This window comes from Maribacter polysiphoniae (genome assembly GCF_003148665.1).
Lineage (GTDB): Bacteria > Bacteroidota > Bacteroidia > Flavobacteriales > Flavobacteriaceae > Maribacter_A > Maribacter_A polysiphoniae.
In genome coordinates, this window is sequence record NZ_QGGQ01000003.1 from 403,701 (window position 1) to 485,709 (window position 82,009).

62 protein-coding genes and 1 pseudogene (1 of these 63 running past the window's edge) are annotated in these 82,009 nt (G+C 37.5%); 43 read left to right on the forward strand and 20 right to left on the reverse strand.

From position 1 onward, the window contains the following. From LX92_RS09380 to LX92_RS09430, 10 genes are all read left to right on the forward strand, one after another. Positions 1-692, forward strand: partial view of a FecR family protein gene (locus LX92_RS09380; RefSeq protein WP_109650027.1) — the 3' portion only. The gene continues 235 nt to the left of window position 1, outside the view; 692 of the gene's 927 nt are visible here — the last part of the coding sequence; its start codon lies beyond the left edge, outside the window; the stop codon is at positions 690-692. A 74-nt stretch (positions 693-766) separates the two neighbouring features. Next, positions 767-4,264: a SusC/RagA family TonB-linked outer membrane protein gene (locus tag LX92_RS09385; protein WP_109650028.1), complete on the forward strand. Its 3,498-nt coding sequence runs from the start codon at positions 767-769 to the stop codon at positions 4,262-4,264. A gap of 11 nt (positions 4,265-4,275) precedes the next feature. After that, positions 4,276-6,009: a RagB/SusD family nutrient uptake outer membrane protein gene (locus LX92_RS09390; protein ID WP_109650029.1), complete on the forward strand. Its 1,734-nt coding sequence runs from the start codon at positions 4,276-4,278 to the stop codon at positions 6,007-6,009. Between the two features lie 25 nt (positions 6,010-6,034). Beyond that, positions 6,035-6,892: an endonuclease/exonuclease/phosphatase family protein gene (locus LX92_RS09395; protein WP_170117819.1), complete on the forward strand. Its 858-nt coding sequence runs from the start codon at positions 6,035-6,037 to the stop codon at positions 6,890-6,892. Positions 6,893-6,992: 100 nt separating this feature from the next. Next, on the forward strand, positions 6,993-8,180 hold the full coding sequence (locus LX92_RS09400; protein ID WP_170117820.1) for a metallophosphoesterase: 1,188 nt from the start codon (positions 6,993-6,995) through the stop codon (positions 8,178-8,180). 1,107 nt (positions 8,181-9,287) lie between these two features. Continuing rightward, a complete protein-coding gene (locus tag LX92_RS09410; protein ID WP_109650033.1) occupies positions 9,288-9,734 on the forward strand; it encodes a hypothetical protein in 447 nt (148 codons plus the stop codon). A 380-nt stretch (positions 9,735-10,114) separates the two neighbouring features. Further along, positions 10,115-10,402 (forward strand): hypothetical protein, encoded by a 288-nt coding sequence (locus tag LX92_RS09415; RefSeq protein ID WP_109650034.1) that lies wholly within the window; start codon positions 10,115-10,117, stop codon positions 10,400-10,402. A gap of 414 nt (positions 10,403-10,816) precedes the next feature. Next, positions 10,817-11,293, forward strand: a complete 477-nt coding sequence (locus LX92_RS09420) for a cupin domain-containing protein (protein WP_109650035.1) — start codon at positions 10,817-10,819, stop codon at positions 11,291-11,293. Positions 11,294-11,652: 359 nt separating this feature from the next. Then, positions 11,653-11,919, forward strand: a complete 267-nt coding sequence (locus LX92_RS09425) for a hypothetical protein (protein ID WP_109650036.1) — start codon at positions 11,653-11,655, stop codon at positions 11,917-11,919. Positions 11,920-12,118: 199 nt separating this feature from the next. Continuing rightward, the gene (locus tag LX92_RS09430; RefSeq protein WP_109650037.1) at positions 12,119-12,322 is read left to right on the forward strand and encodes a hypothetical protein; all 204 of its coding nucleotides are present in this window, start codon (positions 12,119-12,121) and stop codon (positions 12,320-12,322) included. A gap of 331 nt (positions 12,323-12,653) precedes the next feature. Here LX92_RS09430 and LX92_RS09435 read toward each other — a convergent pair whose 3' ends face one another. Beyond that, the gene (locus LX92_RS09435) at positions 12,654-16,631 is read right to left on the reverse strand and encodes a hybrid sensor histidine kinase/response regulator transcription factor (RefSeq protein ID WP_109650038.1); all 3,978 of its coding nucleotides are present in this window, start codon (positions 16,629-16,631) and stop codon (positions 12,654-12,656) included. Positions 16,632-17,058: 427 nt separating this feature from the next. Between LX92_RS09435 and LX92_RS09440 the strand changes: the two genes are divergently transcribed. The 12 genes from LX92_RS09440 (at position 17,059) to LX92_RS09495 (ending at position 37,273) form a co-directional block, all read left to right on the forward strand. Beyond that, the gene (locus LX92_RS09440; RefSeq protein WP_109650039.1) at positions 17,059-18,867 is read left to right on the forward strand and encodes a glycoside hydrolase family 2 protein; all 1,809 of its coding nucleotides are present in this window, start codon (positions 17,059-17,061) and stop codon (positions 18,865-18,867) included. Between the two features lie 77 nt (positions 18,868-18,944). Further along, positions 18,945-19,973 carry a glycoside hydrolase family 43 protein gene (locus LX92_RS09445; protein ID WP_109650040.1) on the forward strand — a complete coding sequence of 343 codons (1,029 nt, stop codon included), beginning with the start codon at positions 18,945-18,947 and terminating at the stop codon, positions 19,971-19,973. 85 nt (positions 19,974-20,058) lie between these two features. Continuing rightward, a complete protein-coding gene (locus LX92_RS09450) occupies positions 20,059-22,224 on the forward strand; it encodes a beta-L-arabinofuranosidase domain-containing protein (RefSeq protein ID WP_109650041.1) in 2,166 nt (721 codons plus the stop codon). A 275-nt stretch (positions 22,225-22,499) separates the two neighbouring features. Continuing rightward, positions 22,500-23,618: a glycoside hydrolase family 43 protein gene (locus LX92_RS09455; protein WP_109650042.1), complete on the forward strand. Its 1,119-nt coding sequence runs from the start codon at positions 22,500-22,502 to the stop codon at positions 23,616-23,618. A gap of 623 nt (positions 23,619-24,241) precedes the next feature. Continuing rightward, the gene (locus LX92_RS09460; protein ID WP_109650043.1) at positions 24,242-27,391 is read left to right on the forward strand and encodes a SusC/RagA family TonB-linked outer membrane protein; all 3,150 of its coding nucleotides are present in this window, start codon (positions 24,242-24,244) and stop codon (positions 27,389-27,391) included. Between the two features lie 13 nt (positions 27,392-27,404). Then, positions 27,405-29,294 carry a RagB/SusD family nutrient uptake outer membrane protein gene (locus LX92_RS09465; RefSeq protein WP_109650044.1) on the forward strand — a complete coding sequence of 630 codons (1,890 nt, stop codon included), beginning with the start codon at positions 27,405-27,407 and terminating at the stop codon, positions 29,292-29,294. Positions 29,295-29,314: 20 nt separating this feature from the next. Then, positions 29,315-30,007 carry a DUF3823 domain-containing protein gene (locus LX92_RS09470; protein WP_109650045.1) on the forward strand — a complete coding sequence of 231 codons (693 nt, stop codon included), beginning with the start codon at positions 29,315-29,317 and terminating at the stop codon, positions 30,005-30,007. Between the two features lie 216 nt (positions 30,008-30,223). After that, positions 30,224-31,375: a glycoside hydrolase family 43 protein gene (locus LX92_RS09475; protein ID WP_109650117.1), complete on the forward strand. Its 1,152-nt coding sequence runs from the start codon at positions 30,224-30,226 to the stop codon at positions 31,373-31,375. A gap of 41 nt (positions 31,376-31,416) precedes the next feature. Next, positions 31,417-32,484, forward strand: coding sequence for a cellulase family glycosylhydrolase (locus LX92_RS09480; protein ID WP_109650046.1), 1,068 nt, complete (start codon positions 31,417-31,419; stop codon positions 32,482-32,484). Between the two features lie 107 nt (positions 32,485-32,591). Beyond that, positions 32,592-33,773 carry an aldose epimerase family protein gene (locus LX92_RS09485; protein ID WP_211315848.1) on the forward strand — a complete coding sequence of 394 codons (1,182 nt, stop codon included), beginning with the start codon at positions 32,592-32,594 and terminating at the stop codon, positions 33,771-33,773. A gap of 9 nt (positions 33,774-33,782) precedes the next feature. Next, entirely contained in the window at positions 33,783-34,772 is a 990-nt protein-coding gene (locus tag LX92_RS09490) for a glycoside hydrolase family 43 protein (RefSeq protein WP_109650047.1), read from the forward strand. A gap of 59 nt (positions 34,773-34,831) precedes the next feature. After that, the gene (locus tag LX92_RS09495) at positions 34,832-37,273 is read left to right on the forward strand and encodes a glutaminase domain-containing protein (RefSeq protein ID WP_109650048.1); all 2,442 of its coding nucleotides are present in this window, start codon (positions 34,832-34,834) and stop codon (positions 37,271-37,273) included. A gap of 538 nt (positions 37,274-37,811) precedes the next feature. Here the strand turns inward: LX92_RS09495 and LX92_RS09500 are convergent. The 3 genes from LX92_RS09500 to LX92_RS09510 form a co-directional block, all read right to left on the reverse strand. Beyond that, positions 37,812-38,831: a UDP-glucose--hexose-1-phosphate uridylyltransferase gene (locus tag LX92_RS09500; protein ID WP_109650049.1), complete on the reverse strand. Its 1,020-nt coding sequence runs from the start codon at positions 38,829-38,831 to the stop codon at positions 37,812-37,814. Positions 38,832-38,852: 21 nt separating this feature from the next. Then, positions 38,853-40,001 (reverse strand): galactokinase, encoded by a 1,149-nt coding sequence (gene galK / locus LX92_RS09505; RefSeq protein WP_109650050.1) that lies wholly within the window; start codon positions 39,999-40,001, stop codon positions 38,853-38,855. 199 nt (positions 40,002-40,200) lie between these two features. Further along, positions 40,201-41,199 carry a GntR family transcriptional regulator gene (locus tag LX92_RS09510; protein WP_109650051.1) on the reverse strand — a complete coding sequence of 333 codons (999 nt, stop codon included), beginning with the start codon at positions 41,197-41,199 and terminating at the stop codon, positions 40,201-40,203. 171 nt (positions 41,200-41,370) lie between these two features. Here LX92_RS09510 and LX92_RS09515 point away from each other — a divergent pair, with 171 nt between their 5' ends. From LX92_RS09515 to LX92_RS09530, 4 genes are all read left to right on the forward strand, one after another. After that, positions 41,371-43,017 carry a sodium/sugar symporter gene (locus tag LX92_RS09515; protein WP_109650052.1) on the forward strand — a complete coding sequence of 549 codons (1,647 nt, stop codon included), beginning with the start codon at positions 41,371-41,373 and terminating at the stop codon, positions 43,015-43,017. Between the two features lie 461 nt (positions 43,018-43,478). Next, the gene (locus LX92_RS09520; RefSeq protein ID WP_109650053.1) at positions 43,479-45,239 is read left to right on the forward strand and encodes an FAD/NAD(P)-binding protein; all 1,761 of its coding nucleotides are present in this window, start codon (positions 43,479-43,481) and stop codon (positions 45,237-45,239) included. 475 nt (positions 45,240-45,714) lie between these two features. Beyond that, complete coding sequence (locus LX92_RS09525) at positions 45,715-46,227, forward strand: pyridoxamine 5'-phosphate oxidase family protein (RefSeq protein WP_109650054.1); 513 nt, start codon at positions 45,715-45,717, stop codon at positions 46,225-46,227. A gap of 3 nt (positions 46,228-46,230) precedes the next feature. Beyond that, positions 46,231-47,751 carry a GH3 family domain-containing protein gene (locus LX92_RS09530; RefSeq protein ID WP_109650055.1) on the forward strand — a complete coding sequence of 507 codons (1,521 nt, stop codon included), beginning with the start codon at positions 46,231-46,233 and terminating at the stop codon, positions 47,749-47,751. 16 nt (positions 47,752-47,767) lie between these two features. On the opposite strand, the gene LX92_RS09535 is transcribed toward LX92_RS09530, so the two are convergent. Beyond that, positions 47,768-48,328 carry a hypothetical protein gene (locus tag LX92_RS09535; protein WP_109650056.1) on the reverse strand — a complete coding sequence of 187 codons (561 nt, stop codon included), beginning with the start codon at positions 48,326-48,328 and terminating at the stop codon, positions 47,768-47,770. Between the two features lie 301 nt (positions 48,329-48,629). On the opposite strand from LX92_RS09535, the gene LX92_RS09540 reads away from it, so the two are divergent. From LX92_RS09540 to LX92_RS09555, 4 genes are all read left to right on the forward strand, one after another. Next, entirely contained in the window at positions 48,630-49,031 is a 402-nt protein-coding gene (locus LX92_RS09540) for an arsenate reductase family protein (RefSeq protein ID WP_109650057.1), read from the forward strand. A gap of 21 nt (positions 49,032-49,052) precedes the next feature. Beyond that, the gene (locus tag LX92_RS09545) at positions 49,053-50,525 is read left to right on the forward strand and encodes a DUF748 domain-containing protein (protein ID WP_109650058.1); all 1,473 of its coding nucleotides are present in this window, start codon (positions 49,053-49,055) and stop codon (positions 50,523-50,525) included. A 12-nt stretch (positions 50,526-50,537) separates the two neighbouring features. Then, the gene (locus LX92_RS09550; protein ID WP_109650059.1) at positions 50,538-51,635 is read left to right on the forward strand and encodes a DUF748 domain-containing protein; all 1,098 of its coding nucleotides are present in this window, start codon (positions 50,538-50,540) and stop codon (positions 51,633-51,635) included. Positions 51,636-51,751: 116 nt separating this feature from the next. Further along, on the forward strand, positions 51,752-52,288 hold the full coding sequence (locus LX92_RS09555) for a hypothetical protein (protein ID WP_109650060.1): 537 nt from the start codon (positions 51,752-51,754) through the stop codon (positions 52,286-52,288). A gap of 13 nt (positions 52,289-52,301) precedes the next feature. Here the strand turns inward: LX92_RS09555 and LX92_RS09560 are convergent, their stop codons facing one another. The 4 genes from LX92_RS09560 to LX92_RS09575 form a co-directional block, all read right to left on the reverse strand. Beyond that, on the reverse strand, positions 52,302-52,646 hold the full coding sequence (locus tag LX92_RS09560; protein ID WP_109650061.1) for a hypothetical protein: 345 nt from the start codon (positions 52,644-52,646) through the stop codon (positions 52,302-52,304). A 240-nt stretch (positions 52,647-52,886) separates the two neighbouring features. After that, entirely contained in the window at positions 52,887-53,048 is a 162-nt protein-coding gene (locus tag LX92_RS09565) for a DUF1328 family protein (RefSeq protein WP_109650062.1), read from the reverse strand. A gap of 201 nt (positions 53,049-53,249) precedes the next feature. Continuing rightward, complete coding sequence (locus LX92_RS09570) at positions 53,250-53,699, reverse strand: ferritin-like domain-containing protein (RefSeq protein ID WP_109650063.1); 450 nt, start codon at positions 53,697-53,699, stop codon at positions 53,250-53,252. A 233-nt stretch (positions 53,700-53,932) separates the two neighbouring features. Beyond that, entirely contained in the window at positions 53,933-54,508 is a 576-nt protein-coding gene (locus LX92_RS09575) for a hypothetical protein (RefSeq protein ID WP_109650064.1), read from the reverse strand. A 237-nt stretch (positions 54,509-54,745) separates the two neighbouring features. On the opposite strand from LX92_RS09575, the gene LX92_RS09580 reads away from it, so the two are divergent. The 3 genes from LX92_RS09580 to LX92_RS09590 all read left to right on the forward strand — a co-directional run bounded on the left by LX92_RS09580 (position 54,746) and on the right by LX92_RS09590 (position 57,159). Then, positions 54,746-56,101, forward strand: a complete 1,356-nt coding sequence (locus LX92_RS09580; RefSeq protein ID WP_109650065.1) for an NAD-dependent succinate-semialdehyde dehydrogenase — start codon at positions 54,746-54,748, stop codon at positions 56,099-56,101. A 26-nt stretch (positions 56,102-56,127) separates the two neighbouring features. Beyond that, positions 56,128-56,307, forward strand: coding sequence for a hypothetical protein (locus LX92_RS09585; RefSeq protein WP_109650066.1), 180 nt, complete (start codon positions 56,128-56,130; stop codon positions 56,305-56,307). Between the two features lie 165 nt (positions 56,308-56,472). Then, positions 56,473-57,159: a head GIN domain-containing protein gene (locus LX92_RS09590; RefSeq protein WP_109650067.1), complete on the forward strand. Its 687-nt coding sequence runs from the start codon at positions 56,473-56,475 to the stop codon at positions 57,157-57,159. Between the two features lie 680 nt (positions 57,160-57,839). On the opposite strand, the gene LX92_RS09595 is transcribed toward LX92_RS09590, so the two are convergent. From LX92_RS09595 to LX92_RS09645, 9 genes are all read right to left on the reverse strand, one after another. Next, positions 57,840-58,154, reverse strand: coding sequence for a hypothetical protein (locus tag LX92_RS09595; protein ID WP_109650068.1), 315 nt, complete (start codon positions 58,152-58,154; stop codon positions 57,840-57,842). A gap of 111 nt (positions 58,155-58,265) precedes the next feature. Then, positions 58,266-58,565: a ribosome hibernation-promoting factor, HPF/YfiA family gene (gene hpf / locus LX92_RS09600; RefSeq protein ID WP_109650069.1), complete on the reverse strand. Its 300-nt coding sequence runs from the start codon at positions 58,563-58,565 to the stop codon at positions 58,266-58,268. Positions 58,566-58,769: 204 nt separating this feature from the next. Then, positions 58,770-59,789, reverse strand: coding sequence for an AI-2E family transporter (locus tag LX92_RS09605; RefSeq protein ID WP_109650070.1), 1,020 nt, complete (start codon positions 59,787-59,789; stop codon positions 58,770-58,772). Positions 59,790-59,957: 168 nt separating this feature from the next. Continuing rightward, on the reverse strand, positions 59,958-60,860 hold the full coding sequence (locus LX92_RS09610) for a YihY/virulence factor BrkB family protein (protein WP_109650071.1): 903 nt from the start codon (positions 60,858-60,860) through the stop codon (positions 59,958-59,960). Between the two features lie 901 nt (positions 60,861-61,761). Beyond that, on the reverse strand, positions 61,762-62,469 hold the full coding sequence (locus LX92_RS09620; RefSeq protein ID WP_109650072.1) for a LytR/AlgR family response regulator transcription factor: 708 nt from the start codon (positions 62,467-62,469) through the stop codon (positions 61,762-61,764). Next, positions 62,469-63,509 carry a sensor histidine kinase gene (locus LX92_RS09625; protein WP_109650073.1) on the reverse strand — a complete coding sequence of 347 codons (1,041 nt, stop codon included), beginning with the start codon at positions 63,507-63,509 and terminating at the stop codon, positions 62,469-62,471. Before LX92_RS09625 ends, LX92_RS09620 begins: the two co-directional genes overlap by 1 nt. A gap of 145 nt (positions 63,510-63,654) precedes the next feature. Continuing rightward, complete coding sequence (locus tag LX92_RS09630) at positions 63,655-64,242, reverse strand: hypothetical protein (protein WP_109650074.1); 588 nt, start codon at positions 64,240-64,242, stop codon at positions 63,655-63,657. Positions 64,243-65,318: 1,076 nt separating this feature from the next. Further along, positions 65,319-65,936 (reverse strand): HmuY family protein, encoded by a 618-nt coding sequence (locus tag LX92_RS09640; protein ID WP_109650076.1) that lies wholly within the window; start codon positions 65,934-65,936, stop codon positions 65,319-65,321. A gap of 12 nt (positions 65,937-65,948) precedes the next feature. After that, complete coding sequence (locus LX92_RS09645; RefSeq protein WP_109650077.1) at positions 65,949-68,030, reverse strand: TonB-dependent receptor plug domain-containing protein; 2,082 nt, start codon at positions 68,028-68,030, stop codon at positions 65,949-65,951. A gap of 90 nt (positions 68,031-68,120) precedes the next feature. Between LX92_RS09645 and LX92_RS09650 the strand changes: the two genes are divergently transcribed. The 6 genes from LX92_RS09650 to LX92_RS09675 all read left to right on the forward strand — a co-directional run bounded on the left by LX92_RS09650 (position 68,121) and on the right by LX92_RS09675 (position 72,726). Beyond that, positions 68,121-69,032, forward strand: coding sequence for a sirohydrochlorin chelatase (locus LX92_RS09650; protein ID WP_109650078.1), 912 nt, complete (start codon positions 68,121-68,123; stop codon positions 69,030-69,032). A gap of 1 nt (position 69,033) precedes the next feature. Beyond that, positions 69,034-70,446 (forward strand): 4Fe-4S binding protein, encoded by a 1,413-nt coding sequence (locus LX92_RS09655; RefSeq protein WP_109650079.1) that lies wholly within the window; start codon positions 69,034-69,036, stop codon positions 70,444-70,446. Between the two features lie 131 nt (positions 70,447-70,577). Continuing rightward, positions 70,578-71,096 carry a flavodoxin gene (locus LX92_RS09660; RefSeq protein WP_211315849.1) on the forward strand — a complete coding sequence of 173 codons (519 nt, stop codon included), beginning with the start codon at positions 70,578-70,580 and terminating at the stop codon, positions 71,094-71,096. Between the two features lie 17 nt (positions 71,097-71,113). Then, positions 71,114-71,491 carry an HsmA family protein gene (locus tag LX92_RS23055; RefSeq protein ID WP_109650081.1) on the forward strand — a complete coding sequence of 126 codons (378 nt, stop codon included), beginning with the start codon at positions 71,114-71,116 and terminating at the stop codon, positions 71,489-71,491. Positions 71,492-71,642: 151 nt separating this feature from the next. Then, positions 71,643-71,981, forward strand: a complete 339-nt coding sequence (locus LX92_RS09670) for a DUF6686 family protein (RefSeq protein ID WP_109650082.1) — start codon at positions 71,643-71,645, stop codon at positions 71,979-71,981. Between the two features lie 16 nt (positions 71,982-71,997). Further along, positions 71,998-72,726: a hemerythrin domain-containing protein gene (locus tag LX92_RS09675; protein WP_109650083.1), complete on the forward strand. Its 729-nt coding sequence runs from the start codon at positions 71,998-72,000 to the stop codon at positions 72,724-72,726. On the opposite strand, the gene LX92_RS09680 is transcribed toward LX92_RS09675, so the two are convergent. Further along, on the reverse strand, positions 72,723-73,709 hold the full coding sequence (locus LX92_RS09680) for a helix-turn-helix domain-containing protein (protein WP_109650084.1): 987 nt from the start codon (positions 73,707-73,709) through the stop codon (positions 72,723-72,725). The genes LX92_RS09675 and LX92_RS09680 overlap by 4 nt on opposite strands. Before the next feature lie 115 nt (positions 73,710-73,824). Between LX92_RS09680 and LX92_RS09685 the strand changes: the two genes are divergently transcribed. The 4 genes and pseudogenes from LX92_RS09685 to LX92_RS09710 all read left to right on the forward strand — a co-directional run bounded on the left by LX92_RS09685 (position 73,825) and on the right by LX92_RS09710 (position 80,715). Further along, positions 73,825-76,206 (forward strand): TonB-dependent receptor, encoded by a 2,382-nt coding sequence (locus LX92_RS09685; RefSeq protein WP_109650085.1) that lies wholly within the window; start codon positions 73,825-73,827, stop codon positions 76,204-76,206. Between the two features lie 76 nt (positions 76,207-76,282). Further along, positions 76,283-77,329, forward strand: a complete 1,047-nt coding sequence (locus LX92_RS09690) for an alpha/beta hydrolase (RefSeq protein ID WP_109650086.1) — start codon at positions 76,283-76,285, stop codon at positions 77,327-77,329. Positions 77,330-77,368: 39 nt separating this feature from the next. Next, positions 77,369-78,499, forward strand: a pseudogene (locus tag LX92_RS09700) (PepSY-associated TM helix domain-containing protein). A 1,178-nt stretch (positions 78,500-79,677) separates the two neighbouring features. Then, the gene (locus LX92_RS09710) at positions 79,678-80,715 is read left to right on the forward strand and encodes a LacI family DNA-binding transcriptional regulator (RefSeq protein WP_109650090.1); all 1,038 of its coding nucleotides are present in this window, start codon (positions 79,678-79,680) and stop codon (positions 80,713-80,715) included. Between the two features lie 132 nt (positions 80,716-80,847). Here LX92_RS09710 and LX92_RS09715 read toward each other — a convergent pair. After that, on the reverse strand, positions 80,848-82,009 hold a 1,162-nt coding region (locus tag LX92_RS09715; protein WP_146197818.1), incomplete at its 5' end, for a glycoside hydrolase family 92 protein.

Consider the following 82,009-nt stretch of genomic DNA (forward strand, 5'->3'; position numbering starts at 1 on the left):
TAGTAATCCTAATAGGTATAGGAACATTTTTTTACAATATGGATATTTCGAATGCCATAGTGATTACGAACAATTCCGAAACCTTTAAAACCACCAAACTTGAAGACGGAAGCCTAATTACGCTCAACGCAAACAGTTCATTACGTTTTGACAATAATCATAAGGGAGTACGACTTGCAGAGTTGGATGGTGAAGCCTTTTTTGAAATAGCAAGGGATGAACAAAAGCCTTTCATCATTACGACAGGATCAATAAGTACAAAGGTTTTGGGAACTAGTTTTAATATAAAGGAAACCGATTCTGTTATTGATGTTACGGTAGCTACAGGTCTCGTTCAAGTTTCCAATGGTGTCAATGCCGTAAAATTAAAACCTAACCAGAGGGTTGAATACAGCTCAATGTCAAAATCTTTTAAAACTACCGAAATAGATCACAATCTGTACACATCCTGGTATAAGAATAAGGCTGAGTTTAATGAAGTTAGAATGGTTGATTTAGCCAAATATTTAGAATCTAGATTTAGTGTGAATATCACGTTTATAAAGGAAAGGACAAAAAATGTTCAAATGACCTTGACCATTGCCCAAGAAGAATCTTTGGAGGACATATTGAATACGATCAATTATATCAGTGAATTAAAACTAACCAAAATCCAAACCAATGAAATAGAAGCCAATTTTAAAAACCAATAGAAACGGAGAAGGGTCTGCTGCTACAGACCCCTCAATTATAAGCGTCGAATGTCAAAATATAAACAACACTTAATATGAAAATAGATTTTAATTATTTTAAACCTAAACTGTCAATATTGGCATTCCTATGCTTTATAGGGGTCTATGCTTCCGGCAGTTCAAATGAGCCAAATATAAGTATTAAACTTAAAGATGCTAGGCTTGTTCAGATTTTTTCCGAGTTGGAACAAAAAACCGATTATGAATTTAGTTATGGTCAATTTGTACTGAAGAATGAAATAAAATATTCAGTTGTCCAAGAAAATAGTCCATTGGAAAAAGTACTGGAAAGTTTATCAAAAAAGGCCAATTTCATTTATAGAATCGATAAAAACCATGTATTGGTTGCAGAAAGCCCTAAAACAGGAAGTGCAGAACAGCAAGGCACTATTGAAGGGTTGGTAGTTGATAGTGATGGGAATCCATTGCCAGGAGCCACTATTATGGAAAAAGGAACCAATAATGGTACCACTACTGATTTTGACGGCAATTTTTCCCTTAAAATCTCTGGTGCTTCGGCAACAATCCAGATAACCTACATAGGTTTTGAAATGCAGGAGATTACGGAAACAGTAGGTTCAAATATCGTCATTGAATTAAAATCGGGTTCCAATACTTTGGATGAGGTTGTTGTAGTTGGTTATGGAAAGAAAAGTAAGGAGAAACTAATCGACGCCGTCAACAAGGTAGATATCGCAACTATTGAAAATCGACCATTATCCAATGCCGCAAATGCGTTGCAAGGAGCGAGTCCTGGGCTTAATATTGTTCAGACCAGTGGAAAACCGGGAGACGCACCAAGGATTAACATTCGTGGATTTACCACAATAAACGGTGGTTCGCCATTGGTCATGGTAGATGGGGTTGAAGGGGATATCAACAACTTGAATCCAGATGATATTGAGGCCATAAGTGTTTTAAAGGATGCAGGGGCATCTGCGGTTTATGGAGCCAGAGGAGCGTTTGGGGTGGTATTGGTAACTACTAAAAAAGCCAAGAAAGGAGACTTTACGATTAATGTGAATCATACGACGGCCTTTAGTTCGCCCACGATGAATACGGATTTCTTAACGGACCCCTATAAGTCCACAATGTTGGTCGACGAAGCCTTTAGGACGGCCGTAGGAAGATCGTATACGGGGTATACCGAACAAGATTACGCTGCACTTCTTGAGGTTTCCCAAGATCCATCAAAGGCAAGGGTTATAACCGATATACGCAACGGTAGGGAGCAATACGTACATTATGGGGCAACCGATTGGTGGAATACGTTCTTCAGGAAAAATTCACCATCCAATATTACGAATGTTTCACTCTCTGGAGGATCGGAAAAAGTGAGGACCTTTTTCTCATACAGAAACTATCAATCTACTGGAATACTAAAAGTACAGGATGATATTTTCAAGCAATATAACCTTAGGGGGAAATTGGAGGTTGATGCAAAAGATTGGTTGACCTTTAGTAATAATATGCAGTACAATCGCTCTAATGATATACAACATGGGGGTAGTCAATACGGTAATTATTCGAATCCTTGGAGCAGCTTGATATGGGTACATGCCTTACCGGCTTATGTACCGGTCAATCCGGATGGTAATGCCCTTTGGAGGACCGAATTGAATAACTATACGGTAGGGGATGGGATTTATGCCGCACTTCTGCATGGTAAATCAAAACAGGAAACTGATAATCAAGAGTTTTCGAATATCGCAACAGCCATCATTACGCCTTTTGAGGGTATGGAAATAACAACAAGTTATGCCCTGCGAAAAATGACGTACAATAGATATCAAAGATCTACGAGAATACCGTATTCGATATTTACTGATGAAGTCGGTATTATGGGAAGCGATAGGTTGACCGAATACAACAGCCAATCAAGTTACAATGCTTTTAACGTGTATGGGGAGTATCGAAAACAGTTATCAGATCATTTTATAAGTGCTATGGTAGGTTTCAATCAGGAGTCTTATGATGTTAAGAATATTGAGGCGAGTAAACTGAACAGTATATCGGACGACCTAAATTCATTAGGCTTGGCTACTTCCAATGCAGAAGCCAATGGTAGTGCTTCAGCTTGGGGATTACAAGGTCTTTTCTATAGACTTTCTTATGATTATAAGAAGAAATATCTATTGGAGCTTAATGGGCGATACGATGGTTCCTCAAGGTTTCCATCTGATTATCGATGGGGCTTTTTCCCATCTGTTTCTGCTGGATGGATTGTTTCCAACGAAGAATTCTTAAAAGAAAGCAATACAATAAATCAATTTAAATTGAGGGCTTCTTACGGGTCTTTAGGAAATCAGAACATTGATGATTATGCCTATATACCTACCTTAAACAAGGATATTGATACCGGTTACGCTATCGACGGGGGCACCTTGGATTATATTGAGTCACCAAGCTTGAATCCAAATGAAATTACTTGGGAAGAGGTAAAAACCTTAAACCTAGGAATGGACCTTTCTTTTTTTCAAAATAGATTGACGACTAATTTTGATTGGTTTCAAAGGGATACGGAAGGCATGCTTACTCAAGGAGCCACTTTGCCAAGTGTATTGGGGGCAGCTTCTCCCCAGGAAAACGCAGCAGATCTACAGACTAGAGGTTTCGAATGGTCTTTAGGGTATAATGATTCTTTTGAATTGGGTAACGATACGTTCAATTTTTCAATTGTTGGTTCCTTATCCAACTCAAAAACCAAGATTACGAAGTTTGATAACCCTACCAATAGTTTATTGGATTATTATGAAGGTATGACCATTGGTGAGTTATGGGGATATCACATTGATGGCCTTTTTCAAACAGCGGACGAAGTTGCGGCACATGCGGACCAGACAAGGGTCTCCAATAGAATTGTTGCTGCAGGAGGACTCCAACCTGGGGATGTCAAGTATATGGACTTGAATAATGACGGAGTAATCGATGAAGGGGAAAATACATTGGATAATTCGGGTGACCGCAGGATTATAGGGAATACAGCACCACAATACCTGTATAGCTTTAAGATAAATGCGGATTATAAAGGTTTTGATATATCCGCCTTTTTTCAAGGGGTTGGAAAACAGGATTGGTATCCGGATCGTGACTCAAGATTGTTTTGGGCCATGTACAACCGACCTTATGATTCGTTCATACGAAAAGATTTGGCCAATGATATTTGGACTCCTGAAAACACGGATGCATACTTCCCTAGGATGTTCGGGTATATAGCTCTTTCCGAAAGTGATGCCCTTGGTGCCGTTAACAATAGATATTTACAGGATATATCTTACCTCAGAATGAAGAACATAACCTTGGGGTATACACTTCCTTCCAAGATAATAGACCGCTTACCTTTCAACAAGCTGAGGGTTTATTTCAGTGGTGAGAATCTGTTGACATTTACCAAGCTGACTGATTATATTGATCCGGAAGCCGCTGGTAACTCAGTGAACCTTAATTCACCTTCTACTTCCGCGAATAGGAGTACGGCACAAACAGTGCCTTTTTCAAAGATTTATTCAATGGGTATTTCAATACAATTTTAAAAACACGCATTATGAAATTTAATTATTTATTATTGATCTGTATCCTATTAATGTCGGGATGTAGTGATGAGTTTTTAGACAAGGAACCACTTTCAGATGTGACTCCTGAGAATTTCTTCTTAAAATCCAGTGATTTACTACTCTATACCAACGGATTCTATAGAATGTTTCCCAGTACCTCTATATATGACGGTGACGAAACGGCTGATAATATAGTTGCAACTACGTTAAGTGAGGAAATGCGTGGTGCCAGAACCATACCGACCACTGGAGGTGGATGGGATTGGGAATACCTTAGGGATATTAATTACTTTCTTGAAAATTATGAGAAATGTGAAGATGAAGCCGCTAAATTACACTACAGTGGGGTAGCCTATTTTTTCAGGGCTTATTTTTATTTCGAAAAATTGAAAAGGTTTGGCGAAGTTCCTTACTATGAAGGTACTATTGAGGCTGATGATTTAGAAAGTCTTCAAGCTCCGAGAGAAAGTAGGCAGTTCATCACAAACAAGATCTTGGAAGATTTGGACAAGGCGATAAGTAATTTGAACGAAGAGGTTCAGGCGTATCGCATTACGAAGTACAGTGCTCTTGCACTAAAGTCCAGGGTGGGCCTTTATGAGGGAACCTATGAGAAGTATCGGGATATTACCGGTTATGAAGTATACCTCAATGCCGCTATGGAAGCTTCCTTGGATTTGATGGAGGACTCTCCTTATTCCGTTTATAGTACGGGAAGTATCGAAGCGGATTACATGAACCTGTTCAATTCACACGATGCACAGATCGCTGAAGTTATTTTAAGTAGGCAGTTTACACAAACAGTGGCCGTGGACCACAATGTAAATTACTACACCACCACGTCTTCCTATGGGAGACCGGGAATGCCCAAGGATTTGGTGAACAGTTATTTGATGGACGATGGGTCGAGGTTTACCGATAATGCCGGATATGATGAGCTGTTTTTTACTGAAGAGGTTCAGGGGAGGGATCCCCGGTTAGCACAGACCATAAGAACTCCCGGTTACACAAGAAAAGGAGAAAGTATGGAGTTGGTTCCTAATCTAGGTGCAACGATGACGGGTTATCAATTAACAAAATATGTGACCGAACCGGTTTATGATACCTATGATGAGTCTATAGGTGATTTACCTCTATTAAGGTTCGGCGAAGTTTTGTTGAACTATGCGGAAGCCAAGGCGGAATTGGGAACATTGGAACAATCCGATTTGGACGCCTCCATACAATTGTTACGGGCAAGGGTAGGTATGCCTGCCTTGAGCCTAAACGATGCCAATAGTGATCCAGATCCATTTTTGGAAGATCAATATCCTACGGTCGAAGGCACAAATAAAGGTGTAATTCTTGAGATTAGAAGAGAGCGTAGGATCGAACTTTATATGGAAAACCATAGGTGGAACGATATTGTTCGATGGAAATCCGGACAAACATTGACCCAACCTTTGCGAGGATTGTATTTTCCGGGAACTGGTGAATATGATATGGATTCAGATGGAAACGTTGATGTGGTTTTATTTGAAGGGGATGAGCCTTCCGGACAAATGACAGGTGTTCAATATATCAAAATAGGTTCTGATATGTATTTCGACGAAAACAACCTGATCAATCCCCAACCGGATTTTAATGTCAGATCTTTTAATGAAGAGCGGGATTATCTCTATCCCATTCCTAGGGTAGAATTACAATTGAATCCAAATTTAACCCAAAACCCAGGTTGGGAATAATTCGAATAATAAAATGGAAAAAAAGATGATTTATAGACTTTTTATCTTGTTTTTTATAGTGGGTTCACTGAACACATTTGCACAGGGTCCTTTAGATATAAAAGCAATGACCTTTAATATTCGATATGCCAGTCCGAATGACGGTATCAACATATGGGAGAATAGGCGCGACTGGCTTTGCAGCAGCATCGATTATTTCGATGTGGATGTTTTTGGTGCACAGGAAGTTATAAAAAGTCAATTGGACGATATGGTAACAAGGTTACCTGAATATGATCATGTGGGCATAGGCAGGAATGGGGGAGATGAAGGCGAATTTTGCCCTGTTTTTTATAAGAAAACAACCTTCGACCTATTGGATAATGGTACGTTTTGGTTGTCGGAAACACCAACAAAGGTGAATTCAAAAGGCTGGGACGCCGCTTTGCCCCGTATTGTAACATGGGTAAAGTTGAAACATTTGGGTAAAGGAAAGGAGTTTTACTTTTTTAATGTCCATTTTGATCATAAAGGGGAGACCGCTCGCTTGGAAAGTGCAAAGCTTTTAAAGAAAATGGTTCAAAAGATAGCTAAAGCGGAACCGTTCTTGATCAGTGGGGATTTTAACTTTCCGCCTTCGGCAGCACCTTATTCCGAACTTGTTGATGAGAAAGAAGCCAACGTAAAGATCTTGGATAGCAAGGCACGGGCAAAAAAGGTTTATGGTCCTTCGTACACCTTTAACGGGTTTGCGTTGGAACCCGATGAGGAAAGGGAGCGAATAGATTACATCTTCAGTAGTGGGGATGTGACTATTTTGAAACACCATACCGTTGATGGTCAAAGGGGAAATAAATATATCTCCGACCATTTCCCCATTTTGGTAGATGTACGTTTCCAATAATATTTTTTAAGTGCCGCCCTGAATGATGAGATGGGCGGCACTTTTTTTATGGTCAGGTCTGGTTATAAATAGTAAAAACAAATGTCTTAAAAAACAAAGAATGATAAAAAAGCAAAACAGGAAATCGAGTCTTCTTCACATAATAGTTGTATTGGTATGCGCTGTGAAATTCACATATGGTCAAGATATCGCCATTACACACGGCCCGTTTATTCAATATTTAACGGACAATAGTGTGGTGGTCAATTGGAGCGCTTCCGTTGATTGCGTTTCCTGGGTAGAATATTATGAGGAAGATGGCTCCAATTTTTACCAAAAAGAAAGGTTAAAAGTGTTTAGTGCAACCGGCGGATTAAAAAATATAGGTAAACGGCATTCGGTTACCATAAATGGCCTTAAACCACGAACAAAATATGCCTATCGCATTTATTCGCAGGCAGTGACAGAAGAGGGTGATTTAGGTAAAATAGCGGCGACACGGGTATATAAGAAACAACCCCTTTATTTTACGACACTAGATCGGGAAAAGGAGCAAACATCATGTGTTGTTTTAAGCGATATGCACGAAAACGGACCTAAAGTGGGGCTACTCTTGAATAATGTGGAATGGAACAAAACGGATTTTGTATTGCTGAATGGTGATTTTGTGAACAATGCTACGGGCGAAGAGGTTATATACAGTGTGTTGGATACTTGTGTGGCTATATTCGCAAAGGAAAAACCGCTATATATTGTACGCGGAAATCATGAAACAAGGGGAGCCGCAGCACGTGAATTGGATACGTACTTTCATTTCCCACAAAAGGAATACTATTATACATTTTCATCAGGATCGACTTTCTTTATCGTATTGGATTCCGGAGAGGATAAACCCGATTCGGATATGGAGTATAGCGGCATGGCGGATTTTGATTTGTACCGTAACCAACAAGCCCAATGGTTATCAAAGGTGGTAGCATCGGAAGCATTCAAGAATGCGGAACGAAAGATAGTTTTTATGCATATTCCTCCCTTTAGTAAAAAAGAAGGAAATGAATGGCATGGAGAGTTGGAAGTGAGAAATAAATTCATACCTATTTTAAATAAAGTGGATATTGATTTGATGGTATGTGGACATAAACATTCCTATTCAGTGATTCCTCGGAGCCAGGGCCGCAACAATTTTCCTATTATGGTAGTGGACCACGAATCACGAGTGGACCTATTAATCGATAAGTCCGGTATTAGCGCAAAAAGATTTGATATGGATTCAAAATTGGTTTCTGATTTATTCTTTGGTAGTAAATGATATTTGAGAAATCCATTTTTTAAGGATTTTGTTAGTTTGAGTTAGTTTTGAGAAAAGGGAGGGAAGTAATTTTCTCTCCTTTTTTTGTCTATGATACAGATATTATTTTCATATATATCATGGTGTTTTTGGGTATGAAGGGTAAGTATTTTTGTAATTGTGGCGTAGTCAGTGGGATTGTCAGGGGTAGGTGATTTCCTTGGGTAATCATTAGGTTGGTTCAAGGCTGGCAGAATTTGTTTTATGGGTAAATGGCGGTTAGGTAAGTGCCGGGTATAGCATAGTAACTCATTTAAATGGCCATTTTGGAGGGTTGTTTTAATCGCGTAACAAATCATTTTTTCAATCATTCCCCAATTGAACAAAAATTTGGCGTTCATTATGAAACAATTGCCTTTTCCTATTTAAACCAAACATATATTTGCCCAGAACCCTAAAGTTCTTATCTATCCATTTAGAGAGGGGACTATCTCTGATAGGGGATGGTTTTAAAATAGGAGCTGAAACCATTATTAATCCAGGTGCGATTTACCCGCGAAACCATCGTCTTAGGATTGATACATGTTGAACAATAAATTTGGAAGGATGTTTTAAAGAAAAAGGGCTCCTTAATAAGGAGCCCTTTACTTATGGTGGATTTTACACACTAACCATTAACTAAAATATCAGTCGCCATAAGTTATCTTTATATCTTTTAAAATTGCTGTTGGCATAAGTTGAGTCAAACCATTCATCATAAAAATACCGGGTACGCTCAATGGAGTTCAAATGTATTACATATTTGTTGTTTGACTAATGGATTCCTCATAGTTCTTGGTAAAAGAAACTATTCTATGGCCAGGGGGCTATAAAGCCTTGTCCATTATTGCTTCCTCTTATTAAATCCGGAAGTTATAATCTGAATAAACAGCCTTTAAATTATGGCAAGCGGTAGGTCTAGAATGGGATAGGATAATGTCTCGACAGACCAAAACAAATTGATGGTTTATATCTAGGATCAGGGTCAAGTACATGATGAAGATGGATGCGCTCCAGTCAATAAAATATTTTATTGAGCTACAAATCTATTGAAGGGAGCTATATCTTTGAACATTCATATAACATATTATGAACGTAATAGAATTACAGGAAGAACTAATACAATTATTGGATAACAACTATGCATCGGAGCATATTCTATCCGAATACAAGGACAAGGCCAGCTCTTCATATTTTAAAGATTATTTACAGGAATGTTCTATTTTCTTCAGGGAACTTGGAGACCACCTATATTTGGCCTTGGCCGTGGAAGGCATAAAAATGGATTTTCGGACCGTTCACGGCGGGCAATCGGAGCGCCCTTGGATTGACAATATATCGTTACGACAAACTTTAACAGATCATGAAATTCTTGAGGTCGTTCTTGAGGGTCATAGCAAGGCCGTTTCCGATATGGAAGCCGTCCTTGAAAATAAGGTTTTGCCCTATGATTTGGCCATGGTAATTGAAAAAGGACTCATGGTTTTAAAAGGACTCATCGGACATGTCCACTCACTTGCCGACCTTTCTAAATGAGAGTGTCCAACAACCAATATTTATAAAACTTGTGGTTTTTTAGGTTAAATTTTGATATTTAAGGCAAAGCCTAGGCTTTATGAGGTGGTTTTTTCAGGTAGTGGATTATTCAGAAACTCGGTGAAAACTCCCTATAAGCAGCTTTAATTTTTTGATCGAATTATCAATTTTTAAATTGGGTATGTCCTTTATGTAGAAATCTTGACCAAAAGAAGGAAGGTTGGTATTCTGTTCCCCTTTGCGATTATAAAGTTCTTTTAGCTCATTATTTATGGCACATTTTATCTCGCTCCATTATAATCAATATTTTCTTACACAATAGTTTATTGTTTTAGCGAAAAGTCTTACTTTAAAGTAATGGTTTTTAATATCGATTAGCGATGGATTCGAAGGTTTTGGGGTATGATGAACTTCTTGTCAGGTTGAGATACTTTCAATCTGATTACTATACGCGTGGACAAGCTTTGGAAGTCTATAAAATTTTGAAAGCAAATTCGAATTGTTTGATTTTTAATGATGATTTAACTGAAAAAAAATTCTACCATCAATTGGAAAGGCTTAAACGAAGCGAGTCTGCAACTGACATTGATAGGTATGCAGATAGGTTTGCACATGCATTGATGCAAATTATATTACTCGTAATAAAGGCCGATTATGTGGATGATTAGAAAGGGTTAGTCTGTCTCCTAGGGAAAAGAATTGAAAATTATAGTAGCTTATGAAATATGGTGTAGTGTAATCCTGAACATCCCAAATCCATATAATATCTTAATTTGTATGTCCCTGATGATGGAATGGCTAGAAAGTGTTTCATTTTCTTCCAGTAAAGTGATAGATATAAGTAATTCAATAAATTCAATAAAAGGATGCAAAGAGTAAATCGAAAAAGAAAAATTAGAGACGAAAAAATCAGGTCATACTGCCGATTTAGAAAACTACCCAGGGAATGTTTTATCTCTAAATCGTTTCAGACAAGTTGTATTGATTGCGCCCATAACCTTTAAAGTTCAAATAAAGGATTCTTCTGCTATATCTCAACCAGTAATACAAAACTTAAGTATCTTTATAAAAACAGGAAGTCCATGAAAAATTTCATTTTCACCCTATTTATACTTTCCCCCTTTTATTTTTATTCCCAGAAATCGGAATATTCCATAGTGTCGTATTTGGAAGAAGGTACCAAGGCACCGAATACCCATTATATCGGAGAAGCTTGGCTCAATCCTTTGATTCGCGATGATAAGGACATAGGTTATAATATGACCAAAGCTACCTTTAGGGCAAACTCAACATTGGATTGGCATAAACATACATCCGACCAGATATTGATAATTGTGGAAGGTGAAGCATATTATCAGGAAAGAGGCAAAGAACCGGTTATTCTTAAAGTTGGTGATATTATCAAATGTAAAAAAGAGACAGAGCATTGGCACTCCTCTACGAAAGAAAGTTTGGTTACCTATTTAGCATTATATGGAGGGGAACAGCCGACTATTTGGACTGAAGTATTAAGCCAAGAATATTATGATAAGGTAGCTGAGAAACTAAATGTTAATTGAAACGGTGAATACCAAAGGGATCAAGATTTAACCATTTTAAAGCCAAAAAGTCTTTGTAAAGATTAAAAAAAGGATTGAATCCAATTAATTATTTATAGGATTCACTTTGATATATCTAATCAGGTCGGTGGTAGCGGAAAATATAAGGAAGGATATCAGTGGTATTCTGATAAACGGGGTTACAATAGGTTTACTATAGGGTATTTTGCAGCAATGTGCATTATTTGGTACCAAAAAGGATTTTTAATAAGGAAGCAGCAATTGGATATGGAGCCTCCATTAAAGGTGCAGATGGGGGATATGGAAATAGTGGTTTATTAAGAGCCAATATGTTGATTTTTTTGTCATATGATTAATGCTTGAAAGGACCAGGAGAAGGTCCAAAATGGGGGGTCAATAATAAAGTGTGGAAAAGAGTTATGTTGGAAGATGGTTTTTGTTCGGTCAGATATAGCGCAATACTTGGCAATCTCAGGGATAGGGGGTATCTGAGCCACGAAGACGTGGAGAAACTGTTAAAAGATTATGTTACTGCCCAAAGGGTCATTTTGGCCGCTATCAGTGATGAAAAGGCCAAGATCGTTCAGGAAGCATTGATCGATAATTATAATCGGTTGAAGTCCTGATCAAGGTTCGGGTCATTATTATCAAGGAGTTCATTGGTGACGATGTGATTCGGTATGAGACATATTAAGGTAGGGTGGGGGTATCGATAACCCAGTTCATGGATTGGGTATACAAACAAGGGATTGATCAGCATGGAAGGAAAGGACCGTTAATTGGGTTCCTTTTGGATCTGTTCAACCAGCTTTAAAGTTGATTGGAATGAGGAGCAGGTACGAATACACGATTAGGGAACAATCGCAAGGGGAAGCTGTCATCAAGGGGCGAGGAAACTTGGGGGATCTCCAAGATATTTTGCCAGACGAGATATTCGCCGTCATCACATTGGTTGACGGGACCGATGGCCCTTTGGATATCAAGGTGGATACGGGGAAAACCAGCTATGAGATAAAGAAATACAATTGAAGGAGATCCTTATCGGAAAGATTTTGCATCGGACGAAATTTTGGTGCATTTATCGGATGGGCATTTGATTTCCAAATTGGGTATGCCCCAGCTATTTTCTATTTACACACCTTATGGGATAGTCCTAACTTAGGGAAATTAAGAAAATCCCTGTAGTAACTAGTACAAATGCCTCTACATTTCGCAAATACTTTTCATTTCAATTAATTCGAAATCTTTGGTAATTGAGATATTTATTACTTCTATTGTTTGAATTATTGGTTTACCTATTTCAGGGCGTTGTTCCTTGAAATGAAGATTTGAGAATATATATATGTTATTGTTCCAGGTATTAATTGGTAACATTTCCGTTTATATAATCCGATGGGGTCATGTTGAATTGTTTTTGGAAATTTCTTCCAAAACTGGTGGGTGAATTATAGCCTACAATATCGGCTACTTCAAAAATTTTATAGTTGCCTGTTTTCAGCAATTCCGCCGACTTTTTGAGCCTAGTGATGTTGATGAGCTCATTAGGACTTAGGTTTGAAATATCCTTGATTTTACGGTATAAGGTAGATCGACTCATGTGCATAATCTCGGCTAAGGTTTCTACATTTAAATCCGGGTCGGCCATATGGTTATAAATAATCTCATCTAATTTTTTAATGAAGGTTTCGTCTGTTTTGGTACTGGCGATACTTCGAATATGAGCTAATGGGGAGCTGGCATAATGCTCCATTATATGCTTTCTGTTATGAATTAGGTTGGCAGCCTGCACTTTTAAATGTTCCATTGAAAAGGGTTTGGCTATATAGGCATCAGCTCCTGATTCCAGACCTTCTATTTTAGAATTCAAAGTACTTTTTGCCGTTAAGAGCACTACAGGTATATGGCTTGTTTCAAGACTAGTCTTTATTTTTTCGCAAAATGTAAAACCATCCATACCTGGCATCATAACATCAGTTATCACCAATTGTATGTTTTCTTCCTTTAATATTTCTAATGCAATTTCGGCGTTTACTGCCTTGCGAACAATATAGTTATTCGCAAGGTCTTTGGCTATAAAATCCAGTAGATCTTCATTGTCCTCAACCAATAGGATAGCAGATTTATTACCATTTATTATTTCATTTTCCTGCTCCGCATTCCGTTGTTCGCTAATTTTTAGTTTTTTAGTGTTAAATAATTTAAACTCTTTTTCTTGATGTATCGGCAAACTGAGTACAAAGATGTTTAGTAGGCCATCACTAGTGTCCAGTTTCAAGTTTCCTTTGTGGAGTTCGGTAAGTGATTGAGCCAATGAAAGGCCAATACCCGTTCCAGGCCTATTTTCATTATCTACACCAGGTATCCTAAAAAAAGGTTCAAATATTCTGTCCCTTAAATAGGTGGGTATAAGATTTCCGTCATTTTTTACTGTTAATTCAAAAAAACCTTCATTGCTGTCCAAGGAGATAATAACCTTTCCTGCTGCGTATTTTATGGCATTGTTGAAAAGATTGCTTAAAATTTTCTTTAATGCCTCAGAATCAACAAAAGCATAAATTTCTTCGTTGCTTAATGTAAGTTCAAAATCAATATTCTTGTCCTTTATTGCCTGACTAAACCTAGCATGGGTTTTTTTAACAAGGCTCGTAATGTTGGTTTCAACAAAGGTAAGATTCATCCCTTCAAGTTCTGTTTTCCTAAAATCAAGTAATTGGTTTGCTAGATTCAATAACCGAGAGGTGTTTTTATCCATTATGGATAGGTTTTCCTTTAGTTCAGGTTGGTTGGTGGCTATTTTGAGCAATTTTTCCAAAGGACTTTTAATGAGTGTTAGTGGAGTGCGTATTTCATGGGAAATATTTGTGAAAAACTCAATTTTTGCTTGATAGATCTCTTTTTCCTTTCTATTGTTAAGTTGTTTTATTCTTTGAGTGTTTTCTTTCTTGAGTTTTTGGTCGAACCACTTAAAACTTAAAAAAATCAAAGTAGACACTAAAAAAGTGTATAGGACATAAGCCAAATTACTTTTCCAAAATACAGGTAATACTTTTATTTTCAATGCAGACGTCTCTTTGCCCCAAACCCCGCTATTATTAATCGATTTCACTTTAAAACTGTAATTGCCGGCTGCCAATTTGGTGAAATCAACTTTATGGTCCTTGTGTAGATAAGTCCAATCCTTATTAAGACCTTCCATTTTATACCAATATTCAGTATTTTCTGGAGCTGTGTAGCTGAGTGCGGAAAAATTTAAACTAAAGGAAGATTCTGAAGGGTGAAGAGTTAGGTGGTCAAGTAAGGTAATCGATTCTTTTATAGGGGAATCGTTTTGGTTCACCCGTACTTCTTGATTATCTATTTGTAATCCAGTAATATGTATTGGGGGACTGAACGAGTTTTTTAAAAAATCATTAGGATTGAAACTAATCAACCCGTTGACACAGCCAAAATACATTTTTCCAGTTGGGTCCTTATATGCCGAATTATAGTTGAACTGATCTCCCAAAAGTCCATTTGCCTTAGTATACGTTTTTTTGGTATCATTTTCCACATTAAATTCCACTAATCCATTTGAGGTTGAAACCCAAAGATTTTTCATATCATCTTCTAAAATAGAATAGAAAACATTGCTAGGGAAGCCATCTTTGGTGGAGTATTTCCTAAATGTTTTTTTATTTAAATCTAGAAGGTTTAATCCGTTTTCTGTGGTAACCCAAATATTATTATCGGAATCTTGAAAAATACTGTTGATATGATTGTGTGAAATACCAGTTGTTATTAGTTCGTCATATTTAAAACATCCTTTTTCTTTGGTTTTGGGATTGTAATAATAAAGCCCATCCCAATAGGTTCCTGCCCAAAGAACACCACTGTTGTCTTCAAGAAAACAAGTGTAATGATGATTTTCTGGGAAAGCTTCGACAAGATCGAAATGATCCCTTTTTTCATTATAGGTCAATACGCCCTCAGTGGTAATAGCGTATATTTCCTTGGCTGTAGACTCATATAGGGCAAAAACAAAATTGCTTCTCAAAGCACCTTCTTTTTCCATATTGTAATGTTTCACCACCTTATTTGTCTTAATATCCAAGATATCAAGACCGTGGTCAAACATACCTATCCATAAGTAATTGTCAGTTGGTAATAAGGCATGTATATTATGGTAGGATAATATGCCGCCATTTTCTTTTGAAGTAAAATTTGTGAATAAACCTGTTTTTGGGTTGTATTTATTGAGACCTGCATCTTCGGTACCTATCCATAAATTGCCATACTTATCGGGTTTTATTTCCCTCACGGCATTGCCGTTAATTGAGTTTTGGGAAGGTTTTGGGAAATACTTTTCAAAGGGGGTGTATTGCTTAGGATGATAATCAATACCTCCAAAGAAGGTCCCTGCCCAAATGCCTCCTTCCTTGTCTACCGTTAAGGAATATACCGCATTATCCGAAATGGCGTAAGGGTTATTGTAATCTTTCCTAAGATTGGTATAACCGTTGCTCCCCAAATCATAGATATGAATGCCCGACTCAGTTGCAACCCACAATTCATTTTTTCCACGAAGGGCAAAATCCCTCACATAGAATGAATTCGTTGTAATTGGTGCGATGTCCATAATGCGCTTTTCTATAATATCAAAAGCTACTACACCGTGATTCTGGGTGCCAATTAGGATGGTTCTATTGTCGAGATTGAATAATTTATTTATTCTAAAGAGTTTTTTGCTGTCAGCGGTAATGTTTAGTATATATTTCTGAAAAGAATTGGTTTCTTTAGAATAATGGAACAGCTCTTCTGGTGAAACTGCCCAAATTTCATTATCAAGGGTCTTTATCACTGAAATTGCATGAAAAAATCGATCAGGAGAAAATCTTGTTGTTTTGTTTGTTACAACATTATGTTTATTCAATGTGTTATCTGCGACAAACCAAAGGTTTCCAAAGTCATCATTTTCAATATCTAGAATATTGGCTTTCGTGGTGCCCTCCAATAAATCAAAATTTTCGAATCTTTCGTTGTATTTAAACAATCCATTATCGGTGCCGACCCAAATACTATTGTCAAATTCATGTACACATTCGACATAATTACCTTTTAGGCTCTTAGGGTTATCTGGGTTGTTTTGATAGAGCTTAAAGGTAAATCCATCAAATCTGTTTAACCCATTTTTCGTTCCAAACCACATGAAACCTTTTTTGTCTTGCAAAGAACTTAGAACGGTATTGTGTGATAACCCGTCTTCCACTTTGTAATGTTTAAAATAGTAATCCTGCCCCCATAGAAGTTGAAATTGTAAATTAAGTAGTACGATGCAGATAACTATTTTTCCTGTATTCATAGGTTTTGATGAAAAATTCTATTTGGATGAAATGTAGCTTATAAATCAATAATTATTAAAAAAGACATAGTTCTAAAATTCACTATGGAAACTTTCAGCAAGAAAGAGGGTTTTATGCCTTGCATATAATTTAAGTTGCTTCTTCACTTTTTTCAGTAAAAGTTGATCATTACATTTAAAGAGTGACTGTCAAATACAAAAATAGTGGTTGATCGGAGAATCTTAGAGTAGGTTACCCAACAAATCGTTCCAATATCATAACCATTTGTTTCAATTATGCTTTTCTAATCGTGAAGAACTGTATTTTGAACTGTTTGTATGAAAAAAAGAGACGGAAAAGTTGATGTAATTGCTATTATATGTATCTCTTTGATAGAAAAGTAACTTAGTTTCAAAAACTTTATAAACCATCAAAACAACTGTTCAAATGAAAAGAATTTTAATTCGCATAACATTCCTTCTTTTTTGTATCCCTTTAATGTCACAATGGAAACCGGCTGGAAAGAATATAAAGACGGCATGGGCAGAAAATATAAACCCCAATGAAGTACTTGGCGAATACCCACGTCCTATTATGGAAAGGGCGCAATGGAAAAATCTAAATGGTCTATGGGACTACGCCATACGTCCTTACGGCGATATGCATCCGACGAAATATGATGGTAAGATTCTTGTGCCATTTGCTGTTGAATCCAGTTTGTCTGGTGTAATGAAAGAGGTTGGCGATGAGAATGAACTTTGGTATCGGACTAGTTTTACCGTGCCAGAAGACTGGAGTGGAAAAAACACTTTATTGCATTTTGGGGCGGTTGACTGGAGAACGGATATCTGGGTCAATGATGTTAAGGTGGGCTCGCATTCTGGGGGGTATACTCCTTTTTCTTTTGATATAACGCCTTTTCTTAATAAAGGCCCCCAAAATTTGATTATCAGGGTTTGGGACCCCACTGACGATGGCCCACAGCCTAGGGGTAAGCAAGTAAATAATCCTGAGGGAATATGGTACACACCGGTGACGGGTATTTGGCAGACCGTTTGGTTGGAGCCTGTACATACCAAGCGTATTGCAAAAATACGCACTACGCCAGATCTCGATCATAGTGCAGTTAGGATTCTTGCTACTATAGATGAAGCTGTCCATGGTGATATTATCGAAGTAAATGTTTTGGAAGGCACTAGTATTGTAGCTAACGCCAAGGCTTCGGTCGGTGAGCCTATTGATATTTCATTGAAGAATCCAAAACTTTGGTCTCCAGAATCCCCTTTTTTATATGATATTCAGGTTAAACTTATAAGTGCAGGAAAAACGACAGATCAGGTAAAAAGTTATTTTGCCATGCGAAAAATCAGCATGAAAAGAGATGATCTTGGTGTTATGCGCATGCAATTGAACAATAAGGATTATTTCCAGTTTGGCCCCTTGGATCAAGGGTGGTGGCCTGATGGTCTTTATACCGCCCCAACTGACGAAGCGCTCAAATATGATATAATTAAGACCAAGGAATTCGGGTTTAATATGATTCGTAAGCATGTAAAAGTTGAGCCTGCCCGATGGTATATGCATTGTGATCGCTTAGGGATGCTAGTTTGGCAAGATATGCCGAGTGGTGATCGGTCCAATGGGTGGCAGAATAAAAAATATTTTGATGGCTCGGAGTTAAAACGTTCGGGAGAATCAGAAAGAATATACAGAAAGGAATGGAAAGAGATTATGGATTATTTATATTCTTACCCGAGCATTGTGGTGTGGGTGCCATTTAATGAAGCTTGGGGGCAGTTCAAGACCGTTGAGATTACTGAATGGACCAAAAACTATGACCCAAACAGGTTGGTTAACTCTGCAAGTGGGGGGAATCATTTTCAAACTGGCGATATTTTGGATCTTCACAATTACCCCCAGCCCGATTTGTACTTGTATGACGCAAATAGGGTAACAGTGCTTGGAGAATATGGTGGTATTGGGTTGCCTTTAGAAGGGCATTTGTGGAAAACGGACAATAATTGGGGCTATGTGAAATTCAAAAATTCAAAAGAAGTTACAGAAGAATATGTAAAGTACGCCATGATGCTCAAAAAAATGGTCAAGGCTGGTTTTTCGGCAGCTGTTTACACACAGACCACTGATGTTGAAGGTGAAGTAAATGGGTTTATGACCTATGATCGAAAGGTGGATAAAATGAATATTTCCAAGGTGAAAAAAGTTAACCAAGAAGTAATCAGTGCGTTACAAAATTAATTTTTAAATATTTTAATAGACGTCCTTTTTTTACAAATAGTAAAAAGGACGTCTTACCCATTTTAAACGCCTAAGAAATGAAACCTATAAAACCCATTTTTCCTTACCTATGTTTTCTGCTTGTCGTTAATGTGCAATCGCAAATCAAAAGCGCGGATACTACAGAAAACAACAACCCTATTTTTGAAGGCTGGTATGCTGATCCTGAAGGTGTCATATTCGATGACACCTACTGGGTATACCCTACTTTCTCCGATGATTATGACAAACAGTTGCATTTTGATGCTTTCTCTTCCAAAGATTTGGTCAATTGGCATAAACACGAGCGTATTCTAGATACTACTAACATTAAATGGTTGAGACAGGCATTGTGGGCACCTTCGATCATAGAAAAAGAGGATAAATATTTTCTCTTTTTCGGAGCTAATGATATCCAACGACCGGGTCGGGATTCTTTTGACCCTAAAAATGATATTAACCATTATGGTGGTATAGGGGTGGCTGTTGCCGATAACCCTGAAGGACCTTTTGAAGACTATTTGGGTAAACCCTTGATTTCCGATTTTTATAATGATGCCCAACCTATCGACCAGTTTGTTTTCAAGGATATTGAAGGTACTTATTATTTTTTCTATGGGGGTTGGAGCCATTGTAATTTGGGGAGGTTGAATGAAAATTTTACAGGATTTATTCCTTGGGATGATGGCAATCTATTTAAAGAAATTACACCTGAAGGTTATGTAGAAGGCCCCTTTATGTTCGTAAGAAAAGGCATTTATTATTTTATGTGGTCAGAAGGGGGGTGGACGAATGGTAGTTACAAAGTAGCCTATGCTATGTCTGATAACGCAATGGGCCCTTATAAAAGAATAGGTACCATATTAGAATCCAAAGAAGGAGACATCGCTACAGGGGCGGGTCATCATTCGGTAATCAGAAAGCCAAACACTGACGACTGGATAATGGTTTACCACAGAAGACCCATTCCCAACAAAGATCGTGACCACCGTGTAACTTGTATGGATAAAATGGAATTTAATGGGGATGGAACCATAAAGCCCATTAAAATGACTTTTGAAGGGGTAACAGGTACTTCCAAGAAATAAAAACCAAAGGAAGTTATTATGTTTCCGATGGCCAGTTTACGAATGGTGGATCACTAGAACTCCAAACAAATCATAAATAATTAAAATGATGAACAAGAAAGTTAATTTAATCGCAATTGTTTTTTTACTGTTCCTATTTTCCTGTGCGGAAGAACAAAACAATTCTGAAACGGTGGTTGTTGAGACTTTCGATGTTCCCCCTACTAAATCAACGAACATCAACTATATAGGCAATCGAGCGCCTTTGGTAGAAAGTGCCTTGATAAAACTACCCTTGGGAGCCATAAAACCTGATAATTGGTTAAAGGAGTCCCTGCAAAGACAGGCAGACGGACTCATGGGCAATCTTGGAGAAATAAGTGCTTGGCTGCAAAAAGAAGACAATGCGTGGCTCGCCAAAGACGGTAAAGGATCTTGGGGTTGGGAAGAGGTTCCCTATTGGCTAAAGGGGTATTTGAATACGGCCTATATTTTGGAAGATGAAACGATGATCAAGGAAGCCCAGATATGGATTGAAGCAGCTATTGCCAGCCAACGTACCGATGGTAATTTTGGCCCTATCATGGTCTCGGATGAAGATGGCACCCAAGATTTTTGGAGCAATATGATCATGTTGTATTGTCTACAATCATATTATGAATATACCCAGGATGAAAGAGTCATAGATTTGATGACCAAATATTTTGAGTTTCAATTGGGTTTGCCCGATGAACAACTACTTTCAAAAACACAATATTGGCAACGTATTCGAGGGGGCGATAACCTATACAGTGTTACTTGGTTGTACAACCGTACCGGTGAAAAATGGCTCTTGGAACTAGCGGAAAAAATACACCGCGTAACCGCACCATGGTCAAAAAGGGACAATACCCTTGACGAAATCGGAAATTGGAAAGAAAAGCGTGAGGGTACTGAATGGCCCGAATGGTATGGTTACCTTGTAGATTGGCACAATGTAAACGTTGCGCAGGCATTTCGGGAACCAGCCCAATATTATGAGTTAAGCCATAATGATAATGATTTACAGGCAACCTATGATAATTTTGATATTATAAGAGAACATTTTGGACAGGTCCCTGGTGGAATGTTCGGATCAGATGAAAATGCAAGACCAGGATATGACGACCCAAGACAGGGTGTAGAGACTTGTGGGATGGTAGAACAAATGAACTCCGATGAGCATTTATTACGAATTACCGGTGATATTTTTTGGGCAGATCATGTCGAAGAGGTTACATTTAATTCATTTCCGGCAGCATTGATGCCTGATTTTAGGTCACTCCGTTATATAACCAGTCCCAACATGGTGCTGAACGATGATCAAAACCATCGACCGGGAATCATGAATGACGGGCCTTTTTTGATGATGAATCCGTTCAGTTCACGTTGTTGTCAACATAACCATGGACAAGGTTTACCCTATCTTGTTGAAAACCTTTGGATGGCTACTCCTGATAATGGATTGGCGGCAGTTATCTATGCGGCAAATACTGTAAAGGCAAAAGTAGGCAAGGGGCAAGAAGTGGGCATTGCCTTAAAAACCAATTATCCCTTTGAAGATGATTTGACATTTACCATTTGTAGTGATAAGGAAGCAACATTCCCGTTATATTTTCGAATCCCTGCTTGGTGTACATCTGCCAGTTTAGTACTGAACAATGAAAAAATGAATGTTTCAGCAAAGGGGGGTAAGTATGTACGATTGGTAAGAACATGGAAAAATGGGGATATTATCAAACTTTCTCTTCCAAAAACCTTGAAAGTAAGAACATGGGTGAAGAACCACAATAGTGTAAGTGTAGATTACGGACCTTTGACATTTTCATTGAAAATCGGAGAAAAATACATAAAAAAAGAGAGTGATAAGACTGCTCTTTGGGATTCAAAATGGCAAAAAGGAGTTGATGTCGATAAATGGCCTTCGTATGAAATCCACCCCACAACTGCATGGAATTATGGATTGGTTTTGAGCGAATCAGACCCGCAAGGTTCTTTTACAATTGAGACCAGACCATGGCCCAAAGATAATTATCCTTTCACACCGGATAAGGCCCCCATTGTTTTGAGGGCTAAAGGCAAACGAATTCCACAGTGGGAAATTGACAAATACGGATTGGCAGAAGAATTGCAGGATAGTCCTGTGAAATCAAAAGAGCATGAGGAGGAGATTGAACTTATTCCAATGGGTGCGGCTAGACTACGCATAAGTTCATTTCCTGTAATTGGTGAAAATGGAAAAGATTGGCAATAGTTGTCGGTGACAAGGCATAAACCTTCAATTTTACGCCTCTAGGAAGAAAAGCACAATTAGAAACACTTTCTGACATTTCATTTTACGATAATCATAGAACTTCTATTCAAGTAGCTGCATTGACTTTTGAAAGTGAAACTTTATAAAGCGATAAGGAAAGACCTTTTGATTTTATGGCTACCGGATTTAGAATAAATGATGAATGACAATAATTAAATAAGAGGGGGGACTTTCTCCAGTTAGTGAATTACTAAAAACCTTATAAAACATATGATATGAAAGCAATCACTATTTCAAAATTTGTCATAGTAGTTTTGGTTATTTTTGCATTTGGCTGCAAGGTAGCCGGTTCGAGAAAGGAAATTGTCACTTCTGTTGAAGTAATTGGTGATAGTCATGACATCAATACTTTTACCAATCCGTTGTTGCCGAGTGGTGCGGATCCATGGGCCATTTATCATAAAGGCAATTACTATTATATAAAGTCTGGAGCCAATGCTATCACACTTATGAGAACCCCTGATATTACCGATTTGAAAAATGCCGAAAAGAAAATAATTTGGACTGCTCCAAATACTGGTGACCATTCCAAGAATATTTGGGCTCCTGAGGTTCACAATATTGATGGGTTTTGGTATGTTTATGTTGCTGCGGATGATGGGGACAATAGAAATCATAGAATGTTCGTATTGGAAAACAGATCAGCAGATCCGTTTGAAGGAGAATTTATTGTGAAATCGAAGCTTAGAACTGATCCTAATGACAATTGGGCCATAGATGGTAGTATTTTCAGGCATAAAGATAAATTCTATTTTATATGGTCCGGATGGGAAAAGCCGAAAGCAAAGATTGAAACACAGAATATTTATATTGCCCGTATGTCAGATCCTTGGACAATTACTTCGGAAAGGGTTTTACTAAGTACACCTGAATTTGATTGGGAACGGAATTGGGAATATCCCGATGTTTGGCATCCTGATGCCCCGGTTTACGTAAATGAAGGGCCACAAGCCTTGGCACATGGAAGTAAATTACATATTATTTATTCAGCAAGTGGATGCTGGACACCTTATTATGCGTTGGGTATTTTATCTATGGATGCTGAAAGTGACCCAATGGATTTATCTTCCTGGAAAAAATCAAAAGAGCCGATATTTCAACAATCATTGGAAAACCGAGTTTACGGTACGGGGCATAACTCTTTCTTTAAAAGTCCCGATGGCACTGAAGATTGGGTTTTGTACCATGCCAATGATAACCCAACCGATGGATGTGCGGAAAAACGTTCACCAAGGGCACAAAAAATCAGCTGGTCAGATGATGACATGCCAATTTTAGGAATTCCCTTGCCCACTTCAAAACAGTTGGCAAAACCTTCTGGGACAAACAAATAGAATAAGAATTTCATCTTCAAAAATTACAATGTGCGTAAAAAGGTATAATTTTTTATTTGACACAAGAAATACTGAGTCGGACTATAGATCGTTCGGCTCTTTTTTTTTCTAATAAGTTCATTGTTTATTTAAGGAAATAGGTTTTCAAGTCTATAAACCGAATATAAAGACAAATACTGGCGAGTATCTTAAATAATAATTCAGATTCCCATTTAGTTTTATGGTACCGAGGAATTCATACTGACGAAAGCCATTTGTAATATACTATTCTAGAAGAAATTGGGTAATGCTAGTTCTCAAGCTTAGTTGAATCCTGATGAAGAAATCCACAACGTGTTGCATGGTTCAACAATATGTGTCAACCCATGCTATTTCTTAATGTAATCTTAATATTTGAACGATTTGTACGAAACAATGAAACAAATTAAATGATCATCCAGCAGTGAAATGGGTTTATTTGACATGTGTCAATGTGATAAAATTTTAACCAAAAAATAATAATAACAAAAAAAGAAGAACTAATTATTGCGTATTAAACAAAAAACCACCTTCGAATTAAAAATTTGATTTGAGGATTATAAATAAACCAACTCTAAACTTAATGATCATAAAAATGAAAAACAATGAAAAAACGACCAACTAAATTTATTCAACAGCTGCTGGTATATGTATGCTTGCTATTTATTTCCGTGAATTTGGGATACGGGCAGGATCAAATATCGGTAACAGGGACGGTTACTGCTATGAACGGAGGTGATTTTTTGCCTGGTGTATCGATAATTGTTAAAAATACAACGAATGGGGTAAGCACTGATTTTAATGGGAATTATAGCATAGAAACTACTTCGGATGCTGTATTGGTTTTAAGTTATCTTGGATTTAAAACCATAGAAATTCCTGTGAATGGTCAAACTACGATTGACGTTCAACTTGAAGATGATGTTGCTGCTCTTGATGAAGTGGTTATAACTGGGTATACAACACAGGAGAAAAAATCCATTACGGCAGCTATCTCAACAGTTACTAGCAAGGATTTGGAAAATGTGCATGCGGGGGCTTCTGTAAGCTCTGGACTTGCAGGTAAAATTTCAGGGGTTACCTTTAAAATGGCGGATGGTCGTCCAGGTGCTTCGGCAGCCATTCAAATTCGTAATATGGGTAATCCCCTATATATTATTGATGGCATTCAACAAGATGTAAGACAATTCAATAACATTTCACCAGGTGATATAGCAAGTATTTCTGTTCTTAAAGATGCATCTGCTGCAATTTATGGAGTTAGGGCTGCCAATGGGGTTGTTGTGGTAACAACAAAGCGCGGAAGAAAGAATTCTAAGAATGTGGTTGATATCAATGCTTATTATGGTGGACAAAACTGGTCTAGATTTCCAAATACAGTGAATGACTCCTATGAATATATGAGCAGAAAAGCTGAAGCGGAACTGAATGAATTTGGGGAAACACAAATTACCCAAGAAGAATTGGATAAATATAGTTTGGGTACAGAAGCTGGTTACCAATCCTTTAATTGGAAAGATTTTATTATTAAAAAGAACGCTCCGTTGTACAATATCAATGTTAGTACATCTGGGGGGTCAGAAAAGATAAACTACTATATTTCCGGTACCCATTTAAAACAGGAAGCGGTTTTGGGTCCAGAGTTTAGTTTTGAACGAAGTAATATTCAGAGCAACCTGGATGCCAATATTACAGATCGCTTAAAAGTAGGCGTTCAGATTAATGGTAGAATAGAGACTACTGACAATCCGGGAATACCTGGAGCTGATGATTATTGGTTACCGCGGTTTGCTATTTTACGTAATAGACCTTATGAGCGACCTTATGCCAATGACAATCCTGAATATTTGAATGATATAGGTCATAACGAGACCAACTGGGCACTGCACAACAAAGAAATTGGCGGCTACTCAACAGATATTAGACGTGTCCTTCAAACAAATTTTAGTGGTGAATATAAATTTGGAGGTATTGCAGAGGGGCTAATTGTAAAGGGTATGTATTCTTACTTCATTGAAGACCAAGTTCTGAATGGGCATGAATATACGTACGACGCTTATACATATGATGCTACAAATGATGAATATAATGCTACAGGAGGTAGTTCTAATCCATGGAGGGAGCGTAGAAACCGTAAGCAAATTAAAAAGGTTTACCAAGGTCAGCTCCTATACAAGAAATCCTTTGCAGAAAACCATAATGTTGAAGGTTTGTTCATGGTGGAGCGCCAAGAGGAACGAGATCAGAACCAATGGTTTCGTTCTGTACCGGAAACCAATATTCTTCCTTTGATTTATTTTGCTAATCTGGCTGATTTTCAAGATTATGACGCAGAATTGGCGAGAATAGGATACATTGGAAAACTCAATTATAATTTTAAAGAGAAATACTATGTAGAGTTATCAGGCAGGCAAGATGCTTCATGGAAGTTTGCACCCAGCAAAAGAAAAGGTTTTTTTCCATCGGGTTCTATTGGTTGGAGGCTAACCGAAGAGGATTGGTATGATACCATTGCAGGAGAAGATCCTTGGGTGTCAGAATTTAAACTTAGGGCATCTTATGGTATCCTGGGAGATGATGATATCGGTATTGGGGCTTATGACTATTTACCAGGATATAACTATAATACGGGGACGGTTATATTAGATGACCAACCTATTGTTGGGGCTAGGGACAAAGGGCAGATTGTTGATAATATATCTTGGTTCAAGAGTAAGATAACGGATATTGGTTTTGATTTTAGTCTTTTCAATGGTAAGATTTCGGGGTCGTATGATTATTTCTACAGATTACGAACCGGTCTTAGAGGTAGGAAATACGATATTTTAATACCTAATGAATTAGGGTACGGACTTCCCGATGAAAATGTGAACAGTGATGCACAATCCGGATTTGAAGGAGCAATTACTTATACCAATAGTTTTGGAGATTTTAATTTGACTGTATCAGGAAACGGTTCTTATTCCAGAGGTAAATTCATCGAATCCTATAAGCCGAGATTTGAAAATTCTTGGCAAGAGTATAGAAGTTCAAATGAAGGAAGGTATAACGATATAAGATGGGGGTTCAATACAATAGGACAATTCCAATCACAAGAGGAAATAAACAATTATACTGTGGATATCGATGGTCAGGGCAACAGGACTTTGTTGCCGGGCGATCTTATTTATGAGGATTTAAACGGTGATGGAACCATCAACGGTTTAGATGAAAAGCCAATTGGTTATAGTTGGGGGAGACAACCTTCTATTAATTTTGGTTTAAATATCCGAATGGACTATAAAGGAGTTGATTTTTCAGCCGATTTCTCTGGAGGATCAGGTTATTCTTGGGCCCAGGAGTGGGAGACCCGATGGGCTTTTCAGAACCAAGGAGCTTTAAACACAATATTCTTGGACTCATGGAGACGTCAGGATCCTGCTGATCCAAATAGTACTTGGATACCCGGAAAATATCCTGCATTACGTTATAATAGTGGATATCACAGTAACTATAGATGGGGGCAAGCTTCAACTTACTGGATGCACAATGTAACTTATTTAAGGGCCCGTACCATCGAATTGGGTTATTCATTACCAAAATCCTTATTGGACAAAGCTGGTTTGCAAAAGGCACGGTTCTATGTGAACGCATATAACCTATTCTCTTTTGACAATCTATCTAAATTCGGTATAGACCCAGAAGTTAATGACACCAATGGATTACAGTATCCACAAAATAAATTTGTTAATGTAGGGGTGAACCTATCCATATAAAATTGATTTAAAGATGAAAAAGTATATATTTTTAGCAGGGATTATTACGATGTTGGCTTGGAGTTGTACCAAGAACGACGAGGAATTCTTAGACCGACCACCATCTTCATTATTGACGCAAGATCAGATATTTAAAGATCCGAGTGCTGTTCTATCCGTATTGGGGGATTTATATAATAGATATGAAGATTTTGGAAGACTTGATGATTGGGCATCCGTTGCGCAATTCAATGTGGCATATTGGTCAGAGGTGGGGCGCTATCAAGAGTTTCAGAATGATGGTTGGGGTTATGGCTCATGGGGGATATGGGATTATGGATACATTAGGGAAATTAACCTATTCTTGGAACGATGTGAAGAAGCAACTGAGTTGGAAGAATCACTAAAAGCCCGTTTCTTGGCTGAAGGACGTTTTTTAAGGGCATCTTATTATTTTGAGATGGTAAAACGCATGGGTGGGGTTCCTTTGATTTTAGAATCAGAAACCTATGATTTTAGTGGTGATGCATCTTATTTACAGCACCCAAGAGAAACCGAAGCAGCCATTTATGATTTTGTTATAGGAGAAGCGGATGCCTTAAAGGACATTTTGCCTACTGATGTAAATTCAAAGTCTCGGGCTACAAAAGGGGCTGTCCTAGCGATGAAAGCTAGAGCGGCACTATATGCCGGGTCAATTGCCAAATATGGGACAACAACACCACAGGTTTCGTTGCCAGGAAATGAAGTTGGGATTCCTGCTTCAATGGCCGATGGTTATTATACACAAGCATTATCAGCTGCAGAGGCTATCATCAATGGAGATGCAGGGGCCTATGGTTTGTATACTAAAAAACCGAATCTTTCGGAAAATTTTGAAGCACTTTTTTATGATAAGGCCAATAATCCAGAAGCAATCTTTGTGGAGGATTACAAAGTCGGTGCAGGAAAGATCCACTACTTCACAGGTTGGAATCAACCACGTTATGGTGCTGAAGAAGAAGAGGGAGGGCGTATAAACCCCAGTTTACAATTAGTACAATCTTTTGAAATGTTGGATGGTACTTATGCACCGTTGGAAAATGAAGTAGGAGGCAATCCTGTTTATTATGACAATATAGATGATATTTTTCAAAATAGGGATGCCCGTTTGGCTGGCACTGTCATATTGCCCGGTTCCACGTTCAAGTCGAAACCTGTTGATATTTGGGCGGGAGTAGTATTGGCCGATGGTTCTATTGTAAGTGGCGATTCACGTGGCCAGGAAAAAACATTACCAGGAGCTACGGAACAAGTACAGGTAGTAGGATTTGATGGTCCTATCGATGGGCTTGAATTTACAGCTCAGAGTGGTTTTTATATCCGTAAGTATCAAGATCCGAACACGGGGTCAGGTCGTCGTGGTACCCAAAGTGATGTTTGGTTTATACGATACAGATACGGGGAAGTGTTGTTGAATGCTGCCGAGGCGGCATTCGAGTTGGCACAACCGGATGTTGCGGCAGGCTATCTAAACGAACTTAGGGCGAGGGCTGGTATTACTGTCCCATTGACAGGTGCAGACGTGAGTTTTGATAAAATCGCCCATGAACGTTATGTTGAGTTAGCATTTGAAGGACTGCATTTCTTTGATTTAAAAAGATGGCGATTGGCACATGTTGTATTGGACGGAAACCCAATTAGTGAAACCGAAGTCACACAGAACATTGGTGTTGCCAGCAAGAGGGAAACCCAACCATACAGTATATGGCCTTATAGATACCATAATCCTGGAGATCCGAACGATGGTAAGTGGCTGTACAAAACTTTGAGATTGTCCAGAATTACTGGAGCAGACCGTTTCCAACTTGGGAACTATTACTCAGAGATAGGACAAGATCTAATCAATAATAATCCCAAATTGGTTAGGAACCCAAATCAATAATCGATTTTAATACAGATATTATGAAAACTAAATTTTATTTATTGATACTCAGTACGTTATTAGTGGTGACGTCATGTGAACTTGATAATTTTGATGAACCAGATGCAATTTTCACAGGGCGTATCATGTACAACGGAGAGGCCATTCCCGTTGCTAGAAATCAAGTTAGGTTTGAACTTTGGCAACCAGAGTATGAAACACCAGCCCCCATAGATGTTGCCATCGCGCAAGATGGAAGTTTTAGCAGTCGTTTGTTTTCAGGGAAATACGAACTTCGATTTTTACAAGGAGAAGGACCTTTTAAGGCTCCTACGAACGCTATCAATATTGAATTGAGTGGTGGTAAGCAAATGGATATAGAGGTTACACCTTATCATTTGATAAGAAACCTTCAATTTTCTCATTCTTCAGGTACTATAAGTGCAACTTGTTCTGTAGACCAAATTCTGACTGGTGCGGATGCGAAAGATGTTGAAAGGGTTGTACTAGTAATCAATAGGACCCAGTTTGTTGATGCCAATAGTGGTAGTGAAGGAAGTATAGCACAGGTAGATGCGACGGATATTTCTAATTTAAGTAGTTTGGAAATGTCTGTGGAAATACCCATTGATCCCAAAAAACCTGATCAAGATTATATGTTTGCCCGCATTGGAGTGAAAATGATAGGTGTTGAGGATATGATTTATTCCCAAGTCGAAAAAATAGCGCTCTGATTATTTAAAGATGACCGAAGTTAAAAAGCACGTATAATATCCAAAGATAATATCATGGAACCCATGGTAAGAAGAAGTTAGTTTTTTTGAGTTAGTGAGTGAGTTAAGTTTTACCGGATTTTCTATGAAAATCCGGTAATTTTTTCAGCAAAAAAGACTCTGTTAGCCCTAAATTCTTTGACATTGTTCCAAGACTGGTATACAGTATAAATGTTTATGGTTAAAAAAATAAAAACAATTCCTTATAAGTTTGTATTTATCCTATTGTTTTTTTGTCTTGCTTGCAAAACGGATAAAAAACAAGCTTCTATATCCAATGAAGAAGCCAACATATATTCGAATCCATTGAATGTAAACTTCGGTGACCCATTTATTTTGGATAATGGAGACGGAACGTACTTTATGTATGGTACTGGTGGTGGTGCCAAGGACGGTTTTTCAACCTATTCTTCCACTAATCTAACTGACTGGGAATATGAGGGTCAGGTTTACCAAGGAAACACAGCCGAATCTTGGAATTTAAAAAGTTTTTGGGCACCTGAAGTTTATAAGATTGATAATGCTTATTATTTGTTTTATAGTGCCGACAAAAAAGATAATCCTACTAACGAGTTAGAAACCTATAGCATTGGCGTTGCTTTTTCAGATAGTCCTAAAGGCCCTTTTGCAGATTTAAAAAATGAACCCCTTTTTGATCCGGGCTATCCGATAATTGATGCTAATGTTTTTCAAGACGATAACGGAAAGTATTATTTATATTATTCCCGTGCCTGTTATAAACATTCAGTTAAGAGCGAGATTTCTGAATGGGCAAAAAATGAAGGTTTATATGACGAATTAGAGGAAAGTTGGGTCTATGGTGTAGAACTTGCACCTGATTTTAAAAGCATAATAGGGGAGCCAGTTTTACTTCTTAGCCCTCCAAGTTCTATAAATGATCAAAATGCTGAATGGGAAAGTCGTTCGGTAATCTCAAAAGAAATAAATCGCAGATGGACAGAAGGTTCTTATACGTTTAAACATGGTGCGACCTATTATATGATGTATTCGGCCAATTATTATGCTGGCCCGAATTATGCGGTTGGTTATGCAACGGCTGCCCATCCTTTGGGACCTTATTCGAAGGCAGGAAACAATCCGGTTTTACAGAAGAATAGTGCAACTGGGGGAGATGTCACGGGAACAGGTCACAACAGTGTTCTTTTTCTAGACGGAGGTTCAACAATGTACGCGGTTTATCATGGAAGGACAAAGCAAAGTGGGGAAAAACGTGTCGTATTTATAGATGAAATGGAAATTTTGGAAGACGGTACCCTGGTTGTGAATGGGCCAACCACAGCACCTAAGCCATATCCCTTGGTGAAATAACAGATCAACTTAAGAATCAGTACAATTTAAACATAGAACAAATGAAAAAATCCTTATTAACAAGCCTGTTGTTATTTGTCGTAGTATTCGGGTTGGCACAAGAAAACCTATTGGAAGAAAATAAATGGTCAAGAGAGGAAGCTCACAAATGGTATGCACAACAAGGTTGGATTACTGGGGCGAATTTTGTGCCGAGTACCGCTATTAACCAACTGGAAATGTGGCAGGAAGAGACATTTGATCCAAAGACCATGGACCGTGAATTGGGTTTTGCCGAAAGCATTGGTTTTAATACTATGCGGGTCTACCTTCACAGTTTGGCATATAAAGCAGACCCAAAAGGATTTAAAAAACGAATGGACACTTATTTGGGAATTGCCAATAAACATGGTATAAAAACACTATTTGTGATTTTTGACGACGTTTGGCAAAAAAAACCAAAAGTAGGAAAGCAGCAAGAACCTGTACCAGGTACACATAACTCAGGTTGGGTGCAAGATCCAGGGGACCCTGCCCATAAAGAGAAAAAGAATTTCGCCGCTCTTGAGGTTTATGTAAAAGACATACTCAAGACTTTTGCCAACGATGATCGTGTTTTAATGTGGGATCTCTACAACGAACCCGGTAATGAAGGAAAAAGGAATACCACTTTGCCGTTGCTAAAGAGTGTTTTTACATGGGCCAGGGAAGTAAACCCCAGTCAACCTATCACTGCGGGACTATGGGCCTGGGATTTACAAGAGTTGAATGCTTTTCAGGCCTTGAATTCTGATATTTTGACCTATCACGACTATGCGGATGAAAAACACCATCAACATATAATTAATTTATTAAAATCCCATGGCAGACCAATGATTTGTACTGAATATATGGCTAGGACAAATAATAGTCGTTTTGCCAATATTCTACCCGTGTTGAAAAAAGAGAATATAGGCGCCATCAATTGGGGATTGGTTGATGGTAAGTCAAATACCAAATATGCTTGGAGTACGCCAATAAAGGATGGCGCGGAGCCGGTAGAATGGTTTCATGATGTTTTTAGGAAAGACGGAACACCTTACCGACAAGATGAGGTGGATTTGATCAAGAAGTTGAACTCAGAAAAGTAACTGCTGGAATATTGCATGAAAGCTTGATAGAATCAAACCTGATACTACCTGAGTGTTGAAAGGTATGAAGGTTAGCAGTGACATTAAAAATCAAATAAAATAAACTCATGAAAATTAGAAATGTTTGTTTGTTAGGGGTAGTTATAATGGTTTTGGGCTATACATCCTGTAAGGATGATAAAAGGGAAAATAAATCGATCAATGATAATGAGCCAATAATTGAAAGAATATTTGAAACACCTTTACAGAAAGCTTCCTTTGATACGGTAATCGAAGGAAATCCTGTAAAACTTTTCTGGTTACATAATAAAAATTTAAGTATGGCCATTACAAATTATGGTGGTCGGATTGTTGGGCTTTACGTGCCTGACAATAACGAAAAAATGACAGATGTCGTCATTGGTCGTGGTAGTGTCGATAGCTATGTGAAAGGTCCTGAATCCTATTTTGGGGCAACTATTGGTAGGGTGGGTAATCGAATAGCAAAAGGCAAATTCACATTGGAAGGCAAGGAGTATTCAATTGTTCCCAATAATAACGGGAACGCACTTCATGGTGGTGAAAAAGGTTTTCAGGATAAAGTTTGGGATGCCAATCAACCCAATGAATATACGCTCGTACTAAACTATGTATCCCCTGATTCGGAAGAAGGTTTTCCTGGAAATCTAAATGTAAAAGTCACCTATTCACTCACAGAGGACAATGCAGTGAAAATGGAATATGGGGCGACTACAAATAAGCCAACCCTGGTCAATTTGACCAATCATGCATACTTTAATTTGAATGGAGAGGGAAGCGGAACTATTCTGGATCATAAACTACAAATCTATGCTGATAAGTTCACTCCTGTTGACAAGGGTTTAATACCTACGGGTGAAATGGTGAATGTCGCTGATACACCTTTCGACTTTATAGAACCACATGCCATTGGAGAAAGAATTGATGACGACAGCGAGCAACTTGTATTCGGCGGTGGATACGACCATAATTATGTATTGAGCGGCAAGAGGGAAAATGATATGAATCATGTTGCGACTGTCAAAGGGGATAAATCAGGGATTGTGATGGATGTTTATACAAAGGAACCAGGTGTTCAATTCTATAGCGGCAATTTTATGGCCTCGGAGAATGAACTAAAATCTGGGAGTAGAGATGATTATAGGACGGCTTTTTGCCTAGAAACACAACATTTTCCTGATGCTCCAAATCACCCCAATTTCCCATCAATTATTTTGAGGCCCGGGGAGTACTACCATACAGTATCGGAATACAGATTTTCAATAGAATAATATAGGATTATGCAAAGATTAAGGTTCTTAGTTTATCTTTTAATACTCCATGTGGGCGCGCTTTTTTCCCAAAATGACACAAGTTTAGGAACATCCAACATTTACCTTGCCGACCCTACAATTTATCATTTTGACGGTGTGTATTATTTATATGGAACTAATGGGAATCCAAAACTTTCTAAAAAACAAGGCTTTTTGGTCTATACCTCAAATGATTTAAGAACTTGGCAGGGCCCTAGGGGGGTCAATGATGGTCTTGCCCTTAAAAAAGGTGATGCTTTTGGTGATAAAGGATTCTGGGCACCTCAGGTTTTTGAATATCAGAATAAATTCTATATGGCTTATACTGCCAACGAACATATCGCAATGGCGATGGCCGATAGTCCTTTGGGACCATTTATTAATACAGACAAGGAGGACTTGAAAGCACCCGTAAAACAAATAGACCCTTTTGTTTTTTTTGATGACGATGGAAAAAAATACCTATATCATGTTCGCCTAGATCAAGGAAATCGCATTTTCGTTGCAGAACTCAACAATGACCTTCTAAGTATAAAATCGCAAACCTTGACGGAATGCCTGTCTGGCGAACTGCAATGGGAAAATACCAGGAATAGTGAATGGCCCGTAACCGAGGGGCCTACGGTTTTAAAACACAATAATCTCTACTATCTGATATATTCAGCCAACGATTTTAGAAACCCTGATTATGCGGTAGGAATTGCAACCAGTGAAAGTCCTATGGGACCTTGGGAAAAATCAGAAAAAGGTTCCTTCATTCATAGGGATATACTGGGTGTAAACGGTACAGGTCATGGTGATGTTTTAGTTGACAACGAAGGTGGTATGCAATATGTGTTGCATACCCATTTCAGCGACTCTGAGGTGCAACCAAGAAAAACAGCTATAGTGAAAGTTTCTTTTAAACAAAATGAAGGAACCCCCGATATATTAGAGATGAACAAAAAATCATTTCGATTTTTACAATTAGCGCATTAATGCATGGAATATCAAACTTTTCATACCGTTTCTGAATATAAATTTAATATAATAAAAAAATGAAGAAAGCTAGTTTTATAATGGTCGTACTATGTTTTATGGGCATTTCAAAAGCTCAAGAACGTCAAGCACCTGCTTATCCGTTGATAACACATGACCCCTACTTTAGTATTTGGTCTATGGGCGATTATATCAATGGATCTTCAACAGAGCATTGGACCGGGAAAGACCATTCAATGGTGGGAATCATCAATGTAGATGGCACAAACTATCGCTTTTTAGGGAAAGAGGCAGTGAATTATCATGATGTGTTACCCACCTCAATAAAAGGAAGGATTACGGAAACAGCACCTAGTGATGATTGGGTGACCACTAATTTTGACGATACTACATGGCAAGAAGCCCAAGCTCCTTATGGGAATGAGGGTCAGGCTACGACCACATGGAAAACGAATGATTTATGGTGGCGGAAAAAATTCAAAATCAAGGAATTAAAATTGGAAGATATCTTCTTGAAAATTTCCCATGATGATGATGTGGATGTTTACCTGAACGGTGAAAAAATTTATGAATGCCAAGAATGTTGGACCAGCGAAAATGAGTTTCGATACTATGAAATTCCAAAAACAGTTCAGCAAAAGTTAAAAAAGAAGAATAATGTTCTGGCCGTGCATGTAAAAAACAATCGGGGAGGGCAATGGTTAAACGCTGGTATCGTAGAGAAAAGAAAAGTAAAGGGAGAGGCATTAATGGCCAAGCAAACAAAATTGGATATAAGTGCTACCCAAACTACATATAGTCTTGTTTGTGGAGCTGTTGATGTGAAGCTTACCTTTACTTCACCCTTATTAATGGATGACCTTGATTTGTTGGCAAGGCCCGTTTCATACATTTCAATAAAAACCGAGCCAAACGATAATAAACCTCATGATGTACAAGTTTATTTTGGGGCATCTTCCTCTATTGCCTCGAATGATTCAAGTCAGTTAATGACCGCCGAGAAGTCAAGTACAGAAAGCCTTGATTTTCTTAAAGTTGGGACAGATGAGCAACCGGTATTAGAAAAAAAAGGAGACATTTTATGTATAGACTGGGGGTATCTTTATGTGGCAACCGAGAAAAATTCCGGAGCAATCCAAAATGTCACGTCAGCTGCCAATGCTAAAAAGGATTTGTTAAAAGGGAAACAAAGTCCATTTCAAAAATCTGGTAAACAATTGATGTTGAATACAGTATTTCCAAAAGAAAGAATAAATACAGAGAAAGAATACCTGGTGCTTTTGGGCTATGATGATGTTTATTCAATTAATTATTTTGGAGAACAACTCCGTCCATGGTGGAACAAGGAAGGAAAAAACTCCTTGCCAAATGAATTGGATAAGGCCTTAATGGGGTATGGGGCTATCATCGAAAGATGTGCGGATTTTGATAAAGCGCTTTATATAGACGGTGTAGCTGCCGGTGGCGAGAAATATGCAAAAATACTGGAAATAGGATACCGCCAGAGTATTGCCGCCCATAAATTATTGGAAAGCCCTGAAGGTGAAATTTTATTTTTATCGAAAGAAAACAATAGTAATGGTTCAATAAATACGGTTGATGTTACCTACCCATCGGCTCCTTTATATCTTGTTTACAATCCCGATTTATTAAAAGGAATGCTCAATGGTATTTTTTATTATAGTGAAAGCGGTAAATGGAAAAAGCCATATCCCGCCCATGATATTGGTACATACCCTATTGCTACCGGGCAAACTTATGGGGAGGATATGCCCATCGAAGAGGCGGGAAATATGGTAGCTCTTGTGGCCGCCATAACAAAAGCCGATGGAAATGCGGAATATGCCAAAAAGCATTGGGAATCCCTAACCACTTGGTCCAACTATCTTAAAAAGGAAGGCCTTGATCCTGCCAATCAACTTTGCACAGATGATTTCTCAGGGCATTTGGCTAGGAACGCCAATCTTTCTATAAAAGCAATTGTAGGTGTAGGAGGATATGGGTATATGGCAAAGCTCTTGGGTAAAAATGAAATTGCAGCTGATTATACCGAAAGGGCAAAATCTATGGCGAAACAGTGGATGATATTGGCAGATTCAGGGAATCATTATGCGCTTACATTTGATAATAAGAATACGTGGAGTCAAAAGTATAACTTGGTATGGGATAAATTAATAGGTCTTGACCTATTCCCAAAAGAGGTGTATAAAAAAGAACTGGCTTATTATTTGACCAAAAACAATAAATATGGGCTTCCCCTTGATAATAGGGCGGACTACAGTAAGTCTGACTGGATATTATGGACAGCAACTTTGACTGATTCAAAATCTGATTTTCAAATATTCGCGGACCCCATTTATTTATTTGCCAAGGAAACCAAAGATCGTGTGCCTATGAGTGATTGGCATTTTACAACCACTGGTGATATGCGTGGTTTTAAGGCAAGAAGTGTAGTAGGTGGTTATTTCATTAAATTGTTGGATGATAAGTGGAATAAATAGGCAGTGACACCTGTTGTTTGTGGGATAATGGATGGGGGGAAGCTATTTTAATCTTATTTGCGGATTTTTAGCAAAAAATTCACCAATGGCATACCCTTCATCTTGCCCATTTATAATGGCGGGCATATAATGAATATCACCATAAAAATAGCGAATAGCCGCTTCTTTAGATGTTGCTTGGAACGAGCTGAAATATTATGGGTCGGTACGCGGTATTCTTCTTTTGTAGAATCGGAAAAGGCAAATTATTCATCGAACAGTTCGGTCAAGAGTATTGACTGACTGGAACACACTACATTATGTCCGCTGTTGTCTTTAGGGAATGGCGGAGTCTGCAACACAGGAAACCAATTGTGGTCTATGTGTTGGTCCATGTAGGTCTTAAGTCGAATAACAAAAGTAGCAAAAGAAATGCTGCAGGTTTTTATTAAAAATAGAGGAATCGGTTTTAATAAGACCTAAAAACTAGAATTTAAATAATCTATATGATTTTCAGGAATTATATCCCTAGTTTATGAAAAATGGGTCTTTTTTAAGGTCAGATTAGTTGTTTTAATTTTTCGCAAGCAATTTCGGCGGTAATATCACGTTGGGGCGAGCCGAACATCTCATAACCTACCATGAATTTCTTTACGGTGGCACTTCGCAATAACGGCGGATAAAAGCTCATGTGCCAATGCCAGTGGCTGTTGTCCTTGTCATTGGTAGGGGCTTGATGTATACCGCTCGAGTACGGGAAGGAAGTGTTGAATAGTTTGTCGTACACTTTGGTTAAAACAGAGATGGCTTCCGAAAAAAGCAACGTTTCATGGCCTTTTAATCCAAGAATATTGGGCTGATGCCTTTTTGGGACGATCATGGTTTCATAAGGCCATACGGCCCAAAAAGGGACGAGTACCACAAAGGCGTCATTCTCAAAAATAATGCGTTCTTGTTTTGATAGCTCTTGGTCGAGATAATCCCCTAAAAGACTGCGGTTTTTTTTGTTGAAATATTCTGATTGGTTTTCATCCTTTTTGATGATTTCATTGGGAAGGCTCGATTGACTCCATATTTGTCCATGGGGATGGGGATTACTACAGCCCATAACAGCACCCTTATTTTCGAATATTTGAACGTATTCGATAAAATCATTTTTTGCAAGCGCGTTGTATTCCCGTTGCCAGGCAATGACCACTTTTTCAATTTCCGAAGGATCCATTTCGGCCAGACTTTTTGAGTGGTCGGGACTAAAGCAGATTACTTTGCAAATTCCATGCTCACTTTGGGCTGTAAGCAAGCCATCCTCAATAGTAAAATCTTTGGAACCGGTCTGCAGGGCCGCAAAATCATTGGTAAACACGAATACATCTTCGTAATTTGGGTTTGTCTCCCCATTGATCCTTTTGTTTCCTGCACATAAATAGCAATTCGGGTCATGTGCGGGGCGTACTTCGTTGGACACCGCTTCATTTTGACCTTGCCAAGGTCGTTTGGCGCGATGCGGTGAAACCAAAACCCATTCCCCGGTTAAAATATTAAGGCGTTTATGCGAATAATCTTGTAAATCCGAATTCATTTTGATTGGAATAAAGTTTAATTAGTTTATTAAATGTGTTCCTTGTGAAAGTTTTACGTCATAAATTGAACACGCTCTATTGAATTGGGCTTTGTAAGCTTTTGAAGCTTGTGCTTTAAAGTTTTCCGCCCCGTCTTTTGCAACCAGATTTATGGTGCAACCGCCAAAGCCGCCACCCATCATCCTAGCCCCTAAAACATGTTCGTTCAGTTTGGCTTGCCCTACCAGGAAATCCAATTCATCGCAACTTACCTTGTATTGGTTTTGCAATCCCTCATGCGAAGCATAAAGTAGTTTTCCAAGGGCTTCCAAATCACCTTGTTGCATGGCTTTTGAGGCAGAGATCGCACGTTCGTTTTCCTGAATGACGTAGCGTACTTTTTGATAGTTTTCAGGGCTTATTTTATCCTTTATCGATGCTAATTCAAGTTCGGTGGCGTCCCGTAAAGCGGGAATATTGAGCATTTTGGCAACCGATTCACATACCGAACGCCTATCATTGTATGCACTGTCCGATAAACTGTGTTTTACATTGGTGTTTATTAGTGCGAATTCGTGGTGTTGAAAATCAATTTCAAAAGAATCGGATGTTATGGTCCTGCAGTCGAGTAACAGGGCTTTGTTTTCAATACCGAACATGCTGGCGTATTGATCCATGATACCACATTTGACCCCTACGTGGTTATGTTCTGCCTGTTGTGAGATCAATATCATCTCATGTTTGGATAATCCTAATTTGAAAACCTCGTTCAAGCCAAGGACCACACTGTTTTCCAGGGCGGCAGAGGAAGACATACCGGAACCCACAGGAATATTGCCACCAAAAACAATATTGAAGTTTCCAACGCTTTTACCGATCTTTTGGATTTCGGCAACAACCCCCAATAGGTAGTTTTGCCAGCTCCCCTGGGATAAAGGACCAATGTTTTTCAATGAAAACATGAAGGTTTCTTCTTTATCGGTGGCGTAAGCTGTACAGCTATCGGAATCACTTTTGTTTATGGCGGCTATGATACCTTTATCCACTGCAGCAGGGAATACGAACCCATCGTTGTAATCGGTATGTTCCCCAATGATGTTGATTCTGCCGGGGGAGAAAACCATTACGGGAGCTCTTTGGAATTTAGAGACGAATTCGTTCTTCACATTTGTTAACAAAGAGGTATTCATTTTTTTGTCGTGTATTTATTATAAGCTCTAAACGATGTTATGTCCATTTCCGGGTATTGGAACGGAACCATCAGGGAAAGCCTAAAGCTTCAATCCCAATATGGGGGGTACCTTTTAAGGCTGTAGTTCGTGGTCCAGGGGCTATATGGTTTTCAGTATCTTGTTTATGGTTCGAACTTGACATAGGCATGTATTGGAATCACAATGAATTTCTAAGAATAAGGTTGGATGTGTTTTCTATCTGACGTTTTTCCTTGGAAAGGATCATTTTTGCCAATTGATTCCCCATTTCATAAAAATCCGTAGAAATGGAGGTAATCCCACCTTCCACGATTTCTTTGAGCAAAGTATCATTGTAGGAGATGATACCAATGTCTTTGGAAAGGACCAATCCGGCTTCTTTGATTCTCTTGATGATCCGTAATAGATCTTTATCGTCGGGGATTATATATACCTCGCCTTTTTTAGGGATGCGCCCTTGTAGTAGTTGAATTACCGAATTTTCAATACCATTTGATGTGCAAAACTTGTTGAATCCATCAAGCATGCCTTGGGGTTGTCTGTCCGGGTTGAAAAGCAAAATCAATTCCCTGTAATTCTCGATCAGATGTAGTACGGAGCTAAGGTTATTGATGATGTCTTTTTCAAAATTTTGATAAATGGCAGCGTATTGGACCAAATTATCTTGAATCTGATCTAAGATATAAACCTTGTCTCTCGGTAGAATTTCAATGGCTGAATTTGCCTGCTTTAGGTTGGCGGGCATTATCACATAATAATTGTAATTGCCGTTGCTTTCATAGATCAGGTTGTTGAACATTTCAGCGTTGAAATGGTGGAAGAAAATTTCAACTTTGATATTTTCTTCAAGATTTTCAAGAAAAGAATTGTACAGGTCCTCTTTAAATGAATTGAGTTCATCAAAGAGCAAGAATATTTTTTTGGAAACTCTTATATCCTCGTTCAGGACATAATAGCCCTTTCCGACGACCGATTGTATGATGCCTCTGGCCTTTAATTCATTAAAGGCCATTAGAACGGTATCCCGTGAAATTTTATAGGTATCCCTGATATAGTTTATTGAAGGTAATTGATCGCCTTTTTTCAATTTACCATCAATAATGGCCTCCTCGATCGAAGCGATGATTTGCTTGTATTTCGGAGTTCCTTTTTTTTGTTTAATACTGATTATACCCATACTGCAAAGGTATTGAATTATTTTTATTAATACTAGTAGGTACTAGTAGGTATTATTTAAAATAATTCTTAAATTCGTAACGTTGTCGAACATCTTATGGGCCTTTATGCTAAGGAATCGAATAACCGTTGTTCGTGATAACGCCGACTTAAAGAAACTAAATAAACAACTATGACAAGTGGATTTGGATTTTGGGATTATGCCGTTTTTATAGCATATGCCGTATTGATTTTGGGAGTGGGATTATGGGTATCCCGGGATAAAAAGGGACATGAAAAAAATGCAGAGGACTATTTTTTGGCGAGTAAATCATTGCCATGGTGGGCGATAGGAACTTCGTTGATAGCTGCTAATATTTCCGCAGAGCAATTTATTGGAATGTCGGGGTCGGGGTTTGCCCTGGGGCTTGCCATTGCTTCTTATGAATGGATGGGGGCGATTACGTTGATCATTGTAGGGAAATACTTTTTGCCCATATTTATCCAGAAAGGACTTTATACCATTCCCGAGTTTGTTGAAAAAAGATTTTCCACCAACCTAAAGACCATACTGGCCGTTTTTTGGATCGCATTATATGTGTTCGTAAATCTGGCTTCGGTTTTGTATTTGGGGGCGTTGGCCATAGAAACCATTATGGGTGTTGATATGATATATGCCGTTATTGGTTTGGCATTGTTTGCCGCCGCCTATTCTTTATATGGTGGGTTATCGGCTGTTGCATGGACTGATGTAATTCAGGTGGTGTTTTTGGTTTTAGGTGGATTGGCGACCACGTATCTGGCCTTGAATACGGTTTCCGGTGGCGAAGGGCTTCTCTCCGGTTTTTATACGGTAATGGAAGTTGCCCCGGAAAAATTCCATATGATTTTGGAGGAATTCAATGCTGATGGGGTTAAAAATCCCAATTATTTGGATTTACCTGGTGTTTGGGTTTTGGTAGGAGGTTTGTGGGTGGCAAATATTTACTATTGGGGCTTCAATCAATATATAATACAACGAACATTAGCCGCAAAATCTTTAAGGGAATCGCAAAAAGGTATTTTATTGGCCGCTGCTTTAAAAATAGTGATCCCTTTGATTGTTGTAATACCGGGTATTGCAGCCTATGTAATGGTCAACGACCCCTCTATCATGGCTAGATTGGGGGAAGCCGGGCAACTCAACATACCATCCATGGAACAGGCCGATAAGGCATATCCCTGGTTGTTACAATTCTTACCTGTAGGATTAAAAGGGGTAGCCTTTGCAGCTTTGGCGGCGGCTATCGTATCCTCGTTGGCATCGATGTTAAACTCAACGTCCACCATTTTTACCATGGATATCTATAAGCAATACATCAATAAAGATGCAGATGACAAAACTACGGTAAATGTAGGTCGGATTTCAGCAGCGGTTGCTTTGATTATAGCTGCGGTCATGGCTCCTTTATTAGGCGGTATCGATCAGGCCTTTCAATTTATCCAAGAATGGACAGGAGTTGTAAGTCCAGGTATTTTAGCGGTATTTATTTTGGGTCTTTTCTGGAAAAAAACCACAAATAGTGGAGCAATTTGGGGGGCACTTTTGTCGATACCGATGGCCTTGTTGTTAAAATATATTCCAATTGATGCTTTGGAACCTTGGATGCACCAAATGGGATTGACGGCGATTTTCACCATGTTCATCATTATGGTTATAAGCCAACTTGAAACTAACGGAAAAGATGATGGGAAAGGAATCACCTTGTCGAAGAAATTATTTAAAACTTCCCCATTGTTCAATATAGGGTCTTTTGTTTTGTGTATTATTATCGCTGTTTTATACTGTTTGTTCTGGTAAGGTTTTAAATGGAATATATCGAAAACCCCTTTTAAATTGGAATGACAGGAAGAAGGATGGTTAATGGAGCCATCCTTGATTCTCTGGTTATGATCGGCATCTAAAGATGGGAGGAGGTCATACAATGTATAGCATAAATTACGGAACGATAAAGTGCAATATGGTAAGATTTAAAACAAACAAATCAGGCATCTCGATTACCGAAAGAAACTAGTGTTGCGAAAATAGGGTGACTATGTGCGTAGTCGGATGCTAAAGGTTGCATTTTATCCTGATCGAACATTTACACATAGGACCAATGTCAAGAGGGCAACAAAAAATGAAATCAATCCATACAATGAAATCAGATTACATTTATCTTTAGACTATAGAACAACAAAAAGGAAATATAAAATTATAATGTAAATCTGTTTTGAATCCATAGCCCAAATCCAGGTCAAGACTTTAAAGAAAAACCAATCATGACAAATAGCAGGAAAATCGGAATTATCGGCATTGGTCCCAGAGGTGGTTATGCTTTGGAAAACCTAATAATGGAATTGGCGAATACCAATAGTTTAACCAATATACAGGTGTCGTTATTTGAAGCAACTGGTAAGTTCGGTAATGGTCCAGTTTATGATCTATCTCAAGCATCGACCAATTGGATAAATATCACAGAAAGAATCTTAGCATTAAAAAAGAGGGAAGCTATAGAGGGTATTATGGTTAAAATTCCATCTTTCCCTTCATACCATGAATGGGCTGGCAAATATTTTAAAAGCATACCCGAGGATATTACGGATACCTACCCACCACGAGGAGATATAGGTAAATATCTTTCTAAACGATTTCAATCACTTGTTGAACCCCTTGTCGATTCAAAAATTGCTTTTTTATATGAAGAGGAAATAATCGATGTAAAATTATTGGATAATAACAAAATCGAAGTCAAAACAAATACAACTACTTATGGCAATTTTGATGAAATATTGTTGACCATTGGTCATCAGCCCACGAAACTTTCAAAACAGATTATGGAGTGGGACGATTTTGCTTTCAATCAACACCATATACAACTTTTTAAATCACCTTATCCGATTTCTGATTTTTTAAACTGTAAAAACCTCAATGAAGAGAGCACCATTGGTATTCGTGGATTTGGATTGGCTATGATCGATGTAGTGCGAGGAATAGCTGAAAAATTCGGTACCTTCATTATTACCGATGAAAAAACTAAATCTTGTACGTATTGTTCTGATCATAAAATCAAAGATATGTTTGTCCCATTTTCCTTGGACGGGTTACCCCCAGTACCCAAGCCTTTAAATGCACGAATAGATAAATGGTTTGAGCCTTCAAAAGAACAGATTCTTGACTTTGAAAAAAGAATTGGAAACCCTTCAACCCAAAAAAATGCAACGAGTCCACAATTTTTAATTACGGCCTTTGCCCCTATAGCGGCAAATGTTTTTATAAATCTGCCCATTGCTTCCAATTTAAATAACCCATCCGAAGAAGAAATTGAAAAAGTAATGATCAAATGGTTAGAAAACCATACCTATGAACATCCTTTGATCACATCCATTAATGATTCTACGAAAAAGAATATGCAAGATTTTGTGGGGATGGCCATTGGTGAAAAAGCGATAAGTTTGGATTTCTGTATTGGTCAGGTATGGCGACACTGCCAGCCATCAATTTATAAACAATTATCCTTTAATGATTGTTCAGATTCAGTTGTTGCCGAAATAATTGCTTTGGATGAATCCACGAAAAGATATTCTTATGGCCCTCCGGTAGAAAGTATCCAGCAATTATTGGCTATGGTAGAAGCCGGGTTCCTTAATTTAGATTGGGTAAATTCCCCTGCTATTGATTTGACAGAAGATGGATGGTGTTTTAAATCTGCAAATAAATCGATTACGGTAAATATTATGATCGATTCGGTTTTGGATTCCCCCAAAATTAAAGCCGTAAATTCTCCACTGGTAAAAAGTATGCTCTCTGATCAGTTGATTGAAACCGTACATGATGATCTTGGTGTAACGACAGGCGGCAATGGCTATTTGATCCCAAAAAATAAGGATTCGAAAATCCCGATTGCTTTACTTGGTAGATTGGCTAAAGGAACCATAATCGGGGTAGATGCTATTCTTGAGTGTTTTGGAGAACGCCCTCAAAAATGGGCCCAACAAGCAGCTGGCAATCATACTAATTGGTTGAATAAAACAATGTTTTAAGGGGAAAGATCAAAAAAGAGGTTTTCACCTTGCTGGGAAGCTATTTTAACAAATCCATTCGGTATTCGTAACGCTTTACTGAAGCACTGGCTTTTTCAGGGTGTATAGCAACATTCAACTAATGAATATAACGATAAGCACAATGCCTTAAAAGTGTTATAATCCATTCTTTCTTGTAGAGAGAATTTCCAACCGTTTCAGGCAATAATCAATTGAATCAATCTTTTGCTCATTTACATCAACCACTTCAAAGGTTTCTCTCGATTTTTACGATGATTCCATATTAAATTATCCAAGTATTTGGATGGAAGGGCACACAACAGGTCATCGCTTGAGCTAACGTCTATGTATTTATAAAAAATATGATGGACTTATTGCGATCAAGTGTAGTGATGGTATGTGCATATGTATAGAATCTTTCAACTCGGTAGTATTAACCGACCTAATCTAAATCTAACACATAAATATTGAAAAAATGAAAAACAAGGATTATTCAAAAGATAATGACGGACTTCGAAAAATGAGGGAATTGTTGGAAAACACCAAGGTGTTCATGATGGCAACTAATTTGGGGAAAGTTCCTTTTTCCATTTGCCCAATGACCCTTCAGGAAATGGATGAGCAAGGTGATCTGTGGTTTTTTGCACCTAGGAACAGTGACCATTTCAAGGAAATAGAAAAAGATAATCGGGTGCAATTGATTATTTCCAATGAGAATGAGCAGCAATATATATCCATTTATGGGAATGCCACACATATTATCGACAAACAAAAATTAAATCAATTGTGGAACCCAATGTTACGGGCATGGTTCAATGGTATGGATGACCCTAATATCGCCCTTTTGAATGTAAATATGGAAAGTGCCTACTATTGGGATAGTTTTGAAAACAAATTGGTCTCCCTATATCATTTAGCAAAGGCTGTAACTACCGGTGATAGAACCGAGATGGGGGAGAAAGGACACGTAGACTTACAAAATCACTAGAACATGGCAATTTTAGGAAACATCATAAAAGGGGTAATAAAGGCATCTGAAATCATTCAACCGGAATTTAATGCCGCAAAAGAGCAAGAGAACGTTTTAAAGGATTTACTAAGCACTGCCCTAAACACAAAGTTTGGTAAAACTTACGGTTTTGAACGAATGTTGGAATCGAAGACTATTGCCAAGGATTTCAGAAACGTTGTACCATATCATGATTATAAGAAAATGACAGATAAATGGTGGCAACACATCCAAAAAGGGGAGAATGATATAAGTTGGCCAGGGCGACCCGATTATTTTGCGTTAAGTTCAGGAACGACCGGTAAAAGCAGTAAGCGTATCCCTGTTACCGACGCTATGATAAAGAGTATTCGAAAAGCCGGAATTCAGCAAGTACTTGCGCTAAGAAATTTTGACTTACCTGCGGATTTCTTTGAAAAGGAGATTATGATGTTGGGCAGTTCAACAGATCTTGAGGAGCACAATAATGCTCTGGAAGGGGAAATCAGTGGAATTAGTGCCAGTAATATTCCTTTTTGGTTTCAAGGGTATTACAAACCGGGTAAGGAAATCGCTCAAATAGATGACTGGGATCAACGTGTTCAACATATTGCAGAAAAAGCACCTGAATGGGATATCGGGGCCCTTAGTGGTATTCCTTCATGGATGGAGTTGATGTTGCAAAAGGTAATCGAATATCATAAATTGAATCATATTCATGAAATTTGGCCTAACCTTCAAGTGTATACATCAGGGGGAGTCGCTTTTGGTCCATATGAGAAAAGCTTTAATGCACTCTTGGGAAAACCGATAACGGTCATCGATACTTATTTGGCCTCTGAAGGCTTTTTGGCTTTTCAACAGCGCCCTGAAACCAATGCCATGAAATTGGTGACCGATAATGGAATCTATTTTGAATTTATCCCTTTTAAACCGGAATACATCCAACCCGACGGTTCGTTGGTGCCCCATGCACCTTCGCTCACGATTTCAGAGGTGGAGAAAGGACAAGATTATGTGTTGGTTATTAGTACGGTTGCCGGGGCATGGCGGTATCTGATAGGTGATACGATTGAATTTACGGATATTGAGCGGGCAGAAATTAAAATTACAGGACGTACAAAATTCTTTTTGAACACTGTTGGTTCCCAACTTTCGGTGAATAAGCTAGATGATGCGGTCCAGTTTTTGGAAAAGAAGTTCGATATTCAAATATCGGAATATACCTTATGTGCGAATCGCATTGAGGGTGAATTCTATCACTGTTGGTATTTAGGTACCGATGCCTCGGTAGACCCCTTGCAACTGTCGGAGTCATTGGATGAATTTCTAAAAGACTCCAATAAAAATTATAAGGTGGCTCGTTCCAAAGCATTAGAGGGAGTGAAAGTAAAAATAGTATCACCTTCCATTTTTCATAACTGGAGTGGTAGCAATAAAAAGAAAGGCGGTCAGGTAAAAATGGAACGGGTCATGGGAGAAGAACGTTTTAAAGAATGGGAAACTTTTGTTGACGGGCAATAAAAAAAATGAGGGTAAACTATTGGCTTTCCTTGACCAAAATCATAATCTCATCGGGAGATAGGTAGTACTTTTGAATTCGTTCTTTGTACGAAAAATCTATATCGGCATTATTCAAAATGAATCGTTTTGTCTTTAAGATATATTCGGCCATACCTGCTGTTACCGCATATGTGTCTGCAGCGCGCTCTGCTTTTTTAATGAACTTACCTGAAAAGGAATATTTAAGTCCGAACCATAAGAGATTTATACCACTGCGCTTTTCATAATCCATGATGTGACCTAGTTCATGCCCAAACCAACCAATTAAAACATCGCTATCCATTTCAGTGGTTTTATAGGTTTTTCCTGTAATCTTTGTTTTTTCACTTATACGTATTACATACTTTCTTTTTCGTTTTGATTTTAATAGGCTCCAGAAAATAGGTTGCGCCTGCATGGTGGATTTGCCCGTTTTCTTTTTGAATCGGAATTCTATTGCCGTTGCTTCTAACTCAGGATAAAAATCAAGAGCGGCACGCGCTTCTTTCTCAATGGATTTCGGTATGGTATGTTGTGCATTTGTGTATGATAACGCCATAAATAATACTATGAATTTTATAAACCTCAATTTTGTTTGTTTTACATCATTTGATTTTATAAAAGTGGCCTAGGGAACTTACGATGCCTTTTATCTTTCATTGTAAAATTCAGATGGTGGACTTATGCCTCTTAAAAGAATGAAAGTCCATTCGCCCATATCCAAATGCTACTGATGGTTCACAATATAAAGATTCATTACGGCCAAGCCAAGGGAGAAGGTGGATTGGGTTACAAAAGAATGTGATTCCGTTAATTCTACGGTAACATTCAAATTATATTTCAAAAAAAAATAAATAATTATGAGTGTAATTTCAAAAAACAACAGAAAACTAACGATTTACTATCATTCGGGCACCTCTTTGGGTAAGCAAACTTATGCCTATACAAAGTCATCCAATAAAAGCTTACATGCGGTAGATATCTCAAAAACCAAAGTCACCGGTACCCAATGGGTAGAATTGGCAGAAGGGTTGAATAAGCAAGTTTCAGACTTGGTTCAAAATGGCCATCCCGATTTCATTAAGAAATACGGAAAGGAAGTTTTGGAAATGAGCCAGCATGATTGGCTGAAAATTTTGGAGAATGCCCCGGAATTCCTAAAGTATCCCATAATCATTGATGGGAAAGATTATTTACAGATTCATAGTGCCGCGGAGTTCAAAAAATATATAAAGCCTGATAGTAAGGGTTTGGAAAAGTAATAGGAAGAAGTTCGTTTGCCAATGAAGAAGTATCTTAAAATAAGTAAAATCAAAAGTACAAAGGCCAGGTCATTTCATGTTCTGATCATGTTTACGGGACTTTGCATCATTCTTATATGGGGGTTGCAAATCTACGCATCATATAAGATTCCAGAGTTGATAAATGAAAGAATACCAAAGAACATGGAAGTGGATTTTGAGGAAATGGATTTAAATATCCTTCTTGGCACTATCCGTTTTCAATCAATCAATTACAAATATTTTAATAAGGAAAGTAACGAGTTGGAGGTCGAAGTAACCATAGGGGCACTCGACATAAATGGATTGGCTTATTGGCCGCTTTGGAAAGACGCCAAATTTAAATGCGATAGGGTAAGAGTCCAAAACGTTGGGATATCCAAGTTGAACAAGACATCTGGGGAGGTAGGGTTTTCTATAGATAATGGGAATATGGAAATGTCAGGATTCAAAACCGATGCTACACTTTTTCATCGGAAAATTCCATTTACTTATCAAAGGATAAGGTTTGGAATAAATGGATTGTTCCTGAACCTAAGCCCTTTTGAAAGTCTCACTGCTGAATCTATAAACCATAAGGACCATAACCTGGAAATCGTAGATTTGGAGATTTTCTCAAAATATAGCAGGGATGAATTATCGCGAAAATTGAATAAAGAACGTGATCATATGGTTTTGTCGATCCCAAAAGGTTTGGTAAATGACCTTTGTTTAAAAACACTAAATGATAGCTTGTACTTTTCGGTAAGGAAGGTTGATGTGTTGAAACCGGAATTGACCATGTATCGGGATAAATTGTTGAAGGATGATAAAGTCGTAAAACCGCTCTTTGGAGCTCAACTTCAAAGACTTCCCATGAAACTTGATATTCAAGACATAGCTATAAAAGATGGGTCAGTGTCTTATTCGGAGCAGGTAAATGAGGATGTAGAGCCGGTATCCATCACATTCAATCGATTGGTTGCCAACATCAATAAGCTATCCAATACAACTGATTTACAAACGAAAGTCGAGGCAAAAGCCCTTCTAATGAATGAAGCTCCCATTCAACTTTTATGGGACTTCAATAGTTCTGGCCATGATGACTATTTCAATGCATCGGCAATCCTCAAGAATTTAAACGCTGAAGAAATCAATCCGTTTTTGGAATCCCAAGCTAAGGTCAGGGCAGAGGGGCATATAAACGAGATGTATTTGACCATACATGGTAATGGTTTTAAATCTCACGGAAATATGAAGATGAAATACAATGACTTCAAATTTTCCATGTTGGATGAGGATAGGTTGGGTATTGACAAAACCCTTACACTTATAGTTAACCTGATTACGAATGATGGTTCAAAAACCGATGAAATGGGCTACAGGTATGGAAAAGTCGAGGTTGAACGTGACCGGTCAAAATCCTTTTTCAATTATCTATGGTTGAACCTAAGGGACGGACTCAAAAATACGGTAGTTGGAAATGGTAAAAAATAAAAACAAAAACTAATGAAAAAGAAAGAAAATAGAGGGATAAGGAAAAAAAGATATTTACTTCCAATACTGGTTATCTGTCTCTTGATAACTTTAAGATTATTGTTGCCATTTGTGGTAAAAAACTATGTCAATAATGTTTTGGCAGACCTACCTGGTTATTACGGCCAAGTTTCGGATATTGATATTTCCATTTATAGAGGGGCCTATGTTATTCACGATTTATTTTTGAATAAAATCGATGCCGGTTCCCAAGTGCCTTTTATAGATTTGGAGAAAACCGATATTTCCATTGAATGGAGTGCCTTGTTCAAAGGTAAAGTGGTCAGTGAGATTGTAATGAGCAGACCGCAATTTATCTATGTTTTTGAAGACCATCAAAATGAGAAGGCAGTTGACCCGGATTTAGAAGATTGGACAAAAGCCTTGACCGATTTGGTGCCTATAGATATCAATAATCTGAAAATCGTACGTGGCAAGGCCGCCTTTGTCCAATTGAATGCTGAACCGAATATCGATTTGTATCTAAATGAAATCGAACTGAATGCTACGAATCTGCGAAATGTTGTTCGCACGGAAAACGAACTTCCTTCACAAATAAACGCCACTGCTGTTTCTATAGGGCAAGGAACGTTTAAACTTGAGGGTAAGATGGATTTGGTAAAGCAAATACCTGATATGGATATTTCATTTTCTTTACAAGAGGCGTCGGCAAAAGCACTAAATGATTTTACCAACCATTATGCAGGAATTGATTTTGTCGACGGTAACCTTAATGTATTCAGTGAAATGGCCATTGCTAATGGATATCTAACAGGTTACGTTAAACCTTTGTTGAAAGATTTGAAACTTGTAGATCCCGAACAGGATAAATTCTTAAATATACTATGGGAAGGCTTTGTCGGCTTTTTTAAGTTCATCCTTAAGAACAAGGGGAATAACACCTTGGCGACAAAAGTGCCTTTACAGGGGGATTTAAATCATGTTGAAACCAAGGTGTGGCCGACCATTTGGAATGTTTTTAAAAATGGGTGGGTAAAGGCTTTTAAAGGGGTCATCGATAATGACGTGAATTTTGAAGATGCGGAAAAAGGCGCTAAGAATACGAAATGATTCAATTAAAGCAAATTACAAAAAAATCCTATATGAATGTGGTAATATCTATGTTCCATGACATAAGGGTTTTGAACAAGCGAACTACATTTATAGCTATTAAATAAATATTTACAATGAAATTAAATAGATATACCAGAAGAGCGATTGTGGGAGGGGCCATTTCCATGATGGTCATATTAATGGGGACCATACTCTTAGGAGAACTAAGCGGTCATGAAGCGAAGGTTCTTATCCAAAATTCAATCAACGGATTACATACGTTATGCAATACCATTGCATTGGCATCTGCCACGATTCTGGCATTGTTACTTACCCTTTTGGGCATCAGTTCTTCTTCAGATTCCAATCTAAAAAAAGAGCATTATATACATGTGCTGCATATTGCCAAACTAGATACATTCGTCTTTGTTGCATCGGTAATATCTTTCTTATTGTTCAATTTACCCATAACCGAATCGGAAAATGTCCCGGCTAATTGGTTTACCATTATTTACTATGCTTCAATGGTCATATCCAGTGTTCTGAGTGCCATCTTGATCGTCGTTGTCTTAATGTTGTACAACACGGTAGTGGACATCATTAAAATCGTAGGGTTGGGAATCAAGGACCATCCGCTTACCAAAGTTAATGAAGACGAACCTAAGGATTAGGATAGGTTTAAAATCAGATTTCCGTATCATGGATGTTGGCCTTTTGCGAAACATTTTCTTTTGGGATACGTTTAAAGAATTCTGCTATGTCTGTATTACTAGACGGACTATAATTGGCCAATACCGTTCCTTTACCGCCATCTTTGGTTTCAATGACATAGAGTATGGACATATCGGAAGGGTTACTGAATCCTTCAAAACGGTGTTCCGCCACGATATGAACGTCCATAGGGTTATAATCCATCGTAGTTTCAGGACTTATGAGCATATTATCAGCGGCCCTATATGAGTTTATGTATCCTTTTTCTACATAGTGTTGAATGTAATCTTTTTCGCTTTTCAAGTGCTTGTCTTTCATGGTTTTACTTTTTAAATGATAAACGGGCTTACTTCTAAGTGGAAGTTGCCCGCTTGTGCTTAATGGATTTTAATTATTTGTATGGTAACATTGCCTAAACCGGATTACCCCCATCTTTCTGATTCCCTATTTATGCTGTTATGGTCTAGATTATGGATAAAAAGGCAATAGATAAGATTTATATTATAAAGGATTTATTCAATGGTTCAGATAATGGAATTGGTTTCAGGAGTCTTGGAGTTAGACTTTTTTTCTGCCCGTCAACAAAGAGATAATAAAGAGAACAACGAATATAAAGAATAGGACTTTGGCTATACTGGCAGCACCTGCGGCTATGCCTCCAAATCCAAAAATTGCGGCTATTACAGCCAATATGATAAAAGTAATTGTCCAACGTAACATAGTAATGATATTTTAGTTTTGAGTTGATACCTTATCAACTTCTTCAATACAAAGATGGGATATTGTCAGCGTTTGGGCTGCCGTAATCCATTTGGTTATTAACGCTTTACGTTCAAACGGTCATAGAACTATCGTGATATAAGTTTATTTAAAAAAAAGGCAGCCATGAGGCCGCCGTTTTTTATTGTAGTAATTGTCTTTTTAACTAAGGTCTTCCAAATTCTTTATTTTGTTCAAATCATTTTTGATGTGATTCATTTGAAAGGTTAACATAGTAACCGTACTTGGGGGGAGGTCAGTATCCTTCAAGATATCTTTATATTCCTCTACTGCAGCTTTTTCCCCTCTAATGGATTCTTCAAGCATTGCCTCATCGTTATCCGCGGAAAAGAATGCTTTGGTATCCATCCAGGCCCTATGCATGGCTCCGGTAATACTTCCTCCTTTTTCAGGGGCTTCGCCAAATTGTCTTATTTCCATTTTAATGGAATGCCCAAAATCATGGCGTTCCCGGCTTTTTCTATTGAAAAACATCTTAAGGGCCGTATGCTCGGTATTTTCCGCTGCCTTCTTGTATCCTTTTTCCGCATCATAGGTCTTATTTAAAATATCGTTTAATTTTTCACTTATAGTTTCTGTGTAAGTACTCATTGTAATATTATTTTATGATTATCGGGAGTATTTTTTTAAGATGCATCCCTTTCAACATCCATTTGCAATTTAATTATGAACTTAATCTTGGATTGTTCCATTTGGTTCAATTCTTAGCTCAATTGATGAACACCCAGGATAGAATGTATGCTACATAAGTAAGAATCGCTAAATATAAATGGCCCTGACAAAGAAGCTGTCAGGACCATTTCCCTCATCAACCAAACAAAATATTATTTGGAATAAATCACTGTATAATCATTTAATGAATCTTTGAGACTGTCTATAGCGTCGAGATAATCATACTGCAAATTGTATACGCGGTCTGGTTTTTCACCTATTATATAATGTTTTATGTTCAAATCAGGCGCATTCAGCGTAACTTGGTCAGAGACCCTCATTTTTTTATCACCGATGGACTGCTCTGTGGCTTCCAATTTTGAGATAACATATAGTTTATCGCCTGCGGCCCAAATTTCCTCTATTTCAAGTTGGTGTTCCTTGTCGGTGACCTCGGCTTCTACCATAATTGTTTTTTCCGACTTTTCGTCGTTATCCGGCATTTTTACATCTATATATGGAACTTCAACTGTTTCTTCTTCCATGACCACCACAACTTTTGGGATATCCAACGTTTTTGTCTTTGTCCCAACATTTATATCTGCCCAATTGATGTCGTATTCGGGGAGTTCCCCGGCATCTGCGGTAACATCTATATCAACATCCGGTAATTCCCCTTTTTCCTCCTTTTTGATATTGCATGCACTGAGTACCGTTATGGATAATCCTAATAATAGTAATTTTTTCATTTTTAATATTTTTTGGTTCTTAAATCGTTTCAATGCAAAACTATGTGTACTTGCTTGGAAAAGAGTGCTCTAATGAAATTTTCATTGACGTAATACATTTACCCGTAGTAAATACACCACTTTCTTTTTGAAGCATAGATTGCTTCAATTATCGGTAGCATCAATATCTAAATGGATTGGGGCATTCCTTTAGAACCGATCAAGGTATTTTGGTTCTAACAAAAATTAAAGAAAGATATGATCAGAACAGTGAACCCCTATAACAATAATATATTAAAGGAGTATAAATCGCATTCCGATACTGAAATAGAAACAATCTTAAAAAAATCGGATTTAGCTTTTAAGGGTTGGAAGGAAGAATCTTTGGCCTTTCGTATTTCCCTACTACAAAAGGTTTCCAAACTTTTATTGGAGCGTAAACAGAAATATGCGGAACTGATGACGCAAGAAATGGGAAAACCCATTAGACAAAGTATTTCTGAATTGGAAAAGTGTGCATGGGCCTGTGATTTCTATGTGAAAAATGCAGAACGGTTTTTATCGGATGAACTAATAAAAACCGATGCCGATGAAAGTTTTATCAGTTATGACCCATTAGGGACCATTTTGGCAATTATGCCTTGGAACTTTCCATTTTGGCAGGTCATACGTTTTGCCGCCCCAACTTTAACTGCCGGTAATACGGCCTTGTTAAAACATGCCTCCAACACAACTGGGTGTGCCCTGGCCATTGAGCAATTATTTAAAGATGCCGGTTATCCTAATGGTTGTTTTCAGACCATCTTGGCAGATCATGAGGCCATAGAAAAGATTATTGGTTCTGATACGGTTCAAGGGGTCTCTTTGACAGGAAGTGAAAAAGCTGGTAGGGCCATTGCTGCCTTGGGCGGTAAGTTCCTGAAGAAATCGGTCATGGAATTGGGGGGTAACAATGCTTGTATCGTTTGGGAGGATGCTGATTTAGAACGATTTATAGGTGACATGGTAAAAGCCCGTATGCAGAATACCGGACAAAGTTGTATTGCGGCCAAGCGATTTATTGTGGTAGATGCAGTTTATGACAAGTTTATTAAGACATTCAAAGAGCATATACAATTATTAAAATCTGGAGACCCCATGAACGAACAGACGGACATCGGGGTCATGGCCCGCGGGGATTTAGCGGATACCTTGGAAGCTCAAATACGGAAATCCGTTAATAAAGGGGCTACGGTGACCCACGGAAACCGTAAGAAAGGAAATTATTTTGAACCTACCGTTCTTGAAAATGTTACTCCGGGAATGTCCGCTTTTGATGAAGAATTATTTGGTCCGGTCGCTGCAATTATAAGGGCAAAGGATAGGGATGATTCCATAAAGATAGCTTCCCATTCCAAATTTGGACTCGGCACCATGCTATTTACCCAAGATACAGAAGCGGCCAGAAGAATTATAGGGGATATCCCCGATGGTGCATTTTTTATAAATGAAATGGTAAAATCGGATCCGAGACTTCCTTTTGGTGGTACCAAAGCTTCAGGTTATGGTCGTGAATTATCCAAGGAAGGTATCCTGGAATTCGTCAATACAAAAACGGTTTACATTAAAAAATAGAATATTCAACTATAAAATATAGAACTATGAAACAAGGAAACGAAGAAGTCAAATTTGTAAAAGAACCCGAAGAGGAAACCCAAAATTATATTTTTCAAAAAAACAAAAAAACCAAAGTAGGGGTATTTGTTTTTATCACCATTTTACTATTCCTGATTATTGGGGTCATTACTTCCGTGACCTATTTCACTTCTGAGGCCTTATAAGTTACTTAAACAGCAATTGCGTTAGTAAAAAACCGAATTGCGATAATCCAAATAGCCTTGACAGGGTACTTTTGAATCTAGAAATAATTATATAAGAGATAATCAGATTCCAATAGATAATCCGATTTCTACGGATGTCAATGGAGTCAACAAAACTAAAATTTTATGAAGAAAATGGTAATGGCATTATTTGCCACAATTTTAACGACGATGCCTCTAATGGCACAAGACAATGAAATAACGGTAAACCTTGAACACTTTGAAGAGTTGAAGGTCTTTGATCAAATCAATGTGAATTTGGTCAAGAGCAATAAAAACTGGGCGAGTATTACCGGGGACGATACTGATGAGGTGAAAATTGTGAATAACGATGGGAGATTAAAGATACGTATGGAAACCGATAATTTCATGGATGGGAATGAAACCATGGTTACACTCTACCATACCCAAAACTTGTCATTGGTTGATGCCAATGAAGGGGCCAAAATAACCTCAAACAATGAATTGGATGCTAACTACCTAACACTGCGAACACAAGAAGGAGGTGAAATACATACCAAAGTGAATACCCGTAATCTGGATAGTAAGGCAGTTACCGGTGGCATTCTGAGAATTTCAGGGAGTACCGAAAATCAAGAGGTGAATGTGCGTAGTGGAGGGCAATATGATGCCAAAAATTTGATATCCAATCAATCGGATGTGACCATTTTTGCCGGAGGAAATGCCACCGTGACCACTGAGGAATATGTTGAAGCCAATGTGACCGCCGGCGGAACAATTGAAATCTATGGCAATCCTGAAACAGTAAAAGAAGATAAGACTTTAGGTGGTTCTATTATCCTAAGGAAATAATTGAACAGATTAATTAACAGAATATTCAAGGGGATGGGTTCGTACCCAATCCCCTTTTTTGTACCGTAATATCGTAAAACATTTATTTGGGCATTTTGAATAGAAATTGTCCTCGTACCCAAACATATTTTTAAAAGTTATAATTGTACTGATTACCCTTTTGAGTAGTGCTTGTGCAACGCATAGTCTTCAATATGAAAAAGGTCCATTGTCAAACCTGATTCCCAAACTCGATTGTCCAGTGAAAAAATATCTTGTCATTCCAATCTTTATCTTTTCAGTATCATGTGATGATCCTGTCCATTAGTGCCACCAGGCCCAATGTTACAAGTGGTACCTTCACCAAAGATGACGTGGTGCAAAAAAGGGGGACTTGCTGTTCTTTGGGTATTTTCTCAAAATGAAACTCAAATATTATGGTCGACCTGTACTGTATTCATGATTGGAATCATTCTATCGGTTATCGCTTTTGGAGAATGTTTTCAGCATTGTGGCCCTGAAAACGTTTTGAGAAGTTTAGAGTGCTCGATGGGAGCGGAATAAACATAAGTAATTTCGAGAGTGTAACCATTTATAAAAACATTAGGTAAAAAAAATACCGGGATAATCCCGGTATTTTTTTTCTTTGGTCTTAACCCATAAGATCATGAGTGATTTTGATTTTTTGCGAATTGTTCTATTCAATTGTTATCTACCCTATACCTTTCTGTAGTTTCTAAATTTTCGTTTCTATCCCCACCAGGTCCAAATAAATTATTTTCTTCATTGGAAATACTACCTTGACTAGAGGTTAAATTGTGTTCATTTCTACCCGGGATATCCAAATCCTTGCCAAAGAAATCTATACGGTCTTTGCGCTGTTGTAAAAGTAGATCATCATCAGGATCCATACTGAGCCCTTTTTTGCCTAAAGCATAAAGATCTTCTTTTGTCACTTCAGCGTTATAGGATGATTTTGGTTTCGTTGTACTTTCGTTATTGTTCTTTGTTTGCATTATCGATGTTTTTATACGTATTCTATTAAGGGTAAAGTCCCTTTGTTTTTTATTCGTCCATTGTGATGGATGAGGACCGGATCATGGGAATGATTTTTCGATTTATGAAAATTATCTAGCTCCCATTTTATTCTTTTGTTTACGTAATTGATCCTCTAGATCTCTAATTGTTTCCGAAATTGCCGCCTCAAAGGTTTTCGCGTTGGTTGAAGCGAAAAGCCTTGGTCCCGGCATACTTAATCGGATTTCACAGATTTGTTCATTATCATCCGTTCGGTTTTGCGTCTTAAAGAACACATCCGCCCTATGTACAAAATCAAATTTTTCTTGTAAACGATCCAGTTTTTCTTTGGAAATATTTTCCAGTCTATCGCTGGCAGTTACATCGTGGTATTCGTAAATTATCTGCATAGTATTGTTTTTTAGGGTTTCTTGAATAGACCTACTGGTCTTTAAAATCTTTAAATAAAAGTAAGGGAAGGTGGTTTAAGGCTTTAACCCAAATACATTGGATTTTAATGTTTTCGATTTATCCAAGCCCTAGAACCTGATTAGAAATGGGATGTATGACAAAACCAATCTTGAACGGGCCATAGGCTCTAAAGAAAGATGTATTTATAACTTCTGATTCTCTTGTCCATATTCATTTTTGTAAATACTTACCACAATAAGAAATAAGCTGATCAATAACGGCCCGAAAATCAATCCGATAAAACCAAAAAGTGGCACACCTACCAACACTCCGGTTAAAGTGATCAGGGGATGAACGTCCTCCAGCCTTTTTAGCACATACAATCGTAAAAGGTTATCAGTAGCACCGATGGCTACAAGACCATAAATTAAAACTCCCCATGCCTGGAAGGTATTCCCGTTGGATAAAGCCAATAAAAAAATAGGAATGGTACCCAATGCGCTTCCAACAAATGGAATCATGGAGCCAATGGTTACTATTGCTGCCCAAAAAAAAGGATCGGACACACCAAATATCAAAAAGCCAATTAATCCAACAATACCCTGCCCAAGGGCGACCAATGGTATTCCCAAGGAATTAGCACGTACTTTTTTCGTGGTTTCTATTCCTATGGTCTTAAGGTTTTTGTCTTTAATGGGAATGTATTCAAAAAGGGAAGCTTTAAGTTCTTTCCTATTGGTAAGCATAAAAAACAATAGAAAATACATCAATGTCACCGCTATCAGGGTATTGAAAGTCCCTCCGGCGAAATTTTGCAAGTTATCAGACAGCCATGTGGTAATGGCACTTGTATCGATTTCCGAGGTCATATTAAAATATAAATAGGATTCCAGTCGCTCCACTTGTGATTTGGCGGCATTGATTACTTTCTGTGAATTATCGACCGCAAACTGCACTTTACTGCCCATCATGAGTCCCAAGCCAACTATAGGGACCATAATACATAAGAAAGATAGGGCCATTAAGAAAATAGCGGCTAGATTAGGATACCAACCTTTTGCCGTTAATTTTTCCATAGGCTTTCGAAGAATAACGTATATGGTTATAGCCCCTAGCACACCACTTAAATACGGAAGCATCTCCTGAAAAATGAGACCTCCCATTAGTAGTAAAAGGAGCAAAACGAAAATCTGCCGTATTATTTGTGGGCTTATATATTTCATAGTTATGTTTTATGATTGATGAACTTGTTATTCATAAAGCCTTAATGGGATTCGGCAAGGGTACTTTTGAATAGCTCTACATTTTATTTTCTAAAATTGGGGAAACAATACGAAGATTGTTAGTGTAATCCGTTTAAAAATTGACTCAGGAAAGAAGTGAAAAATAAGTCATTTTTTAACGGCAATATCCGAAGGTTCGATACCTGCGCCATATCTATTGGCATAAACATAGGTGAATTCGGCACCGAAAAATAATATTAGAGATGAGTATGATACCCATAGCAGGATCAGTACAATGGTTCCGGCTGCGCCATAGGTAGAACCTGGTTCTGCATGTCCAAAATAAAGGCCTAACAAAAACTTACCGATAACAAAGAGCAGGGCTGTCAGTAAGGCCCCTGTCCAAACGGTTTTCCATTTTATTTTTACATCGGGCAGGTATTTGAACATTAAGGCGAAAAGAACGGTTATGATCCCGACCGATAAGGAAAAGTCCAGAGCATAGCTTAAATACACCAAAAAGTCGGGTAAAACGGTACGAATATAATTAGTCATGGCACTTATCGCCGCAGTCACCATAAAACTTATGAGCAATAAAAAGCCGATTACCAAAACGAAGGCAAAACTCAATATTCGGTCGGTGATGACCTTCCAAATTTTTGCATTGGGCTTTGGAGCTATTTTCCAGATTTCATTCAATGATATTTTTAATTGGTAGAATACCCCCGTAGCACCGAAAAGTAAGGTCCCGATTCCAATGATGGTAGAAAGGGTGTTTTTATCAGAGTTACGGGTTTCTTTGATGATATTTTCAATGGATGTTGCAGCATCCTTTCCCAAGGCCGATGAAAATTCACCCGTTAATTCACCTTGTACGATTTCATAACCCCAAATAGAACCGACCAAATTTATAATGATCACCAATAATGCGGGTAAGGATATAACCGCGTAATAGGCAACAATCGCACTTAATCGAAAAGGGTCGTCTTGCATCCACGCTTTATACGTTTTTGAAATAAGATCTGGCAAGTGCTTAATTTTGAAAACGGTGGTGGTTTTTTGATTTTTCATGTATCAAAAATTTTTAAGTATTGATAGATAAATGAACATGTTTTCCCCAAAGTTTTTAAATGCTTTTGAAAAAACGAAAGCCTCATGTTCTAGTTGGGGAATATTCAAGATTCTATCTATTGGTAGTAAATAGTCTTGTTTTGAACTAACCCCGTTAAGGACATTTTTTTTACTATGGAAAACTACTGTATTCGGCTTAAAAGGATTTGCTCGATTACTTGAAATTTTAATGATATCAATTAGCCTATTGAAAGATCTAGGTTACGTTGATTCATAATCCAAATTGAATGAATTATTCTACTTTTAAACAGTTCGGTTTAACGGTAGGAGATCAGGAAGCTTACAAGATGAGTTAGGGTACTTTATCGGCAAACCAAAATAGAATCAAAAGTTCAAATAAAGAATCGTTATTTAGGATCCTTTTTAGCCGGAATCATGATTGTATATACCATCAGTGGCAATGTACTTACTTTTAGGAATATCACATAAAAAAAAGAGATCCATATAGAGAAAACCTTGCATGTTCATGCCAACGATATCCGTATTTAAAAAAGGAATGTATTTTACCATTGGTGGTATGACATTGACAATTATCTTGCTTTTTGTATAAATCAATAAATTTTAAGGAAGCTAACAATTATGGTAATTTCAACATAGTGAAGTGCTCATAGAAATCGGGCGTCTTTAACAAAATATAACAAGTCCAACTGGTCTTGGCGCTCTTACTTTTCCACCAATTTTCGGTGTGTTGTCCAATGCCTTGTACAAGGCTACCGGATGAGGACATTATCAGCAACCTTTTCTCGACAATCCTATATATAAGGGTTGGGGTAGCGGCCATACATAATCTGCCCGCTTACATTATGGCTTTTGACTTGCCGGATGAAGACTTTCCTTGACCTTATCCGTTACCAACCAATTTTTGCACTTCGTCGCGAAAAGTCTCCCCGACGGAAAGCTCTTTGTCTCCCAGAAAAATGCTGTTCTTACGTATTGCGGTAATCGCATTGATGGCCACCGAATACGATTTATGTACCCTGATAAATTTGTTCGGAGGCAGTTCCCTTCCCAGTTCCTTGAAACTGGTGCGAACCACTAACGGATGTTCGGCACTCTTTAAATGAAATTTGATATAATCGCCATAGCCTTTCATCCATATGATATCTTCGAAGGTTATTTTTACTTGACTGTAATCGGCATTCACGAAAAAATGGTCTTTACCCTGAGCGGTGGAATTTGTACCCCGTACGGACTTGAGTTCATAAAGCTCCTTGGCGCGGTTACAGGCCTTGATAAAGCGCTCTAAAGCCACGGGTTTTACTAAATAGTCAACAACATCAAGATCGTAACTCTCAACGGCATATTGTTTATAGGCAGTAATGAAGATGACCAACGGTTTCCTTTCTAGACTGGCTATAAATTGGAGTCCGGTCAGTCCGGGCATTTGAATATCGATAAATATGAGGTCTATGGGGCTCTTTTCCATAATTTCCATCGCCTCAAACGCATTGTTGCAGGTCGCCACCAAATTTAGGAAAGGTACATTACTTATGTTATCCTCTAATAACCCTAACGCTAAGGGTTCGTCATCTATGGCAATACAGTTCATTAGGATACGAGTTTTAGTTTCAGGGTAATGGAATACCATTCGTCGGACTTCTCGATGTCGAGATCATGATTCCCAGCGTACAATAGTTCCAGCCTTCTTTTTATATTGGCCAGACCGATACCGGAGACCTTGTCCTTAGCTTGGTCATTATCAATATATTTGTTTCGCACCGAAAAAATGAGCATACCGTTGATCGCCTGCAGTGAAATGGTAATTGTCGGGGCTTCGACCATACCTGTACCGTGTTTAAAGGCATTTTCCACAAAGGGAATCAACAGCATCGGTTCGATGGCATGCCAGTCTTCCTTCAAATTCAAATCAACATTTAAACGAAGCCGGTCCCCGAAACGAAGCTGTTGCAGGTCGATATAGCTCCTTAAATAATCGACCTCACTCTTTAGAAGTACTTTTTCATCATCGGTATCATAAAGCATGTACTGCATCAGGGAGGATAATTTTAAGATGGTGGGTTCCAATTTGTCGCTTTTCATCCGCACTAAGGCGACCATATTGTTAAGCACGTTGAAGAGAAAATGCGGACTGATCTGGGACCGCAAAAAAGCGAGTTCCGTTTTGAGGTTTTCACTTTCCCGCTCCTTTGATTTGCGATCCATCTTCAAACGGTCGCTTACCGTTTTATAGGCAATAGCTATTAAAACAAAGAACAGAAAAGGAAGGGCGTTGTGCCAAAGGGCCGTATTGAGCGAATAAGGAAAGTCGAACCCTAGTGCATCATAGACCAATCGGTTGATCAAGAGTATCCCGATCAACAATCCCAAGTTCACTGCCAGATATATTAAAATGTTTTTGCGATACAACAATCGGGGAATGAAAAAAAGCATATTCAAATAGAAGGTCGCGACCCAAATGATGTTCATAACGATATTCAGGACAAGAATTTTACGGGCAAATTCCGTTGGTACTCTATCCCCATCCCACTGTAATGAAAAGATATAGGGAAGCGCGAAGATGAACCCCCAAACCAGCAGATGAATGATTATCGCTTGGTATTTTTTTAATGAATTCAGTTGTAATTGCATAAATATCCTTCTTGATTGGCAAGATAACCAAAACTAAGATATGCTTTATACAGCATCATCTTGCGTAATACGGATTAATGAGAAAACGGCCTTAACTAATTTCCAAAGACCGTTTTCCACTAACAAACAAATTATAAGTTCTTTTTTATTCGATTGAAATACTTTGGCGATACGTGTTCTTACCATCATGTACGACTACAATGTAATTGTCCCGTATCGCATTTTCGAAATTGTAGACATTGCCGATGTTCAAATCACCCATAAAGACCCTGCTATCCAATTGTTCGTTGTTGCCATTGACTACCTTGACCTTTACGGTGTTCAAGTCTTTGTTCAAAAGATTCAAGAAGATTCTATAACCCGATTTTCTTAAAACGGGGATTTGCGAACTTTCCTTTTTGTTGGCGATTTTGATTTCTCTATTATTCAAGTTTATTGTATAGACCAATTTTTTAAGAGGATTCTCCACGGTAAAATAATAGATACCGTCTTCCAAGTTCTTAAGGTTGAACTTTTTGGTATAGGAACTTTCTGATACGTTTTCGTAATGGACGATGTTATCGTTTGAATCCGTTAACCGTACTTCTGATTTGCTGGAAGTGGCATCCATTTCCAAAACAAGAATTTTTGCTTCGCTATCAGTTTTCAAATCGATTTTAGGCTCGGTCGCCATACCCGTCGTTATGGCGAACAATAAGGTCAATATTGCGGTGTTTTTTAAAATATTTTTCATGATATTTTGTTTTATGTTGTTAATGATTTACAAGGCAAATTTACGGCACAATACAGGGCCTAATGGGAGAATGCGATGAACCTTGGAAAGTTTGCGACAAACCTGATAAGTTCATGGTTTGATAAATAAGCATACGAATCGAGCTGTCTCATGTAAAAGCAGAAATCACCAAAATACGGAAGACATAAAGAAAAACTATGCTGTTTAAATCACCTCCTATGGCAAAAATTATGATTTACGTAGATAAACTTGTTGACCTCCTCCTCTTAAAACGGAACTATTTAAAAGTAGAATTGGTTAACTTTAAGTCTAGGTAGGCAATTGATTAAGATGAGTTAGGGTACTTTATCGGCAAACCAAAATAGAATTAAAAGTTCAAATAAAGGATTAAATAGATTACTTATTTATTAATTTTAACTTAGTTAGAAGTTCATCTTTGAATGTGGCAGTGGTATGAACTATCTTTGATTAAACCTGTCAGAATTGGGCGTTTACTGGTTTTTACTTCTTGTTTTGAGGATTAGTGAACATTTATGATGGAAATCAAGTCTAAGTGATTTTGGTTATTCAAAAGAAAATGTTTCCTCTTTAAGGTTTAGTTTTATGTAAAGGAAGGACTATTTTATTTTACACTTTTCCAAAGTAGCGTCCATGTTGAGTATAAATTGGGTGCCAAGTATCAAATCTTCCATGTGCTCTAATATGTCATCATTGACTTTAATACATACATCTATCCATGGACTTGTTGTCCATATCTTATTGCATCTATTACCATTACAATCCTGACAATTACATGGCTCTTGGGAATTACGTATTATCTCCAATAGATAGTCCATTTCTTTTTCCGATATAAAAATACGCACCGTATCAATGACAATTTGAAGTTTGCATGTTGGGTTCGATGTATTATTTATTCTGTAGCATGCTCCATAATTATTTTTATAAATCAATTTCATAAGACCCTTTATTTTTAAAAATATTGAACTTTAAAAAGGGCGTAGTGTATAAGTAGACCTACGCCCTCAAACCTAAATAAACTAGCTCAAACAATTATTTCCTTGGCTTGTATCCCTAAACTAAAATGTGGTTACCCCTTCATTAGGCTGGTAAACATAGTTAAAGGTGTAATATTGGCTGTCATTCGAAGTATCACCGTCATAATAATAACTTAGTATTTCAACTTTTGCAAAATGACCATCAGCAGTTCTAAAAACCAAGATTTTACCAGCCGTAGCAGTAATAATGTGCGTAGTACTATCATAAGTATACCATCCATTTCCAGAGCCAGATGTAATTGCAAATTCTTCAGCACTATCTTGTACAAAGGAGCCTTCCGATATTGAAAGAACGCTGGCAAAAGTATCGTCCACGATATAGGCTGCTGCTTCCCCTGTTCTTTCGGGTTCAGAGACAAGGCCCATTGCTTCACCACCGTTAACTAAGATCGAGGTTCCCCTGAAGGCAATATCCCAATCCGTACTACTTTCAGTAGTGTTTCCGGAAGAGAAATCGAACTTAATAAATTCCCCAGCTACGGTAGGGGGTGAAGTAGTGTAGTCTGAAGTTTGCTCGGCATGTAAATTTGTGACCTGACTAGATTCAACATCCAATAGTACAGGGTCATCATCATCACTGCAAGAGGATAGTCCTAAAATGGAGATGGCTAAAAGGATTGAGATTTTAAATGTTTTCATGGTTAAATTGGATTAAAAATTAATATTGAGTTTTACATAAATAAGTCGGCCAGGTATACTGGTTATATAATCTGAATCTGTAAAATCGAACAAGTTGTCTACTCCAAACCCTAAGCGAAGGTGTTCGGAGAAAGTCTTGTTCATGGCAAGGTCACAAATAGCAAAACCATCTACGAATGAGTCGTAATCATCTAGATAGTTATTGTTGTTAGTATCATAAATACCATATTTACTTCTGTATGTTATTCTAAGGTTGGCGTCAATTTTTGATTTCGGATGGTTATAGAAAACTTTTCCGTTGGCCATATGGCGAGATCGGTTGTAGAGTCCGAAGTAATCTTCTTTCTGCAAATGAAAAGAAGGGGAGCCGGTATTCAATCTCGCAAATATTTCCCCATTTTCGAAAGCGTTTACGGCCGATTTATCTTTGGCATACAATAGCTGATATCCTGCGGATAAGGTTAAGTTCCGGGATGGTCGATAAGTAGTATTGATTTCAACACCTTGCGTATAGACCTCATTGATATTGATATAACTATATACGTTTTGGCCGTTGGTTTTCGTGGCAATGACCTGTGTATCTATTAAGTCATGAATATTATTCCGAAAAGCATTGATCTCAAATGATAAACTTGTAGATGGTTTATACTGAATTCCTAAATTGAAGCCCAAGGAATTTTCCGCCTTTAGATTTCCATTGAACTCCGTTACGGGGGCAACTATTGTTGTTATTTGCCCGGCTTCTTCCAACTCTTCGATTACATTGGGCACCCTATTGTACCCAATTACCGTATAGCCAACGGTTGAATTTGTGAAATCCAAGTACAATTGTCTAAAATCGGGTGCTTTATACCCATATCCCACGGATCCTTTTATGGCAATTTCATCTGTTATTTCGTACCTAAGGGCTGCCTTTGGGCTAAACTGGGATTCATATTTATTATGGGCATCAAAACGAGCTCCTAATATTACATTTAGGTTTTCAATGGGTTTGCTGTCATATTGTAAATAAACATATGGGGCATCAAAAATAGGTTTGTTCGAAAAATCGGTTCTATCCAGTGATTCATGTGTCCAGCCGACACCAGCAATAAAAGAATGATTTTTTGAAGGTTCAAAAGCAATACGTACTTCTGGTCGTAGCATTATTTGGTCAAAAAAACTATCACTATAATAGGAATCGTCCTCCGTATAATTCAAATAACTGTCGGTTTTATAGCGTGTAGTATAGAAGTCTAGATAACCATTCCATTTTTCATTGAATTTTTCATTGAATTTTAAGTGGGCGTTCCATTCATTTATGCGATTCTTCCCTGCCAGATCCTCTGTAGGTATATAATCTTGGTTTTCTGTGAAATAGCGACCAGAGAGGGATAGGGAAGTATTTTCCGAAAAATCGTAACCGACCTTTAAGTTAAATGTATAGTTATGATAAGGGTCCACGGTTTGTAAATCATCGGATTCATTCAAATCATAACCATCTGTACTATTTCCATTGGCAAAACCACTAATGCCTAGCTTGTTTTTCTTATAGTTCAGGGTGGTACTGATGTCATGGGAATTAAGGGTGCCATATCTATATCCTAAATTACCTCCAAAACCTTGTTGTGGATTTTTTGTGATAATATTTATGACCCCTGCGAGGGCTTCACTGCCATAAAGACTTGAAGTTGCCCCCTTCACTATTTCAATTTGTTGAATATTACCTACGGTAACCCTGCTTAAATCCAATGTTCCCGCAGTACGCCCGATCAAAGGGGCGCCATCGATCAGTACTAAGGTATAATCGGAATCCAATCCTTGCATTTGCACACCATCGCCATGGTCCTGTACTATGGTCAAACCGGTTTGTTCATTGATAATATCACTCAGGCGTAACGAATTTATATTCTTGATTTCTTTATTTGTTACTATATGTGCTTGTAATGGCAGGGATGAAAGTTGTCTTGTTGTACGCGTTGCAGTAACGATTACTTCATCCAGTTCCTCCGTGTATGTGGAGTCTATAGAGGATCTTACTATTTCTTGTCCAAACGAGGAAACACTTAATAAGATTGAAAAATAAATGAAGAAAACATTTTTATTTAGAATCATTCTTAATAGATTTGACACAAATATAATCGTTATATAGAATTAATCTAAATAAAAATAAAGAAAATTAAAAATCAGCAAAACCATACAATTATGAAAAAATCATCATCCTTTCTATTGCTTTGTGCCATTATAATTTTGACCTCTTGCGGCCAGGGAAATAATAAAGAAGAAGCCAAAAACCAATCCCCAGATAAAAAAATAGGGGTGTTACTGGTCAATCACGGTTCGGTAGCAAAATCGTGGCGGCAGATGTTGTTGGATGTAGAAGAGGATGTAAAGGAAACCATTTTGTCCAATCCAAAAATCAGTAAGGTAACAACCGCCTTTATGGAGTATACGGAGCCATCAATCGCTACACAAATGAAGGAATTTGATAAAGAAGGTTTTGATGAGGTTATCGTGGTGCCGATCTTCTTAACGGTTAGTTCGCATTATAGTCACGATATCCCTGTTATTCTTGGAATTAGTTCTGACCCAAAGGCAAAAGAATACCTAAACGGAAAAGAAAAAATAGAGGTATATAAAGCTAAGGCAAGAGTAAGTGTGACGCCACCTTTGGATTATTCAACTTTATTAAAGAAGAATGTTGAAAGACGTGTAAAGGCTTTAAGTGAGAATCCTGAAAACGAGGGTGTTTTATTGGTTGCTTATGGTGATGCACAATACAATCAGCAGTGGGAGGAAATGGTAGATAGTATTGGGAAATACCTAAAAATAAAAAGTGGACACGATAGTATTGCTTATGCGTGGTGCGGGCATTTGGTAAGTTATTCTACCGAGCCTACGATTAAGGGGATAGAGAAACTAATGCAATTGGAAGATCGCGTTATCGTAGTGCCAATTTTAGTAGCCAATGACCCTTATTTTCAGAATGATATAATTCAAAAAGCCGTTGATGCTGTAGAAGGAGAGGTCGCTTATAAACAGGATGCCATATTACCAGATAGTAATCTAAATAAATGGGTTATCGATATTACGAATAAAACAGTGGAAAGTTTATAGTATGGATTCAGTTGGTCGGTTGGTTAAAAAGGAAAAGAAGAAAATTATTGCGACTTTGATCGTTGCAGCGGTTTTTCTGTTTTTCTGGATCAATGGTCCATTGATGCAGTCTGTGGGGTTATTAAATTTAGAATCTATTGAAACCAAATATTCAAAACCGATATTAGTCGGGGAGGAAGGTGTGGACAATAAGAACATTTCCTCATTTAATACAATGACATTGAATGAGGAACACACTTTTGGCTATGGACTGGTTATCGATAAAAAAGAACCAGCTAAAAATTGGGGATTAGTGGCCGATGTCAAAAATAACCCCAATCTATCCTTAGAACATAAAGATGCAGTTTTTGAACATGCCAAGACCTTTGCCCATGGATATGAAAATATAAGCATACTGACTTCAATGGATATGTATTATGCCTTGGTTTCCGTTAAGGGGGATTCGGATATTTATTTAGAAAGCACAGATCTTATTAAAAATATCAGGGGATTTGCCGGTGAGATACATGTGGGTATTTTCATTAATAAAGAAGGGTTCATTACGCAGGTAGAACATATTTCGTCAAAAGAAACGAATAGCTATTTGTCCGATATTAAAAAATCCGGTTTTTATGAACAATTCCAAACGATTTCATTGACCAGGGGCAGTCAGGAAATTGATGCCGTTTCTGGTGCCACCATTACCTCTAAGGCCATTGCCCAAACTGTTTCCGCATTGGTCGAAAAAGGAATTCCTTATCCCATTTCAAATTATAATGATGTTGATGGGATAAATACATTTAGTATTGAGGCAAGTTTAAATAAAGTGTGGATTTTTCATATAGGTGTTATTTTCTTAATGTTTGCGTTCACCATGCAGAAATGGATTAAAAAGACAAAAAAATCAGTATTGGCATTAAGCCTTTTATCTGTTATTTATATTGGCTTTTTTCTAAATAATTCATTCACCTATATTTCATTTATCCATCCTTTTGTGGGTACCTCGGTATCATCATTAATAGGACTATATGCATTATTTGTTCTAATTGGGGCCATATGGGGTAAAAATACATACTGTAAATATGTTTGTCCTTTCGGAAATATTCAACGTTTGATAATTCAAGTCAATCCTTTAAAAACAACACGAAGGTTCTTTATTTCTAATAAATGGTTAAAAAGAATCAGGGCGGCAGTTACGGTTATACTACTTACAGGGGTTTTATTGGGGCTACGAAACTGGAGCAATTTTGAATTGTTTCCGGATTTATTTGGATTTAGTACGCTTGGGGTTTGGACCATTATTGCTGTGATAACGATTTTAACAACCCTTATATATCCAATGATTTGGTGTAGGTTGTTATGTCCTACGGGATCGATCTTAGATGGCATTTCCGATATCATGAAATACAAACGCAAACATAAACATAAACCTTAATTCGGGATACCATGCAGGTTCATGATAAAAATATACAAAGCAATCCTGGATTTAAGCATAGCCGGATCCTTGGTCTAGAAAAGTATACGTGCCTTTACTTGGAGGTTCAATAAAATATAAAAATTAAAATTATGAAAATAGGTCTTTTTTATGGCTCTGATACAGGTAATACAGAGGAAGTAGCAAACAAAATAGCGAAAATTATTGGGGAGGAATATGTAGATGTCCATAGCATCGGCAAAGTGTCAAATGCCGATTTGGAAATGTATGATCATTTAATCTTTGGAACATCCACTTGGTATGATGGAGAACTACAAAGCGAATGGGAAGATTTTTTGCCAAATCTTGATGAAATAGACTTTTCAGGGAAAACAGTCGCACTTTTCGGATTGGGAGATCAACTCACTTATGGGGAATATTTCATTGATGGTGTTGGGATTATTTATGATAAGATTATTGAAAGAGGTGCCAAAGTCGTGGGACATTGGCCAATTGATGATTATGATTTTGAGGAGTCGGTTGCTGAAAGGGAAGGTAATTTCGTTGGATTGGCCCTTGATGATGACAATGAATATCAAAAAACCGATGGTCGAATTAAAAAATGGGCGGATCAGCTCAGTACAGCCTTTAGGTTTACGGTTAGTATATAGAATAAACTATAGAAATTATGCCAACGATTGTAAAATTTGCATTACTATACTTCACTTTAGCCCTGTTGTTTTATTCGATTGGGGTATGGGCAGAACGAATAATAAGAACTTTAAGGCCTTGGCATTTAATTTTTTTTTGGCTCGGACTAGTCGCTGATACATTAGGGACAATTTATGTGAAAGCCCAAGTAGGGGAGGAGTTGATTTTTAATTTTCATACCATTACGGGAATTTTTGGATTGTTTTTAATGGGGATTCATACAATCTGGGCTTCTTATGCCATAATCAGGGGATACCCAAAACAGCTTATGACATTTCATAGGTTTAGCTTGATTGTATGGACTATTTGGTTGATTCCTTATTTTACAGGTTTTTTTTCTGGAATGACCCGGTAGGTCCCAAAATAGATTAAACAATAATACATGCTATTTTTTAAATATTGATTTAGGTACTAAAAGGAAAATGGACATATGTTTTTAATTGAAGATGTGCAATCATTAAATAATCCACAAGTGGTGTTGTAATTCAAGATAAGAACCAAATATTATGACAAAGATTATCGGATATACGGAAAACGGAAGCATTTTTATATGTTCTAAATGCAAATTAATCCATTTTGAATTTAAGAATCTGGGGTTTAATTTCAACCAAAAGGAATTTGAACATTTTGCTAAGTACATTCAAAGGTTGGAAGGTGATTATTGGGAAATAAAAAATGCGAATAATTATTTCAAACGAAAAATAGCCATCCCGATCGGCCAAAGTAATTTCAATGTACTTCTAAATAACAATGAGCTTTTGGAGCTAAAGGATTTGTTTTCTGGTGCAATCAAAAAGCAGCAGGACCCAACAGGGCTTTTCGATTATACATTCAATAACAACTAAAATAGGTTAAAAAAGCATGATAACATCGAACTCCTCACCTTCTGAAATAACCCAACAAGTTAGATGTACAGAACATGTATTCAATCGCTTTGATATTAATCCGTATAATAAGAATAAGGTTTTGGACAATACGGTATTGACCGAAGTGAATCCTGATTTTTTGGTAGATATTCTTAATGTTTTTTGTAAATATAAAGAATTGGATTCCTGTTGCTTTGAGATGTACCCAGTTCCTGTTATTTTGGATTATTTAAAGCGTTCGCATGCTTACTATATGGAAAAAATATTACCGGAAATTGGTCAAAGTATATCGATTCTACTTAGTAATTATCCTAAATCCCATCCTTTATTGGAAATCCTGTATAAATTCTATTTTAACTATAAGGTTGATTTAAAGGAACATTTTTCAGAAGAGGAGGAAATACTATTTTCATATGCGGAAAGCCTGTACAAGGCAAAATATTTTAAGAATGAAATTTTCTTTTTTGTTGATTTCCTGCAAAAATATTCAATCAACGATTTTATTGATAGCCATTCGGATACCCTGGAAGGCCTAGAAAACGTAAAGCATATTTTGTTACAATATAATCCTCCCGTAACCAATAAAAGTTCTTTTAGGATGTTGGTAGGGAAGTTGGAAAATTTGGAGCATGACTTAAGGATTCATGCCTATATTGAAGATGAGATATTGGTCCCTAAACTTTATCTAATGGAGAAAAGTTTAAAACTTGAATTCAGTAATTAATGCTTTTTCAACTTACTGGGTAGATAGTTGTATTTTCTTTTGAAAGCGGTTGTGAAATGTTGCGGGTTTTTATATCCTATTTCATAGGACGCCTCGGTTACGGTATACCCCTTTTCAAGAATCAATTTTTTAGCCTTTACCATTCGCAATTCCGTCAGATAGGAGAAAATGGGCATACCGAAAACCAGTTTAAAATTCTGCTTGAGTTTGAATTGATTGATACCCGTAATTTGGGAAAGCTCTAATATTGTGGGCGGATTCTTAAGATTCTTTTTAATTATGGTTTCCGCTTTAAGGATATTTAAATAATCGTCTTCGGTTATATTTTTCTCCTGATAAGTTTTCTTGTTTTTTAAACTATCAAAAAATAGCGTTAATATTTCGGTGATCTTTGATTCTAAATAGGCCTTTTTTATGGCGCCTTCGTAGGTGCAATTGATTATTTCATCTATAATGAACTGCAATTGTGAAGTAATGGGTTTGCTATGTTTCCACATTAAAAATGGGATGTCTCTTTCAAGGGCATCACCAAAACTGGAACTTACCGCTCTATAGGAATGGCCAAATACCCGTTTTAAATAATCTTTTGTAAAAAGAATTTCCAAGGTATTTCGTTTGTAACAATCATACCGTAATTTTCCCTTTACCATAGGTAGAAAAAAGAAATTATAATGGCCATTGGGAATCTTCACAGCTACACTTCTATCGTTTTTCGGTGTGTAATGGCTGTTCCCTTCAATTTCAAAATGCATTTTAAAAAAAGGGAAATTATGTTCAACATCAATAATTAAAGGTGGGTTTATTTTTCCTTTTCTGATGCTTATTTTTATGCCATCCAAAAAAATCTCCTTGGTTTCACCTTTTACCAAGGAACTGCTGCTAACCACTGTTTCTTCCCTTAATTCTTCGGATTTAAATCCTTTTGGATAGTTTCTGACTATTGTTTTTTCCGTAAATGAGGAACTTTTTAAAGTAGATTTCATAAGATACTTTTTACGGCTTTTTTAATACTATTCGCGTAGGTGAAATTATCAATTATTAAATACTTTTGCAAGCATTATTTAAATTCAATCTAAATAAAAACAAATTAAATATATTATGAATTCATCAAAAATGATCAGGATTTTATTGGGACTATTTATTTTAGTTTCGATGGGAATTGGATATGCCCAGCAGCCTAAAGGGAGCATTAAAGGGAAGGTGTTGACATCGGATAATGTGCCCGCAGAGTATATCAATATAATCTTAAAATCTACCAACAAAGGGACAACTACGAATATGGAAGGGTTTTATCGACTTAATAATATTCCATACGGAAATTATACTTTGGAGTTTTCATTGATTGGTATGCAGAGTAAATCAGTGGAAGTCCAGGTAAATGCCTCGGAAATTCAGGTTGAGGATGTTGTTCTAAATGAGAATCAAGAAGAATTGGACGAAGTTATTATCATAGCGGAACGGCTAAATCAATTTGCACAGAAAGAATCAGAGTACGTCGCCAAGGTTCCATTGAAGAACATAAATAATCCACAATCGTATTCCATAGTTACGGGTGCACTCTTAAATGAGCAGGTTACCACCGATTTGCCATCTGCATTCAAGAGTATTACAGGTGGTGGGTACGTAGAGTCCAATGATGGCAACGTAAGCGTTTACTTAAGGGGATTCAGGTCAGATGTACACTTAAGAAATGGAGGAATTGCTTGGGTAAAGGCTCCATTGGATCCTCAAAATATAGAACGCATAGAACTGGTTAAAGGACCTGGTTCATTGTTTTATGGCGCCAATGTCAATAATATCGCCAATTATGGAGGTGTTGTAAATAAAGTAACCAAACAAGCTTATGATGGTAAAAAATTAGAGCTGGGCTATACCACAGGAAGATGGGAACAGAATAGGGCTACCGTTGATTTTAATACCGTATTGGATAAGGATGAGAACGTTTTTTTTAGATTGAACGCGGCCTATAATTCAGAAAACAGTTTTCAAGATCAAGGGATTGTAAGGGAATTTATGTTGGCTCCATCATTGACGTTCAATGTATCGGATCGGCTTACCGCTAAAGTAAATATGGAGTATAATCAGAGTAAACGAAATTTATATTTTGCAAGTGGTGTTAGTCCTTCGCTTATTTCTGATAGCGTGGATAGTTGGGATGACTTGAAATGGGATTATAATACAAGTTATGGGTCAAATGAAATGGCAGGTTATTTTGCTTCTACCGTATTGCAGGTACTATTGGATTATAAATTATCCGACTCATGGACTTCTAAAACAACATTTACCAACGCAGATCTTTATACGGATGCCAATTATTTACGTCGCGTAATGTCAGACGAATATACAGTAAGTAGATATTACCTTCAATTAGACCCAAGGGAATCCGGGAACACACATATTCAGCAAGATTTTTTAAATGTTCTTGAAGGTGGGAAACTGGACAACAAATTCGTTACTGGAGTCAGTTATCTCAACAATTATGATGATACCCAACGTACGGGTGTTTGGAATGCGGTTGATCCTATAGATGTAAACAATCCTGTAATAACAGGTAGGACAAACGAACAGTTTGAAGCTACCCTTGCGGATCAAACAAAAAACAAGACCATAACAAAATTCGAAACATTAGGGTTTTATGCTTTTGATGCACTTACCTTAAATGACGAGATTACCCTTGCTGCGGGATTGCGATTTGATCGATATATGGGTAAGAACACCGTATCCAACGGTTCTGAATTAAGTAATGGATATAACCAAAATGCGCTGAGTACAAAATTGGGACTGGCCTATAATCCGTTCAAAGATAAGGCATCCCTTTTTGTAAACTATATGGATGGATTGACCAATAATGCACCATCGGATGATGGTACCGGAGAAATCATTACTTGGGATGCAGAAAGGGCAAAACAATTTGAGGTTGGCACAAAATTGAACTTTTTCAGTGGAAAACTAAAAAGTACCATTAGCTATTATAATATAAGCATAGATAATGATATCATATCAAATGAGAATGGTGTCAGTGTACAGGAAGGGGAAACATTGAGTAAAGGATTTGAGGTAGATTTAATAGCGAATCCTTTTCCTGGGTTCAATGTCGTTGCAGGCTATACCAAGAACAATGCAACATTGGAAAAGGTTAGCTCTGGTAGTGAAAATATAGTTGGAAATAGTTTAACGTATACCCCAGAAACTGTTTGGAACTTTTGGTTGAGTTACCATGTATTCAAAGGCAAGGCCAGTGGTCTGGGCTTTGGGTTTGGGGCGAATCATATAAGCGAAATATATAATAGTACCTCCAATAATTTCGGCTCTGATGCCTACACTACTTTTGATAGTACGGTTTTTTATAAAAAAGACAATTATAAAATCAGTTTTAAGGTTGATAATCTCTTTGACAAGGAATACTACAATGGTTATGGAATACCACAAAAACCATTTAATTTTAGGGTAGGTCTTACCTATAATGTTTTTAACTATTAACTAAGAAAATGAAAAGAGGACATTGCTCGGGAATGTTCTCTTTTTTAATATATAATAAAGCTATTAATTTAAGAGAATGAAGATTTTCATCGCATGTATATTGTTTTTAGCATCCTTAACCTCTTATGCCCAGAAGATAGAAATAGGAGCTATCGAAATCATATATTCCGAGATTCTTCAGGAAGAAAGGGAATACTGGATATATTTGCCAGAGCACTATTCAGATGAAAAATACAAAGAACAAGAGTATCCCATCATATATCTTTTGGACGGTGAAAAGTATTTTCATGTCGTTTCAGGTATTGTAAACAATTTTTCAAGTGGTTATTATCCCATAATGCCAGAGTGTATTGTGGTCGCCATCAAAAACACCAATAGGGCAAGGGATTTAACGCCAACCACTATGGCTGATATGGGTTACGAAAGTGGAGGGTCAAGTAAGTTTGAATATTTTATCACAAAGGAATTGATGGCCAAAATCAATGGGACATATAGGACAATGGACTATAAAATTCTTATGGGGCATTCTTTTGGGGGACTATTTACCATGAACGCTTTATTCAAAAAGGCAAACAGTTTTAATGCCTATGTGGCCATTGACCCAAGTTTATGGTGGGATGATGCGCTATTTGTTAAAGGGCTGGGAGATAAATTGCACTGGTTGGATTTTGATAAAAGAACCTTGTTCCTGGCAAATGCAAATTCATTGGGTTATCCCAAAAAAGCGGGAAAACAAGATAATGCCCATTTTAAGGCAAAAGAAATGGCAATAAAGAAAATGAACGCTAATATTCCGAAAAATTTAAACCTAAATATTAAAACATATCCCGAAGAAGACCACGGAAGCGTTGTTTTACCCTCTATAATAGATGCATTTCGATTTATATTCAAAGGGTATAGGGCCAATGCAAAGGAAGTTATGAAAAATCCAGCTTTACTTCGAACACATTATCAAGAAGTGTCCGATAAGTTGGGATTTGATTTCAAACCCCAATGTGCGTATATAGATGGCATAGTTGATTTGCTAATAGAAAGACATCAATTGGAAAAAGCCGAAATTCTAAATCATTTGAATATGGATTTATATCCCACCAATAAATATCTGCAAGAAAAGTTTGATTAAGCCTTGAACACTATGAGAAAATACACATTTAGGAAATTGATGAATGACTTACACCTATGGTTAGGTGTTGGTAGTGGTATAATATTATTTATTGTGTGTTTTACGGGTTGTATTTTGGCTTTTGAGAAAGAGATTGTGTTCTTATTTGATAAAGAAGATTATTATTCAGAAAAGATTGGGAATAGAGTTCCTTTTGATAGGCTCATTGATTCCTTGGAGGGAAATGATACCATAGTAAAGGATTTTATTTTTTATGGTGAAGAAAATAGAAATCACCAGTTTACCTTGCTTACAAAAAAGCAGATTGAAAAAAGTAAGGGATAGCCTGTAAGGGGTACAACGGTTAGCATAAATCCTTATTCAGGGAAACAAGTGATTGCGGTAGGTAAGACAAAGACATTTATGCATACCATGGAAGAATTACATCGCTATCTTCTGTTGGATAGTAAATGGGGAAGGCCCATTGTAGGTGTCAGTACCATTATATTCGTGTTTATGTGTCTTTCTGGATTGATATTATGGTTTCCAAAAAAACTTAAAAAATTCAGGAATTGGAAAGTTTGGAAACAGGGTTTTACCATTAAGACCAAGGGAAGTTGGAAACGTATAAATTATGATTTTCACAATACCTTCGGTTTTTATGCATTGCTGCCCATGTTACTTATGGGGCTTACCGGACTCTTGTGGTCATTTACATGGTATTATGATGGTTTGGAAAGGGTTTTGGGGGATAAATTAGGGAAATCTAGATTTGATAAAACTATAACTATTGATGATTCCAGTGAATATCAAGACAAAGCTATCCTGGATTTTAATACACTCCTTAAGAAAACAGATAGTATATTACCTTATTCGAATGCTGCAACTAGGGTTACACTGCCATTATCCCTTGACCAAAGTATAATGATTCGAAAGATCAGCAATGAATTTTTGGCCTTTAATGCCGCTGATAAGCTTCAATTCAACCCCCATACCAACAATCTTGTTTCTGCCATATACTTTAAGGATGAGTCAATCGGTTCAAAAATAGCGGGTCTGATCCGAGGGATTCATGTAGGGGATTTTGCAGGTTTGACAACCAAAATCATCTATTTTATTTGCTGTTTGATTGCCACTTCCCTGCCTATTACTGGAACCTTAATTTGGATCAATAAAATGAAGAAAAAGTAGATGGATGTAAAACCCAATCAGTTTAAATAGTTGCGTACATTTAATGAACGGTTATCTAAAATATTTCATCACTCTTTTTTTGAATTGGGAATGTAAGCGTCCTAAAAAGGATAAGTCGTTTTATCGATTTTATTCTAATAAAGGCGTACATAGTTGTATTTTAAAGTTTAAACTGACCCGTGTCGCTATACTTTGTAATGCAGAGCAAAGCCCCGCCCACTGGAAATCTATTTCATCGCCGATAAACCAAATCACTTTAATTGCGCAAAAAGACCTAATCAATACAGTTTTGGATATGGTACGTTTGGAAAGAAAACGTTGGGCATCAATGGGCGGGTCACTTGACCACTTTCACCGGTACCTGGTATCTTTTAAATTTAAACATACTAAGCACTCAACGTAACTACGTTTAGTCTTACGTTGACAATGATTAAGCAAAAACCGAACAAATTGAATGAAACAAATATTAATACGATCATTAATAATATTAATTTTTCGTCGGTAATAATAACCCTTAGAGCTATATTTCTGATTTTGGTAAGAGAATGTAAGGGAATAACATCGATTGGATTTTAATCTCAATGATTGCATTAATCGGTCCAATTTTGAGGATTATAAAAGGAACAAAACTTATTACACAAACCAACAATGAATAATCTAAGTTTTGATTTATTATTTGGCCTAATCGAAGAAAATCGCTTTGGGAATATAACTGATGATAAGATTATGAAAAAAGTAATAATAGATTTATAACTATTGCCAACAAAGCCTCTTATGAAACGCCTTCATGTGGTTATCTAAAGTTTATATTAAAAAAACCTCAAGGAAATTGTTAATTATTATGCTAAATCGTTTAACTTACTCTTAAATTAAAATACAATATAAAGTTTTAAGAATGAAATAGCGGTGGTTTTCAGCTAAAGGGATAAATGATTTTTCATGATAAATTTTTTTAAAACTGAAAAACCTCAAATTGTTTGTTAAATTGTAAGGAATAAACCAGAAGGTTATAGACAATATTGTTATATTATTATGTGGTGCTTTTCGTTTTTTAATGACCTTGGGTATTTGTGACAGGACAATTGTTGAAATTATTGAAAGGATTGCTGAATAGAACTATGATTGTTTTTTTTAGCTAAAGAAATAACCACTTATAAGCGAAGTAAGATTATTTTAATATGAAGAAAAAACGCTATTCCATCACAGATATCGCAAAGGAATTGAAGGTGTCGATTACCACGGTATCCTTTATCCTTAACGGGAAGGCAAAGGAAAAACGAATTAGTGAAGTGGTAACTAAAAAGGTTTTGGAATATGTTGAAAAAGTAGGTTATCAACCCAATTCCATCGCAAGAAGTTTAAGGACAGGGAAAAGTAGGGTTTTGGTTGTTATCGTGGAAGATATCTATTCTCAGCTGGCAAGGGTTTTAGAAGATATTGCTTATAACAAGGGGTACCGGGTATTGTTTTGTAGTAACGACAATGATGATGAAAAATCGAGAACACTTTTAAGGCTTTTTAATGAAAGACAGGTAGATGGTTACATTATAGTCCCTTCACCAGGCATCGAAAAAGAGATAAGGATGTTGAATGAAGAAGGTGTACCTGTCGTGCTTTTTGATAGGTATTTTCCCTCACTGGAAGTAAGCTGTGTTATGGCGGCCAACAACAAGGCTACTTACACTGCTGTACATCAGCTTATTAAAAATGGGTATTCGAAAATACTTTTTGTGACCATAGACTCCAAGCAAACACAAATGATGGAACGTAAGAATGGATATCTAAAGGCATTGGAAGAATATGGATTGGATGCTAATGTCTTAGAAATTCCATATAGACTCAAAGACACAATAGAAAAAAGAAAGTTACTTAGACAACAATTGGAGAAAACAGATAGTTTTGATGCTATATTTTTTGCTGTCAACTATTTAGCGGTATCTACTTTGAGGATTATTAAAGAGGAGTTTCCGTCTTATTTAAATTCTAAAGGATTTTTCACCTTTGATGATAATATTCTGTTTGAATTGTTTAGTCCTTCTATTTCGGCTATTTCACAGCCGTTAAATGAGTATGGAAAACTGTTAATGGATATTATTCTTGCTAAAATTGAATCTTCCGATCAAGATAAGGAGGATGAGTTCAGATTGCATCTTTTGAATTGTGAGATTAAATATAGGCAGAGCTCATTACCCATAAGTGAACGTACAATCGTATAAAAAATATTATTTTTTACCCTACACCACCTTGTGATTTGGAAAATATAACATTGGAAGCATGAACAGTTTCAATATTGATTGAATTACATCAAGAACCTCAAAGTGTTTTATTACAATTATACATATTTACCCTTATTCGGTCTCCAACAGTATTTTGCCTCCTTTATTGAAGATATCATTGGAAACAAAATAGCCACTGTGCTTAGTACCGTTTAACATAAATCCTTTTAATTTTCTTCCTCCTGTTGGATTCTCAATTATCAGAGTATTTCCATTCTTAAGGTTCCACTTCACTTCTTCAAAAAGAGGAACACTTACCAAATATTCGCTATCTGCAGGGGACAGTGGGTATAGCCCCATTGCGGCACAAACATACCAGGAAGACATTTCACCTGCATCATCCATTCCTGAAAGGGCCAATCCATCTTTGCCTACCCCATAAAAATCGTTGAGTATCGTGTCAATAATCACTTGGGATTTTTCGGGTTTATCCACAAAGTAATAAGAAAAAGGGGCCTCATGATCGGGTTGGTTTCCGTGACAATATTGACCAATGAAACTAGAAACGTTTCTGGCAATATGATTCGGGTTCCAAGGTAAAGTAAATAGGGAGTCCAATTTTTGCTCAAAGGCATCCTTGCCTCCATATAGCCCTACCAAACCTGGCATATCGTGAGGTACGTAAAAAGAGACCTGCCATGCATTTGCTTCGCGATACATGTATTCATAATATGGATATTGCGGATTGAATGGACTTACCCAGTCCCCGTTTGCCAACCTTCCCCGCATGAAATGGGTGGCCATATCAAAAACATTTTTATAATTTTTCGCCCTTTTCGATAAATCATTGAAATGAATGGAATCATTCAGTTCTTTTGCCAAAAGTGATAGTGCATAATCATCATAGGCATATTCCAAGGTTTTTGAAACCCCTGCCGAACCAACAGTTTCAACCACCGGATCGTTTATTCGAAGCTCTGGAATATATCCTTTTTCGATATATGATTTTAAATATGGTCGCCCCCCATTATGGCCTTTGTTCTCCTCATAGGCATTGTTCAATAATAATTGATAGGCTTTGTTTATATCAAAATTGTCCACCCCCCTAAAATAAGAGCCAGCGATAAAGGAGGCGCCATGATCCCCATGGAAAAAAGTAGGTACATATCCTGTTAATTCACCAATATCCATCAGGGATTTTATAACGTCGTTGGTCACCTCTGGTTGTAATAAGGCCAACAGCACCAATTTATTTCGATAGGTATCCCATAAGGAAGGAATTGTATAATACTTA

What these genes read in the sequence shown, in the direction of transcription:
- LX92_RS09580 (WP_109650065.1), top strand. Translation starts at nt 54,746, where the DNA reads ATGATCAGAACAGTGAACCCCTATAACAATAATATATTAAAGGAGTAT.
- LX92_RS09710 (WP_109650090.1), top strand. Translation starts at nt 79,678, where the DNA reads ATGAAGAAAAAACGCTATTCCATCACAGATATCGCAAAGGAATTGAAG.
- LX92_RS09410 (WP_109650033.1), top strand. Translation starts at nt 9,288, where the DNA reads ATGAACGTAATAGAATTACAGGAAGAACTAATACAATTATTGGATAAC.
- LX92_RS09460 (WP_109650043.1), top strand. Translation starts at nt 24,242, where the DNA reads ATGAAAAAACGACCAACTAAATTTATTCAACAGCTGCTGGTATATGTA.
- LX92_RS09515 (WP_109650052.1), top strand. Translation starts at nt 41,371, where the DNA reads ATGACAAGTGGATTTGGATTTTGGGATTATGCCGTTTTTATAGCATAT.
- LX92_RS09400 (WP_170117820.1), top strand. Translation starts at nt 6,993, where the DNA reads ATGATAAAAAAGCAAAACAGGAAATCGAGTCTTCTTCACATAATAGTT.
- LX92_RS09455 (WP_109650042.1), top strand. Translation starts at nt 22,500, where the DNA reads ATGAAAGCAATCACTATTTCAAAATTTGTCATAGTAGTTTTGGTTATT.
- LX92_RS09450 (WP_109650041.1), top strand. Translation starts at nt 20,059, where the DNA reads ATGATGAACAAGAAAGTTAATTTAATCGCAATTGTTTTTTTACTGTTC.
- galK (WP_109650050.1), bottom strand. Translation starts at nt 40,001, where the DNA reads ATGAATACCTCTTTGTTAACAAATGTGAAGAACGAATTCGTCTCTAAA.
- LX92_RS09660 (WP_211315849.1), top strand. Translation starts at nt 70,578, where the DNA reads ATGAAAATAGGTCTTTTTTATGGCTCTGATACAGGTAATACAGAGGAA.
- LX92_RS09630 (WP_109650074.1), bottom strand. Translation starts at nt 64,242, where the DNA reads ATGAAAAATATTTTAAAAAACACCGCAATATTGACCTTATTGTTCGCC.
- LX92_RS09475 (WP_109650117.1), top strand. Translation starts at nt 30,224, where the DNA reads ATGGTTAAAAAAATAAAAACAATTCCTTATAAGTTTGTATTTATCCTA.
- LX92_RS09485 (WP_211315848.1), top strand. Translation starts at nt 32,592, where the DNA reads ATGAAAATTAGAAATGTTTGTTTGTTAGGGGTAGTTATAATGGTTTTG.
- LX92_RS09605 (WP_109650070.1), bottom strand. Translation starts at nt 59,789, where the DNA reads ATGAAATATATAAGCCCACAAATAATACGGCAGATTTTCGTTTTGCTC.
- LX92_RS09495 (WP_109650048.1), top strand. Translation starts at nt 34,832, where the DNA reads ATGAAGAAAGCTAGTTTTATAATGGTCGTACTATGTTTTATGGGCATT.
- LX92_RS09685 (WP_109650085.1), top strand. Translation starts at nt 73,825, where the DNA reads ATGAATTCATCAAAAATGATCAGGATTTTATTGGGACTATTTATTTTA.
- LX92_RS09585 (WP_109650066.1), top strand. Translation starts at nt 56,128, where the DNA reads ATGAAACAAGGAAACGAAGAAGTCAAATTTGTAAAAGAACCCGAAGAG.
- LX92_RS23055 (WP_109650081.1), top strand. Translation starts at nt 71,114, where the DNA reads ATGCCAACGATTGTAAAATTTGCATTACTATACTTCACTTTAGCCCTG.
- LX92_RS09555 (WP_109650060.1), top strand. Translation starts at nt 51,752, where the DNA reads ATGAAATTAAATAGATATACCAGAAGAGCGATTGTGGGAGGGGCCATT.
- LX92_RS09680 (WP_109650084.1), bottom strand. Translation starts at nt 73,709, where the DNA reads ATGAAATCTACTTTAAAAAGTTCCTCATTTACGGAAAAAACAATAGTC.
- LX92_RS09440 (WP_109650039.1), top strand. Translation starts at nt 17,059, where the DNA reads ATGAAAAGAATTTTAATTCGCATAACATTCCTTCTTTTTTGTATCCCT.
- LX92_RS09415 (WP_109650034.1), top strand. Translation starts at nt 10,115, where the DNA reads ATGGATTCGAAGGTTTTGGGGTATGATGAACTTCTTGTCAGGTTGAGA.
- LX92_RS09670 (WP_109650082.1), top strand. Translation starts at nt 71,643, where the DNA reads ATGACAAAGATTATCGGATATACGGAAAACGGAAGCATTTTTATATGT.
- LX92_RS09550 (WP_109650059.1), top strand. Translation starts at nt 50,538, where the DNA reads ATGAAAAAGAAAGAAAATAGAGGGATAAGGAAAAAAAGATATTTACTT.
- LX92_RS09435 (WP_109650038.1), bottom strand. Translation starts at nt 16,631, where the DNA reads ATGAATACAGGAAAAATAGTTATCTGCATCGTACTACTTAATTTACAA.
- LX92_RS09465 (WP_109650044.1), top strand. Translation starts at nt 27,405, where the DNA reads ATGAAAAAGTATATATTTTTAGCAGGGATTATTACGATGTTGGCTTGG.
- LX92_RS09545 (WP_109650058.1), top strand. Translation starts at nt 49,053, where the DNA reads ATGAAGAAGTATCTTAAAATAAGTAAAATCAAAAGTACAAAGGCCAGG.
- LX92_RS09650 (WP_109650078.1), top strand. Translation starts at nt 68,121, where the DNA reads ATGAAAAAATCATCATCCTTTCTATTGCTTTGTGCCATTATAATTTTG.
- LX92_RS09395 (WP_170117819.1), top strand. Translation starts at nt 6,035, where the DNA reads ATGATTTATAGACTTTTTATCTTGTTTTTTATAGTGGGTTCACTGAAC.
- LX92_RS09645 (WP_109650077.1), bottom strand. Translation starts at nt 68,030, where the DNA reads ATGATTCTAAATAAAAATGTTTTCTTCATTTATTTTTCAATCTTATTA.
- LX92_RS09480 (WP_109650046.1), top strand. Translation starts at nt 31,417, where the DNA reads ATGAAAAAATCCTTATTAACAAGCCTGTTGTTATTTGTCGTAGTATTC.
- LX92_RS09510 (WP_109650051.1), bottom strand. Translation starts at nt 41,199, where the DNA reads ATGGGTATAATCAGTATTAAACAAAAAAAAGGAACTCCGAAATACAAG.
- LX92_RS09385 (WP_109650028.1), top strand. Translation starts at nt 767, where the DNA reads ATGAAAATAGATTTTAATTATTTTAAACCTAAACTGTCAATATTGGCA.
- LX92_RS09535 (WP_109650056.1), bottom strand. Translation starts at nt 48,328, where the DNA reads ATGGCGTTATCATACACAAATGCACAACATACCATACCGAAATCCATT.
- LX92_RS09470 (WP_109650045.1), top strand. Translation starts at nt 29,315, where the DNA reads ATGAAAACTAAATTTTATTTATTGATACTCAGTACGTTATTAGTGGTG.
- LX92_RS09530 (WP_109650055.1), top strand. Translation starts at nt 46,231, where the DNA reads ATGGCAATTTTAGGAAACATCATAAAAGGGGTAATAAAGGCATCTGAA.
- LX92_RS09675 (WP_109650083.1), top strand. Translation starts at nt 71,998, where the DNA reads ATGATAACATCGAACTCCTCACCTTCTGAAATAACCCAACAAGTTAGA.
- LX92_RS09560 (WP_109650061.1), bottom strand. Translation starts at nt 52,646, where the DNA reads ATGAAAGACAAGCACTTGAAAAGCGAAAAAGATTACATTCAACACTAT.
- LX92_RS09590 (WP_109650067.1), top strand. Translation starts at nt 56,473, where the DNA reads ATGAAGAAAATGGTAATGGCATTATTTGCCACAATTTTAACGACGATG.
- LX92_RS09625 (WP_109650073.1), bottom strand. Translation starts at nt 63,509, where the DNA reads ATGCAATTACAACTGAATTCATTAAAAAAATACCAAGCGATAATCATT.
- LX92_RS09390 (WP_109650029.1), top strand. Translation starts at nt 4,276, where the DNA reads ATGAAATTTAATTATTTATTATTGATCTGTATCCTATTAATGTCGGGA.
- LX92_RS09620 (WP_109650072.1), bottom strand. Translation starts at nt 62,469, where the DNA reads ATGAACTGTATTGCCATAGATGACGAACCCTTAGCGTTAGGGTTATTA.
- LX92_RS09610 (WP_109650071.1), bottom strand. Translation starts at nt 60,860, where the DNA reads ATGAAAAATCAAAAAACCACCACCGTTTTCAAAATTAAGCACTTGCCA.
- LX92_RS09540 (WP_109650057.1), top strand. Translation starts at nt 48,630, where the DNA reads ATGAGTGTAATTTCAAAAAACAACAGAAAACTAACGATTTACTATCAT.
- LX92_RS09575 (WP_109650064.1), bottom strand. Translation starts at nt 54,508, where the DNA reads ATGAAAAAATTACTATTATTAGGATTATCCATAACGGTACTCAGTGCA.
- LX92_RS09690 (WP_109650086.1), top strand. Translation starts at nt 76,283, where the DNA reads ATGAAGATTTTCATCGCATGTATATTGTTTTTAGCATCCTTAACCTCT.
- LX92_RS09655 (WP_109650079.1), top strand. Translation starts at nt 69,034, where the DNA reads ATGGATTCAGTTGGTCGGTTGGTTAAAAAGGAAAAGAAGAAAATTATT.
- LX92_RS09520 (WP_109650053.1), top strand. Translation starts at nt 43,479, where the DNA reads ATGACAAATAGCAGGAAAATCGGAATTATCGGCATTGGTCCCAGAGGT.
- LX92_RS09640 (WP_109650076.1), bottom strand. Translation starts at nt 65,936, where the DNA reads ATGAAAACATTTAAAATCTCAATCCTTTTAGCCATCTCCATTTTAGGA.
- hpf (WP_109650069.1), bottom strand. Translation starts at nt 58,565, where the DNA reads ATGCAGATAATTTACGAATACCACGATGTAACTGCCAGCGATAGACTG.
- LX92_RS09500 (WP_109650049.1), bottom strand. Translation starts at nt 38,831, where the DNA reads ATGAATTCGGATTTACAAGATTATTCGCATAAACGCCTTAATATTTTA.
- LX92_RS09490 (WP_109650047.1), top strand. Translation starts at nt 33,783, where the DNA reads ATGCAAAGATTAAGGTTCTTAGTTTATCTTTTAATACTCCATGTGGGC.
- LX92_RS09525 (WP_109650054.1), top strand. Translation starts at nt 45,715, where the DNA reads ATGAAAAACAAGGATTATTCAAAAGATAATGACGGACTTCGAAAAATG.
- LX92_RS09420 (WP_109650035.1), top strand. Translation starts at nt 10,817, where the DNA reads ATGAAAAATTTCATTTTCACCCTATTTATACTTTCCCCCTTTTATTTT.
- LX92_RS09595 (WP_109650068.1), bottom strand. Translation starts at nt 58,154, where the DNA reads ATGCAAACAAAGAACAATAACGAAAGTACAACGAAACCAAAATCATCC.
- LX92_RS09565 (WP_109650062.1), bottom strand. Translation starts at nt 53,048, where the DNA reads ATGTTACGTTGGACAATTACTTTTATCATATTGGCTGTAATAGCCGCA.
- LX92_RS09570 (WP_109650063.1), bottom strand. Translation starts at nt 53,699, where the DNA reads ATGAGTACTTACACAGAAACTATAAGTGAAAAATTAAACGATATTTTA.
- LX92_RS09430 (WP_109650037.1), top strand. Translation starts at nt 12,119, where the DNA reads ATGAGGAGCAGGTACGAATACACGATTAGGGAACAATCGCAAGGGGAA.
- LX92_RS09445 (WP_109650040.1), top strand. Translation starts at nt 18,945, where the DNA reads ATGAAACCTATAAAACCCATTTTTCCTTACCTATGTTTTCTGCTTGTC.